At 68.7% G+C, this 100,964-nt stretch carries 101 protein-coding genes and 2 pseudogenes; 59 read left to right on the top strand and 44 right to left on the bottom strand.

All coding sequences use genetic code 11. The annotated features are described in order from the left end of the window. Positions 1–747: group II intron maturase-specific domain-containing protein (locus tag ABH933_RS42485; protein ID WP_429428648.1), on the top strand; the 747-nt coding region annotated here is incomplete at its 5' end. Between the two features lie 93 nt (positions 748–840). Here the strand turns inward: ABH933_RS42485 and ABH933_RS42490 are convergent. After that, on the bottom strand, positions 841–1,716 hold the full coding sequence (locus ABH933_RS42490) for an SDR family oxidoreductase (RefSeq protein ID WP_429428650.1): 876 nt from the start codon (positions 1,714–1,716) through the stop codon (positions 841–843). A gap of 111 nt (positions 1,717–1,827) precedes the next feature. Between ABH933_RS42490 and ABH933_RS42495 the strand changes: the two genes are divergently transcribed. After that, positions 1,828–2,391, top strand: coding sequence for a TetR family transcriptional regulator (locus ABH933_RS42495; RefSeq protein WP_429428652.1), 564 nt, complete (start codon positions 1,828–1,830; stop codon positions 2,389–2,391). A gap of 16 nt (positions 2,392–2,407) precedes the next feature. On the opposite strand, the gene ABH933_RS42500 is transcribed toward ABH933_RS42495, so the two are convergent. Continuing rightward, complete coding sequence (locus ABH933_RS42500; RefSeq protein ID WP_429428654.1) at positions 2,408–5,047, bottom strand: ATP-dependent RNA helicase; 2,640 nt, start codon at positions 5,045–5,047, stop codon at positions 2,408–2,410. 87 nt (positions 5,048–5,134) lie between these two features. Beyond that, positions 5,135–5,443, bottom strand: coding sequence for a DUF7677 family protein (locus ABH933_RS42505; RefSeq protein WP_429428656.1), 309 nt, complete (start codon positions 5,441–5,443; stop codon positions 5,135–5,137). Between the two features lie 162 nt (positions 5,444–5,605). Between ABH933_RS42505 and pheS the strand changes: the two genes are divergently transcribed. The 7 genes from pheS (at position 5,606) to ABH933_RS42540 (ending at position 13,303) form a co-directional block, all read left to right on the top strand. After that, positions 5,606–6,676, top strand: coding sequence for a phenylalanine--tRNA ligase subunit alpha (gene pheS / locus ABH933_RS42510; protein ID WP_429428658.1), 1,071 nt, complete (start codon positions 5,606–5,608; stop codon positions 6,674–6,676). Between the two features lie 42 nt (positions 6,677–6,718). Further along, positions 6,719–9,271, top strand: a complete 2,553-nt coding sequence (gene pheT / locus ABH933_RS42515) for a phenylalanine--tRNA ligase subunit beta (RefSeq protein WP_429428660.1) — start codon at positions 6,719–6,721, stop codon at positions 9,269–9,271. A gap of 111 nt (positions 9,272–9,382) precedes the next feature. Continuing rightward, positions 9,383–9,724, top strand: a complete 342-nt coding sequence (locus ABH933_RS42520; RefSeq protein WP_429428662.1) for an EthD family reductase — start codon at positions 9,383–9,385, stop codon at positions 9,722–9,724. A gap of 339 nt (positions 9,725–10,063) precedes the next feature. Next, a complete protein-coding gene (locus tag ABH933_RS42525) occupies positions 10,064–10,840 on the top strand; it encodes a L,D-transpeptidase family protein (protein ID WP_429428664.1) in 777 nt (258 codons plus the stop codon). A 22-nt stretch (positions 10,841–10,862) separates the two neighbouring features. After that, entirely contained in the window at positions 10,863–11,660 is a 798-nt protein-coding gene (locus tag ABH933_RS42530) for an alpha/beta hydrolase (RefSeq protein WP_429428666.1), read from the top strand. A 78-nt stretch (positions 11,661–11,738) separates the two neighbouring features. Beyond that, positions 11,739–12,254 (top strand): hypothetical protein, encoded by a 516-nt coding sequence (locus ABH933_RS42535; RefSeq protein WP_429428668.1) that lies wholly within the window; start codon positions 11,739–11,741, stop codon positions 12,252–12,254. An 8-nt stretch (positions 12,255–12,262) separates the two neighbouring features. Continuing rightward, the gene (locus tag ABH933_RS42540; protein WP_429428670.1) at positions 12,263–13,303 is read left to right on the top strand and encodes a hypothetical protein; all 1,041 of its coding nucleotides are present in this window, start codon (positions 12,263–12,265) and stop codon (positions 13,301–13,303) included. A gap of 52 nt (positions 13,304–13,355) precedes the next feature. Here ABH933_RS42540 and ABH933_RS42545 read toward each other — a convergent pair whose 3' ends face one another. The 3 genes from ABH933_RS42545 to ABH933_RS42555 are packed head-to-tail and all read right to left on the bottom strand — an operon-like array spanning position 13,356 to position 15,615. Then, complete coding sequence (locus ABH933_RS42545) at positions 13,356–13,763, bottom strand: RidA family protein (protein WP_429428672.1); 408 nt, start codon at positions 13,761–13,763, stop codon at positions 13,356–13,358. Then, positions 13,760–14,548, bottom strand: a complete 789-nt coding sequence (locus ABH933_RS42550; RefSeq protein ID WP_429428674.1) for an IclR family transcriptional regulator — start codon at positions 14,546–14,548, stop codon at positions 13,760–13,762. The genes ABH933_RS42545 and ABH933_RS42550 overlap by 4 nt, the downstream gene beginning before the upstream one ends. Next, positions 14,545–15,615, bottom strand: coding sequence for a sugar kinase (locus tag ABH933_RS42555; protein ID WP_429428676.1), 1,071 nt, complete (start codon positions 15,613–15,615; stop codon positions 14,545–14,547). Before ABH933_RS42555 ends, ABH933_RS42550 begins: the two co-directional genes overlap by 4 nt. A gap of 100 nt (positions 15,616–15,715) precedes the next feature. Here ABH933_RS42555 and ABH933_RS42560 point away from each other — a divergent pair, with 100 nt between their 5' ends. The 4 genes from ABH933_RS42560 to ABH933_RS42575 are packed head-to-tail and all read left to right on the top strand — an operon-like array spanning position 15,716 to position 20,709. Beyond that, complete coding sequence (locus tag ABH933_RS42560; RefSeq protein ID WP_429428678.1) at positions 15,716–17,038, top strand: amino acid deaminase; 1,323 nt, start codon at positions 15,716–15,718, stop codon at positions 17,036–17,038. Positions 17,039–17,052: 14 nt separating this feature from the next. Continuing rightward, the gene (locus ABH933_RS42565; RefSeq protein ID WP_429428742.1) at positions 17,053–18,663 is read left to right on the top strand and encodes an N-acyl-D-amino-acid deacylase family protein; all 1,611 of its coding nucleotides are present in this window, start codon (positions 17,053–17,055) and stop codon (positions 18,661–18,663) included. Positions 18,664–18,671: 8 nt separating this feature from the next. Next, positions 18,672–19,280, top strand: coding sequence for a bifunctional 4-hydroxy-2-oxoglutarate aldolase/2-dehydro-3-deoxy-phosphogluconate aldolase (locus ABH933_RS42570; RefSeq protein WP_429428744.1), 609 nt, complete (start codon positions 18,672–18,674; stop codon positions 19,278–19,280). A gap of 7 nt (positions 19,281–19,287) precedes the next feature. After that, positions 19,288–20,709: a GntP family permease gene (locus ABH933_RS42575; protein ID WP_429428680.1), complete on the top strand. Its 1,422-nt coding sequence runs from the start codon at positions 19,288–19,290 to the stop codon at positions 20,707–20,709. 6 nt (positions 20,710–20,715) lie between these two features. On the opposite strand, the gene ABH933_RS42580 is transcribed toward ABH933_RS42575, so the two are convergent. Together ABH933_RS42580 and ABH933_RS42585 are read right to left on the bottom strand one after the other, a co-directional pair. After that, positions 20,716–22,068 (bottom strand): FAD-dependent oxidoreductase, encoded by a 1,353-nt coding sequence (locus tag ABH933_RS42580; protein WP_429428682.1) that lies wholly within the window; start codon positions 22,066–22,068, stop codon positions 20,716–20,718. A gap of 14 nt (positions 22,069–22,082) precedes the next feature. After that, a complete protein-coding gene (locus tag ABH933_RS42585; protein ID WP_429428684.1) occupies positions 22,083–22,565 on the bottom strand; it encodes a MarR family winged helix-turn-helix transcriptional regulator in 483 nt (160 codons plus the stop codon). Between the two features lie 91 nt (positions 22,566–22,656). On the opposite strand from ABH933_RS42585, the gene argC reads away from it, so the two are divergent. The 6 genes from argC to ABH933_RS42615 all read left to right on the top strand — a co-directional run bounded on the left by argC (position 22,657) and on the right by ABH933_RS42615 (position 28,691). Next, positions 22,657–23,751 (top strand): N-acetyl-gamma-glutamyl-phosphate reductase, encoded by a 1,095-nt coding sequence (gene argC, locus ABH933_RS42590; protein WP_429428686.1) that lies wholly within the window; start codon positions 22,657–22,659, stop codon positions 23,749–23,751. Next, positions 23,748–24,953 (top strand): bifunctional glutamate N-acetyltransferase/amino-acid acetyltransferase ArgJ, encoded by a 1,206-nt coding sequence (argJ, locus tag ABH933_RS42595; RefSeq protein WP_429428688.1) that lies wholly within the window; start codon positions 23,748–23,750, stop codon positions 24,951–24,953. Before argC ends, argJ begins: the two co-directional genes overlap by 4 nt. Before the next feature lie 76 nt (positions 24,954–25,029). Next, the gene (gene argB / locus ABH933_RS42600) at positions 25,030–25,998 is read left to right on the top strand and encodes an acetylglutamate kinase (protein WP_429428690.1); all 969 of its coding nucleotides are present in this window, start codon (positions 25,030–25,032) and stop codon (positions 25,996–25,998) included. Next, entirely contained in the window at positions 25,995–27,191 is a 1,197-nt protein-coding gene (locus tag ABH933_RS42605; protein ID WP_429428692.1) for an acetylornithine transaminase, read from the top strand. Before argB ends, ABH933_RS42605 begins: the two co-directional genes overlap by 4 nt. Further along, a complete protein-coding gene (argF, locus tag ABH933_RS42610) occupies positions 27,188–28,117 on the top strand; it encodes an ornithine carbamoyltransferase (protein ID WP_429428693.1) in 930 nt (309 codons plus the stop codon). Before ABH933_RS42605 ends, argF begins: the two co-directional genes overlap by 4 nt. Positions 28,118–28,187: 70 nt before the next feature. Beyond that, positions 28,188–28,691 (top strand): arginine repressor, encoded by a 504-nt coding sequence (locus ABH933_RS42615; protein ID WP_215923000.1) that lies wholly within the window; start codon positions 28,188–28,190, stop codon positions 28,689–28,691. Between the two features lie 94 nt (positions 28,692–28,785). On the opposite strand, the gene ABH933_RS42620 is transcribed toward ABH933_RS42615, so the two are convergent. Then, positions 28,786–30,099: an MFS transporter gene (locus ABH933_RS42620; protein ID WP_429428695.1), complete on the bottom strand. Its 1,314-nt coding sequence runs from the start codon at positions 30,097–30,099 to the stop codon at positions 28,786–28,788. Positions 30,100–30,321: 222 nt separating this feature from the next. Here ABH933_RS42620 and ABH933_RS42625 point away from each other — a divergent pair, with 222 nt between their 5' ends. Further along, a complete protein-coding gene (locus ABH933_RS42625; protein WP_429428697.1) occupies positions 30,322–31,251 on the top strand; it encodes a ketopantoate reductase family protein in 930 nt (309 codons plus the stop codon). A gap of 94 nt (positions 31,252–31,345) precedes the next feature. Then, positions 31,346–31,540, top strand: a complete 195-nt coding sequence (locus tag ABH933_RS42630) for a hypothetical protein (RefSeq protein WP_215923002.1) — start codon at positions 31,346–31,348, stop codon at positions 31,538–31,540. A 4-nt stretch (positions 31,541–31,544) separates the two neighbouring features. On the opposite strand, the gene ABH933_RS42635 is transcribed toward ABH933_RS42630, so the two are convergent. Further along, entirely contained in the window at positions 31,545–32,390 is an 846-nt protein-coding gene (locus ABH933_RS42635; protein ID WP_429428699.1) for a fumarylacetoacetate hydrolase family protein, read from the bottom strand. After that, a complete protein-coding gene (locus ABH933_RS42640; RefSeq protein WP_429428701.1) occupies positions 32,387–33,283 on the bottom strand; it encodes an amidohydrolase family protein in 897 nt (298 codons plus the stop codon). The genes ABH933_RS42635 and ABH933_RS42640 overlap by 4 nt, the downstream gene beginning before the upstream one ends. A gap of 32 nt (positions 33,284–33,315) precedes the next feature. On the opposite strand from ABH933_RS42640, the gene ABH933_RS42645 reads away from it, so the two are divergent. Next, positions 33,316–33,984, top strand: coding sequence for a FadR/GntR family transcriptional regulator (locus ABH933_RS42645; RefSeq protein ID WP_215923004.1), 669 nt, complete (start codon positions 33,316–33,318; stop codon positions 33,982–33,984). Between the two features lie 110 nt (positions 33,985–34,094). On the opposite strand, the gene ABH933_RS42650 is transcribed toward ABH933_RS42645, so the two are convergent. The 6 genes from ABH933_RS42650 to ABH933_RS42675 are packed head-to-tail and all read right to left on the bottom strand — an operon-like array spanning position 34,095 to position 40,625. After that, positions 34,095–35,216: an aldo/keto reductase gene (locus ABH933_RS42650; protein ID WP_429428704.1), complete on the bottom strand. Its 1,122-nt coding sequence runs from the start codon at positions 35,214–35,216 to the stop codon at positions 34,095–34,097. A 7-nt stretch (positions 35,217–35,223) separates the two neighbouring features. Next, on the bottom strand, positions 35,224–35,550 hold the full coding sequence (locus ABH933_RS42655) for an L-rhamnose mutarotase (protein WP_429428706.1): 327 nt from the start codon (positions 35,548–35,550) through the stop codon (positions 35,224–35,226). A 5-nt stretch (positions 35,551–35,555) separates the two neighbouring features. Next, positions 35,556–36,578, bottom strand: coding sequence for an ABC transporter permease (locus tag ABH933_RS42660; RefSeq protein ID WP_429428708.1), 1,023 nt, complete (start codon positions 36,576–36,578; stop codon positions 35,556–35,558). A 1-nt stretch (position 36,579) separates the two neighbouring features. After that, entirely contained in the window at positions 36,580–38,151 is a 1,572-nt protein-coding gene (locus ABH933_RS42665) for a sugar ABC transporter ATP-binding protein (RefSeq protein WP_429428710.1), read from the bottom strand. A gap of 33 nt (positions 38,152–38,184) precedes the next feature. Beyond that, positions 38,185–39,276 (bottom strand): sugar ABC transporter substrate-binding protein, encoded by a 1,092-nt coding sequence (locus ABH933_RS42670; protein ID WP_429428712.1) that lies wholly within the window; start codon positions 39,274–39,276, stop codon positions 38,185–38,187. Continuing rightward, a complete protein-coding gene (locus ABH933_RS42675) occupies positions 39,273–40,625 on the bottom strand; it encodes an L-fuconate dehydratase (RefSeq protein WP_429428714.1) in 1,353 nt (450 codons plus the stop codon). Before ABH933_RS42675 ends, ABH933_RS42670 begins: the two co-directional genes overlap by 4 nt. A 183-nt stretch (positions 40,626–40,808) precedes the next feature. On the opposite strand from ABH933_RS42675, the gene ABH933_RS42680 reads away from it, so the two are divergent. Both ABH933_RS42680 and ABH933_RS42685 read left to right on the top strand, forming a co-directional pair. Beyond that, positions 40,809–41,597, top strand: coding sequence for an SDR family NAD(P)-dependent oxidoreductase (locus ABH933_RS42680; protein ID WP_429428715.1), 789 nt, complete (start codon positions 40,809–40,811; stop codon positions 41,595–41,597). Positions 41,598–41,772: 175 nt separating this feature from the next. Further along, positions 41,773–42,993, top strand: coding sequence for an alpha-hydroxy acid oxidase (locus ABH933_RS42685; RefSeq protein ID WP_429428717.1), 1,221 nt, complete (start codon positions 41,773–41,775; stop codon positions 42,991–42,993). 306 nt (positions 42,994–43,299) lie between these two features. Here the strand turns inward: ABH933_RS42685 and ABH933_RS42690 are convergent, their stop codons facing one another. Together ABH933_RS42690 and ABH933_RS42695 are read right to left on the bottom strand one after the other, a co-directional pair. Then, positions 43,300–43,461, bottom strand: a complete 162-nt coding sequence (locus ABH933_RS42690; RefSeq protein ID WP_429428719.1) for a hypothetical protein — start codon at positions 43,459–43,461, stop codon at positions 43,300–43,302. A gap of 729 nt (positions 43,462–44,190) precedes the next feature. Beyond that, complete coding sequence (locus tag ABH933_RS42695) at positions 44,191–44,364, bottom strand: hypothetical protein (protein WP_429428721.1); 174 nt, start codon at positions 44,362–44,364, stop codon at positions 44,191–44,193. 349 nt (positions 44,365–44,713) lie between these two features. Here ABH933_RS42695 and ABH933_RS42700 point away from each other — a divergent pair, with 349 nt between their 5' ends. The 3 genes from ABH933_RS42700 to argH all read left to right on the top strand — a co-directional run bounded on the left by ABH933_RS42700 (position 44,714) and on the right by argH (position 48,525). Continuing rightward, a complete protein-coding gene (locus ABH933_RS42700) occupies positions 44,714–45,913 on the top strand; it encodes an argininosuccinate synthase (protein ID WP_215923014.1) in 1,200 nt (399 codons plus the stop codon). A 219-nt stretch (positions 45,914–46,132) separates the two neighbouring features. Then, complete coding sequence (locus ABH933_RS42705; RefSeq protein ID WP_429428723.1) at positions 46,133–47,023, top strand: SAM-dependent methyltransferase; 891 nt, start codon at positions 46,133–46,135, stop codon at positions 47,021–47,023. A gap of 80 nt (positions 47,024–47,103) precedes the next feature. Continuing rightward, the gene (gene argH / locus ABH933_RS42710) at positions 47,104–48,525 is read left to right on the top strand and encodes an argininosuccinate lyase (RefSeq protein WP_215923015.1); all 1,422 of its coding nucleotides are present in this window, start codon (positions 47,104–47,106) and stop codon (positions 48,523–48,525) included. Between the two features lie 128 nt (positions 48,526–48,653). Here argH and ABH933_RS42715 read toward each other — a convergent pair whose 3' ends face one another. Then, positions 48,654–49,181, bottom strand: coding sequence for a TetR/AcrR family transcriptional regulator (locus ABH933_RS42715; RefSeq protein ID WP_429428725.1), 528 nt, complete (start codon positions 49,179–49,181; stop codon positions 48,654–48,656). Between the two features lie 84 nt (positions 49,182–49,265). Here ABH933_RS42715 and ABH933_RS42720 point away from each other — a divergent pair, with 84 nt between their 5' ends. Continuing rightward, complete coding sequence (locus ABH933_RS42720; protein WP_429428727.1) at positions 49,266–50,120, top strand: TIGR03564 family F420-dependent LLM class oxidoreductase; 855 nt, start codon at positions 49,266–49,268, stop codon at positions 50,118–50,120. Between the two features lie 51 nt (positions 50,121–50,171). On the opposite strand, the gene ABH933_RS42725 is transcribed toward ABH933_RS42720, so the two are convergent. After that, a complete protein-coding gene (locus ABH933_RS42725) occupies positions 50,172–51,125 on the bottom strand; it encodes a GlxA family transcriptional regulator (protein ID WP_429428728.1) in 954 nt (317 codons plus the stop codon). Between the two features lie 94 nt (positions 51,126–51,219). On the opposite strand from ABH933_RS42725, the gene ABH933_RS42730 reads away from it, so the two are divergent. Further along, positions 51,220–51,699, top strand: a complete 480-nt coding sequence (locus tag ABH933_RS42730; RefSeq protein ID WP_429428730.1) for a nuclear transport factor 2 family protein — start codon at positions 51,220–51,222, stop codon at positions 51,697–51,699. 251 nt (positions 51,700–51,950) lie between these two features. Here ABH933_RS42730 and ABH933_RS42735 read toward each other — a convergent pair whose 3' ends face one another. Next, complete coding sequence (locus ABH933_RS42735) at positions 51,951–53,522, bottom strand: MFS transporter (protein ID WP_429428732.1); 1,572 nt, start codon at positions 53,520–53,522, stop codon at positions 51,951–51,953. Here ABH933_RS42735 and ABH933_RS42740 point away from each other — a divergent pair. The 5 genes from ABH933_RS42740 to ABH933_RS42760 all read left to right on the top strand — a co-directional run bounded on the left by ABH933_RS42740 (position 53,476) and on the right by ABH933_RS42760 (position 57,489). After that, positions 53,476–53,868 carry a TetR family transcriptional regulator C-terminal domain-containing protein gene (locus tag ABH933_RS42740; protein WP_429428734.1) on the top strand — a complete coding sequence of 131 codons (393 nt, stop codon included), beginning with the start codon at positions 53,476–53,478 and terminating at the stop codon, positions 53,866–53,868. The two genes, ABH933_RS42735 and ABH933_RS42740, sit on opposite strands and share 47 nt — an antisense overlap. Continuing rightward, a complete protein-coding gene (locus ABH933_RS42745) occupies positions 53,865–54,467 on the top strand; it encodes an NUDIX hydrolase (RefSeq protein WP_215923026.1) in 603 nt (200 codons plus the stop codon). Before ABH933_RS42740 ends, ABH933_RS42745 begins: the two co-directional genes overlap by 4 nt. Positions 54,468–54,596: 129 nt before the next feature. Further along, the gene (locus tag ABH933_RS42750; protein WP_429428736.1) at positions 54,597–55,358 is read left to right on the top strand and encodes an ATP-binding cassette domain-containing protein; all 762 of its coding nucleotides are present in this window, start codon (positions 54,597–54,599) and stop codon (positions 55,356–55,358) included. A 66-nt stretch (positions 55,359–55,424) separates the two neighbouring features. After that, positions 55,425–56,486: an ABC transporter permease gene (locus tag ABH933_RS42755; RefSeq protein WP_429428738.1), complete on the top strand. Its 1,062-nt coding sequence runs from the start codon at positions 55,425–55,427 to the stop codon at positions 56,484–56,486. A 28-nt stretch (positions 56,487–56,514) separates the two neighbouring features. After that, entirely contained in the window at positions 56,515–57,489 is a 975-nt protein-coding gene (locus ABH933_RS42760; RefSeq protein WP_429428740.1) for an ABC transporter substrate-binding protein, read from the top strand. A 149-nt stretch (positions 57,490–57,638) separates the two neighbouring features. Here the strand turns inward: ABH933_RS42760 and ilvA are convergent, their stop codons facing one another. Further along, positions 57,639–58,868, bottom strand: coding sequence for a threonine ammonia-lyase (ilvA, locus tag ABH933_RS42765; protein WP_429428747.1), 1,230 nt, complete (start codon positions 58,866–58,868; stop codon positions 57,639–57,641). Between the two features lie 213 nt (positions 58,869–59,081). On the opposite strand from ilvA, the gene ABH933_RS42770 reads away from it, so the two are divergent. Next, entirely contained in the window at positions 59,082–60,575 is a 1,494-nt protein-coding gene (locus ABH933_RS42770) for an NCS1 family nucleobase:cation symporter-1 (RefSeq protein WP_429428748.1), read from the top strand. A gap of 216 nt (positions 60,576–60,791) precedes the next feature. On the opposite strand, the gene idi is transcribed toward ABH933_RS42770, so the two are convergent. The 4 genes from idi to ABH933_RS42790 form a co-directional block, all read right to left on the bottom strand. Beyond that, positions 60,792–61,412 carry an isopentenyl-diphosphate Delta-isomerase gene (idi, locus tag ABH933_RS42775; protein ID WP_429428750.1) on the bottom strand — a complete coding sequence of 207 codons (621 nt, stop codon included), beginning with the start codon at positions 61,410–61,412 and terminating at the stop codon, positions 60,792–60,794. Continuing rightward, positions 61,409–62,281, bottom strand: a complete 873-nt coding sequence (locus ABH933_RS42780) for a geranyl diphosphate 2-C-methyltransferase (protein ID WP_429428752.1) — start codon at positions 62,279–62,281, stop codon at positions 61,409–61,411. Before ABH933_RS42780 ends, idi begins: the two co-directional genes overlap by 4 nt. An 84-nt stretch (positions 62,282–62,365) precedes the next feature. Then, the gene (locus tag ABH933_RS42785) at positions 62,366–63,964 is read right to left on the bottom strand and encodes a family 2 encapsulin nanocompartment cargo protein terpene cyclase (RefSeq protein WP_429428754.1); all 1,599 of its coding nucleotides are present in this window, start codon (positions 63,962–63,964) and stop codon (positions 62,366–62,368) included. 15 nt (positions 63,965–63,979) lie between these two features. Beyond that, positions 63,980–65,386 (bottom strand): family 2B encapsulin nanocompartment shell protein, encoded by a 1,407-nt coding sequence (locus ABH933_RS42790; RefSeq protein ID WP_429428756.1) that lies wholly within the window; start codon positions 65,384–65,386, stop codon positions 63,980–63,982. A 360-nt stretch (positions 65,387–65,746) separates the two neighbouring features. On the opposite strand from ABH933_RS42790, the gene ABH933_RS42795 reads away from it, so the two are divergent. Continuing rightward, the gene (locus ABH933_RS42795) at positions 65,747–66,535 is read left to right on the top strand and encodes a DUF4239 domain-containing protein (RefSeq protein ID WP_429428758.1); all 789 of its coding nucleotides are present in this window, start codon (positions 65,747–65,749) and stop codon (positions 66,533–66,535) included. 188 nt (positions 66,536–66,723) lie between these two features. Continuing rightward, the gene (locus ABH933_RS42800; protein WP_429428760.1) at positions 66,724–69,681 is read left to right on the top strand and encodes an AMP-binding protein; all 2,958 of its coding nucleotides are present in this window, start codon (positions 66,724–66,726) and stop codon (positions 69,679–69,681) included. A 180-nt stretch (positions 69,682–69,861) separates the two neighbouring features. Here ABH933_RS42800 and ABH933_RS42805 read toward each other — a convergent pair whose 3' ends face one another. Further along, a complete protein-coding gene (locus tag ABH933_RS42805) occupies positions 69,862–70,137 on the bottom strand; it encodes a hypothetical protein (protein WP_429428762.1) in 276 nt (91 codons plus the stop codon). A 13-nt stretch (positions 70,138–70,150) separates the two neighbouring features. Between ABH933_RS42805 and ABH933_RS42810 the strand changes: the two genes are divergently transcribed. Continuing rightward, the gene (locus ABH933_RS42810; protein ID WP_429428764.1) at positions 70,151–70,414 is read left to right on the top strand and encodes a hypothetical protein; all 264 of its coding nucleotides are present in this window, start codon (positions 70,151–70,153) and stop codon (positions 70,412–70,414) included. Positions 70,415–70,460: 46 nt separating this feature from the next. Here the strand turns inward: ABH933_RS42810 and rffA are convergent, their stop codons facing one another. After that, positions 70,461–71,597, bottom strand: coding sequence for a dTDP-4-amino-4,6-dideoxygalactose transaminase (gene rffA, locus ABH933_RS42815; protein WP_429428765.1), 1,137 nt, complete (start codon positions 71,595–71,597; stop codon positions 70,461–70,463). Positions 71,598–71,838: 241 nt separating this feature from the next. Further along, a pseudogene (locus tag ABH933_RS42820) lies at positions 71,839–72,864 on the bottom strand (glycosyltransferase); the annotation flags it as partial. A gap of 329 nt (positions 72,865–73,193) precedes the next feature. Between ABH933_RS42820 and ABH933_RS42825 the strand changes: the two are divergent. From ABH933_RS42825 to ABH933_RS42835, 3 genes are all read left to right on the top strand, one after another. Then, positions 73,194–75,425, top strand: a complete 2,232-nt coding sequence (locus ABH933_RS42825) for a hypothetical protein (RefSeq protein WP_429428822.1) — start codon at positions 73,194–73,196, stop codon at positions 75,423–75,425. Positions 75,426–75,607: 182 nt separating this feature from the next. Next, positions 75,608–76,168 carry a GtrA family protein gene (locus ABH933_RS42830; RefSeq protein WP_429428767.1) on the top strand — a complete coding sequence of 187 codons (561 nt, stop codon included), beginning with the start codon at positions 75,608–75,610 and terminating at the stop codon, positions 76,166–76,168. Between the two features lie 10 nt (positions 76,169–76,178). Further along, positions 76,179–76,400, top strand: coding sequence for a Trm112 family protein (locus tag ABH933_RS42835; protein WP_429428769.1), 222 nt, complete (start codon positions 76,179–76,181; stop codon positions 76,398–76,400). Between the two features lie 152 nt (positions 76,401–76,552). Here ABH933_RS42835 and ABH933_RS42840 read toward each other — a convergent pair whose 3' ends face one another. The 5 genes from ABH933_RS42840 to ABH933_RS42860 all read right to left on the bottom strand — a co-directional run bounded on the left by ABH933_RS42840 (position 76,553) and on the right by ABH933_RS42860 (position 80,605). After that, entirely contained in the window at positions 76,553–77,221 is a 669-nt protein-coding gene (locus ABH933_RS42840; protein WP_429428771.1) for a TetR family transcriptional regulator, read from the bottom strand. After that, a complete protein-coding gene (locus ABH933_RS42845) occupies positions 77,218–77,991 on the bottom strand; it encodes an ABC transporter permease (protein WP_429428773.1) in 774 nt (257 codons plus the stop codon). The genes ABH933_RS42840 and ABH933_RS42845 overlap by 4 nt, the downstream gene beginning before the upstream one ends. Then, positions 77,988–78,719 carry an ABC transporter ATP-binding protein gene (locus ABH933_RS42850; protein ID WP_215923043.1) on the bottom strand — a complete coding sequence of 244 codons (732 nt, stop codon included), beginning with the start codon at positions 78,717–78,719 and terminating at the stop codon, positions 77,988–77,990. The genes ABH933_RS42845 and ABH933_RS42850 overlap by 4 nt, the downstream gene beginning before the upstream one ends. 139 nt (positions 78,720–78,858) lie before the next feature. Beyond that, positions 78,859–79,554 (bottom strand): type 1 glutamine amidotransferase domain-containing protein, encoded by a 696-nt coding sequence (locus ABH933_RS42855; RefSeq protein ID WP_429428775.1) that lies wholly within the window; start codon positions 79,552–79,554, stop codon positions 78,859–78,861. A gap of 28 nt (positions 79,555–79,582) precedes the next feature. Beyond that, positions 79,583–80,605 carry a nitronate monooxygenase gene (locus ABH933_RS42860; protein WP_429428777.1) on the bottom strand — a complete coding sequence of 341 codons (1,023 nt, stop codon included), beginning with the start codon at positions 80,603–80,605 and terminating at the stop codon, positions 79,583–79,585. A 98-nt stretch (positions 80,606–80,703) separates the two neighbouring features. Between ABH933_RS42860 and ABH933_RS42865 the strand changes: the two genes are divergently transcribed. From ABH933_RS42865 to ABH933_RS42885, 5 genes are all read left to right on the top strand, one after another. Beyond that, positions 80,704–81,561: a LysR family transcriptional regulator gene (locus tag ABH933_RS42865; RefSeq protein WP_429428779.1), complete on the top strand. Its 858-nt coding sequence runs from the start codon at positions 80,704–80,706 to the stop codon at positions 81,559–81,561. A gap of 85 nt (positions 81,562–81,646) precedes the next feature. Further along, complete coding sequence (locus ABH933_RS42870; RefSeq protein WP_429428781.1) at positions 81,647–81,865, top strand: low temperature requirement protein A; 219 nt, start codon at positions 81,647–81,649, stop codon at positions 81,863–81,865. 697 nt (positions 81,866–82,562) lie between these two features. Continuing rightward, entirely contained in the window at positions 82,563–82,787 is a 225-nt protein-coding gene (locus ABH933_RS42875) for a hypothetical protein (protein WP_429428783.1), read from the top strand. 355 nt (positions 82,788–83,142) lie between these two features. Beyond that, positions 83,143–83,655, top strand: a complete 513-nt coding sequence (locus ABH933_RS42880; protein ID WP_429428785.1) for a hypothetical protein — start codon at positions 83,143–83,145, stop codon at positions 83,653–83,655. Positions 83,656–84,109: 454 nt separating this feature from the next. Further along, the gene (locus ABH933_RS42885) at positions 84,110–84,469 is read left to right on the top strand and encodes a hypothetical protein (protein ID WP_429428787.1); all 360 of its coding nucleotides are present in this window, start codon (positions 84,110–84,112) and stop codon (positions 84,467–84,469) included. A 226-nt stretch (positions 84,470–84,695) separates the two neighbouring features. Here the strand turns inward: ABH933_RS42885 and ABH933_RS42890 are convergent, their stop codons facing one another. Next, positions 84,696–84,959 carry a hypothetical protein gene (locus tag ABH933_RS42890; protein WP_429428789.1) on the bottom strand — a complete coding sequence of 88 codons (264 nt, stop codon included), beginning with the start codon at positions 84,957–84,959 and terminating at the stop codon, positions 84,696–84,698. A gap of 169 nt (positions 84,960–85,128) precedes the next feature. Between ABH933_RS42890 and ABH933_RS42895 the strand changes: the two genes are divergently transcribed. Then, positions 85,129–85,494 carry a hypothetical protein gene (locus ABH933_RS42895; RefSeq protein ID WP_429428791.1) on the top strand — a complete coding sequence of 122 codons (366 nt, stop codon included), beginning with the start codon at positions 85,129–85,131 and terminating at the stop codon, positions 85,492–85,494. A gap of 641 nt (positions 85,495–86,135) precedes the next feature. Then, on the top strand, positions 86,136–86,573 hold the full coding sequence (locus tag ABH933_RS42900) for a hypothetical protein (RefSeq protein WP_429428793.1): 438 nt from the start codon (positions 86,136–86,138) through the stop codon (positions 86,571–86,573). Here ABH933_RS42900 and ABH933_RS42905 read toward each other — a convergent pair. From ABH933_RS42905 to ABH933_RS42915, 3 genes are all read right to left on the bottom strand, one after another. Then, a complete protein-coding gene (locus ABH933_RS42905; protein ID WP_429428794.1) occupies positions 86,570–86,806 on the bottom strand; it encodes a hypothetical protein in 237 nt (78 codons plus the stop codon). The genes ABH933_RS42900 and ABH933_RS42905 overlap by 4 nt on opposite strands. A 405-nt stretch (positions 86,807–87,211) precedes the next feature. After that, the gene (locus ABH933_RS42910; RefSeq protein WP_429428796.1) at positions 87,212–87,451 is read right to left on the bottom strand and encodes a hypothetical protein; all 240 of its coding nucleotides are present in this window, start codon (positions 87,449–87,451) and stop codon (positions 87,212–87,214) included. Further along, positions 87,429–87,884, bottom strand: a complete 456-nt coding sequence (locus ABH933_RS42915) for a hypothetical protein (protein WP_429428798.1) — start codon at positions 87,882–87,884, stop codon at positions 87,429–87,431. The genes ABH933_RS42910 and ABH933_RS42915 overlap by 23 nt, the downstream gene beginning before the upstream one ends. A gap of 101 nt (positions 87,885–87,985) precedes the next feature. On the opposite strand from ABH933_RS42915, the gene ABH933_RS42920 reads away from it, so the two are divergent. The 5 genes and pseudogenes from ABH933_RS42920 to ABH933_RS42940 all read left to right on the top strand — a co-directional run. After that, positions 87,986–88,582, top strand: coding sequence for a hypothetical protein (locus ABH933_RS42920; protein WP_429428800.1), 597 nt, complete (start codon positions 87,986–87,988; stop codon positions 88,580–88,582). 147 nt (positions 88,583–88,729) lie between these two features. Next, the gene (locus ABH933_RS42925; protein ID WP_429428802.1) at positions 88,730–89,041 is read left to right on the top strand and encodes a PadR family transcriptional regulator; all 312 of its coding nucleotides are present in this window, start codon (positions 88,730–88,732) and stop codon (positions 89,039–89,041) included. A gap of 398 nt (positions 89,042–89,439) precedes the next feature. Continuing rightward, complete coding sequence (locus ABH933_RS42930; RefSeq protein ID WP_429428804.1) at positions 89,440–89,751, top strand: hypothetical protein; 312 nt, start codon at positions 89,440–89,442, stop codon at positions 89,749–89,751. A 683-nt stretch (positions 89,752–90,434) separates the two neighbouring features. Further along, positions 90,435–90,728: a hypothetical protein gene (locus tag ABH933_RS42935; RefSeq protein WP_429428828.1), complete on the top strand. Its 294-nt coding sequence runs from the start codon at positions 90,435–90,437 to the stop codon at positions 90,726–90,728. Further along, positions 90,655–90,831 (top strand): annotated as a pseudogene (locus tag ABH933_RS42940) (hypothetical protein); the annotation flags it as partial. The gene ABH933_RS42935 and the pseudogene ABH933_RS42940, both read left to right, overlap by 74 nt. A gap of 97 nt (positions 90,832–90,928) precedes the next feature. Here the strand turns inward: ABH933_RS42940 and ABH933_RS42945 are convergent. Genes ABH933_RS42945 through ABH933_RS42960 form a run of 4 tightly spaced genes read right to left on the bottom strand, consistent with a single transcriptional unit; the run spans position 90,929 to position 94,276 of the window. Then, a complete protein-coding gene (locus ABH933_RS42945; RefSeq protein WP_429428806.1) occupies positions 90,929–91,981 on the bottom strand; it encodes an aldo/keto reductase in 1,053 nt (350 codons plus the stop codon). Next, positions 91,978–92,220, bottom strand: a complete 243-nt coding sequence (locus ABH933_RS42950; RefSeq protein ID WP_429428808.1) for a hypothetical protein — start codon at positions 92,218–92,220, stop codon at positions 91,978–91,980. Before ABH933_RS42950 ends, ABH933_RS42945 begins: the two co-directional genes overlap by 4 nt. Positions 92,221–92,223: 3 nt before the next feature. Next, a complete protein-coding gene (locus tag ABH933_RS42955) occupies positions 92,224–92,793 on the bottom strand; it encodes an RBBP9/YdeN family alpha/beta hydrolase (protein WP_429428810.1) in 570 nt (189 codons plus the stop codon). Between the two features lie 16 nt (positions 92,794–92,809). Then, on the bottom strand, positions 92,810–94,276 hold the full coding sequence (locus tag ABH933_RS42960; RefSeq protein ID WP_429428812.1) for an aldehyde dehydrogenase family protein: 1,467 nt from the start codon (positions 94,274–94,276) through the stop codon (positions 92,810–92,812). Between the two features lie 186 nt (positions 94,277–94,462). On the opposite strand from ABH933_RS42960, the gene ABH933_RS42965 reads away from it, so the two are divergent. The 4 genes from ABH933_RS42965 to ABH933_RS42980 all read left to right on the top strand — a co-directional run bounded on the left by ABH933_RS42965 (position 94,463) and on the right by ABH933_RS42980 (position 98,308). Then, positions 94,463–95,380 carry a LysR family transcriptional regulator gene (locus tag ABH933_RS42965; protein WP_429428814.1) on the top strand — a complete coding sequence of 306 codons (918 nt, stop codon included), beginning with the start codon at positions 94,463–94,465 and terminating at the stop codon, positions 95,378–95,380. A 120-nt stretch (positions 95,381–95,500) separates the two neighbouring features. Continuing rightward, positions 95,501–96,262: an SDR family oxidoreductase gene (locus ABH933_RS42970; RefSeq protein WP_429428816.1), complete on the top strand. Its 762-nt coding sequence runs from the start codon at positions 95,501–95,503 to the stop codon at positions 96,260–96,262. Positions 96,263–96,491: 229 nt separating this feature from the next. Beyond that, the gene (locus tag ABH933_RS42975) at positions 96,492–97,430 is read left to right on the top strand and encodes an NADP-dependent oxidoreductase (protein ID WP_429455292.1); all 939 of its coding nucleotides are present in this window, start codon (positions 96,492–96,494) and stop codon (positions 97,428–97,430) included. 14 nt (positions 97,431–97,444) lie between these two features. After that, a complete protein-coding gene (locus ABH933_RS42980; RefSeq protein ID WP_429428825.1) occupies positions 97,445–98,308 on the top strand; it encodes an LLM class F420-dependent oxidoreductase in 864 nt (287 codons plus the stop codon). Positions 98,309–98,783: 475 nt separating this feature from the next. On the opposite strand, the gene ABH933_RS42985 is transcribed toward ABH933_RS42980, so the two are convergent. Continuing rightward, positions 98,784–99,107 carry a rhodanese-like domain-containing protein gene (locus ABH933_RS42985; RefSeq protein WP_429428818.1) on the bottom strand — a complete coding sequence of 108 codons (324 nt, stop codon included), beginning with the start codon at positions 99,105–99,107 and terminating at the stop codon, positions 98,784–98,786. An 88-nt stretch (positions 99,108–99,195) separates the two neighbouring features. On the opposite strand from ABH933_RS42985, the gene ABH933_RS42990 reads away from it, so the two are divergent. After that, entirely contained in the window at positions 99,196–99,645 is a 450-nt protein-coding gene (locus tag ABH933_RS42990) for a MarR family winged helix-turn-helix transcriptional regulator (protein ID WP_429428820.1), read from the top strand. 418 nt (positions 99,646–100,063) lie between these two features. Continuing rightward, positions 100,064–100,894 carry an alpha/beta fold hydrolase gene (locus ABH933_RS42995; protein ID WP_429428827.1) on the top strand — a complete coding sequence of 277 codons (831 nt, stop codon included), beginning with the start codon at positions 100,064–100,066 and terminating at the stop codon, positions 100,892–100,894. Positions 100,895–100,964 lie beyond the last annotated feature (70 nt).

The following is a 100,964-nucleotide window of genomic DNA, read 5'->3' on the forward strand; positions in this document are numbered from 1 at the left end:
TCACACCGCCGTCGTACGGCGTCGAGGACGCTCCAGCCGACGGTAGGTCAGCGTGACATCGAAGCAGAAGTTGCCAACAGCGTTGGGGGCGTAATTTCACCGTTGCTGGCGAATCTGTTCATGCACTACGCATTCGATGCGTGGCTGGTTCGGGAGTTCCCGAACGTTGCGTTCGAGCGGTACTGCGACGACGCGGTGGTGCACTGCGCGAGTGAGGACCAAGCGCACCTGGTGCGGGAGGCGATCGCGGCGCGATTGGCCGAATGTGGTGGGCTGCAACTACATCCCGACAAAACCCGCATCGTGTACTGCAAGGACCGTGCTCGGCGTGGAGAGTTCCAGCACACGTCGTTCACGTTCTTGGGGTACGGGTTCCGATCGCGGATGGTTCGGACGAGGACGGGGAGGTTCTTCTCCGGCTTCAACCCGGCCATCAGCGACGAAGCCGCCAAGGGCATCCGGGAGCGGGTCCGTTCCTGGAGACTGCACCAACGCAGCGGCTCGACCATGAATGAACTCGCCCGGGAAGTGAACACGGTGGTGCGAGGGTGGATGAACTACTACGGGCGGTTTCGCCGCTCGGCGTTGCATTTCAGCCTCAATCGAATCAACGACTACCTGGTGCGATGGCTCGTGCAGAAATATAAGCGGTTCCGGGGCCGGTGGAAGCGGGCACGCGAAGCGTTGCGCAAAATCGCGCACGCTTACCCGCGGCTATTCACCCACTGGGCGATCGTGACTCCGTAACCGTGAACGACTCGATGATGGGAGCCGTATGACGGGAGACTGTCACGCACGGTTCTGAGAGAGCCGGGAGGTGAGATCCCTCCCGGCCACTCGCTAGTCCTTGAAGTAGTAGGGCGCGGCCAGATCCTCGTGCAGGGTCGGGCCGGTCGGCTGCCAGCCCAGCTGGTCCCGCAGGGAGCCGCTGTCGCCGGTGACGCTCATGCCGAAGAACGTCCCGATCCAGCCGAAGTGAGCCAGCGCGTCCTCGCGGGAGATCGACCGCACCGGCAGGTCGAGTCCCTTGCCGATGGCCTCGGCGATCTCGCGGGTCGGCACGCCGGATTCGGCCATCGCGTGCAGAACCGTTCCGGCGGAGGACTTTTCGATCGCGAGGCGGAACGCCCGCGCGGCATCCGAGCGGTGCACCGCGGGCCAGGTCTGCGTGCCGGTGCTGATGTAGCCGGAGATGCCGGTCGCCCTGGCGGCCTCGACGAGGGCATGGACGAAGCCGTGATCGCCCTCGCCGTGCACCGTCGTCGGCAGGCCCATCACGACCGAGCGGACGCCGCGGTCGGCGAGGCGGATGGTGGCCGCCGCGGTGGCCGGGCGGATCATGTCGCCCGTGTCGATTCCGGGCTCGCCGATGTTGTGCGGGACCAGCCCGGAGGCGATGACCAGCGGCCGGTCCGAGCCGGCGAGCACATCTCCGAACGCGTCGACGACCGCGCGATCGATGCGCTGGTTCTCCTCGAAGTTCGAGAAATCGTGGATGAAGGCCAGGTGGATGACGCCGTCGGAATCCTCGGCGCCCGCGCGCAGGCCGTCGAGATCGTGCAGGTCTCCCCGGCGTACCCGCGCGCCGGTGGCGGCCAAACGTGCGGCGGCGGCATCCGATCGCACCAGTCCGACAACATCGTGACCTGCGCTGATCAGTTCGGGAACGACGGCGGAGCCGACCCAGCCGGAGGCGCCGGTGACGAAAATGCGCATGAGAACAGCCTCTCTGCTTGCTTATGTCAGTGGATGACATCACTGTAGCTGCGATGACAGCCGCTGTCATCAAGTGAGTTCAGTGGGTGACATCACCGCTAGAATGGGGCCATGGCTCGATGGGAACCGAATGGACGAGGCCGCCTCCGGGATGCGGCGATGGAGCTGTATCTCGAGCGCGGTTTCGATCAGACCACCGTCGCGGACATCGCCGAGCGGGCCGGGCTGACCGAGCGCACGTTCTTCCGCCACTTCGCGGACAAGCGCGAGGTGCTGTTCGGCGGGCAGGATCTCCTGCACGAGCTGACGGCGAAAGCCATTGCCGAGGCGCCCGATTCGGCCGCGCCCATCGACGTGATGGAGTCGGCCCTGATCGCCGTGTGCGAGATGATCGGGCAGGATCGGGATTTTTCGCGGCAGCGGCAATCGGTGATCGACGCGAACGCCGCACTGCGCGAGCGCGAGCTGATCAAGCTTGCCGCGCTCGCGGAGACCAGCGCCGAGGCGCTGCGCGCCCGTGGGGTTCCCGAACCGGCCGCGAGCCTGGCCGCCGAGGTGGGCATCGCGGCATTCAAAATCGGATTCACGCGGTGGGTATCGGCCGATCGGGGCGGCACGCTCGTGGAATCCGCCCGTGCGGCGATGGCCGAGGTCAAGACCGTCACGGCCGGGTAGGCGCGCCTTCGCCGGCTCAGTGCCGGTTCGCGTTGCGGGCGGCGCCGCGGTGGGCCGGGACCGTCGTGGGATCCTCGGGCCAGGAGTGCTTGGGATAGCGGCCTCGCAGGTCCGCGCGGACCTGCGACCAGCCCGTGCGCCAGAAGGAGGCCAGATCGGCGGTGACCGCGACGGGGCGCTGGGCGGGGGAGAGCAGGTGCAGCAGGATCGGGACGCGGCCGTCGGCCAGGCGGGGTGCGTCGGCCCAGCCGAAGATCTCCTGAACCTTCACCGCGAGCACCGGTTGTTCGGCGGAGTAGTCGAGCCGGGGAGCGCTGCCGGAGGGTACCGAAAGGCGTTCGGGCGCAAGCTCGTCCAGCCGCGCGGCCGCGGGCCAGGGCAGCAGGCGGCGCAGTGCGTGTCCGGCGTCGATGCGTTCGAGGTCCGCGCGGCGGCGTGCGGTGGCGAGGTCCGGGCCCAGCCAGGCGTCGGTGTCGTCGAGCAGGGCCTCGTCGTCGACCGGGGGCCAGGGCGCGCCGAGGGTGCGGTGCAGGAAGTTGAGGCGGTCGCGCAGGGAGCGTGCGTCCGGATTCCAGTGCAGTACACCGAGACCCGCTGAACGCAGGCCGGAATACACAGCCGTGCGGACCAATCGAGGATCCGGTTCGCGAATCGGTCTTTCCGACAGCACGATCGAGCCGAGTCGTTCCGTTCGGCGGGCCACCACGTCGCCGTCGACCCAGTCCACCTCGTCGGCAGTGGTCAGGAGGTTGGGCGCGGCATCGCGGGCCAGTCGCTCGTCGGCCACCGCGGCCAGTCGGACGAGCCCGTCGGAGCGGCCGGGATCCCGGGTCGCCACGGCGACGGCGAGCCACTCGGCGTCGCCTAGGCCCGAGCCTGGTGGCAGCGTGACCGCGGTACCCCCCGCCATCAGATAGCTCGACGAGCCCGCGGCGCGGCGTCGTGCCAGTCGTTCCGGATGTGCCAGTGCGACAACGAAAGCGGGGTCGTCGGTGCTGGAATAGCGGTCGTCTCGGGTACCCTCCGTCGCGCCGCCTTTATCGCTGGTCGCGCCGCGCGATGCTCGACCCGACCCCGCGTCTTCGCGCCCCGGACTCCGGGTGCGAGGACTGTTCTGCGTGGAGTGAGCCTCGGTGCGCCGATCGCGCCCGGTCGACGGCCCGACGTCCGTTGCCGGCGCGCCCCGGGGGCCGTCGGCCGCTTGCTCGGCGAGTCGGGTGAGCCGCTCGACCTCGCGGACCCAGCGGGCGGGTCGTTCCCGGCGCAGCGTGCGCAGGCCGGATGCGAGATCGACTGTCGAGGTGAGGGTGTCGTCGTCGAGCATCGTGACGACCTCGGCCGCAGTACGGGCGCCCACCGCGGCCGCACCGTCCAGTAACGCTCGTGCGAGGCGGGGGTGCAGGCCCACCCGCGCGAGCCGTTGCCCGTGTTGGGTGACTGTGCCGTCGTCGTCCACAGCCTCCAAGGCGCGCAAGACATCTCGGCCCGCGGCCAGGCCGCCGGACGGCGGCGCATCCCACCAGGCCAGGGCGGTGCCGTCCGGGGTGCCCCAGCAGGCGAGCTCGAGGGCGAGACGGGTCAGGTCGGCCGTGCGGATCTCCGGCTCCGGGTAGGCGGGCAGAGTGGATTGTTCGTGCTCGGGCCAGCATCGCCAGGCGTGCCCGGGGGCCTCGCGCCCGGCGCGTCCGGCGCGCTGTTCGGCGACCGCCGCCGAAACGCGAACCGTGGCAAGGCCGGACAGTCCGCGGCCGCGGTCGATGCGCGGCACGCGAGACAGTCCGGAGTCCACTACGGCACGCACTCCCGGCACGGTCAGGCTGGATTCGGCCACCGCGGTCGACAGCACCACCCGTCGCCGGGAGCCCCGGCGCAGTGCGTCGTCCTGCCCTCCGGCGGACAATCGGCCGTGCAGCGGCACCACGTCCACGTCCTGCAGATCGGCGAGTTGCTGTGTGGTGCGCCGGATTTCGGCGGCGCCGGGCAGGAATGTCAGAACGTCGCCGGATGTTTCGGCGAGCGCGGCCCGCACCGCGCGGGCCACCTGAGCCTCGATGCGTTCGCGGGGGAGCGGGGGAAGGTACGAGATCGGCACCGGGTAGGTCCGCGCGTGCACCTCGAGGACGGGCGCGCGGTCGTCCTCGCCCAGCAGCGTCGCGAGCCGGTCGGCGGCGACGGTCGCGGAGGTGGCCAGCACCCGGAGTTCCGGCAGCAGCCCGGCGCGGGCGTCGAGGAGCAGCGCCAGCAGCAGGTCGGCGTCGAGATGCCGTTCGTGGCACTCGTCGAGGATCACCGCGTCGACCCCGGCCAGTTCGGGATCGCCCTGCAACCGGCGTACCAGCAGCCCGGAGGTGACGACCTCGATCCGGGTGCCCGCGCTCACCCGTCGATCCCCGCGCACCGAATAGCCAACGGTTCGTCCCACCGGCTCACCCAGCAGTGCGGCCATGCGCGCGGCCGCCGCCCGCGCGGCCAGCCGCCGCGGCTCGGCCACGACCACCCGCCCGGTCATCGAGGCCGCGAGCGCCAGCGGCACCAGGGTCGTCTTGCCCGTGCCCGGCGGCGCGACCAGCACCGCGGTGTGCCGCTCGCGCAGTGTCGCGACGATCCGGTCGAGCGCACCCCGCACCGGCAGATCGGGAAGTTCGGGCAGTTCCATCGCCGATCAGTCTGCCGGGGGGCTCTCTGCGCACGGAAATCGGTCGGCACGGTCCGGATCTCCGGCGGCGACCCGCCCGTCGATCGGTCAGTAGAGCTCGACCTCCCAGGGTTCTAGTTCCGGCTCGCCCGGCGGGAGTTCGCCGGTGCAGTACCGGTACAACCAGGCCGCCGCGCGGCGCTCGGCATACTTCTCGTTGACCGGCTCGCCCGCGTCGTCGAGCTCCAGGACGTTGGCGAAGATTGCGAAGCACGTCTCCATCTGCGACGGCGAATCGCGCAGCTCGTCCCAGTAGTCGACACCGGTGAGCATGGGGTGGCCGACGGAGCCCCGGGCCACCCATCCGGCGAATCGCCTGATCGCCCCGGACGCGCCGGCACCTATCCGAGCAGTCACCGGCGGACTGTATCGCGCGGATCGATGTCGGTTGTGCATATGTGATCTCGGCGAGATAAACGGGCGTGAGCCGGGGCGGGCGCATCGCCTACGATTCCACCAGCGACAATGTCAGCAAGAGGTACGAGGACAGACCCGGACGCAGGGGAGAGACGAACCATCGTGGCGCAGGACAACGCAGCCGACAAGGACCCGGCACAGCAGGCGGCGCTCAGCGAAGAGTCGCTGAGCGCGGCGGCCGAGGCGGCGGAGAAGGCTTTTGCCGCGGCCGCGGACCTCGATGCGCTCGCGGCCGCGAAGACCGAGTACATGGGCGGTAAGTCGCCGATCTCGCTGGCGCAGCGCTCGCTGGGCAGCCTGCCCAAGGAGGAGAAGTCCGAGGCCGGCAAGCGGGTCAACGTGGCGCGTTCCCGGGTCAGCGCGGCCTTCGAGGCCCGCCGGGCCGAGCTGCTCGCCGAGCGCGACGCCGCCGTGCTGGTCGCCGAGGCCATCGATGTGACGCTGCCCGCCCGGCGCGCCGCGGTCGGCGCCCGGCACCCGATCACCGCGATCTCCGAGCGCGTGGCCGACGTGTTCGTCGGGATGGGCTGGGAGGTCGCCGAGGGGCCCGAGGTCGAGACCGAGCACTTCAACTTCGACGCGCTGAACTTCCTGCCCGACCATCCGGCGCGCACCATGCAGGACACCTTCCACCTCGCGCCGGAGGGCTCGCGGCAGGTGCTGCGCACCCACACCTCGCCGGTGCAGGTGCGCTCGATGCTCTCGCGCGAGCTGCCGATCTATGTGGTGTGCCCGGGGCGTACCTTCCGCACCGACGAGCTCGACGCCACGCACACCCCGGTGTTCTCTCAGGTGGAGGGCCTGGCGGTGGACAAGGGCCTGACGATGGCGCACCTGCGCGGCACCCTGGATGCCTTCGCCCGGGCGCTGTTCGGCGCCGAGACGCGAACCCGCATGCGGCCCAACTACTTCCCCTTCACCGAGCCCTCGGCCGAGGTGGACGTGTGGTTCCCGGACAAGAAGGGCGGGGCCGGCTGGGTGGAATGGGGCGGCTGCGGCATGGTCAACCCGAAGGTGCTGATCGCCAGCGGGATCGACCCCGAGGTGTACAGCGGTTTCGCCTTCGGTATGGGTCTCGAGCGCACCCTGCAGTTCCGCAACGGCATTTCCGATATGCGCGACATCGTCGAAGGCGACGTGCGGTTCACCCTGCCCTTCGGCATCCAGTCCTGACACCGGCCCCACACCGAGGCACACGAGAAAGCGAAACGTCCAGTGCGAGTAGCGCAGTCCTGGCTGACCGAAATCCTGCAGCGCACCACCCCCGGCTGGTCGGTGACGCCGGAGGAGCTCGACGCGGGCTTCGTCCGGGTCGGCCTGGAGGTCGAGGAGCTCGACAAGCTCGAGCGCATCACCGGCGCGATCGAGCATCCGCTCGTCGTCGGCCGCGTCGCGGAGATCACCGAACTGACCGAGTTCAAGAAGCCGATCCGGTTCTGCAAGGTCGACGTCGGGAACCCGGATCTGCAGGAGATCGTCTGCGGCGCCCGCAATTTCGCCGTCGGTGACCTGGTCGTGGTGGTGCTCCCGGGCGGTGTGTTGCCGGGCGGCTTCGAGATCAGCTCGCGCAAGACCTATGGGCACACCTCGAACGGCATGATCTGCTCGGTCGCCGAACTCGGTATCGGCAAGGACCATTCGGGCATCCTGGTGCTCGAGCCGGGCACCGCCGAACCCGGCGCGGACGCGAACGAGCTACTGGGCCTGGACGATACGGTGGTCGAGCTGAACATCACCCCCGACCGCGGCTACTGCTTCTCGGTGCGCGGGCTGGCGCGCGAGCTCGCCTGCGGTTTCGACCTCGAGTACGCCGACCCGGCGGTGCGCACGGTGCTTACCCACCCCGTCGGCTCCGCAAGCTCCGCCGACCGACCGTCCCCGTTGCCCGACGACGAGGCCGAGGCGTGGCCGATCAAGGTTGAATCCGACTCCGGCTGCACGCGTTTCGCGGCGCGCAGGGTGACCGGCATCGACCCCACGGCGATGAGCCCGTGGTGGCTGCAGCGCCGGCTGCTGCTGGCCGGGGTCCGCCCGATCTCGCCCGCGGTCGATGTCACCAACTACGTGATGCTCGAGCTCGGGCAGCCGCTGCACGCGTTCGACGCCTCGAAGGTCAACGGGCCGTTGGTGGTTCGCAAGGCCAACACCGGCGAGACGCTGCGCACCCTGGACGAGTCCGAGCGGGTGCTGGACGGCGAGGACACCGTCATCGCCGACGATTCGGGCGTGATCTCGCTGGCAGGTGTCATGGGCGGCGCCACCACCGAGGTGAGTTCGGACTCGACCGACATCCTGCTCGAGGCCGCGACCTGGAATCCCCTCGCGGTCTACCGCACCGGCCGCCGCCACAAGCTGAGCTCGGAGGCCGGCAAGCGCTACGAGCGCGTGGTCGACCCCGAGGTGAACGTCGCCGCACTCGATCGCGCCGCCTCGCTGCTGGCCGAGATCACCGGCGGCACAATCGAACCCGCGCTGACCGACGTGCGCCTGCCGGTCGATCCGGCCGCGCCGATCCACATGGATCTGGATCTGCCCGACCGCACCGCCGGGGTGAGCTACCCGACCGGGACCGCGGCGCGGCGTCTGGCCCAGATCGGCTGCGCGGTCGACGTCGATGTCAGCGAGTCCGGGCACGGCCAGCTGGTGGTGACCCCGCCGAGCTGGCGGCCCGATCTGGCCCAGCCCGCCGATCTGGTGGAGGAGGTGCTGCGCCTCGAGGGTCTCGAGCAGATTCCGTCGGTGCTGCCGACCGCCCCCGCCGGCCGCGGGCTCACCGCCACCCAGCGCCGCCGTCGCGCGGTCAGCCGGGCGCTGGCGTTCTCCGGCTGCGTCGAGGTGCCCGCGCCGATCTTCCTGCAGGCCGGGGCGTTCGACACCTGGGGCCTGCCCGCCGGCGATCCGCGCCGGGCCACCATGCGCGTGCTGAACCCGTTGGACGTCGAGCGGGCCGAGCTGGCCACGACGCTGCTGCCAGGTCTGCTGGAGGTGGCCGCCCGCAACATCTCCCGCGGCGAGCGGGACCTGTCGATCTACGGCATCGGCCAGGTCGTGCTGCCGGGGCCCAACATCCGTCCGGTCGACGCGCTGCCGGTGGACCGGCGGCCCAGCGACGCGCAGATCGCGGAGCTGATCGACTCGCTGCCCACGCAGCCGGTGCACGTCGCCGCCGTGCTGACCGGGCGCCGCGAGCCGCGCGGCCCGTGGGGGCCCGGCCGGGCCGCGGAGGCCGCCGACGCCTTCGCCCTGGCCGACGCGGTCGCCGAGGCCGCCGGGGTGACCATCGAGCGCCGGGCCGCGGCCTATCTGCCGTTCCATCCGGGGCGCTGCGCCGAACTCCTCGTCGAGGGCGTCGTGGTCGGGCATGCGGGCGAGCTGCATCCCGCGGTGCTGGAGCGGGCTGGCCTGCCGCCGCGCACCTGTGCGGTGGAGCTGGACATGGACGCCCTACCGCTGCGCGAATCCCGGCCCGTGCCAACGGTTTCCCCGTTCCCGGCGGTGCTGCAGGACGTCTCGGTGAGCGTCGCGCGTGCGGTGCCCGCCGCCGCGGTCGAATCCGCGCTGCGCTCCGGCGCCGGTGAGCTGCTGGAGGACATCGCGCTGTTCGATGTGTACGAGGGCGCGCAGGCGGGCGAGGGGCGCACCTCGCTCACCTATGCGCTGCGCTTCCGCGCCACGGATCGGACGCTGACCGAGGACGAGGCGAGTGCGGCGCGCGACGCCGCGGTGGCGGCGGCATCCGCGTCGGTGGGAGCGGTGTTGCGCGGATAGTCGGTCGGCGGAATCGATTCGGCCGCCGGTCGTGTCGATTCGCCCGGGTTCGGTGCGTCGAAGTCGATGAGCCCGGTGAGCGTCACCGGGCCGATAGCGAGGAGCCGAGCATTGACCACATCAGCCCAGCCCACCGCCGCCGCTCCGAAGGCGCGCCTGCTCATCCTGTGGGATACGCCCTCGGACGCCGAGGCATTCGAACGGCACTACCGCGAGGTGCACATACCGCTGGCGAACCAGCTCCCGGGCCTGCGTCGATACACCCGGAGCCATTCCCCGGCCGCGGTGCACGGCGACTCGTGCTACATGGTCGCCGCACTCGATTGGGATGATCGCGCGGCCCTGGATGCGGCCCTCGCGTCGGAGGCCGGGCAGGCGACCGGCGCCGACGTTGCGAATCTGACCCGCTACGCCGGGATCCACAGCATGATCCTGGATCTCGCCGACGTGTAAACCGCGTCGGACGGCCCGCCGAGATGCCGTGCGCTGCATGGGCGGTGGGGGAGCGACTGCCCGATCACGATGGAGGGTGCCCAGAGGGGATGTGCCTGGGCGGATGTGCCGCGCGATCCGCCCCGGCCGGCCCGCCGATATTTCGCGCGCTGCACGGGCAGTGGGAGCGACTGCCCGATCACGGATGGAGCGCGCCCGGAGGGGATGTGCCTGGGCGGATGTGCCCGCGCGATCCGCCCCGGCCGGCGGGCTCGCCGGTCCGCGCGGAGACGGACATGCCGACACGGACATATCTGTTGGGTACGAGGCGCGCAACGCCGTGCGGTTAAGCTCGGCCGGGTGAGTGTGTCCTGGAACCTCGTGCACCGCGTGGCCGTCTGCGCGGCGGTGCTGCTGGTGGCGGCCGGATGCGGGCAGCAGCAGACCCGATCCGCAAGTGCCGTGCCTACGACCACGGTCGTACCGGCACATTCCGTGACCGCGCGACCGGTCGACTTCGGCCCGGGAAGTGTGGGGGCCGGGCTGCCCGCAGGGGTGCCCGTGCCGCCGCCGGGCACCGATCAACTGCTGACCGTGCTGGTGTCGGGGCCGGGCAGCACCACCGGGACCCTGCAGGGCTGGCAGCGCTCGAGCGGCGGCTGGACCAGCGCCGTCGGGCCGGTGTCCATCCGGGTCGGGACCGCCGGCGTGGGGCCGACGCACGAGGGGATGAACCGCACACCGGTGGGCACGTTCGGGCTGCCCTCGGCGTTCGGGCGGGAGCCGAATCCGGGTACGAGGCTGCTCTACCGGCAGATCGGCACCAGCGACTGGTGGGTGAGCGATCCGAAGAGTTCGCAGTACAACACCTATCAGCACTGCGCCCCGGGTACCTGCCCGTTCGACGAGCGCGACGGCGAGAACCTGGGCCAGGCCGGCACCAGTTACGACTATGCGATCGTGATCGGCTACAACACCGCGCCCGTCCGACCCGGGGCGGGCTCGGCCTTCTTCGTGCACGTGGACGCGGGTATTCCGTCGGAGGGATGCGTCGAGACGCCGCGCGCCTCGGTGGTCGCCCTACTGAAATGGCTGGATCCGGCGCAGCATCCGAACATCACCATCGCGTACCACTAGCGCGGCCTGGACAATGACTCGTATGCGACATCCGTCGACGCCGATCCTGAATGCGCTCACGTTCATGCCGGAGCGGCAGATCACCGTGACGCCGGCGGGGTTCGGGGTCGACTACGAGGACCTGTATTTCACGGCCGCCGACGGCACGCGGATCAACGGGTGGTTCGTGCGTGCGGCGAATGCCCGTCCCGCCGGATCCCCGCTGGGCCACGTCCTGTTCGCGCACGGCAATGCCGGCAATATCGGGGATCGCTCGCCGGTGCTCGCGCTGCTGGCCGCCGTCGGATTCGACGTGCTGGTCTTCGACTACCGCGGCTTCGGGCGCAGCGGCGGGCGCCCCAGTGAGCGCGGGATCTACCTTGATGCGCGCGCCGCGCGCGAGACGCTGCTCGCACAACCCCGGGTCGATCCGAATCGGGTTGTGTACCTGGGCAAATCGCTGGGCGGTGGGGTGATGACGGAGTTGGCCACACGCTACCCGCCCGCCGCGCTGATCCTCATGTCCACCTTCACCGGCCTGCGCGACGCGGCCGGGGTGGTCTACCCCTATCTGCCGAGACCCTTTGTGCCCGATGCATTTCCGAATCTGCGCCGGATCCGGTCGCTGCGCAGCCCGGTGCTGATCATGCACGGCGACAACGACGAACTGCTGCCGGTCCGCATGGCGCGCGAATTGTACGACGCCGCACCGGAACCCAAGCGGCTGCACATCTATCCGGGTGGGTGTCACAACGATCTGATCCTGATCCCGAGCTGGGCGCCGACGGTGGCGGAGTGGGTGTCCTCGGTGCTCGATGATGCCTCGGCGGTCCCGGAGTAGATCCGCGAGGCCCAATGGCAGGTTCGCGCACCCGGCGCGTCCGGCCCGGGGCCGGTGATTCTGCGTAGCCTGGGATACATGTCCGAACTGACGGATCTGGCGGCCATTCTCGCCGTGCTGCCGGACGAGGATCTGCTGAGCGTCGTGACGGCGGCGACCACGGGGCGGCCCGGCCTGGAACCGCTGCATCTGGTGGCGGTGGAGTTGTCCGCCCGGACCGGCCATGCGGACCCGGAGCCCGATGTGACGTCGGACACGAGCCCGGCCGCCGAGGTCGCGGGCGGTCGCGCGGTGACCCCGTTCGACCAGCCGAGTCCGGTCACCGGAGCCATCCTGACGCCGACCGAGTTCCCGGGCACCGGCTACTCGGATTCCGGTGTCCCTACTTTCGAGTCAGTTCGCGATAAGGTCGAGCGGCGCTTCGGTACCGCGCAGGGAATGGGCGAGCTCTCGGCGCAGACACCGGTGGGCCGCGGTGCGCAGGAACAGTGGCAGGCGCGGCAGAAGGCCGCGCGGGAACGCCTGGACGAGATTCGGAAGTCGATGCACCGCAACGACTCCGACCAGACGGGCGGTCCAGGAGAGACGAACTAGGGGAACGAATGGCCCAGCCGCGCGAAATCGCCGAGCGCCTGCTCGATGCGCAAGTGGACTTCCTGCTGGCGGAGGTGAGCGGCGACCGGTTCGCCGAGGTGATCGCGCGCGATGTGGAGGCCGTGATCGGCGTCGCGGACACCATGATCTTCCGCGACATCGTCGGCGTCGAGGATGCCCGGCAGACCGTGCGCACCGTGGTCGACCGGATCGGCGGCAGTCCGGTGATCGCGGATTCGGTGGGTGTGTTCGCCGATGCGATCTACGACAACATCGCCCGCAACGAGGACTACACGCTCGGTGACGTCGTGGAGCGCGAACCGGTGGAGGCGCTGCTGGAGAAGATCTTCGGCATGCACCAGGCCCAGGAGCGGATCTTCGAGCGCCTGACCGAGAGCCCGCTGGTCGCGACCGTCGCGTCGAAATTCGTGGACAAGCTGATCGACGACTTCATGGAGTCGAACCGGCAGATGGCCGCCAAGATTCCCGGCGTGGGATCGCTGGTCTCCTTCGGCACCTCGGCGGCCAAGACGGCGCGCAAGGCGGCCGAGAAGGCCGCCGACGGCACCTTCATCGGCGAAATGGCCGGCAAGGGTGCGCAATACGCGCTCAAGCGCACCAACAATGCCATCCGCGAAATGCTCCGGGACGCGCCCGTGCACAGCGCGGCGATGGAATTCTGGGATCTGCACGCGGGTGAGCCCGTGAGCGGCCTGCGCGACTACCTGTCCCGGCAGGACCTGCGCGAGCTGGCCCAGATCGTGCACCGGATCGCGATCACCACCCGGGACAAGGAATACTTCGGCCTGCTGCTGGACGAATGCGTCGAGGTGTTCTTCACCAAGTACGGTGACCACACCCTGGCCGCGCTGCTGCCCGAACTCGGCCTGGACGCCGAGGACATCCAGGCGGAGATCCTGCGCTACGGCCCGGCGGTCGTCGAGGCCACCAAGCGTAACGGCGTGCTGGCCAAGCTGATTCGGGAACGACTGGAGCCGTTCTACACCTCGGACGCGGTGCTGGAGATTCTGGGCGCTGCCACGGCCTGAGACGAAAAGGACCGCGGCCCACCGTTTTCCGGCCCGGCCGCGGCCCGGCGTTCTATTGCGTGACGATCGCGACGGCGTCGATCTCCACGAGCATCTCCTCGCGGGGCAGGCCGGTGAAAACCGTTGTGCGCGAGGGAAGCACGCCGCAGGTGGTGTGCTCCTCGACGAACTTTCCGTACGCGTCGTTCATGGTCGCGAAGTCCTCGCGCTTGGTGAGGTAGACGCGCAGCATCACCACATCGTCGAAGCTCGCGCCCGAGGCGTCCACGATCGCCTTGACGTTCTGCAGGGTGCGGGTCGTCTGCGCGGCCACATCGCCCGGATACAGGTACTCGTTGGTGGCCGGGTCGACCGGGCCCTGGCCGGAGACCTGCACGAACGGACCCTTGCGCACGCCCTGGGAGAACGTGTGGGCGGGGGCGGGGGCGTCGGTGGTGCGGACGGCGGTCTTGCCGGTCATGAAATGCCTTTCGTGAGTGGGGATTTCGAGTGGGATGCGGAGCGCGGGCTCCAGCCCAGCTCGGTCGAGATGGCCTCGGCCGTGGCATGCACGCGCGGCAGCAGGCCCAGCACCTGCTCGTGGTCCAGCAGCAGATCCGGAACCGACACCGACAGCGCGGCCACGACCGCGCCGGTGCCGTCGCGCACCGGGACGCCGATGCAGTTGACGAAGCTCTCGTGCTCCTCGTGATCCTCGGCGAACCCCTGGGCCGCAACGAGTTCCAGCTCGGCCAGGTACCGCTCCGGCGTGCGGATCGTGCGCTCGGTGAACTTGTGGTAATCCAGCCGCTCGGCGATCGCCCGCCAGTGCGCGCGCGGATGCGCCGCGACCAGTACCTTGCCCACGGCCGTGCAGTGCAGCGGCGCCGGGCGCCCGACCCGCGAGTACATGCGCACGCTCTGGGTGGCGTCGAGCTTGTCGATGTAGATCGCCTCGCCCGATTCGTAGGTCGCCAGGTGCACCGTCTGCCCGGTGTCGGCGTTGAGCGCCTCCAGGTGGGGACGGCCCAGCGTGCGCACGTCGCGGCGCTCGAGCGCGTGGTTGGCCAGCTCGAACAGCCGCGAGCCGAGCGTGTACCGGTGTGCCGCGTCGTGGGTGACGAAGCGGTCGGCCTGCATGGTCTGCAGCAGCCGCAGCACCGTGGACTTGTGCACGCCCAGGCGCGCGGCCAACTGGTCCAGGGTCTTCGGGTCCTCGCCGAGTTCGATGAGGATCGTCAACGCGCGTTGCAAGCTCTGACTCATGACGCCTCCTCGGATGCCGCCGGAATCCACCGCGTCGCGGCCCACCCCGCAGCGGTTGCCGCGGCGGCGGATTCGAGCACGGCGGGCGGGGGCAGCTCGGCCACGTCGCCGGTGCCGGTGAGCGCGGCCGCGGCGCACAGATGGCCGTAGCGCAGCAGCTGTTCGTGCGGACGTCCCTGCAGCAGCGCGGCCAGGTAGCCACCGGCGAACGCGTCGCCCGCGCCGATCGCCTCGGTGACCTCGAGGCGCAGCGCGGGCACCTCGAGGCGCAGCGCACCGAGGAAACCGGTGACCGAATGCCCGCTGTTCTTCACCACGAGATGCCGTGGCTGCGGGAACATCTCGCGCAGCCGTTCCGGATCGCCGGTGCCGAACACCTCCTGCGCCTCGTCGGCACCCAGGAACGCCACGTCGCTACCGCGCAGCTGTCGTGCCAGCGTATCCGCGGCGTTCTCCTCGCGCCGGATCCACAGTGCCGGACGGTAATTCAGGTCGAAGCTGATCAACCGCTCGCGCCGCGGCAGGGCGGTGAGCGCATCGGTGAGCGCGGTCGCCGACGGGGACAGTGCGGTGGTGATGCCGGTGAAGTGGATGAGCTCACACTGTTCCAGCAGCCCGTTACCGGCATCGAGGTCCGTGGGTGAGAGGGCGCTGGCGGCGGATCCGGTGCGGTAGTAGAGCATTCGGCTCGCCCCGGCGGCCAGATCGGCCGGATGCGACGATCCGCCGCCGCGCTCCTTGACGTAGAGACCGGTCGGCCGGGCCGGGTCTGTGTACACCGCGGAGGTGTCCACCCCGCGCTCGCGCAGGTGGCGAACCAGGTAGCGGCCGAATCCGTCGTCACCGACCCGCGACACCCAGGCGGTGCCGATGCCGAGCTGGGTCAGCACGGTAGCGACGTTCAGTTCCGCCCCGCCGGCGGTGCGATCGAAGGTGAGGGAGTCCTCGAGCGGGCCCGGCCGCGCGATCAGCACGGCGAGCCCCTCGCCCACGGTGATCGCCCGTATGCGGGGCGGCGTAGGCCAGATCACAGCCGTCTCCTTCGGATGCTTGCGACTATCGGTCATCACGTGCAGAATAACCACGGAAAACACGATGCGCAATGCGCGTTGCAGATTGTGCAATAGCTGGACCGTATGACGTTCAGCCTACGAGGGAAGGAGTGTCGTGGCGATCGACGGCGACCTGCAGACCATCGACTCGGTGAAGGTGGCGGCCCTGCACGACCGGGTGCTCGGGCCCGAGCACAAATCGCTGCCGCCCGCGGCCTGGGGTTTGTCCGCGCGCGAATTCCTCGCCACCGCACCTCATCTGGACGATCTCGAGACCCCGGTGCTGACCATCGATCGCGCCGCGGTGGATGCGAATATCGCGGTGATGGCGGAGTGGGCGGCCGGCGCGGGGGTCCGGCTGGCGCCACACGGCAAGACCACGATGTCCCCCCAGCTGTGGGGCGAACAGCTCGCGGCCGGCGCCTGGGGGATCACCCTGGCCACGGGCTGGCAGGTGCAGGTGGCGCGGTCGTTCGGTGTCGCCCGCATCGTGCTCGCCAACGCCCTGGTCGACCCCGTCGGATTGGCCTGGCTCGCAGCCGAACTCGATCGCGATCCCGGTTTCGAGTTCTACAGCTGGGTGGACAGCGTCGCGACGGTGGAGGCCATGGACCGGCACCTGGCGGGAGCTGCGACGGATACAGCCGCGCGCGTGCCGGTGCTGGTCGAGCTGGGTGGCGCCGGCGGGCGCACCGGCGCCCGCGGTGTCGAGGAGGCCCTGGCCGTCGCGGCGGCCGTGCGGAACTCGGCGCGGCTCGAGCTGGCGGGGGCCGGTGGCTACGAGGGCGCCCTCGCGCACGACCGCCGCCCGGACGCGGTCACCACCGTGCACGACTACCTCGACGATCTGGCCCGCCTGCACCGCGAACTCACCCCCACGTACGAACGCCCCGCGATCGTGACCGCCGGCGGCAGCGCCTACCAGGATCTGGTCGTGGAGCGCCTGGCCGGCCTGGCCGACGAGCGTGGCGAGCGCGGCCCCGCCACGACCGTGGTGCTGCGGTCGGGCGCGTACATCATCCATGACGACGGCTTCTACTCCGGCATTTCGCCGCTGGCCGGCGCGCGCGCCGAGCACCCGCTGCGCTCGGCCATGCACGGCTGGGCCCGCACGGTGTCCCGGCCCGAGCCGGGGCTGGCGCTGCTGGACGCCGGAAAGCGGGACCTGCCGTTCGATGAGGGGCTGCCGGTACCGCAACGGCTTTCGAAGGGGCAGGGGCAGGAAGGGATGCCGAGCGCGGCGCTGGTGTCGGCGCTCAACGATCAGCACACCTTCCTGCGCCTGCCGGAGGGCGGCGAGGTGCCCGTCGGCAGCGTGGTGCGGCTGGGCCTGTCACATCCGTGCACGGCATTCGACAAGTGGCGGCTGATCCCGGTCGTCGACGACGCCGGCGCCGACCGTCCGCGCGTGATCGACCTGCTGCACACCTTCTTCTAGCGGATCGAACGATGATGGGCAGCTTGCTGATTCGTGGTGTCGACATCGTCGACGGGACGGGGTCACCCCGCTTCCGGGGCGACGTCTCGGTGGCCGGCGGCCGGATCACCGAGATCGCCGGGCCCGGCACGATCGCCGGGGGCGAGCGCGTCATCGAGGGCGAATCCCTGGTGCTGGCACCGGGTTTCATCGATATGCATGCCCACTCCGATCTGCATCTGCTCACCGATCCGGGGCACTTCCCGAAGGTCAGTCAGGGCGTCACCACCGAGGTGATCGGCCAGGACGGGCTGTCGTACGCGCCCGTCGACGAGGCCGCCCTGGCCGTGCTGCGGCGCCAGATCGCCGGGTGGAACGGCAATCCCGCGGACCTGGACTTCTCCTGGCGCACCGTCGGGGAGTACCTGGACCGGCTGGACGCGGGCATCACGCCGAACGCCGCCTACCTGGTGCCGCAGGGCACGTTGCGGCTGCTCGTCGTCGGCCCGGACAAGCGCCCGGCGACCGCCGCGGAGATCGACCGCATGGCAGAGCTGCTGGCCCAGGGGCTGGCGCAGGGCGCGGTCGGCATGTCCAGTGGCCTGACTTATACGCCCGGAATGTACGCCAGCACTTCGGAATTGGCGGCACTGTGCCGGGTGGTCGCGGACGCGGGCGGCTTCTACGCCCCGCACCACCGCTCGTACGGCGCGGGCGCCCTGGACGCGTATGCCGAGATGATCGGCCTGGCCCGCGACACCGGCTGCGCGGTGCATCTCACGCACGCGACGATGAACTTCGCCGAGAACCGCGGGCGCGCACCGGAACTGCTCGCGATGATCGACGCCGCGCTCGCCGAGGGCTGCGACATCACCCTGGACACCTACCCGTATCTGCCCGGCTCGACGACGCTCTCGGCACTGCTGCCCAGCTGGGCGTCCTCGGGCGGACCGGATGCGGTGCTGGCGCGCCTGGACGATCCCGGCGAGCGGGAGCGCATCGTCGCCGACGTGACGGTCAACGGCTCGGACGGGTGCCACGGGGTGACCGTCGACTGGGGGACCATTCAGATCAGCGGCGTCGCGTATGCCGACCTGGACCGGTATGCCGGGCGCACGATCGCCGAGATCGCCGCCGCGGAAGGCATTGCGCCCGTGGAGGTCTTCTTCGATCTGCTGCGCCGCGACGAGCTGGCCACCACGATCCTGCAGCACGTGGGCCACGAGGAGAACGTGCGCGCCATCATGCGGCACCCGCGGCACATGGGTGGCAGCGACGCGCTACTGGTCGGGGAGCGGCCGCATCCGCGGGCCTGGGGCACGTTCCCGCGCTACCTCGGGCACTACGTGCGCGAACTCGGCGTGCTCGGGCTCGAGGAGTGCGTGCACCACCTGACCGGCAACCCGGCCGGGCGGCTGCGGCTGCGCGAGCGCGGCCTGATCCGGCCCGGCTACGCCGCGGATCTGGTGCTCTTCGATCCCGGAACCATCCGCGACACAGCCACTTTCGACAATCCCAAGCAGCAGGCCAAGGGCATCGAGCACGTGATCGTCAACGGCGAGTTCGCGATCGACGCCGGCAGGCCTACCGGCGCGCTGGCCGGTCGTGCGCTGCGTATGGACCCGACCCTGAAGGAGACACGTTGACGACCGCCATGGATGTCATCCGCGCCGACCGGGTGCTCACCGTCGTGCGCGCGCCGCGGATACCCGACGCGAAGGCCCTGGCCGAGGCGCTGGCCGGCGCCGGAATCCGCGCGGTGGAACTGACCTTCACCACGCCCGGCATTCTCGACGCCCTGGCCGCGGCCGCGGCCGCCGAGCGGGCGGTGGTCGGCGCGGGCACGGTGCTGACCGCCGAGCAGGCCGAGCAGGCCATCGGCAGCGGCGCGAGGTTCCTGGTCACCCCGGGACTGCGGCCCGACGTGGCCCATGCCGCCGCGCGGCACGGCATTCCGGTCGTGATGGGCGCTTTCACCCCCAGCGAGGTGATGGCCGCCCTGGACATGGGCGCGGCGGCGGTGAAGATCTTCCCGGCCCGCGCGCTGGGACCCGGCTATCTGAAGGATCTGCGTGGACCCTTCCCGGACGCGGAGCTGATCCCGTCCGGCGGGGTCAACGCCGGTAATGCCGCGGAGTTTCTCGCCCACGGCGCGGTGGCGGTCACGGCCGGCACCGACGTCGTCGCACCCACCGATGTCGCCGCGGGCCGATGGTCCGACATCGCCTCGCGCGCGGCATCTTTCGTTCGATCCATGAAGTGAGGCAGGTATGTCCGTCACCGTCGACTGGCTACGCACGAGCACACCCGGACTACTGATACTGTGCGGTCTCGCGATCGCGGTACTGCTGGTCGCGATCATCCGGTTCAAGCTCGAGCCGTTCATCGCGCTGCTCCTGACGGGCCTGCTGCTGGCGCTGGCCGCCGGGCTGCCGGTGTCCAAGATCGTGGGCACCCCGTTGAAATCCTCGGATTCCATCCTGGAGACCGGATTCGGCAGCATCCTGGGCCACATCTCGGTGATCATCGGTCTCGGCACGGTGCTCGGCGCGATCATGGAACGCTCCGGCGGCGCGGATGTGCTGGCCGAGCGGCTGCAGAAGATATTCGGGCGCAAGGGCGCTCCGATCGCCATGGGCCTGATGGGCCTCATCTTCGGCATTCCCGTGTTCTTCGATATCGGCATCTTCGTGCTCGCCCCGCTTGTCTACGTGGCCGCCAAGCGCGGCGGCGGATCGCTGGTGCTGTACGCGATGCCGATGGTCGCGGGCCTGTCCATGACACACGCGTTCCTGCCGCCGCACCCGGGCCCGGTGGCCCTGGGCGGGCTGATGGGGGTCAGCCTGGGCTGGCTGATCATCATGGGACTGATCTGCGGCATACCGGGATTCATCGCGGCGGGCCTGGTCTGGGGCACCTTCATCGGCAAGCGGATCGTGGTGGACGTGCCCGCCGAGTTCACCGTGCAGGCCGCGGCGACGGAGCCGGAATCGGAATCCGATGCGGCGCAGCGCAAGCCGCCATCGATCGCGCTGATCGGCGGCATCATCGCCATTCCGCTGGTGTTGATCCTGGGCGCGACCTTCGGCAGCCAGCTGCTGCACAAGGGCTCCCGGCTGCTGGAAGTGCTGACGTTCCTGGGCAATCCGGCCGTGGCGCTGCTGATCGCGGTGCTGTTCGCGTTCTATGCGCTCGGCCTGCGGCGTGGATCGACGGTGCAGCAGCTCGGCGCGCTCACCGCGGAATCGCTGCGGCCGGTGGGCATGCTGCTGCTGGTGATCGGAGCGGGCTCGTTCTTCGGGGCGGTCATCTCGGCAACCGGCATCGGAAAGGTGCTGGCGCACACCATGTCCGAGGCCGGGCTGCCGGTGATCGTGATGGCCTACATCATCAGCTGCGGCCTGCGGATCGCGCAGGGCTCGGCGACGGTGGCCATCGTGACGACCGCGGGCATCGTCGGACCGCTCGTGGCCGGGCACGGATACTCCGAGATGTCCGTCGCGCTGATCGCCATGGCGATCAGCGCCGGATCGATCATTCTGAGCCACGTCAACGACGGCGGCTTCTGGATGGTCTCGAAGTTCTTCAACCTGTCGGTGAAGCAGACGCTGCAGACCTGGAGCGTGCTGGAAACCGTGCTGTCGGTGGTGAGTTTCGCGGTCGCGGCCGTGCTGTTCGCGATCGTCAGCTGACGGTCGCTAGGCGTCGGCGGTCTTGGGCTCGGAGCCCAGGCCGCCGAACATCTTCCGCTTGAGCGGGGGGATGGCCTCGACCACGCGGAACATGGTGCGGCCCAGGGCGCGTCCGACGCGACTGGTCGACACCGACTGCTCGGCGGTCTTGAGCGAGGCGCGCACCGCGGCGAAGCCGTAGTCGATCATCTCGGCCTCGTATTCGTGCAGCGCGTCCAGCAGGTCGCGCTCGCCGCGGGCGACCGCGACCAGGCGATCGCGCAGCTCGTGCGCGTCGCGCAGGGCCACGTTCGCGCCGATGCCGCGGAACGGGGTCATGCTGTGGATGGCATCGCCGAGCAGCGTGACGTTGGTGGTCTCCCACGCGGGCACCGGGACCGAGGTGCGAATCGGCAGCAGCGTGACCGTCTCGGTAGGGCATCCGGTGATCAGCTCGCGCAGCTCGGGGGACCAGTCGGCGGTGAGCCGGTCGGCCAGGTCCTGAAGTTCCTTGGGCTCCAGCGACTCCAGCTCGCGGTCGACCGGGTAGTCGGCGCGGCGCGCGGCATAGCTCCACAGCACGTAGGGCTCGGTGTTGTCGAACAGCGCGCCCGGATTCAGTTCGGCCGCACCGTCGTTGCCGCCGATGCCGCCGAGTGCCGGGTCCGGCTCCTCGAAAACGTGCGGGGCGACGAACATTCCGCCCGTCCGGGCGGGCATGACAGAGACCGGGGCCAGCTGCAGGCGCCGGGCGAGACGCTCGCGTCCCTCGGTGTTCAACATGTATTTGCCCGCGATGCAGGCGATTCCGGTATCCACCCGCTCGGCGTGCGGCAGCAGCTGGGCGCGCACCCGGGAGGTGGCGCCGTCGGCCCCGACGAGCACGTCGCCGACCGCCGTTGTCCCGTCGGCGAATTGGGCCTCCACCCGGCCGTCATCCAGCTTCCGGTAGCCGGTGATCGCCTTGTCGTAGTGCACGATGCCGTCCAGATCCGACAGCAGGACCTGGCGCAGGGTGATGCGGCTGACGCCGAAGTTGCGGTCGACGTCGTCGCCGGTGGTCGCGCCCTCGATCGCGTCCATGTCGAGCTCGAGCAGCATGTCGAGCTGTTCGGTGGCGAAACCGAAGCCGAACTCGCGGTCCATGTTTCCGGCGCCGGCCACGAACGCGCGATACAGATGCGCGGGCAGCAGTTCGTGCAGCGCGCGGCTGCCGCGCGGGCTGATGTGAATGCGGAATCCCTGCAGCCGGTCGGTGCGGTGCCGGTCGCGTTCGTAGACCGCGACACTGACGCCCGCGCCGCGCAGGCCGTGGGCCAGCGCGAGGCCGCCGATGCCGCCGCCGGCGATGATGACGTGCAGAGATGTGTTGTCGGACATCGTATTACCCCAATTCAATCCTGGCTCCAGCGGAAGTACCGGTGCCTGCGTCGCGCGGTCTGCTGCTGCTCCGCGCCGTGATGTGCCCAGTCCCGGATGAGCCGGGTGAGTAGCCCGGTCAGGGCCACCACGTCATCCGCGGACCAGTCGGCGATGACCGCCCCGAAGACCTCTTCGCCGGCCGCGAGGAACTGCCGTAGCTCCGCGCGGCCGACGTCGGTGGCCACGAGCAGCACCGCTCGCCGATCCGCCGGGTCCGGCTCGGTGGTCACCAGCTCGGCCTCGGCCAGCGCCTTGATGTGCCGGGTGACCGAGGAGGGGAGCGCCCCCAGCCGTTCGGCCACCTCGCCCGCGCGGAGCGGGCCGTGGTCGACGGCCAACTGCAAGACACCCAGCCGGACCGGATCGAACGCCCGTGCCTGCCCCTGGCGGTTGGCCTCGGCGAACAGGCTGACGGTGCGAACGAGCTCCGAAATCTGGTCTTTGTTTGCTTGCATGAAACAACAGTAGATTACTTGCTCCGGTGAAACAAGTATTTTTTCCGGCCCTGCCGATGAATGGGATTGCACGATCGTGCATAATCATCACATGGCGGATACCTCGAGTGGGCCCCTGCTGCGGGTCGCGGTGGCTGGTGCGAGCGGATATGCGGGCGGTGAGGTCCTGCGACTGCTGCTGGGACACCCCGAGTACCGAGCCGGGCGCCTCGAGATCGGGGCGCTGACCGCGGGATCCAATGCCGGCACCGCGCTGGGGGAGCTGCAGCCACATCTGCTGCCGCTCGCCGACCGGGTGCTGACCGAGACCACCCCGGAGATCCTGGCCGGGCACGACGTGGTGTTCCTGGGCCTGCCGCACGGGCAGTCGGCCGCGATCGCGACCGCCCTGCCCGCATCGACCGTGATCATCGACTGCGGCGCGGACTTCCGGCTCACCGACGCCGCGGCCTGGGAGAAGTACTACAAGTCCCCGCACGCGGGGAGCTGGCCCTACGGGCTGCCCGAGCTGCCGGGCGCCCGCGAGCGGCTGCGCGGCGCGACCCGGATCGCGGTGCCGGGCTGCTATCCGACGGTGTCCAGCCTGGCGCTGGCGCCCGCGATCGCTGCCGGGATCGTCGAGCCGAGCGTGAACATCGTTGCGGTGAGCGGTACCTCGGGCGCGGGCCGCAAACTCGATGTGGGGCTGCTGGGTTCGGAGGTGATGGGCTCCGCCCGCGCCTACGGCATCGCGGGCGCGCATCGGCACACGCCGGAGATCGCGCAGAACCTGAAGGCGGCCGCCACGAGCTCGACCGCCGGGCGCGAGTTCGACTGCGCCGGTGCGGATGTCGCGGTGTCGTTCACCCCTGTGCTCGCGCCGATGGCGCGCGGCATCCTGGCCACCTGCACCGCGCCGACGCTGGTCGATGCCGAGCAGGCCCGGGCGGTGTACGAGAAGGCCTATGCCGACGAGCCGTTCGTGCACCTGCTGCCGGAGGGGCAACTGCCGCAGACCGGTTCGGTGCTGGGCTCCAACGCCGTCACCCTGCAGGTCACCGTCGACGCCGACGCCGGACTGCTGGTGGTGATCGGCGCGATCGACAACCTGACCAAGGGCACCGCGGGCGCCGCGGTGCAATCGATGAACCTGGCGCTCGGCTACGACGAGACCGCCGGACTTTCCACCGTAGGAGTGGCACCGTGACATCGACCGACAAACTTCTCCGGTCCCAGGGTGTGACCGCACCGCTGGGCTTCCGCGCCGCAGGTATTGCGGCGGGAATCAAGAAGAGCGGAAAGCCGGACCTGGCACTGGTATTCAACGAGGGACCCGAATGCGCCGCGGCCGGTGTGTTCACCCGCAACAAGGTCAAGGCCGCGCCCGTGCTGTGGTCGCAGCAGGTGCTCACCGGCGGGCGGCTGCGCGCGGTGATCCTCAATTCCGGTGGCGCCAACGCCTGCACGGGCCCGGGCGGCTTCCAGGACACCCATGCCACCGCCGAGGAACTGGCAAAGGCATTGAGCAACTGGGGAACCGACACCGGGGCGGGCGAGATCGCGGTCTGCTCAACCGGTTTGATCGGCGACCGGCTACCGATGGACAAGCTGCTGCCCGCGGTCACCGAGATCGTGCACGAGATGGGCGGCGGGCTCAACGGTGGCACCGACGCCGCGCACGCCATCATGACCACCGACACGGTCCCCAAGGAGGCCGCCTACCACCATCACGACAAGTGGAACGTGGGCGGCATGGCCAAGGGCGCGGGCATGCTGGCGCCCTCGCTGGCGACCATGCTGGTGGTGCTCACCACCGACGCGGTGGCCACCCCCGAACAGCTCGACGCCGCGCTGCGCAAGGCGACCGCGCGCACCTTCGACCGCCTGGATGTCGACGGCTCCTGCTCCACCAACGACACCGTGCTGCTGCTGGCCAACGGCGCCAGCGCCGTCGCGCCGTCCCAGGACGAGCTCGACGCCGCGGTGCTGGCCGTCTGCGACGATCTGGCCGCCCAGCTGATGGCCGACGCCGAGGGTGTCACCAAGCGGGTGCAGGTCACCGTGCGGGGCGCGATCGACGAGGACCAGGCCCTGATCGGCGCCCGCGCCGTGGCCCGCGACTCGCTGGTCAAGACCGCGTTCTTCGGCTCGGATCCGAACTGGGGCCGGGTGCTGGCGGCGATCGGCATCGCGCCGATCGAGCTGGATCCGGACCGGATCTCGGTGTCGTTCAACGGAAGTCCGGTGTGCGTCGACGGCATGGGCGCGGCGGGCGCGCGTGAGGTCGATCTGTCCGGCCCGGATATCCACGTCGTGATCGACCTCGGCCTGCACGAGGGCGAGGCCACCATCCGCACCACGGACCTCTCACACGGGTACGTGGAAGAGAATTCGGCGTACAGCTCGTGAGCGGAGTGAAGCGGAGTGAACCAATGAGCCGGCGTGCGGTACGCATGACGGGGCCGAGCGTTAGCGAGGTGGAGTCATGAGCGTGGAAGCGGCACGGGGTGTTCCGGCGGCCGTCGCCGGATTGTCGGCGCTGGACAAGGCGCATGTGCTGGCCGATGCGCTGCCCTGGTTGCAGAAGTTCCGCGACACCGTCGTGGTGGTGAAGTACGGCGGCAACGCCATGATCGACGAGGAGCTCAAACGCGCCTTCGCCGCCGACATGGTCTTCCTGCGGACGGTCGGCGTGCATCCGGTCGTCGTGCACGGCGGCGGACCGCAGATCAGCGCCATGCTGAAAAAGCTCGGCCTGCAGGGCGAATTCAAGGGCGGGCTGCGGGTGACCACCCCCGAGGTGCTGGACGTCGCGCGGATGGTGCTGTTCGGGCAGGTCGGCCGGGAACTGGTCGGGCTCATCAACGCGCACGGCCCCTACGGCGTGGGCATCTCCGGCGAGGACGCGCGCCTGTTCACCGCCACCCGCCGCACCCTCGAGATCGATGGCCGGGAAACCGATCTGGGCCTGGTCGGCGACGTGACCGCCGTCGACCCGGACGCCGTGCTGGATCTCATTCGCGCGGGCCGCATTCCGGTCGTCTCGACCCTGGCGCCGGACGCGGACGGCGTGGTGCACAACGTCAATGCCGACACCGCGGCGGGCGCACTGGCCGCGGCGGTGGGCGCGGAGAAGCTGGTCGTGCTGACCGATGTCGAAGGGCTGTACACGAACTGGCCCGACCGGTCGTCGCTGACCACCCGCATCGACACCGATGCCCTGACGAAGCTGCTGCCCAGCCTGGACTCGGGCATGGTGCCCAAGATGGAGGCGTGCCTGCGCGCCGTGCAGGGCGGCGTGCCGACCGCGCACGTGATCGACGGGCGCGTGCCGCATGCGGTACTGCTGGAACTGTTCACCGGGGAGGGGATCGGCACCATGGTTACTCCCGCAAGCCCACCCCGAACCCCCGCGAATTCCGCTCCGCCGGAAGAGAATACGGAGATGGTATGAGTACCGAGGACCTGCAGCGGCGGTGGTCCGCCGCGCTGATGAACAACTACGGCACCCCGGCGGTGGCGCTGGTGCGCGGCAAGGGCGCGGAGCTCTACGACGCCGACGGCAAGCGCTACCTCGACTTCCTGGGCGGCATCGCCGTCAACAGCCTCGGGCACGCCCATCCGGCGATCATCGAGGCGGTCACCACGCAACTGAGCACGCTCGGGCACGTGTCGAATCTGTATGCCTCCGAGCCGGCTATCGAGCTGGCCGAGCGGCTACTCGCACACTTCGCCAACGGTGCGGGCCGGGCGTTCTTCTGCAATTCGGGCACCGAGGCCAACGAGGCGGCGTTCAAGATCGCCCGGCTCACCGGCCGCACCAAGATCGTGGCCTGCGAGGAGGCGTTCCACGGCCGCACCATGGGCGCGCTCGCGCTGACCGGCCAGCCCGCCAAGCGCGCGCCGTTCGAGCCGATGCCCCCGGGCGTCGTGCACGTCCCGTACGGCGATGTGGATGCCCTTGCCGCCGTGGTCGATTCCGATACCGCCGCGGTATTCCTGGAGCCCATGATGGGCGAGAGCGGCGTCGTGGTCCCGCCGCCGGACTACCTCGCCACCGCGCGTGCGCTCACCGCCGAGGCCGGCGCGCTGCTGATCCTGGACGAGGTGCAGACCGGCATCGGCCGCACCGGCCATTTCTACGCCCACCAGGCCGCCGGGCTGGTACCCGATGTCATCACCCTGGCCAAGGGGCTGGGCGGCGGTCTGCCGATCGGCGCGGTGCTGGCCCAGGGTCGTGCGGCCGAGCTGCTGACTCCGGGTCTGCACGGCACCACCTTCGGCGGCAACCCGGTCTGTGCCGCGGCGGCGCTGGCCGTGCTGCGCACGATCGACAGCGAGGATCTGCTGCACCACGTCGAAACGGTGGGCAAGACCATCCGGGACGGCATCGAGGAGCTCGGGCATCCCCTGGTGGACCATGTGCGCGGTGCGGGCCTGCTGATCGGCATCCAGCTGACCGGGAATCGCTCCAAGCAGTTCGAGGAAAATGCCCGGGCCGCAGGCTATCTGGTGAATCCGGCCAAGCCCGACGTGATCCGGCTCGCGCCGCCGCTGATCCTGAGCCGGGAGCAGGCCGAGGAGTTCCTCGATGATCTGCCGGGCATACTCGACGCCGCCGTCCAGACGACAAAGGAGCCCGTGTGAGCGTTCGGCACTTTCTGCGCGACGACGATCTATCCCCGGCCGAGCAGGCCGAGGTGCTGGCCCTCGCGGCGGAGCTGAAGCGAAATCCCTTCGCGCGGCGGCCGCTCGAGGGGCCGCGCGGGGTCGGGGTCATCTTCGAGAAGAACTCCACTCGCACGCGGTTCTCCTTCGAGATGGGCATCGCCCAGCTGGGCGGGCACGCGGTGGTGGTCGACGGGCGCACCACGCAGCTGGGTCGTGAGGAGACCCTCGCCGACACCGGGCGGGTGCTCTCGCGCTACGTCGACGCGATCGTGTGGCGCACCTTCGAACAGGTCCGCCTCGACGAGATGGCCTCGGCGGCAACGGTTCCCGTGGTGAACGCGCTGTCCAACGAACTCCATCCCTGCCAGGTGCTGGCCGACCTGCTGACCCTGACAGAGCGCAAGGGCGAGCTGCGCGGGCGCAGCCTGGCCTACTTCGGCGACGGCGCCAACAACATGGCGCATTCGCTGCTGCTGGGCGGGGTGACGGCCGGGCTGAACGTGACCATCGCCGCCCCGCCGGGTTTCGAGCCGCTGGACTGGGTGCTCGAGGCCGCCCGCAAGCGCGCGGCCGAGACCGGCGCGAGCGTCGCGGTGACGAACGATCCGGTCGCCGCGGCCACCGGCGCGGATGCGCTGGTCACCGACGCCTGGACCTCGATGGGACAGGAGGACGACGGCCTGGACCGGGTCGGCCCCTTCCGGCCGTTCCAGGTCAACGGCGAACTGTTGGCGCACGCGGCGCCGGATGCCGTTGTGCTGCACTGCCTTCCGGCGCATCGCGGCGAGGAGATCACCGACGAGGTGATCGACGGTCCGCACAGCGTGGTCTGGGACGAGGCGGAGAACCGGCTGCACGCGCAGAAGGCGCTGCTGGCCTGGTTGCTGGAGCGACGGCCGTGAGCGGAGCGAACCGATGGGCAGGGCTGAGCAGTTCGCTCGCGCCGGAGCCGAGCGTCAGCGAGGCGCAGGCATGAGTGAACCGGCCAGATCCGGTCCGGCGACCGCGCGAACTCGTGCCGGGCGGCAGCAGCGCATCATCGAGATCCTGTCCGGGCATGCGGTGCGCAGCCAGACCGAGCTCGCCGCGCTGCTGGCCGCCGAGGGCATCGACACCACGCAGGCGACACTGTCCCGGGACCTGGACGAACTCGGCGCGGTGAAGCTGCGCGCCGCGGACGGCGGCGCGGGGGTATACGTCGTGCCCGAGGACGGCAGCCCGGTGCGCGGGGTCACCGGCGGCACCGATCGCCTGTCCAAACTCCTTGGCGACCTGCTGGTTTCGACCGATCACAGCGGCAACATCGCGGTCCTGCGCACCCCGCCCGGGGCCGCCCACTTCCTGGCCAGCGCCCTGGACCGGGCCTCACTGCCGGAGATCGTCGGCACCATCGCCGGCGACGACACCATCGCCGTCATCGCCCGCGAACCACTGACCGGCGCCGAATTGGCCGCCAAGATCGAAAATTGGGCATAGCGCTCCGCACCTGTCCGCTGACCCCGACCCGATTGCGCCTGCGCTGCATCAATTCGGCGCACTGATGCTCGTAGTATCGCGCGGACGGGTGAACTCAGTCGGGTAGTGCCTGCCCGCGGGTTTCGGGAGCCAGGCCCACCAGGCCGACGCCGATCAGGAAGATGATCGCGGTCGCGCTGAGCGGAACGGCCAGCGATCCGGTGGTGTGGATGCCGTAGCCGATCAGGAAGGTTCCGGCCGCGGCGAACCAGCGCGAGAACGTGGTGGTGAACGCGAATGCGGTGGCGCGCATGCGGGTTGGATACTGCTCGGGCAGCCAGATGGTGAACACCGCGAAGTTCGCCCCGCCCAGCCCGAGCGCCGGCAGGAATACGAAGGTGAGTGCGATGGAGTGGGCCGGGTAGGCGATTCCGTAGACACCGACCGCGCCGATGGCCATCAGCACGAACAGCCCGGCCAGCGTCGCGCGGCGGCCGAACCGGTTCGCGATCCGCGGGATCAGGAAACAGCCCGCGATCGTGAAGGCGGCCACGGTCATCGAGGAGATGCCCGCCAGCCGGATGGTGGCCGACGAGCCGTAGTGGGCGCGGTGGGCCAGATCGGTCATCGCGGTGGGCACATACGTGGATCCGGCCCACAGCCCGATCACGCATACGACCAGCAGGGCCAGATTACCGAGCGTGCGGGCCAGGTACGGCGGGGTGAGCACGGCTATTACGGGCTGCCAGAGCGATTTTCGCCCCTGCTCGGCCGAATCCTGCCGCCAGCGTTCGGGTTCGGGGGTGGTGCGGCGAATGACGAAGACCGCCAGCGCCGGTATTCCACCGATCAGGAACATGCCCCGCCAGCCCAGTTCCGGTCCCGCCGCGAGATACAACGCCGAGACGACCAGCACCCCGACATACGCCGCGGAATGCATCGCGCCGCCCAGGCGCGCCCGCAGGCGCTCGGGCAGCACCTCGGCCAGCAGCGTTCCGGCCATGGCCCATTCGCCGCCGACGCCGATCGCGGCCAGGAAGCGAAAGGCGTTCCACTCCCAGAGATTGGTGGACAGGCCCGCCAGGGCGGTGAAGACGCCGTACATCGCGATCGACGCGGTCATCGCGGGCATGCGGCCGAAGCGGTCGGCGAGCGGTCCCCAGATCGCCGAGCAACCCCAGCCGAGCAGGAACAGCGCCGCGCTGATCTGTCCGTACCAGCCGATATTCGCGGCGGTCGCCGGAATACCCTCGCGGGGTAGCAGATCCGCCATTGTCGGGGCCAGGACCAGGCCGAAGACGGTCCAGTTGAATCCGTCCATCGCCCAGCCGCCGAAGGAACCCCAGAACGCGCGGCGTTGCGGGGCCGTCAGGCGCACGGCGGGGACGGCCACGGCGGTGGCCTGGGCGGGATCGTCGTCGATCGTCACGGTGAAACTCGTTTTCGTGCGGACGGCGCCGCGCGTCCGCGGCGGTGTGATCGCACACACACTAGTGACTCGCGCCTCGATCAGCAGGCCCGTGGCGAATATTCCGCTCGCGGCGGTGAATTCCGTAACCGTCGGTAACCATTGAATGCCCCACGCGGCGGCGATAGTGTTTGCGGACGCATCAATTGCATGTGGTTGTCGACGATCTGGAGGCCCTGACTCGTGCGGATAACGGTATTCGGGGCGGGTGGAATCGGACTGTACTTCGCGGGAATGCTGGCGCGCGCCGGGCATTCGGTGACCGTGGTGGGGCGGGCGGAGACCGTGCGCGCGGCGCAGGAGGGCCCGCTGCTGCTTTCCCGTGCGGGAGAGGAAAGTTCGGTCCCGGACGTGCGGGTGGTCACCGAATTCGGCTCGGGGGAGCCGGAAGCCGATCTGGTGATCGTCGCGGTCAAGGCCTGGCAGGTCCGGGAGGCCGCGGAGGCGTTGAGACCCGTTGTGGGCGAACGGACGACGGTGCTGCCGCTGCAGAACGGGGTGGAGGCCGCGGCGGATTTGGCGGCGGTGCTGGGTGCCGAGCGGGTGCTCGGCTGTACCTGCGTCGTGATCGCGCAGCGCGTGGCGCCCTGGTCGGTGCGCTGTCTCGGCGCGCACGCCGCGGTGGAAATCGGTGCGCTGGTACCGGATTCGGACGACCGGGTCGAGGCCGTCGTCGATGCGCTGGTCCCGGCGGGCATCGCTGTGACCCGCTCGGAGGACATCGAGGCCACGCTGTGGCGCAAGCTGATGTTCATCTCCTCCTACGGCGGTGTCGGCGCCCTGGCCCGGCAGCCGGTCGGGGTCACCTCGTCCGAGCCGGAGACGGTGGCGCTGGTCCGCGCGGCCATGGCCGAGGTGCGGGATGTGGCCCGCGCCCGCGGCATCGCGCTCGGCGACGACGACGTCGATCGGATGATGAAGGTCTACGAGGGCCTCACCCCCGACACCACCGCCTCGATGCAGCGCGATCTCGCCGGGGGACACCCCTCGGAGCTGCACTATCAGAGCGGCGCGGTGGTGCGGTTCGGCCGGGCATCCGATGTGCCCACGCCGATCCACCAGGTCATCTTCGCCTCGCAGTTGCCCTCGGAGAACCGCGCGCGCCTGGGCTGACCGCCGGTCCGGTGAACATTCGCCTCCACGACTGGCCCACCCGCGTGTCCGGGGTCACACTGTACGTGTCGAATGCTCGATACGAGGAGGACAGATGCGGCGATTGATCCTAGGCGTGGTCGGGGTGGTGCTGATCCTGCTCGGAGGGCTGTGGGTCGGTCAGGGCACCGGCGCCGTGCACGGTTCGCCCATGACCGGCCACTCCCAGTGGACCTACATCGGCATCGTCCTCATCGTTGTCGGCGTCGCGGCCCTGGTGGTGACGGTGATGCGATCCTGGGCCCGATGAGGAATCAGGCCGCCTGGAACGTCTGGCGCATGCGCCCGATGCCCTCGATCTCGAGCTCGACGACGTCGCCGGGCCGCAGGTAGGGGAAGCGGCCCGAAAGCGCCACGCCCTCCGGGGTTCCGGTGTTGATGACATCGCCCGGCTCCAGCACCGCGTACTGGGACAGGTGCCAGACCAGATAGGCCACATCGAAGATCAGGTCGGCGGTCGTGGAGTCCTGGCGGGGTTCGCCGTTGACGAAGGAGCGCAGCCGCAGATCTTTCGGGTTCAGCTCGGACGCGGGTACCAGCGCCGGGCCCAACGGGTTGAAGGTCTCGCAGCACTTGCCCTTGGACCACTGCCCGCCGGACTGCTCCAGCTGGAAGGCGCGTTCGGACACATCGTTGGAGATAGTGTACCCCGCAACGTATTTCATCGCTTCCTCGGGCGAATCCAGGTAGCGGGCGCGGGCGCCGATCACCACCGCGAGCTCCACCTCCCAGTCGGTCTTCGCCGAGCCGCGCGGGATCAGTACGTCGTCGTACGGGCCGACCACCGTGTTGGGTGTTTTGAAGAACAGCACCGGGACCTTCGGCGGCTCGGAGCCGGACTCGGCGGCGTGCGCGGCGTAGTTCATGCCGAGGCACCACACCGCCTGCGGGCGCGCGATCGGCGCGCCGATGCGCTCGCCGGAGATATCCGCGGGGGACAGGGTTCCCGCGGCCAGCGCCGCGGCCACCGCCGAGATCCCGTCGGCCGCAAGGAATTCACCGTCGATGTCCCGAGTGAGAGGGGACAGGTCGTAGGCCTGCTCCCCGTCGACGACGACCGGGCGTTCCGCGCCGGCCGCGCCGACCCGCTGCAACTTCATGCACTGACTCCTTCACTCGGGAACTGGGTGGTACCCGCCGGGGCGGGAAGCTGATAGACGCGCGCCGCGGTGGTCCACAGCACGCGGGCGCGGTCGTCGGCGGACAGGCCCGCCAGGCTACCGTGGGTGGCCCGCCAGACCTCGCGGTAGGACGCGGCGGTGAGGGCGAACGGCCAATCGCCGCCGACCATCAGCCGGTCGGGCCCGAAGACCGCGAGGGCGTGATCGACATATCGCTGCCAGTCTGCGGCGGTGAACCCGGGCTCGGAAACCGTTGCCAGGCCGGAGATCTTGGCCACCACATTCGGCGCCGCGGCCGCGGCGGCCAGCAGATCCGCCCACGGTTGCCACTCGCCGGCGGCGATCGGCGGCTTGCCCAGATGGTCGAGAACCACCGTCAGCGTGGGATGTTCGGCGGCGATCACCGGGACCTGGGCCAGCAGTCCGAGGGTCTCGGCCACCGCGTCGAAACACAGTCCGGCCTCGGCCAGCATCGCCAGGCTCCGCGACACCTCGGGGCGCAGCAGGTATGCCGGATCGGGGTCGCGATGGATCATGTGGCGTACCCCGGCGAATCGGGGCCCGCGCAGCCGCGCCAGCTCGGCGGCGGTGCCGTCGGGATCGTGCAGGGGCAGCCATCCGACCACCGTGGCCGGGCGGGGCGCCGCGGCGGCGGCGTCCAGCAGGGCGTGGGTCTCGGCGAGCGAATCCGAGGCCTGCACCAGCACCAGCGCCCCGATGCCGTGCTCGGCCAGCTGCGGCTCGAGGTCGTTGAGGGTGTAAGTTCGATATAAAACATCCGATGTTTTTGTGAGCCAGTCGTACTCGACGTCGAATTTTCCGCCGTCGATGTCCCAGATATGGACATGGGCGTCTACAGTCATCGGAGGCATGTGTTCACATCCTCGGAAGCGAAGGTACGGGTTTGTCGGTCACGGACGATGCGATAGCGAAAATCAAGGCGATGATCGTCTCGGGCGATCTGCGCCCGGGTTCCCGGCTGCCGCGCGAGGCCGATCTTGCCGCCGAACTCGGCGTGTCGCGAAATTCGCTGCGGGAGGCCGTGCGGGCGCTGTCGCTCGTGCGGATCCTGGACGTGCGTCAGGGCGACGGCACGTATGTGTCCAGCCTGGAACCGAATTCGCTGCTGGACGCGATGAGCTTCCTGCTGGAATTCCATCAGGACGACTCGGTGCTCGACATCCTGGGAGTGCGCCGGATTCTCGAGCCGGCGGCCACGGCCATTGCGGCGCAGCGGATGTCCGACGCGGAGATCGCCGAGCTGCGCACGCTGGTCCAGCCCGAGGGTGCCTCGGTCACCGATCTGGTCGCGTTGGACCTGAACTTCCATGCCGCCATCGCGGCCGGATCGGGCAACAAGGTGCTTGCCTCGCTGCTGGATTCGCTGTCGATGCCGACCACGCGCGCGCGGATCTGGCGCGGTATCACCGAGGAGGGGGCGTTCGAGCGGACCGTGTCCGAGCACCGGGGCATCTGCGATGCCATTGCCGCGCGCGATCCGCAGCTGGCACAGGCGCGGGCGCTGGCGCACGTCGCGGGGGTCATGGAGTGGCTGCAGCGGGCCGCGGGCTGAGATGGTAACGCAGGGCTGGGCGTGGTGACCGGTCCGGGGGGCGTGAGGGACGTGGTGCGCGGGCCGGGAGCAGGAGGATCCGCGGTGTGTCGTGGCCTCGGGGGTGCATCTCACCAGAGCGCCCCGCCGTCGAGTTCGGCCCACAGTTCCTCGGGTACTGGAATGTTCAGCATCGCGACGCTGTCCTCGATCTCCGCACGCGTGCCCGACCCCAGCACGATCGCGTGCACTGCCGGATGACGTCGCGGGAACTGCATGGCCGCGGCCCGCAGCGGCACACCGTATGCGGCGCAGGCGGTTTCCATGGCCCGGGCCCGGGCGATGACCTCGGGATCGGCCGCGACGTAGTCGAAGGTGCCCTGCCGCAGCGGATCCGCCAGAATGCCGCTGTTGAGCACCCCGGCCACCAGCACCCGGACGCCACGGCGCGCACATTCGGGCAGCAGTTCGGTCTCAGCGCGCCGGTCCAGCAGTGAATACCGCCCGGCGATCAGCACCTGGTCGATTGGGGCCTCCCGGACGAACCGCAGCGCGGTCGCCACGTGATTCACGCCGACCCCGATGTTTGTCGTCAGACCCTCCGCACGGATTCGCTCGAGCTCGGGAACGGCCTGCGCGAGCGCCTGTTCCATGTTCTCCTCGGGATCGTGGATCAATAGCTGATCCACCCGGTCCAGGCCCAGTCGCATCAGTGATTCCTCCAGCGAGCGCCGCACCCCGGTGGCCGAATAGTCCCGCCGACGTGAGCGTTTGGGCGCGCCGTAGAACTCCTCCGCGCCGTCGGGGGCGTCCGGGTCGTCGTAGAGCAGGCGGCCCACCTTGGTGGAGACGGTGTAGGCTGACCGGGCGCGGACGCGCAGGAACCGGCCCAGGCGCTCCTCGCTGAGCCCGCCGCCGTAGTGCGGCGCGGTGTCGAAGGCGCGGATTCCATTGTCCCAGGCGGTGTTCAGCGCATCTGTTGCGCCGACCTCGTCCACCGCGCGGTACAGCCCGGCATAGCCCGCCCCGCCGAGCACAACACGCGTGACCGACGGTCCCGGCATCCGCGGATCTGCCGCGGTCATCGGCTCATGCACGGCGTTGTCCTGTGCGTATCCGGTCGTAGGCCCGATCCCGGTGCCGCCCTCGTTCCTCGTCGGCTGGCAGCGCGCAACGCACCCGGTGATCTTGGCTCGCCCCTGGCTGGGAGCCGTTGTCGACCAGTGGATTCCGGTCGGGGGCCGGGAAGACACGCGCCCCTCATTTGCCGGACTCCGCGGGGTTCAGCTCCCACACCACTGGCAGTCCAGCGTTGCCGTCCGAATAGTCGTGCGGCACATCCAGATAACCGCCCATCCGCGCCTGCCAGGCGATGTTCACCGGCAGGTCGGCCAGCCGCTCGAGCAGCAGCTCGTAGGACTCGCAGTCGATCACATGGAACAGGTCCAGCCCGCTGCGCCAGATCGTCCAGTCGGTGGCTCCCGCGGCGCGGATGGCGGCCACCAACTCGGGCGGGACCTCCCGGTGGGCGGCCTCGTATTCGGCTTCCGCGCCGGACTTTATCCTGGTGTGCAGAGCGATTCGCATCGTGCTCACTCCTGCCGCCGGCCGCTGGCGATGCGGGTGATGACGAGGGCGACCAGAATCAGTGCGCCGTTGATGAATTTCAGCGAATCGGCGCTGACCCCGCCGTAGGACAGCAGCTTCTGGATCAGCGTCAGGATCAGGATCCCGAAGAACGCGCCCAGGACCGAGCCCCGCCCGCCGTTGAGCGAGACGCCGCCGATCACGCAGGCGGCGAAGACGTTGAAGATCATCCCGTCGCCCTGGGCGACCTGCACGCTGGCGAACTGCCCGGAGTAGATGAGCCCGCCGATCGCGGCGAGGGCCCCGGCGATGATCAGCACCGTGATCACCACGCGGTCCGTGCGGATGCCCGCCGCGCGGGCCGCGCCCTGATTGCCGCCCACCGCGTACAGTGCCCGCCCGGCGGTGGTGTAGTTGAGCGCCAGATAGCCGATCGCGAACAGCGCCAGGCAGATCAGCACGTTGATCGGCACCGCGCCGATATGTGAATTACCCATCCACAGCACCGAATCGGGAATCTTGGTGAGCGTGAAGCCGCCGGTGAGGAAGGTCAGCAGGCCGCGCAGCGCGATCAGCATGGCCAGCGTGACGATGAATCCGTTGAGCCCGAATCGCACGATCAGCAGCCCGTTCACCAGGCCGACGGCCAGGCCGACCAGCAGGGCGATCGGGATCGTCATCCACGGGGAGGCCCAGGTGAAGGCGCCGACCTTGGCGGTGCCCATGGTGACCCAGATCGCGACTCCCGGCGCCAGGCCGAAGGTCGATTCCAGCGACAGGTCCATGTAGCCGACCACCAGCACCAGCACCTCGGCCAGCACCAGCAGCGCGATGCCGCTCATGGTCGTGAGCACATTGGTCAGGTTGGCCGTGGAGACGAAGCTCGAGTTGATGAAGTACCCGACGATCAGCACCAGCACGATCGGCGGAACCAGCAGGAAATCACGGAGCGCGCCCCAGCGCAGGGCTGGCCGCGGGCGCGGGGCGGTCGCCTCCGCGGCGTCGGATCCGGTCGCGATCTGCGTCATGTCAGTTGAGTCCTTCCATGGCGGCGACCAGTGCCCGGTCGTCCCAGCCTTTCTCGTATTCGGCGTGCATGCTGCCCTGGAACATGACGTGCACGCGGTCGCAATCGCGAAGGTCGTCGAGCTCGTCGGAGACGACGAGCACCGCGGTGCCGCGGTCGGCCACGGCCCGCACGACCTCGAGCAGGGTCTGCTTGGATCGCACGTCGACACCGGCGGTGGGGGTGATCAGCACCAGCACCGCGGGGTCGGTGGCCAGCGCGCGGGAGAATACGACCTTCTGCTGATTGCCGCCGGACAGTTCGGAGACGCCCTGCGCAGGGCCCTCGGTCTTGATGTCCAGATCCCCGATCGCGGTGCGCACCAGGGCATCGCGGGTGTGGCGGGACAGCAGGCCCAGCGTGCCGAGCTTGCGGGGCACGGTGAGGGTGGCATTGTCGGCCACGCTCATCCCCAGGACCAGGCCCTCGTCGTGCCGGTCGCGGGGCACGAATCCGATCCCGGCGTCCAGCGCCGCACGAACCCCGCTGCGGCGCAGCGGAACTCCTTGCACGCTCACCGATCCGCCGCTCGCGCGCCGCAATCCGACGATCGTCTCGGCCACCTCGACGCGGCCGCTGCTGCCGCCCCCGGCCAGCCCGACCATCTCGCCGGGCCGGACCTCGAGCCGCACATCGGCGAATTCGCCGGTGCGGGTGAGCTTTTCCAGTCTCAGCGCCGGGGCGGCGGAGAGATCGGGCCGCTCCCTCGGCACGGCCTGGACGAGCTCGGTCGAGTCGCCGGTCATGGCGGCGATCAGCTCCGGTTTGCCCAGCTCAGCCACCGGGGCGGTGATCACATGCCGCGCATCGCGGAAAACCGTGACGTCGGAACAGATCTCGTAGGTCTCGTCCAGGTGATGGGAGATGAACAGGAAGGTCACCCCCTGCGCCTGCAGGTCCCGGATGCGCGTGAACAGCCGCTTGATCGCCGCGCCGTCCAGCTGCGCGGTCGGCTCGTCCAGGATGATGAACCGGGTTCCGTGCGAGAGCGAGCGGGCGATCTCCACCAGCTGCCGGTTCTCCACGGACAGCTCGCGGGCCGGGGTGTTCACGTCCACGGGCACCGACCAGGTGTCCAGCAGCTCCCGGGCCCGCGTCTTCATGGTGCGCCAGTTGATGAGCCCGCCCGTCGCCCGGCCACCACCCCTGATGGAGTCGCTACGCGACGCCGTGTGTCTCAGGCCCTGCCGGTTGATGAACAGATTCTCCGCCACCGACAGGTCCGGGATGATCGTCGAATGCTGGTACACACATGCCACCCGGGAGCGCCAGGCGTCGCGGTCGCCCGGCGCGGGCGCGGGGCTGCCATGGAAGCGCACCTCCCCCTCATCAGGAGCTGCGAGTCCGGTCAGGATCGATACCAGCGTCGACTTCCCGGCGCCGTTGCGGCCGACCAGGGCGTGGGTCCGCCCGGCGGTCACCGCCAGCTGGACTCCGTTCAGAGCGATGTTGCGGCCGAACCGCTTGGTGACGCCGATCGCTTCCGCGATCGGCGCCCCGGCGACCGGCGTGTGTTCCGAATCGGGTTCGGGCACTGCGGTTTCCGTCACTACATACCGGCCTGTTGATCAGTGCCCGCCACGACCCCAGAGGCTGGGGTCCGTGGTGGGCAGGGTGTCCATGTCGCCGACCTTGCCGCCGGCGCGGGTGACGACCGGCGCGGGTAGCTGATCCTCGAGCTGGCCGTTCACGCCGGTGTCCACGATCGTGGAGTTGTGGTCGGTGGGGCCGGGGGCGAACTTCTTGCCCTCGGTGGCGGCCTTGGCGTAGTAGACCGCGTACTGGGCGTACTGGTCCGCGGGCTGGGAGATCGTCGCGTCCATCTGGCCGCTGTCGATGGCGTCGAGCTCGGCCTTGACCCCGTCGTTCGACACGATCGTAATATGTCCGGGCTGGCCGGCCTTGACCAGCTTGTTCTCCCGCTGCAACAGCGCGACGGTGGGCTGCAGGTAGATGCTGGCCTGCATGTAGATGCCGTTGATGTCGGGATCGGTGAGCAGCTTGTCCTGCAGGCCGGACACGGCCTTGTCGGGCTTCCACTCGGTGGGGATCTCGATCACCTTGATGCCGGGATACTTCGACTTCATGCAGTCGGCGAAGGCCTCCGAGCGGTCGCGGCCATTGATCGAGGTCAGATCGCCCTGGAACTCCACGACCTTGCCGGTGCCGTGCAGCGTTTCGCCCAGGTAGGTGCAGGACTTGGTGCCGTAGGCACGGTTGTCCGCGCGCACCACCATGTAGGCGCCGCCGCTGTCGGGGCGCGTGTCGACGCTGACCACCGGGACGTTCTTCGCGGCCGCGTCGGCCAGCGCCGGCTTGACCGCGGCGGTGTCCTGCGGCGCGATGATCAGGGCCTTGACGTTCTTCGACAGCAGCGTGTCCACATTGGACTTGAGACGGTTGGAATCGTTGTCCGAGGAGGTGTTCGACAGCTTCACCCCGGCCGCGGCGGCCTTGGGGCCCATGTATCCGGCGTAGGCGCTCCAGAAGTCGGTGTCCGAGCGGGGCTGGTCGGCCCCGACGAGGACGCCGTTGTCCGCGCCGTTGCCGACGTTGACCGCGGGAGCCGCACTGCCCCCGGTGGATTGGCGTGAGCAGCCCGCGGCCGCGGCGACGAGCAGCGCGGCGGCCAATGCCGCGCCGATGATCCTGGTGTTCATGAGTTTCCGTGCTCCTTTGGCGGATTCTGGGCTGCTGGTGGAGAAGTGGTCGGAGTCTGCCATGCGGCGCCGTCCGGATAGCTGTATTCGGCGAGCGAGGCCGGCAGCATTTCCGCGCTGAAACCCGGTGCACGCGGGGCGCGATAGCGCCCGCGGTCGATCCGCACCGGTTCGCGGAAGTGTTCGTGCAGGTGATCGACGAATTCGATGGCGCGACCGTCCATGGTGCCCGAGATCGCGACATAGTCGATCATCGCCAGGTGCTGCACCAGCTCACACAGCCCCACCCCGCCGGCGTGCGGGATCACCGGGACGCCGAACTTGGCGGCCAGCAACAGGATTGCCAGGTTCTCGTTGACGCCACCGACCCGGGCGGCGTCGATCTGCAACACGTCGACCGCATCGGCCTGCAGCAGCTGCTTGAACAGGATCCGGTTCTGGCCGTGCTCACCGGTCGAGATGCGCACTCCCGCAACGCCCCTGCGGATCGCGGCGTGGCCGAGGATGTCGTCGGGGCTGGTGGGCTCCTCGACCCAGGACAGCTGAGCGGGTGCCAGCCGCGAAATCCACTCCACCGCCTCCGCGACGCCCCAGCGCTGGTTGGCATCCACGGCCAGGCCGATGTCGGGGCCGATGGCCTCGCGGGCGATCTTGACCCGCCGCGCGTCCTCCTCGACGTCGCGGCCGACCTTGATCTTGATGGTGCCGAATCCCTCCGCGACCGCCTGCTGCGCCAGGCGCGTCAGCTTGGCGTCGGAGTAGCCCAGCCAGCCCGCGGACGTGGTGTAGGCCGGATACCCCTCGGCGAGTAGGTGTTTCGTGCGTTCCGCACGGCCCGGTTCGGCGCGGCGGAGGATTTCCAGGGCCTCGTCCGGGGTGAGGGCATCGGTGAGGTAGCGGAAATCGATGAGCCCGACGATCTGCTCCGGCGACATCTCCGAAACCAGCTGCCACACCGGCTTATCTGCGCGCTTGGCGGCCAGATCCCATGCCGCGTTGATCACCGCGCCGATGGCCATGTGCATGACGCCCTTTTCCGGCCCCAGCCAGCGCAATTGGGAATCGGCGGTGAGCTCGCGGGCGAATCCGCCCAGATCGCCGAGGATTTCGTCGAGCTCCCGACCGACGACCAGATGATGCAGGGCCTCGATCGCCACCCGCTGTACGTCGTTGCCGCGGCCGATGGTGAAGGCGAATCCGTGCCCCTCGAGCCCGTCCGGATCGTCGGTGCGCAGGATCGCGTACGCCGCCGAATAGTCGGGATCGGGGTTCATGGCGTCGGAGCCGTCCAGCTGCGCCGACGTCGGGAACCGGACATCGAGCGTGTCCAGCGCCGTGAGGTGTGACATGGAGGGTGTCCTCGTTCCTGCAGTGATCTGAGTCACGACTATACATCGGATGTCTACCGGCGCAAGTCGGGATCGGGATACTGCGAATATCGGCCGGTAGGCGGCCATTCTTGGGCAAAAACCCATGGGCAGTGCTATGTTCGCCACCGTTAAAACATCGGATCAGTTGGCGATAGGGTCGATATGGTGCAGGGACAGTTCGGCGGGCTGGCGGCGGTGGTCACCGGCGGCGGTTCGGGAATCGGAAAGGCCGTTGCCGCAGCGCTGTTGGCGGCGGGCGCGCGCGTCGCCGTGCTGGATCTGGCCCCCGGTGACCCGCTCGGCCCCGACTGCCTGGCCCTGGCCTGCGACGTGTGCGACGACGAATCGGTGCGGGCGGCGATCGAGGCCGCCGCGGGGGCCTTCGGCCGCCTGGACATCGTGATCAACAACGCCGGGATCGGCGCGCAGGGCACCGTCGAGGACAACTCCGACGACGAGTGGCGGCGCGTGCTGGATGTGAACGTGCTGGGGGCCGTGCGGGTCTCGCGCGCGGCGCTGCCGCATCTGCGGCGCTCGCCGGCCGCCGCGATCGTGAACACCTGCTCGATCGCGGCCACCACCGGCCTGCCTGACCGCGCCGCCTACAGCGCCAGCAAGGGCGCGATCCTGGCCCTGACCCGCGCGATGGCCGCGGATCACCTGCGCGAGGGCATCCGGGTGAACTGCGTGAATCCGGGCACCGCGGACACCCCGTGGGTGCAGCGGCTGCTCGCCTCGGCGCCGGATCCGGCCGCGGAGCTCGCCGCGTTGAACGCGCGGCAGCCGCACGGACGGCTGGTCTCGGCCGACGAGGTGGCCGCCGCGGTGCTGTATCTCGCGAGCCCGGCCGCGGGGTCCACCGCCGGCACGATGCTCGAGGTCGACGGCGGGATGCACTCGCTGCGCCTGCGGCCCGCTCCCGCGCCGGATGCCGCCGAGGCTGCCCGCTGAGCCGCATGGAGACCCCGAGCATCGGCCGAGTCGCGGCCGTCAGGGGAGCGCTGCTGTCGGCCCTCATTGCGGTCTGGGTGTGCACCCGACCGCGCATGGTACGAATGCCGGAGAGCCCGCACGGCCGGAGATGACACAGCCACAGACGATTCATACCGGACAGGACACAACTCGTATGACCACTCGCCGCATTCCGAAGGTGCGCGATCTGGCGCCGCTGATGAAGTTCGAGCAGCCGTTCCACGGCCGCGCGGGCAGGCTCGCCCGGGCCCAGACGATCTGGGATCTGCGCGAACTCGCCCGCAAGCGCACGCCGAAGGTCGCCTTCGACTACACCGACGGTGCCGCGGATGCCGAGATCAGCCTGCGCCGCGCCCGCGAGGCGTTCGGCGAGATCGAGTTCCGTCCGGCGATTCTGCGCGACGTCTCCGAAACGGACACCACGGCAACGGTTCTCGGCAAGCAGGTGAGCCTGCCGTTCGGCATCGCGCCGACCGGCTTCACCCGGATGATGCATTCGGCGGGAGAGGTCGCCGGCGCGCGGGCCGCCGAGCGGGCGGGTATTCCGTTCACGCTGTCCACGATGGGTACCACCGCCATCGAAGATGTCGCGGCCGCGACGGGTTCCGGCGCCCGCAACTGGTTCCAGCTGTATATGTGGAAGGACCGCGAGCGTTCGCTGGCGCTCGTCGAGCGCGCCGCCGCGGCCGGATTCGACACCCTGGTGGTGACGGTCGACGTCCCGGTGGCGGGGGCGCGGTTGCGCGACGCGCGCAACGGGATGACGGTCCCGCCCTCGATCACCCTGACCGGCGCCCTGGACGCGCTGCGCCGTCCCTGGTGGTGGTGGGATTTCCTGACCACCGAACCGCTGGCGTTCGCCTCGCTGGACCGCTGGTCCGGTACTGTCGCCGACCTGCTCGACTCGATGTTCGATCCCACCGTAGGCTTCGAGGATCTGAGCTGGATCCGGGCGAGCTGGCCGGGACGGGTGCTGGTGAAGGGCGTGCAGACGGTCGAGGACGCCAGGCGCCTGGCGGATCTGGGCGTGGACGGGATCGTGCTGTCCAACCACGGTGGCCGCCAATTGGATCGGGCCCCTATCCCGCTGTACCTGCTGCCGTCGGTGGTGCGGGAGATGGGGCGCGACCTCGAGGTCCACCTGGACACCGGCATCATGCACGGCGCCGACATCGTCGCCGCGCTGGCGCTGGGCGCCCGCTTCACCCTGATCGGCCGTGCTTACCTGTACGGCCTGATGGCCGGGGGCGAGGCGGGCGTGGACCGCGCCATCGAGATCCTGCGTACCCAGGTGGTCCGGACCATGAAGCTGCTGGGGGTGAGTTCGGTGGCCGAACTGACCCCGGACCACGTGCGGCTGCTGCACGAGTGCTGACACGGGTCGCGCCGGTGGGTGCCCGCGCGTGCTGCTCGGGCGGGGGTTCGCCATCGCGCGTCGGCCAGCTCCGGCAACTCGATCACCCACCGCAAACCGACCCGGTATGAGCATCAGGACGAGATCGACCGCGCCTACGATCTGACGGCCTTCGCCGCGGTCGAGGCGGAGCTGATGGCGCGGCCGGGCTTCAGTGCCCTTCGCTCCCCTAGGATTACTACCCGAACCCCTTGGTGGGGCATCCACACCGCCAGGGGTGCTGGTAAGGATCGCGTCACCCGGTACGTGGCCGCCACGGCCGACCAGTCAAAGTGAAATGTATTCGCGGAGTTTTCCTTTGACGTGGGGCAAGGAATCGACGGCGGCAATTCCGGGGGCGGGGAAGTGCCGGGCAATCTGCACATCGGACAGTGGCTTGGACAAGGCCTCCCCGATGTCGGCATAACCGCGGCTGTCGCGGTGTTCCACGCTACTCCCGGCTCGACGGCCCGCGCGCCTTTATGCTATAACGGGTACATCACGAAAATATATCGACAGCACAACGGTGCCGTCGGATCGACACGAATTAGGAGCAAGGGATGGGTTCCTCCGACCTCGGAAACCTTCTGACCGCATTCGGCAACATCTTCAGCGGACTCGGCGGTCTGTCGACACTGTCCGCCAGCGGTAGCGGTAGCAAGTAAGGGCGCGCACGCCGCACAACCTGCGACAACAGTCCGCTGGATTCGATCCGGCGGACTGTTGTGCGTTCCGGACCCGTCCGGTCACCCACGTGCCTCCGGACGCCATCCGGCCACACAAGATCAACGAACCGAATAACTCCGGTCCGGCCGTCCATGATCAATTACTTCGGACGGTTCCGAGACAATTCGGCGAACTCGCTGCCGCGGAAGATGATTGGTCGGCTTTCGATATTCACTGCCCGGCATACGGCGGCAATGAGATCAATTACCCCATCGGGCATCTCGCGGTACTGTAATTGGCGTCGGCATACCAATCGATGTCGGGGTTTCGCAAACCGCCGCATCACCTTTCGCGAACCACCTGACCGCCGCCTCGGGTCATAACGGGCGCTGGGAACGGGTGGGCCCCATACGGCCCGTGGGCGCGATGTGAGCGCCGCCCTGGATCACAAGCTCCGGCCGCGACCGTGCGGCTGAGCCCCTCGCCCTGCGGAGACCGCCGGCGCCGTCACCTCTACCCGAGGGGGTACTGGCCGGGCGGGACCGCCCCGCCCCCGCCGCCCCCGCCGCCCCCGCCGCCGAGCCCGTTTCCGAGCCTGATCAGATCGTCGACCAGAGTGGCGATGGACTGTCCCATGCCCAGAATGTCGTATCCGATCGTGCTGAGGAACTCCCAGGCGCTGGACATTCGCCCCTCCTTGCTCGCAGATCCTGTTGTCCCTTCCACGATGACACAACAATCGCCTCGGAATGCGTGAATTCCGCTCGGCGACACCGGCTCTGCGCGTTTGATCCGGTTTGCGCCGAAGTTGCAATTGTGGACGGCCCGGGATCGGAGACCGGGGCGGCGCAATCGTGCGACGCGGCCGATTGTGGTGTTCGATGCGCTTCGGGACCCCAGTTATGAATGGGCTTGCATCGTCATGCATAATCATTTGTACGTGGTGCGGGCCGCCGTGGAGCGGGGCGCCGGCCGCACGCCCGGCGCTGGCGGGCACCCAGACTTGGATACGCACGAAGACTCAAGGAGCTTTGACATGGCCGATCGCGTCGTACTCGCCTACTCCGGCGGGCTGGACACCTCCGTCGCCATCAGCTGGATCGGCAAGGAGACCGGGGCCGAGGTCGTCGCGGTCGCGATCGATCTGGGCCAGGGCGGCGAGGACATGAACGTCGTGCGCCAGCGCGCACTGGATTGCGGCGCCGTCGAGGCGGTCGTGGTCGACGCGCGCGACGAGTTCGCCGACGAGTACTGCCTGCCCACCATCCAGGCCAACGCCCTCTACCAGGGCGAATACCCGCTGGTCTCGGCGATCAGCCGCCCGCTGATCGTCAAGCACCTCGTCGAGGCCGCCAAGTTCCACGGCGCCGGCACCGTCGCGCACGGCTGCACCGGCAAGGGTAACGACCAGGTCCGCTTCGAGGTCGGCATCGGTGCCCTGGCACCCGATCTGAACGTGATCGCCCCGGTCCGCGACTACGCCTGGACCCGGGAGAAGGCCATCGCCTTCGCCGAGGAGAACAGCCTCCCGATCAACGTCACCAAGAAGTCCCCCTTCTCCATCGACCAGAACGTGTGGGGCCGCGCGGTCGAGACCGGCTTCCTCGAGGACCTGTGGAACGCCCCCACCAAGGACGTCTACGACTACACCACCGACCCGACGGTCAACTTCGAGGCGCCCGACGAGCTGATCATCAGCTTCCAGCAGGGCGTTCCGGTGGCCATCGACGGCCGCCCGGTCAGCGTGCTCGAGGCCATCACCGAGCTCAACCGCCGCGCCGGCCGCCAGGGCGTGGGCCGCCTCGACATGGTCGAGGACCGGCTCGTGGGCATCAAGAGCCGCGAGATCTACGAGGCGCCCGGCGCCATCACCCTGATCACCGCGCATCAGGCCCTCGAGAACGTCACCCTCGAGCGCGAGCTGGGCCGCTACAAGCGCCAGGTCGAGCAGCGCTGGGGCGAGCTGGCCTACGACGGCCTGTGGTACTCCCCGCTCAAGCGGGCGCTGGACGCGTTCATCGGCGACACCCAGGAGCATGTCACCGGCGACATCCGGCTGGTGCTGCATGGCGGCAACGTCGTGGTCAACGGCCGCCGCAGCGAGGAGTCGCTGTACGACTTCAACCTGGCCACCTACGACGAGGGCGACTCGTTCGACCAGTCGCTGGCCAAGGGTTTCGTGCAGATCCACGGCCTGTCGTCGAAGGTTGCCGCGCGGCGCGATCTCAGCAAGTAGGGATCGCCGCGGCCGGACGGGAACTGCATCGGGCCGCCTGTCACCTTCGCTCGATACGTTCGCACGAAGGTGACATTCGTGCCGGGCGGCGCATCGGGGTACCGGGCGATCGGGCGTCGGCGAGCGGTCGGGAATCAGGCGTAGCGTCTACCCAAGCCCGTGGTTCGCGCAGGCGGCAGGTCGGCCGCCGCGCTACCGGCAGGACGACAGGAGGGTTCCGTGCGGACCGACAACGACAGCTGGGACATCACCGAGAGCGTCGGCGCGACCGCGATCGGGGTCGCGGTGATGCGGGCGCGGGAAACTCAGCGGCCCGACGCGCTGTTCCGGGATCCCTACGCGGAGAAACTGGTCGATGCGGCCGGATCCGGGTGGAGTCGCGTCCTGCGCGGCGAGGTCGACGTGAATTCCGTGCGCGCGGGGGCGTACGGCCCGCTGGGCGGGTTCATGACCGCGCGCACGGTGTATTTCGACGAGTACTTCACCGCGGCCGCGCAAGCGGGCATCGGGCAGTTCGCGATCCTGGCCTCCGGGCTCGACGCGCGCGCCTATCGGCTCGAATGGCCCACGGGCGCGGTGGTTTTCGAAGTCGATCAGCCCAAGGTGCTGGAGTTCAAGGATCGAGTGCTCGCCGCGGACACGCCCCGGGCCGACCGCCGAGCGGTCGCGGAGGATCTGCGAAACGACTGGCCGCAGGCGTTGCGGGACAACGGATTCGACCCGACGCGCCCCACCGCCTGGCTGACCGAGGGGCTGCTGCGCTACCTCCCGCCCGAGGCGCAGGACCGGCTGTTCGAGAACATCGCCGAGCTGAGCGCGTCGGGCAGCCGGATCGCGCTGAACATGGGGATGGGCACACGCACCCGCAGCGCCGCGGAACGCGAGATGCGGCAGCGGGTACTGGCCGAGGCCGGAATCACGATGGACATCGACGGCCTGTGGTATCCGTCGGAGGGCCGCACCGACCCCCGCGACTGGTTCACCGACCACGGCTGGACGGTCTCCCAGGCCGACCCGATCGCCCTGCTGACCGACCGCGGCCGCGAGGTGCCCGACTCGGTGCACGAGGACTTGCGCCGCCACATCCTGATGACGGCTGTACGACCCTGACAGCGGCCGGCCCGCGCGGAGTTGCTGGGCCCGAACGCGGTTGACACCGATACGAATACGACCCGAGGAGAAGACATCCGATGAGCGCTGGCGGCGGCACCAACGAGGGCGCGCTGTGGGGCGGGCGGTTCGCCGACGGCCCGGCCGCGGCGATGGCCGCGCTGAGCAAGTCGACGCACTTCGACTGGGCGCTGGCGCCCTACGACATTCGTGCCTCCAAGGCGCACGCGCGGGTGCTCAACAAGGCCGGGCTGCTGTCGGAGGGCGACCTCGAGGCCATGCTGGCCGGGCTGGATCGCCTTGCCGCGGACGTTAATTCGGGCGCGTTCGGGCCCGCGGAATCCGACGAGGATGTGCACGGCGCGCTCGAGCGCGGGCTGATCGAGCGCGTCGGCGCCGAACTCGGCGGTCGGCTGCGCGCCGGGCGTTCCCGCAACGATCAGGTGGCCACGCTGTTCCGGATGTGGCTGCGCGATGCCGTGCGCCGGGTCGCGGCGGGCGCGCTGGACGTCGTGGACGCGTTGACCGCGCAGGCCGCGGCGCATCCGGACGCGGTGATGCCGGGCAAGACCCACCTGCAGGCCGCGCAGCCGGTGCTGCTGGCCCACCACCTGCTCGCCCACGCCCATCCGCTGCTGCGCGATGTGGATCGGCTGCGCGACTTCGACAAGCGCGCGGCGGTCTCACCGTACGGATCGGGCGCGCTGGCGGGCTCGTCGCTGGGCCTGGATCCCGAGGCGATCGCCGCGGACCTGGATTTCGATGCGGCCGCGGCCAATTCGATCGATGCCACCTCCTCTCGCGATTTCGCCGCCGAGGCCGCCTTCGTGCTGGCCATGACCGCGGTGGACCTGTCTCGCATGGCCGAGGAGGTGATCCTGTGGAGCACACCGGAGTTCGGCTACATCACCCTTGCCGACGCCTGGTCCACCGGCTCCTCGATCATGCCGCAGAAGAAGAATCCGGACGTCTCGGAGCTCACCCGAGGCAAGGCCGGCCGCCTGATCGGCAACCTCACCGGACTGCTCGCGACCTTGAAGGCCCAGCCCCTGGCCTACAACCGCGACCTGCAGGAGGACAAGGAACCCCTGTTCGACTCGGTCGCCCAGCTCGAACTCCTGCTGCCGGCCATCGCCGGGCTGGTCTCGACGCTGACCTTCCACACCGACCGGATGGCCGAACTGGCCCCCGCCGGTTTCACTCTGGCCACCGATATCGCCGAATGGCTTGTCCGCCAGGGTGTCCCGTTCCGTGTCGCGCACGAGGCGGCGGGCGGCTGCGTCCGTGCGGCAGAGGCCCGGGGTGTCGGCCTGGACGAGCTCACCGATGCCGAATTCGCCGCGGTGGACCCGGCTTTGACCCCGAAGGTGCGCGAGGTGCTAACCGTCGAGGGTTCCATCGCCTCCCGCAACGCGCGCGGCGGCACAGCCGGGGTGCAGGTTGCCAAGCAGCTCGAGGAGGTCCGGCAGTCTGCCGCCGAGGCCCGCGCCTGGATGAGCTGAGCGGTCTCGGCTCTTCCGGGGTCGTTTCGCTGACGTGCCCCTTGTCGGCCGCTCGGCGAGTATTTGGCCGCACAGTCCTCGGAATGACGGCCGCTGTCGCCGCGGTTCGGAGTACACCAGGTCGTCGGCTAGCTCCTGCGCGCGCGTAGGCCGTCGAGTATCACGCGGGTCAGGTGGTCGTCGGAGCGGGCGCCGCAGCGGCAGACCGCTGCGTTGAGCACCCGCACCACCTCCGTCGGCGGCACGTCGGCGCGCAGGTCGCCCTGGCGCTGTGCGTCCGCTGCGACCTCGGTGATCAGCGCGGTGACCTCGGCCTCCAACTCGGGTAATTCGGGGCGTTCCGGTTCGTCGGTGAGCAGGGACTTGGTCAGCGACAGCGGCAGGGTTACGCAGTGATCCACGATCCGCAGCAGTGCGTCCCACGCCGGAGTCCGGCCGACCTCCGCGCGCGTGGCCTCCACCAGTTCACGCAGCGAGTCGACCGCGATGTCCTCCAGGAGGGCGCGCCGATCCGGGAAGTGCCGGTACAGCGTGCCGACGCCGACCCCTGCCTCGCGTGCGATCTCCTCCATCGAGACGACCTCGCCCCGCTCACCGGCCAGCCGCAGGGCGGCGCTCGTGATCGCCGAACGATTACGCTGCGCGTCCGCCCGCACCTGCACCTCCCATGAAGCGGAACTTCTAATTCACCTTATGCTACCTTCGCGGAAGCGGAATATTGAATTCACCTTGGAGGAACAATGCGGATCGGTCTGTACGTCGCGGATCAGAGTGGTGTCCCGGCCCAGCTCGCGCAGGCGCGCGCGGCGGCCGAACACGGTCTGGCCAGCGCGTTCTTCAATCAGGTCCTGGCCTCGGATCCGCTCACCGTCGCGGCGCTCGCGGGGGAGGCGGCGCCGGGGATCGAGCTGGGAACCGCCATCGCGCACACGTATCCGCGTCACCCGATCTCGCTCGCCGGGCAGGCCCTCACGGTCGCGGCGGCCACCGGCAACCGGTTCACCCTCGGCGTCGGGCCGAGCCACAAGCAGTTCATCGAGGGCGTGTACGGCCTGTCCTACGACCGGCCCGCGCACCACACCCGCGAGTACCTGACCACGTTGCGCGCCGAACTCTCGGGCGCCGGCCACGTCCGGGTGCCGGGCGCGCAGCCGCCGCCGGTGCTGCTGTCCGCGCTCGGCCCGGTGATGCTCCGTATCGCGGGCGAACTGGCCGACGGCACGGTCACGGTGTGGGCAACCCCGGCGACAATCGCCGGCCACATCCGGCCGCATATCGATGCCGTGGCGAAGGATCCGCGCGTCGTGGCGTCGGTGATGCTGAGCGTGACCGTCAGGCCGGACGCCGTGCGCGACGAGGTCGCCGGCGTGCTCGGCTTCGCGTCGGACCTCGCCAGCTATCGGACGCTTCTGGACCGTCAGGGGCAGAGCAATGTCGTGGAGACCGTGGTCGCCGGGGACGAGGACACCGTCGCCGCCGCGATCCGTGCCTACGCGGACGCGGGCGCGACCGACGTGCTGGTCAGCCCCGTCGGCGACGATGACGAGAAGGCCAGGACACTGAAACTGGCCGGGGAACTGGCCCGCTCCCTATAGGGTCTGCTTGCACGGCCCTGCTACGTTCGGCGGTGCCGCCGAACACACGCCTCAGCGCGTAGCGGTCCGGAAACGGGCGCGGTAGGCGGACGGGGTGACGCCGAGGTGGCGTAGGAACGCGCGGCGCAGGGATTCGTCGCTGCCCAGGCCCGAACGCTGGGCGGCCGCGCTCACCGATGCGCCGGATTCGAGCATCGCCTGGGCCGCCTCCACCCGTGCGGATTCCACGAATGTTGCCGGGGTGGTGCCGAATTCGTCGCGGAACAGTCGGGTCAGGTGGCGCACGCTCAGGTGGGCGCGGTCGGCCAGCAGCGGGAGCGAGTGGTCGGCGGCCGGGTCCGCCAGGATCGAATCGAGCACCGCGCGCAGGTCGTCGCGGCGCGGGCGCCGGGTGCGGGTAGCAACGGAGAACTGGGACTGGCCGCCGGGACGCTGCAGGAACACCACCAGGTCGCGGGCCACCTCCCGGGCCAGTTCGGGGCCCTCGTCCTCCTCGACCAGGGCCAGCGCCAGGTCCAGGCCCGCGCTCACACCCGCCGAGGTGACGATGTGGCCGTCGCGAACGTAGATCGCATCCGGTTCCACGGTGGCCGAGGGGTAGGCCCGTGCCAGCCGCGCGGTGTGCCGCCAGTGCGTGGTGACCCGGCGGCCGTCCAGCAGCCCGGTCTGGGCGAGTGCGAAGGCGCCCGTACAGACCGAGGCCATCCGCCGCGCCGAGCTGCCCGCGGTGATGGCCGTCAAGAGTTCCGGTGCGGCGGGTGTAAACGGGAGGTGCGGCGCGCCGGGCACGATCACCGTGTGTGGCTGCGCCAGCTCCCTGTATGACGCCTCGGCCAGGAGTCGTGTGCCCGACGCCGTGGTCACCGGGCTACCGTCCGGCGAGAACAGGACCGGCTCGTACCGCCCGCCGAGCGTGTTCGCGGTGGCGAACACCTCCAGCACCGCCGTCGTATCCAGGAGCCGCACCCCGTCGAACGCCAGCACCGCGACCCTTCTGCCACCCATCCCGCCAGGCTAACAGCCCAGCATGGCCAGATCTGTGGCATTCCTGTCCGAATGGCCATGGCGTCGAGCCGCCGGTCGCGACAATGCTCGAGGCATGACTCAACTCGACGCACCAACCCTCCGCCCACCCCTGCCGCCCTTCATCGACGAGGCCGCCGCACGCGCCAAGGTGCAGGCGGCCGAGGACGCCTGGAACACCCGCGACCCGCAGCGGGTGGCGCTGGCCTACACCCCGGATTCGGTGTGGCGCAACCGCGACGAGTTCGTCACCGGCCGCGAGGAAATCGTCGCCTTCCTCACCCGCAAGTGGGACCGGGAACTCGATTACGCCCTGCGCAAGGAACTCTGGGGCTTCCGCGGCCACCGCATGGCCGTCCGCTTCCAGTACGAATGGCACGACGCCACCGGCCAGCACTGGCGCAGCTACGGCAACGAACTCTGGGAATTCGACGACACCGGCCTGATGCGCCGCCGCGAGGCGAGCATCAACGACCTGCGCATCGATGCGTCCGACCGCCGCATCCACGGACCGCGCTCCGAGGCGGATCGCGATGCGCCCCTGCCGATTCGGTAGGTCAGCCACTAAATCCGGCCGGGCCGCCGCCCGCGCTCGCCGAGATCAGAGCAGTAGCGCGATGAGGCCCAACAGCGCACACACATGAGGCAGCAGAATGTCCAGAACCGCCAGTGCCAGGAGAACGTTCGTCATTCCGCCCCACCCTCTCGGCTCGGCAATGAATTGCCGTGTCACTCATATGGATCGGAAGCGATGTTACCGGCTCGGAGGCGGGACGGCTGGTCTGGGATGTTCGGATGAATTGCGCGTCAGGCGTTTCGGGCCGGCTCGGCCCGGTCGGTGCGATGCAGGACCGCGTCGACGGCCGTGAATGCCGCCGCCACCAGGATGAGGATGGCCGAGACCAGTAGCGCCACATCGAGTCCGTGGTGGAAGGCGGTCTTTCCGGTGTTGAGGACGTCGGAGACCTTCGACAGGTATTTGAGGTAGGGGGTGAGGTCGACGCCCTGGGGGATGCGGCCGCGTTCGACGGCGTCGATGGCGTTGGGCTGCAGGGGAGATGGGAGGCCGAGCTGGTTCATGCGGGTGGTGAGGTCGGCGGTGAGGACCGAATTCACCAGGGCGCCCAGGACCGCCACGCCGACGGCCGAGCCGACCTGGCGCATCGTGTTGGTGACGGCGGCGGCCATGCCCGAGTGCTCGGCGGGGACGCCGGACATCACGGCGGAGGTCAGCGGTACCACCGCGATGCCGAATCCGAAGCCCGCCACCGCCATTGCGGCCGACAGCGTGCCGTCGTGCAGGGTTCCGGCAAGTTCGTAGCGGGTCAGCAGGATGCCGGCGGCGCCGACCACACAGCCGGCGATCATGAGCATGCGCGCGCCGTAGCGGGCCACCCACAGTCCCGCGATCAGCGAGCCGATGATGATGGCCGCGGCCATGGGGGCGAAGACCCCGGCCGTGTGCGCGGCCGTGTACGACCGCATCACCTGCAGATACAGCGCGGTGAAGAAGAAGATCGAGAAGACACCGAAGTAGACGGCGAACGCGACCACCAGCGCTCCTCGCACGGCCGGCGGGCGCAGATAGCGGAAGTCGAGCAGCGGTGCGGCCGAACGGGTTTCGACCACGAAGAACGCGATGAAGGCCAGGCCGCCGAGCACGAACAGCCCGATCACCGACGGTGCGCCGTACCCCCGATCCTCGCCGGAGGTGGCCGCGTAGATCACCGCCCCGAGCGCGAGCGCCCCGAGCACGATTCCGGCCCAGTCGATCGGCCCCGGCCGCGGATCCGAGCTCTCCGGAACGGACCACAGCGCGGCGACCAGCGCCACGGCCCCGATGATCAGGTTGAACCAGAAGATCGAACGCCACCCGTAGACGTGGACCAGTTCGCCGCCCAGCACCGGCCCGGCCGCCAGCGCCAGCCCGGACACCGCCGCCCAGACGCCCAGCGCCCGGGCCCGCGCCCGCTCATCGGGGAAGATGTGCCGCAGCACGGACAGCGTGCCCGGCTCCGAGGCCGCCGCGCCCAGGCCCATGATCGCGCGCCCCGCGATGAGGACCGGCACGCTGTCGGCCAGCGCCGCGACGACCGAGCCGGCGCAGAAGACCACCAGCCCGCCGATCATGACCTTCTTGCGACCCCACCGGTCGCCGAGCGAGCCGCCCGCCAGCATGAGCCCGGCGAAGACCAGCGTGTAGGCGTTCACCACCCACTGCAGCAGCATCACGTCGGTGCTGAGCTCGTGCCGGATATCGCCCAGTGCGACACTGACGACCGTGGTATCGAGGAAGGTTACGAAGAGGACAGCGGTCACCGCCGCCAGTGCGATGCCCGGGCGCTTAGCTGTGCTCGGTGCGGACTCGGTAGACGCCACGCGCACAGGCTACTGGTCCGGGGCGTTGTGCCCAAAGCGAATACCGGTCTTTCGTACGTCCAGTGGGCGAATATCTGGCCACGCCCGGCGGGGCGAAGTTCGGGCCGGATCGTGGACTCGGCCCAGTAGCGAGCGAATCATCGCGCGCGGCCAGCGCCAGGGCGTCTTCCGCGAGGTGGATGCGGAACACATGGCCCTGCGCTTCACGGCAATGACCGACGGTCTGGGCATCCAGGTCCTCACCGGCGTACCCGGCGTCACCACGACGGTCATGCGCGAGGTCCTCATCGGTTTCGTCCGCGATGAGCTCCTGGTGGCACGAGACCGGCGGGACGTGCTGGCATGACGAAATCGACTGTTGCCGAGAGCATCCGGCGCAACATCGCCGATTTCTCCCGCGTCGCGGCCGAAGGCGGCCGGGCCGCGGCCGTGGTGATCTGCGTGATCGACGACCCGGCCGAGCCGCATTTGCTGATGATCCGCCGCGCGTTCCGCGGCATGAACGGCGGCCAATGGGCGCTTCCCGGCGGGAAGATCGATCCCGGCGAGACCGCGGAGGCGGCGGGGCGGCGCGAGGTGAGTGAGGAGATCGGCCTGGAGCTCGGAGAGTCCGAAATCGTCGGCGCCCTGGACGATTTCGTCACCGATTCCGGATTCGTCATGACCCCGTTCATCGCCGTGACCCCCGCCCCCGTGCAGCCGCGCCGCAATCCGGCCGAGGTCGACTCGATCCACCGGATCCCGCTGGCCCGCCTGGTCCAGGACGATCTGCCGCGCTGGACGCCGGCCCCCTCGGGCCCACCCCTGCTGCAAATGCCCCTGCGCCGCAACATGATCGTGCATGCCCCCACCGGCGCCATTCTCTACCAATTCCGCGAGGTGGCCCTGCTGGGCCGCGACACCCGCGTGGCCGACCTGCGCCAGCCCGAATTCACCCGCGAATGAGCCTCGGCCGCGCAGGTCTCGGTCACCGTTGATGATCTTCGCGATTCGGACCCGGGCGTGACCGGTGAACGTTAACATCGGGCGGGCGGACCGGACGTCCGCTCAGTCGATGTTGACGGGGTGATCGCCATGCCTGCCGTGGTCCTGGAAGCCGAGGGGCTGGTCAAGCGCTACGGGGGCGTGGAGGCGCTGCGGGGGGCGAACTTTCGGGTGTTCGAGGGTGAGGTCGTCGCGCTCATCGGAGACAACGGCGCCGGTAAATCGACGCTCGTGAAGTGCCTGTCCGGGGCCGAACAACCCGACGGCGGGCGCATTCTGCTCGATGGCGAGCCCGTGCGCCTGACCTCGCCGACCGAGGCGCGCAGGCTCGGGGTCGAGACGGTGTATCAGGATCTGGCCGTCGCCCCCGACCTGGATCCGGCCGCGAATCTCTTCCTGGGCCGGGAACTGTTCCGCCGCGGCATCGCCGGGCGCCTGGGCATGCTCGATCGCAAGTCGATGAAAACGCAGGCGACCGAGCACTTCCAGCGCCTCGGCGTGGTCCTGCCCCGGGCGGACGTGCCGATCGGGGCGCTCTCGGGTGGGCAGCGCCAGACCGTCGCGGTGGCACGGGCGGTGATGTGGGCCAGCAAGGTCGTGTTCATGGACGAGCCGACCGCCGCGCTGGGCGTCGTGCAGCGCGAACGCGTGCTGGAGGTCACCCGCCGGGTGTGCGATCAGGGCATCGCGGTCGTGCTGATCAGTCACAACATGCCCGAGGTGCTGTCGGTGGCCGACCGGATCGAGGTGCTGCGGCTGGGAAGGCGCGTGGCGCGCTTCGAATCCGGCGCCACCCTCGAGCAGTTGGTCGGCGCGATGACCGGAGCCCTGAACACCGAGGATGCGCCATGAGCGGAGCGAATCAACAACACAGCGCGCATCGCGCATGCCGGAGCCGAGCGTCAGCGAGGTGCAGGCATGAGTGAGCCGACCGACGACACCGGGCCGGTGGCAGCCAACGACGCTGAGCGGGTCGATGTTCCCGGAAGCACTCTCTGGCAGCGCATTGCGGGCGCGAGCACGCTGTGGATCGGCATCGTGCTGGTGCTGCTGTACGCCGCCTTCAGCATCGTCAAGCCCGATGCCTTCCCGACCCGGTTCACGCTGCAGACCCTGCTGATCGAGACATCGGTGCTGCTGGTGCTCTCGATCGGCATGACCTTCGTCATCATCACCTCCGGCATCGATCTGTCGGTCGGCATGGTGCTGATCTTCGCCGGGGTGCTCGGCTCCAAGACCATGGAATGGCTCAGCCCGGGCGGTGACGCCGGTCATGCGGGCTGGGGTGTCATCGCGGCCGGGTTCGTGGTTGCCGTTGCCGGGGGCGGACTCTGGGGGCTGATCAACGGAGTCCTGGTGGCCCGGGCCAAGATTCCGCCGCTCATCGTCACCCTCGGCTCCTTCGGCGCGGCGCTGGGAGCCGCGCAGCTCATCACCGGGGGCGTCGACACCCGCACGGTGCCCGAGAAGCTGCGCAACTCGCTGGGTTTCGGCACCCTGCTGGGCGGCATTCCGGATCTGGTGCTCGTCGCGCTGGTGGTCACCCTGTTCGGCGCCTGGCTGCTGCACACCACCCGCTTCGGCCGCTACACCTACGCCATCGGGTCCAACGCCGAGGCCGCCCGGCGTTCCGGCATCGGGGTCACCCGGCATCTGATCCTGGTGTACCTGATGACCGGATTGCTCTCGGGGCTGGCCGGATTCATGAATCTGGCCTACTTCGGCACCACCACCATCGCCGGGCACGGCACCGACAACCTCGACGCCATCGCGGGTGTCGTCATCGGCGGCACCAGCCTGTTCGGCGGCACGGGCACGGTGGTGGGCACCGTGATAGGGGTGTTCATCCCGTCGGTGCTACGCAAGGGATTTGTCATCGCGGGAGTGCCGGTGTTCTGGCAGCCGATCGCGGTGAGCATCGTTCTCGTGGCGGCGGTCTGGTTCGACCAGGCCAGGCGGAAGGCGCGAGACCGGAAATAACACAACAGAACTGAAGGGTAAGGCGGAGATGAGAAGCGTGAAGCGGGCCGCCGCAATATTTGGTGTGGCCGTGACAGCCGCGGCCGTACTCGCGGGATGCGGCGGCTCGGTCGGCAATTCCGGCGGCACCAACGCCAAGAAACTCGTGCTCGTTCCGGGCGTTGCCAACGAGCCGTTCTACATTTCGATGCAGTGCGGCGCACAGGACGAGGCGAAGAAGCTCGGGTACTCGCTGGACACCCAGGCACCCACGCAATTCGACGCCTCGCTGCAGACCCCGATCGTGACCGGCGTGATCGCCACCAAGCCGGGCGCGATCCTGATCGCCCCGACCCACGCCACGGCGATGGCGGCCCCGATCAAACAGGCCAAGGACGCCGGCATCAAGATCATCGAGGTGGACACCGCGCTGGAGGATCAGTCGATCGCGCTGTCCTCGATCTCCTCGGACAACGTCAAGGGCGGCCAGCTGGCCGCGCAGACCCTGGCAAAGCTGGTGGGGGACAAGGGATCCACGCTGGTGATCAACACCAAGGCGGGCACCTCCACCACCGATCAGCGCGCCCAGGGCTTCGCCGACGAGCTGAAGAACCACGCGGGGATGAGCTCACTCGGCGTGCAGTACAACAACAACGACGCCGCGACGGCCGCCTCGATCGTCACCGCGACCCTCGCCGCCCATCCCGATCTGGCCGGCATCTTCGCCACCAATCTCAGCTCGGCCGAGGGCGCGGCGACGGGCCTGCGCAACGCGGGCAAGCTGGGCCAGGTCAAGATCGTGGGCTTCGATGCCAGCCCGCAGCAGGTGCAGGATCTGAAGTCCGGGGTCATCCAGGCGCTGATCGCGCAGGATCCGGCCACCGTCGGTGTGGACGGGGTGGATCAGGCGGCCGCGGCGCTCACGGGTAAGCCGGTGACCCGGCACATCCAGACCGACATGGTCTCGATCACCCAGGCCGACATGGATTCTCAGTCGAAGTACTTCTACCGGAGCAAGTGCTGACGCTTACGACTCCACCTCGCTGGCGCTCGGCTCCGTCGTGCGCGAGGCGCTGCGCTGATGGTTCGCTCCGCTGCGCTCCGCTCACGACTCCACCTCGCTGGCGCTCGGCTCCGTCGTGCGCGAGGCGCTGCGCTGATGGTTCGCTCCGCTCACTCCTGTACGCGCACGGTGTATCCGGCGGTCGCGAGTGCCTCGATCACCTCGTCCCGGTGCGTGGGCCCGCGCGTCTCCAGGGTGAGCGAGACCTCGGCCTCGTCGACCGCCAGCCACGCGCCGGTGCGGGAGTGCGCGATCTCGAATACGCTCGCGCCGGTGCGCCCGATCTCGGCCAGCAGCCGGCCCAGGCTGCCGGGGAGATCCGAAATCGTCACGCGCAGTACGAGATACCGTCCCGCGGCGCCGAGTCCGTGGCCGATGAGCCGGGTCAGCAGCAACGGGTCCACGTTGCCCCCGGACAGGATCGCGCAGACCGGGCCTTCGATGCCGAGTTCGTCGGCGCCGTAGGTCATCAGGGCCGCGACCGCCGCGGCCCCCGCGGGCTCGACGATGAGTTTGGCGCGCTCCATGCACAGCAGCATGGCGCGTGAGAGCGCATCCTCGTCGACGGTGACGATCTTGGACACCCGCCCGGCCACGTGGGCGAACGGCACCTCACCCGGACGACCCACCGCGATGCCGTCGGCCATCGTCGACATGCGTTCCAGCGCAACGGGTTCACCGGCCTCGAGCGAACCGGGCCAGGCGGCGGCCCGGGCGGCCTGCACGCCGACCACCCGCACCTGCGGCGCCAGGTACTCCAGGGCCACCGCCACTCCGGCGAGCAACCCGCCGCCTCCGGTCGGCACGATCACGGTGTCCACCTCGGGCAGCTGCTCGAGCAGTTCCACCCCGACGGTCGCCTGCCCGGCGACGATGTCGGGATGGTCGAAGGGGTGGATCAGTGTCGCCCCAGTCTGCTCGGCGAACTGTATTGCGGCGGTGAGGGATTGATCGATGGTCTCGCCGACCTGATGCACGGTGGCGCCGTAGGCCCGGGTGGCCACGAGCTTGGGCAGTGAGGCCCCGATGGGCATGAACACCGTCGAGGAGATCCCCAGGCTGGCCGCCGCCCAGGCCACCCCCTGCGCGTGATTTCCGGCGCTGGCCGCGACCACTCCGTGCCGCCGCTCGTCCTCGGTCAGATTCGCGATCCGGTTGTAGGCGCCCCGGGGCTTGAACGATCCGGTGCGCTGCAGGTTCTCGCATTTCAGGCGAACCTCGTGCCCGGTGTGCTCCGACAGCACCCGCGCGGCCACCAGTGGCGTCCGGCGCACCGCCGGGCCCACGAGCTTCGCCGCCGCCTCGATCCGATCCAGTCCGATGAGCTCCATGCCGGTCATAGTGCCAGGTGTCTGGTGGAAAAGCATGGCAATCGGTGTAGCAGTTGGGCTGATTGCTGGTATGCGGGGGCGCGCGACGTCTCGCCGGAATGGCGCCGCCGAAATGATATATATATCGTTTGCGCAATGCCGGGGAAATAAATGAGCAATGGTGAGGCAACGGGCCGGAATTACCGTTCGGCCCGTTAGTGTCACCTTCGGATCGGATGCACCATGACCGAGACCATCGACCCCGCCGCCGGCACCCCCGCCGAGTATCCGGGGCTGACGAATCCCGACCCGCGCCTGACCAACGCCGACCTCGCGCCGTTGCCGGCGCAGCGCTGGGGCGCCTACAACATCTTTGCCTTCTGGATGTCGGACGTGCACAGCGTCGGCGGGTACGTGACCGCGGGCAGCCTGTTCGCGCTCGGCCTGGCCAGCTGGCAGGTGCTGGTGGCGCTGCTGATCGGCATCACGATCGTGTTCGGGCTGTGCAATCTGGTCGCCGCACCGAGCCAGCGCGCCGGAGTGCCGTTCCCGGTGGTGTGCCGTAGCGCCTTCGGCGTGCTGGGCGCGAATATTCCCGCGATCATCCGCGGCCTGATCGCGGTGGCGTGGTACGGGATTCAGACCTACCTGGCATCGGCGGCGCTGATAGTCGTTGCGGTGAAACTGTTTCCGGGGCTGGCGCCGTACGCGGTCGTGCGCGATTACGGTTTCGCCGGATTGTCGCTGCTGGGCTGGGGCGCGTATCTGCTGTTGTGGGTGCTGCAGGCCGCGGTGTTCTGGCGCGGCATGGAATCCATCCGGCGGTTCATCGACTTCTGCGGTCCCGCCGTGTATGTCGTGATGTTCGCGCTATGCGGGTACCTGATCGCCAAGGCCGGGTGGGGCGCGATCGATCTGAACCTGGGACACGTGCAGTACACCGGCCTGCGCTCGGTGCCGGTCATGCTCGGCGCGATCGCGCTGGTGGTGTCGTACTTCTCGGGCCCGATGCTGAACTTCGGCGACTTCTCCCGCTACGCCCGCTCGATGGCGGCGGTGCGGCGCGGCAATCTGCTGGGGCTGCCGGTGAACTTCCTGATGTTCTCGCTGCTCGTGGTGGTCACCTCCTCGCTGACCGTGCCGGTGTACGGCAAGCTCATCACCGATCCGGTGGAGACCGTGTCGCATATCGACAGCACGTTCGCAATCGTGCTGGGCGCGTTGACCTTTGCCGTTGCGACGATCGGCATCAATATCGTGGCCAACTTCATCTCACCGGCCTTCGACTTCTCCAACGTGAGCCCGCGCCGAATCAGCTGGCGCGCCGGCGGCATGATCGCCGCAGTCGGATCCCTGCTCATCACCCCCTGGAACCTGTACAACAATCCGGAGGTCATCCACTACACCCTGGAGGTGCTGGGCGCGTTCATCGGCCCGCTGTTCGGCGTGCTGATCGCCGACCACTACCTGATCCAGCGCCGCCGAATCGTGGTCCAGGACCTGTTCACCACCTCGGAATCCGGAACCTATTGGTACCGAAACGGATTCAACCCCGCCGCAATCGCCGCCACCATCGTCGGCGCCGTAGTAGCGGTGATCCCGGTCCTGGCCGGCAGCCTCCCCGGCATGTACACCGCGGCCCAGTACAGCTGGTTCATCGGCTGCGGCCTGGCATTCCTCACCTACCGGCTACTCGCCCCGCGATTCGTGCGTCCGGCACCGGCCGGCACCGAGTAGACGCTCGAGAAGCACTGCCTGTCACCAGTTTCCGACGACGGCCTGGAGCGAAGGTTCCGGGTCCTGGTCGTACAGCGCCGCGGCAATGCCGATCCGCAGTGAGACCGTCGAGGACCGCGCCACCGAAATCGCTGTCATCCTCGTCCATGGCGGCGAGCCCATGTCGCTCGACGTCGATCATTATCATTCGGTCAATCGACTACCGGATGTAGCACGTCAGCTCGTGGCCGACCCGCTCGATGCCGAGGGGGAATCGAATCGTGGGCTGTCACCATCGGTCGGGTGGGTGATTGCGAGTACGCCGGGGAGCCAGGGGGTGTAGCGGGTGGGGTCGGCCGCGACGATGGTGAGGAGTTCGTCCGGGGGGATCCAGGCGTAGTCCTCGATCTCCGCCTGGTCGGGGCGGGGTGGGGCGCCCTCGAAGTGGCCGATCAGGACGTGGTCCCATTCGTGCTCGACTCGGCCCGTGGCCGGGTCGGACGCCCGGTAGTGGAACACTCCGGCCTCGCGCAGGGAGGTTTCGATGCCGAGTTCCTCGGCCAGGCGCGCCGCCGCGGCGGCGGTGACGGGCTGGCCGGGGGCGGGGTGGCCGCAGCAGGTGTTGGTCCACAGGAGCGGGAACCTGGTCTTGACCGCGGCGCGGCGCTGCAGCAGCATCCTGCCCGCCGCGTCGAACAGCATCACCGAGAATGCCCGGTGCAGCCGCCCGGGCGCGGTGTGCGCCTGGGCGACCGGGCACGAGCCGATCGGCCGGCCCTGCTCGTCCACGAGCTCGACGGGCAGGGCCTCGCGGTCGATCGGCGCGGATTCGGCGTTGTCTTCGCGGGTAGCGGTCACCGCCCCACCTTATCGGCAGCGATCAGCAGGTATTGGAAACTACTGTCCCGGTACGAGCTCAGGAACGACTTTTCCACGCCGGTGGCCAGTTCCGAATGGGTGCGCAGCTCCCAGTACGGGATGGTGGCGGGCGTGAGATCCACTACGGCGATCGGGACCATGTTGTTCGCGGCCAGCGCGGTGAAGTAGTGGCTGCGCGGGTGGATCATGCAGCCGTAGTGCGCGTCGATCCAGCTCACCGCCGCGGAGCGCCCGCCGATGACGTCGTTGGAGCAGCCGGTGACGCACACATAGCGCCCGCCCGGTTCGAGCAGCCGGGAGAACTCGCTGAACAGATCGGGCAGCTCCACGTACATATCGGTCTCGTTGGTCCAGATGCCGCGCATCGACCGCGACTCGAAGCCGGTGTCGAGCATGTTGCGGTAGTGGAACTGCACGCTGTCCGCCACACCGCGGCGGGCGGCCTGATCATTGGCGAACCCCACCTGATACTCGGAGATGCTCACCCCGTCCACCCGGCAGCCGAACCGCTCGTGCGCCATGATGCTGGTGCCACCGCGCCCGGAGCCACCGTCCAGCAGGCGGTCGCCGGGGCGGATCGCGCCGAGATGGTCCAGCAGCAGATCGGCCTGGGCGGTCTCGAGCCGGTGCAGTTCGCGCACGAGCCGATCCTGGCGGGTGTCCTCGGGGCCCTCCAGCACCGACAGGTCGGGCTCACCGATCCCGTAGTGATGGTGGTAGAGATCGTCGACCTCGCCCAGTTTGGTGTTGATGCGGTCGTCGTTGGGATTGTCGTTCCAGTACGCGGCGACCGAGCGCTGGTAACTGGTGTGCAGGACGCCATCGGTCTTGGGCTCGAGCATGGTCATGACGGATCAATCCTCTCGATCGGTGGTGCTGACAACGGCAATCGCCAGGAAATCGCGGGACGGCGGAGCCGGCCGGGAGATGGGTCAGGAGTACTCGCTGTAGCGGCGGCTGTCGGCGTGCCAGGCGCGGCTGCCGCCCATCCAGGCCCACAGCCCGCCCAGGAAGCGTTGCAGCGCAGGGGATCCGGTCGCTGCGAGCAATGCCGCCTCGCCCTCGAAGCGGTGTACCAGCTCGTCGTGCACCCGTGCCGTCTGCACGATCGCCTCGTGACGGCTGCAATTCTGTTCCGCGGCAAGCACCGTCGGCAGGTTGAATTCCCTGCCGCCGGACTGATCCTCGCGGGCCATCGAATAGAGGTCGTTGACCATCTGGGAGGCCAGGGCCGCGGTGGTGACCACCCGCCGCATGCGCGGATCGGTGTATTCGGCCGCGCTGAGCTCGTATCCGCCGACCACATCGATCGGCGCCATGCAGGGCAGGAAGCTGTGCGGCTGGCGGTTGGTCAGGTACTCCCAGACCTTCGGCATGCGCCCGGCCGCGCGCCACCCGCCCTCGGCGGCCAAAGCGATGAACCACCCGGCGATCTCGGTGCGCAGCCGGGCCAGCTGCGCGGGCGTCGCATAGTGCGCCAGGTGCTCGAACGAGGTCCGGAAGGCCCGCAGGATGGGGTCCGCGGCCATCACCCGCTCGAGCTCGGCCTGATACTTTGCCGGGAGATGTACCGGATCCATTGCGGCCGCGGCCAATTCCAGGCGTGGACCCAGTTCGGCCTCCGCGCTGGAGGGGGTGCCGTCGGCCGCGTGGTCGTCGGCGTCCTCCTCGCAGTAGTAGTCGTCGACCGACCACTCGGACACCGCGCATTTCGCCGCCGCGAGCAGGCGGTCCGGATCGTCGCAATCCGGATGCGCGAGCATGATCAGCCGCCCGAAGTCGGCCTTTCGGAGCTCGTCCAGCTTGCCCTCGTAGAGCCCGATCGCCTCGGCCCAGGCCAGAATTCCCTCGTTGACCGCCTCGGCGAGCACGGGATCGTCGCGGACCGGCGGCGGGCAGTAGAGAGCGGGAATTCGAGAACCGGCCGCGGGCGTGTCGTCCTGCTTGCCGTAATTCGGCTCAGCCGCAACAGATTCCGCGCTGCGTCCGGTTCGCCGCGGCCGCGTCGGATCCGTTCCGGCGCCAGGTAGTGCGGTCATCCGTTCGCCGGTCACACTGCGGCCGGACGTTCCGTCGGCGGCGGCGGGCCGCTGTGGCGCGGAGGTGCCCAGCGCGGCGATCCGCGTGAACCCCGTGCCGATTCCGGTGGGCCCGAACGGCATCCGGGAGGCCATGCCGTCCGGTGCGGAGGCAGCCTCCGCAAGTCCATCGGGACCCGCCGCCGAGCCCGGCCCGGAGACTGCATCGGCAACCCCGTCCGATGCAACACCTCCGGACGCAGCGCCGGGCGGGGAAGGGACCAACAGACTCGCCGCACCGAGCCCGGCCGGCCCGAGCAACCGCAGCGGCGCCTCGCCCGCGGTCATGCCCCCCAGCGTGGCCGAATCATGGGACAGCACTTCGGCTTCGGGAACCCCCGGCCGCGCCAGGGCGGCCGGGGGAGCGTTGCCGAGATCCTTCAGTAGCGCGGCGATCACCGAGGCCACCCCGGAGGTGGCCGGCGGCGCCGCGGCGCGCGACAGCACCGACATGGCTGTGCCCCTTCGTCAGTCGCTCTGCCGGGCGACCAGGACGTTGTCCAGGATACCCAGCGCGTCGGGCACCAGTACCGCCGCGGAGTAGTAGCAGCTGATCAGGTACGAGATGATCGACTGGTCGTCGATACCCTTGAAGCGGACGTTGAGGCTCGGCTCGAACTCGTCGGGAATTCCGGTCTGGTGCAGGCCGATCACGCCCTGCTCCTTCTCCCCGGTGCGCATCGCCAGGATCGAGGTGGTCTGCTTGTCGCTGACCGGGATCTTGCCGCACGGGAAGATCGGCACCCCGCGCCAGGCCGGAACCCGGTGCCCGTCGATCTCCACCGGATCCGGATACAGCCCGCGCTTGTTGCACTCGCGCCCGAACGCGGCGATCGCCTTCGGGTGTGCCAGAAAGAGTTTCGTGCTGCGGCGCATGCTCAGCAGCTCGTCCATGTCGTCCGGGGTCGGGGCGCCGGACTCGGTGTAGATGCGCTGCTTGAGGTCGCAGTTGTGCAGCAGCCCGTAGTCGGGATTGTTGACCAGATCGCTCTCGCGCCGCTCGTAGAGGGCCTCGATGGTCAGGCGCAGCTGCTGCTCGATCTGATTGTGCGGCTCGTTGAACAGGTCCGCGACGCGGGTGTGCACGCGAAGTACGCTCTGCGCCAGGCTCAATTCGTATTCGCGGGGTGTGGCGTCGTAGTCGACGAAGGTGCCCAGCAGCAGCGGCTCGCCCTCGTGGCCCGAGTGGATCTCGATCTCGGCCTCGCCGTGTTTGTTCTGCGCCCGCACCGGCGCGGCGGCGTATCGGTCCAGCTGCTCGTGCAGCGCCGGAATCTCCTCGATGATCTGGTCCAGTGCCGTGCGCGGCAGCGCCAGCAGTGTGGTGCGGGTGACGGTCCGGATTGTCACCGGCCAGATGGCATTCGGATCGACGAGCATCTCGTCGCCGAAGAAGTCGCCGCCGCCCAGCATGCCGAGTTTGGTGCTCTCGCCGTACTCGCCGGTGCCGATCTTGCTCAGCTTGCCGTGCACGATCAGCAGCACGCGGTCCATCGGATTGCCGAATTCGGCTATGGTCGTGCCGGGTTCGAGGTCCTGCTGCTCGAAACGCTGCGCGAGCGCGCGCAGGATCTCCTCGTCCTCGAAGCCGCGCAGTTGCGGTAATTCCTGGAGTTCCAACGGGATTACGCGAGCCTGGCCGCCGTCGATGACGTACTCCACCTCACCGTTGCCGATGGTGTGGGTCAGGCGGCGGTTGACACGGTAGATGCCGCCGTGCACATCCACCCACGGCAGCGAGCGGGTCAGCCACCGGGAGCTGATGCCCTGCATCTGCGGCTCGGATTTGGTGGTGTGCGCGAGTTGATGAGCGGCGGTGGTGGACAGGCTTTTCCGGACATGGTTGTCGGTCTGTACCGGCACATCGATAGTCATGCTGCAGTCCTCACCTCAGAGTTGCCACGCGACGACAGGGCGGTTGAGTACAGAGATATGCGACAGGCGGCAGATGCCTGAAAACTCGAGACGTTTGTGCGAATTTGGTAGCGCAACAGTGCGTTCCAGCACTTCCGATGATAGGCACATGTCGATACGAGGGGAAGTGGATTCGCCGAATGCGGATCGGTAACCAGCCCGCATAACGATGCCGCATCGAAGCCGTGCCCGGACCCATCCGAATCGGGTTTCCCCGAACTGTTCTCGGCGCGCCCGGCACCCTCGCTAAGGTGGATTCCGGCACTCGCCGTTCGTTCTCCCCACCGGTCTGTCCCCTCCGTGTCGCCCCTGGGAGTTCCCATGTTCACCTGGCTCTACGCCCTACCCGATTGGCTGGGTTTCCTGATCATCACCGGAACCCTGGTCGTCATCACCTGCGCCGGCATCGCGCTGCTGAGACCCTTCGTGCAGAAGGTGTTCGGGCCCGAACCCGGCCGCAACGAACAGGTCACCATGGTGCTCACCGTCGGCGGCGTCTTCTACGGCCTGCTGCTCGGCCTGGTCGCCGCCGCCACCTATCAAGCCTTCGACGCCGCTCAGGGTCTGGTGTCGAACGAGGCCGCCGCCGTCGGCACCCTCTATCGCGAGGTGTCGGCCTACCCGGACCCCGAACGGGGCGTGTTGCAGAAGGATCTGGTCGACTACACCGATAATCTGCTGAACGTCGCCTTCCCCGGGCTGCAGGACGGGGAGGATCCGCCCGGCGGCACCGCCGTCGTCACCCGCTTCCAGGACCACCTGCTGGCCTTCCAGCCCCAGACCAAGGCCCAGGAGATCGTGCACGCCGCGGCCATCGAGCAGTTCGCCAGGTTCGACGACGAGCGCCGCCAGCGCATCAACGCCTCCTCCGGCGGCCTGCCGAACGTGCTGTGGGGAGTGATCGTGCTCGGCGCCGCGGTGAACCTGGTGCTGTTGTGCCTGTTCAGCCTGTCCACCCGCGGGGCGCATCTGCTGCTGGGCGGGCTGTTCGCCTTCTTCCTCGGCACGATGATCTTCCTGATAGCGGCCCTGGACTACCCCTTCCGGGGCGATCTCAGCGTCAGTCCGGAACCGGTCGAGACGATGTATCACAACGTCATGGGCCACTGAGCGAGGTCACGGGCACCGAGCGGCCGCCGGCCCGCCATCCCCGACGCCGGCCCGACCCCGCGGTCGGTTTATCCCCCTGACTTCCCGGACGCTGCCGCGCGTACCCCGGTTGATATGGCAAGCTCGACGGCATAGATGCAGGGGTCCGCGTGGGCGTGCCACGCGGAGGGCCAAGGCTGGGAGCTGCCGTGAATTTGTCGACGAAGTCGATCGTAGGGTCGGTGCAGCGGCTGGTGGCCACCGCGCAGAACGGGCTCGAGGTGATCCGGTTCGGCGGGCTGTCCCATCAGGTGGAGTCCTCGCCCTACGAGGTCACCGAGCGCAAGCGGATGTACCGGCTGCGCCACTACTTCCCGGACGCGACCGGCGCGGACCGCCCGGTCGCCCTGCTGGTGCCCCCGCTGATGGTGAGCGCCGACATCTACGACGTGAACGCCGAGGGCGGCGCCGTGGGCATCCTCAATCGCGCCGGAATCGATTGCTGGGTGCTGGATTTCGGTTCACCGGCGACCGAGGAGGGCGGCTGGAAGCGCGACCTGGCCGACCACGTGCTGGCCCTGGACAGCGCCATCGATACGGTCACGGAGCTGACCGGTCGCGGTGTGCACCTGATGGGCTATTCGCAGGGCGGCATGTTCGCCTATCAGGCCGCCGCCTATCGCTACGGCAAGGGCGTGGAAAGCATCGTGACCTTCGGCAGCCCGGTGGACATCGTGGCCGGGCTGCCCTTCGGGCTGCCGCACGGGCTGGTGTCCGACGTCGCCGACTTCCTGGCCGACCACGTGCTGAACCGGCTGCCGATTACCGATTCCATGGTGCGCCTGGGCTTCCAGATGCTCGATCCGGTCAAGACCGCCAAGGCCCGGATCGATTTCCTGCGCCAGCTACACGACCGGGAAGCGTTGCTGCCCAAGGAACGTCAGCGCCGGTTCCTCGAACACGACGGCTGGGTGGGGTATTCCGGCCCGGCCGCGGCGGATCTGCTCAAACAGTTCGTCGCACATAACCGCTTGATGCTGGGCGGGTTCGTGATTCGCGATCGGCCCGTCTCGCTGGCCGAGCTGGAATGCCCGATCCTGGCCTTCGTCGGCGAGGTCGACGACATCGGGCAGCCCGCGGCCGTCCGCGGCGTCCTACGGGCCGCGACGAACGCGCAGGTGTACGAGGCGACGCTGATGGCGGGTCATTTCGGGCTCGTTGCCGGCAGCACGGCCACGAATCGGACGTGGCCGCTGGTGCGCGAGTGGGTGCGCTGGCTCGGCGGGCAGGCGCCGCTGCCGGAGGAGATCGCGCCGATGACCGAGCACGTCCCGGCCAACCGGCAGCGCTCGATCGCGAACCGCGTCGTGCACGCCGCGGGCACGCTCGCCGAGGCCGGCACGGATCTGGGCAGTGCGCTGGGCAGCATGGCGAGCAGCACGCTGCGCGGTTCGGTGGAGCTGACCGGCGAGGCCGCACGCGCGCTGCCGCGGCTGACCCGCCTGGGCACGATTCAGCCGCACACCCGGATCTCGTTGGGGCGCTTGCTATCCGAACAGGTGCGTGAGGCGCCGCTGCGGGAATTGTTCCTGTTCGACGACCGGGTGCACACCAATGCCGCGGTGGACACCCGCATCAACAACGTGGTACGCGGTCTGATCGCCGCCGGGGTGCGCCCGGCGAGCCGGGTGGGCGTGCTGATGGAGACCCGCCCGAGCGCGCTGGCCGCGGTGGCGGCGCTCTCGCGCATCGGCGCGGTGGCGGTGCTGCTGGCGCCCGGCAGCGAGCTGGCGCGCGCGGTGGAGCTCACGGGCGCGAGCACAATCCTCGCCGATCCGGAGAACCTGCGCGATGCCGCGGCCGTCGGCGGCCGGGTGCTGGTGCTGGGCGGCGGCGACGCGCGCGGGCTGTCCGTGCCGCCGGGCGCGGACGTCACCGACCTCGAGCAGATCGATCCGGCCGCGGTGCCCCTGCCCGGCTGGTACCGGCCGGATCCGGGGCTGGCGCGTGAGCTGGCGTTCGTGCTGGTGACCGGCACCGGACCCCGTCTGGATCTGAAGTACATCACCAACCACCGCTGGGCGCTGTCCGCGTTCGGCACCGCCACCGCCGCCGATCTGGACCGCCGCGATACCGTGTACTGTCTTGCGCCGCTGCATCATTCGTCCGGGCTGCTGGTGAGCCTGGGCGGCGCGGTGGCGGGCGGCAGCCGGATCGCGCTGGCCCGTTCGCTGGATCCGCCCCGATTCGCCGAGGAGGTGCACCGCTACGGCGTCACCGTGGTCACCTACACCTGGACGATGCTGCGCGACATCCTCGACGCCGACACCTTCCCCAACGGGCATCCGCATCCGATCCGGCTGTTCATCGGGTCGGGCATGCCCGCCGGGCTGTGGCGGCGCACGGTCGAACGATTCGCGCCCGCACGGGTGCTGGAGTTCTACGCCTCCATCGAGGGCGATGTGGTGCTGGCCAACGTGGCCGGAACCAAACTCGGCTGCAAGGGCCGGCCGGTGCCGGGCACGGCACGCGTCGAGCTGATCGCCTACGACTCCGCGACCGGTGAAATCCTTACCGACGCACAGGGTTACGCGCGCCGCACCGCGGACAACGAGGTGGGCCTGCTGATCGGCAAGGCGTCGGAGGCAGTGGACATCTCCTCGGGCGGCCTGCGCGGGGTGTTCGCGCCGGGGGATGCGTGGATGCCGACGGAGAACCTCTTCCGCCGCGACAGCGACGGCGACTACTGGCTGATGGACCGCCGCGACACCGTCATCCGGACCGCGCGCGGCCCGGTGTACAGCCAGCCGATCGTGGATGCGCTCAACGACATCACCGCGGTCGACATGGAGGTGGCGTTCGGGCACACCGTCGGTGCGGCGGGCGCCCGCCACACCCTCGCGGTGGCCGGGGTGAGCGTGCGCGAGGGGTGCCGGCTGGAGCCGAAAGATGTCACCGAGGGGCTGCGCCTGCTGGATCCGGCGCTCCGCCCCGACGTGGTGTACGTCGTCGAAGATATTCCCCGCAGCTCCACCTACCGCCCCTCGACCCGCGCGGTGCAGGCCGGATTCCGCCTCGAGCCGGGCGAGAACACCTGGTACTACAACGGGAAAACGGAAGCCTACGAACCGTTGACCCCCGCCGCATTGGAGGCGCTCCTCGCCTGATCCGGGTGCGCCTTGCGTGTCGGGCGGGCGACTTTCCATCACACGGCGTACACGGAGCGGTCCCGGGCGGTGTTCACCGCGCCATTCGAGGGCCATGCTGCGGTCTCGGCGTGCGCGGCCGACGGCGTACCCGGGGTGTGTAACGGTCGACGCCGGGCCGGGCGATTCCCACGATGTGACTTATCGTCGCAGGATCGGGAGGAATCCTTCAGTGAGAGTACTTGTTTCGGCGGTCGCGGTGATCGGGGCCGTCATGTGCCTCAGTGCCTGCGAGAGCGGTCCCACCGGGTCCGCCGCACCGAGCGCCTCGCCCTCCACGTCGTCCACATCGACGGTGGCGACGACTGCCAGTGCATCCGGCACGCCCGAATCGACGTCCAGCGCGCCGATCTCGACGCAGGCCACGACTACGCACACTGCGCCGCCACCCAGCCCGGCACCGGTCCCGGCCGCCACGCCCTGCACGCGGGTGACCGGCCAGGAGCTGCAGCAGGTCGCGAATGCCAGCCATGCCTCGTCCGGGCCGATCGTGCTCGGAGAACCGCAGTGCAAGCAGTTCTGGGCAATGGCGTGGTCCGTGCGTACCGCTGCCGCGCCGCAGCCCGCCGGGTACCTGTTCCAGGCGACGGCGGAGGGCTACTGGCGCTATCTGGCCGTCGGCACCGCGATCGATTGCACCTCGAGGTACGGCGTTCCGGCCGACGTCGCCTCGGCACTGCGCGGGTGCCGGTAGCGGCGACGGCGACACGCCGCTATCGTTCCGGCGGCCGGGCGAGTGCTCAGACGCGAAAGGCCGTGACGGCGTCGACAACCCGGGCGACCTGGGTGTCTGTCAGGCCGGGCCACAGGGGCAGTCGCAGCATCGTGCCGGCGAACTCGGCGCTGCGTGTGCAGGGATGGGGTGTGCGGCCGAGTTTCAGTCCCGCCGGGCTGGAGTCGAGGGGAACATAATGAAACGGCGCCGTAATGCCCTGTGCGCGTAGGTGATCGATGAGGCCGTCGCGACGCTGCTCGGTCGGTAGGCGGAGGTAGTAGAGGTGGGCGGTGTGCTCGCGGTCGGCGGGGACCCGCATCGGGCGCACGTCGTTGCGCGCGGCCCAGCCGGACAGGGTGCTGGCGTAGGCGTTCCACACCCGCAGGCGACCGGTCTGGATCACGTCGAACTCGGCGAGCTGGGCATCCAGTACCGCGGCGTTGAGTTCACTGGGTAGATAGCTCGAGCCGATGTCCTGCCAGGAGTACTTGTCGATCGCGCCGCGGAGGAATCGGGCCCGGTCGGTGCCCTTCTCCCGGATGATCTCCGCGCGCGCGGCCAGGATATCGTCGCGCAGCAGCAGTGCACCGCCCTCGCCGCAGTGCACGTTCTTGGTGTCGTGGAAGCTCAGCGTCCCGAGGGTGCCGAGGGTACCCAGCGGCCTGCCACGCCAGCGCCCGCCCAGGCCGTGCGCGTTGTCCTCGATGATCGCCAGGCCGTGCGCCTCGGCCAGCGCGAGCAGCCGATCCATATCGGCGGCGACTCCGCCGTAGTGGATCACCACCAGCGCCCGCGTCCGGCGGGTGAGGGCCCCCTGCACGGCGTCGGGATCCAGGTTGCCACGCTCGTCGATATCGGCGAAGACGCAGGTCGCCCCGCGCAACGCCACCGCCGTGGCAGTCGAGGTGAAGGCGAAACTCGGGACGATGACCTCGTCGTCGGGCCCGAGTTCCAGTAGCAGCCCGGCCATTTCGAGCGCGTGGGTGCACGAGGTGGTCAGCATGGCGTGCGGCGCCCCGGTGAGCTGCCGCAGCTTCGCGGTCGCCGCCGCGGTGAACGGACCGTCGCCGTGGCTGTGGTCGGAGTTCAGCACCGCCGCGAGGTTGGCCAGTTCCCGCTGGGCGCGATGGGGCTTGCTGAAGATGATCCGGTCAGTGGGCACCCGGGAGCCTCCCGCCGCTCGGCGCGGACCGGAACAGCGCTCGCAGTGCCGGATCGGCATTGGCGGCCGGTGGCTCGGCCGAGGCGACCGACACGGCACCGACAGGCTTCGCGCCGACGTCGGGCTCGGATCGAAGGAAAGGTGTTGCGGCACAGGCGGACCAGGCGCTCGTCGCATGCGCGCCGCCGACCGGCCGCGCGAGCTCGGCGGGGCGGAGGGTGCCGGCGAGCTGCGTGGCGTCGGCGTCCGGCCGCGGCGTCGGCGAATCGACGGTCAGGTACAGCGGTTTGCCCACCAGTACATGCAGTGCCACACCGAGGTATTCGGCGATCAGCCCCAGGGACAGCAGCGTCGCGCCCGAAACCAGCAGCAGCACCACGATGGTGGATGCCCAGCCCGCCGGATTCTCCCCGTGCCCGAACACCGCCTGGCCCACGATGATCCCCGCGTACACCACGCCCGCGCCGGCCAGGCCCGCGCCCAGCAGGCTCACCAGCCGCAGGCCGCGAGTTCCGCTGCACAGCACCATCTTCCAGAACAGCGAGAACAGCCGGCGATAGTTGTATCCGGATTCCACGCGTCCCTCCGCGCGCAGCGCCACCGGCGCCTGCGCGACGTTGCCGACCACCCACGTCAGCGCCACGTCCAGGTACACCCCGGCCGACGCGACCCGTGCCAGTTGGCGGCCGATATCGCCGCGGATCAGCCGGTAGCTTTCGAAACGGGTCGAATCCGGGAACGCGAACACCGTGGCCAGCGCGATCTTCGCCCCCCGCGAGGTGAGGTTGCGCAGCGGCCCGTGCGGGCGGGTGTTGGTGGGTTTGGAGTACACCAGATCGGCCCGTTCGGACAGGGCGGTATCGAGGAAGACCCCGATGCAGCCGGGGTCGTGCTGCCCGTCCTCGTCCATGGTGACGATCCATTCGCCGCCCGCGGTGGCCATTCCGGCGATGGTCGCGGCATCCTGGCCGAAATTGCGGCTCAGCCACACCGTCCGCACCTGCTCGTAGTCCCGATCGAGTTGCCCGAGCACGACATCGGACCGATCGGGCCCGCTGTCGTGCACCAGCACGATCTCGGTGACGGCGAACGCCGCCCCGCCGGGTGTGCGGGTGGGCCGGGCCAGTTCGTGTAGCTCGGCGACGAGCCGGGCGATGGTCTGCTCACCTCGGTAGACGGGCACGACGACCGACACCGCATGGACCCTGCCGGGGCGTGCGGTGTGCGACGGCACGCGCCGCGGCGCGCGTACTGAAGGAATCGACATCGGCTGCTACGACTTTCGATAACGGAACGCGCCGGAAGATCTCATGTCTGTGCTGAGCCTGAATCGCAGTGAACTCTAACAGAGCTCACAGCTATTACCGGGCTTCCGTGGAACCTCGCAAGTCCGGCATCCGCCGACGGTTGGCGGGCGCGCGCGGAACCGGCCTGTAGGGTTTCTCAATCGTGGTGCACAGTGCAGTGTCGACACCTACACCGAGCGGGTCTGCCGTGGCTGCACGGGTGCGGACCCCCGGCCCCGGACCGGACGTTACCGCCGAACGCGCGCGGCGCCGGTCGGTACGCCGCTGGGCGGGGATCACCGTGCTCGGCGTGCTCGCCGGATACGCTGCCGTCCTGCTGGCGAATGCGCGGCACTTCTACAGCGACGACACAGAATCCCAATACACGCCGCTGTGGGTGATGCTGGGCCGGCATCTGCGCGAGGGGCACCTGCCGCTGCTGATGCCGGACCAGTGGATGTCCGGGAACTACACCATGGAGGAGGCGGGGCTGTTCAACCCGGCGCAGCTGCTGATCGATCTGATCGCGCCCTCGGTGGACAATCTCGCGGTGCTGGCCACGGTCGTGAAGCTGGTGTTCTCGATCATCGCCGCGACCGGGGTGTACCGAGTCTGCCTGGCCTATCGCGGCCGGGTGGAGTGGGCGGCGGTCGCGGGCATCGCCTTCCCGCTGACGGGCTGGTTCCTGTTCTTCGACGAGGCCAGCTGGGTGACCTCGCTGACCGGCACCGCCTGGATGGTGCACGCGTGGGCCTCGGCGGTCCGGTACGCGCGCGGGCGCGGCGGACCGATTCCGGTGTTCGTCTTCCTGTATCTGGCGATTTCGGTCGAATACGTCTTTCCCGCAGTGGAATCGGCGCTCATGCTGGTCGCCGTCGGCGTGGGCGAGCTGGTGTACCAGCGCCGCTGGCAGCCGGTCGCGCGGCTGGTTGCGGTGTCACTGTGCGCGGGCCTGGCCGGCCTGATCACCTACCTGCCGAGCATGCTGTCCGCGACGGTGAGCTGGCGCGGCAATTCGCAGATCAACAACGACCGGTTCTTCACGGTGCCGTGGTCCGAGTCGCTGAACGCCAGCCTGCCCTCGGCCTTTCCGGCACTGGATTCGTGGTGGGGCTATGTGCAGCCGCTGCCGATGACCTATATCGCCTGGTTCCTGATTCCGGCGCTGGCGTTCGTCGACTGGGGCCGGGCGCGCGCGGCGTGGCGGGAGCTGAGCGGGGTGGCGCTGTTCGCGATCATCTTCCTGATGTGGACCGCCGGGCCCGGCACCGTCGGCCCGCTGCGCTGGCCCGCCCGGGTGCTGCCGATGCTGGCGTTGGGTCTGCTGGTGCTGGTGTGCGTGCTGCTCGGCCGCTTCGGGACGGTCGCAAAGCGCCCCGGCGCGCCCGGAGAAGGCAGCGTGCGTAACCACGTCGGGCCCTCGCAGGCGCCACCATGTGACAGGGGGCGTGTCGTCGCGGCGTTGGTGCTGATCGGATTGCTCTGGGTCCGTACGTTTTCCGCCGATCCGCACGACGTGCTCTGGCATGTGCTGTCCGCGGCGGTGGTGGCCGGGGTGGGCGCGCTGGCGGTGTGGCTCGGTGCCACCCGGGGCACCGCCGCCGCGGCCGCGCTGACGATCGCGGCGATGTTCCCGATCGCGTACGCGCAGGTGCGCGGCGTGCAGCCGACCCCGGTGAATTGGCAGCTGCCGGTCAGCCGGTCCGCGGCGCGCGCGGCCTTCCCCGACTTCCGCGGTGTCACCCTCCAGCTCGGCGATCGCGGACTGCTGCGGCCCGGAGATCGCAGCCTGAGCGGCGCCTACGGTTCGCTGGTGTTCGGCAACTACGCCAAGGATCTGGATCTGGACTACGTGAACGGCTATACGCCCAACGGCCACCGCTGGTTCGCCGAGATGCTCTGCATGGGATGGGATTCCAGCGTGTGCCCGGACGCGTACCGGCGCGTGTTCGCCCCCGAACCCACGACCGGGCGCACCCTCGCCGATCTGATGAAGGTGGATCGGGTCGTCCTGCAGCGGGCCATGTTTCCCGCCGCGGGCACGCTTCCCGCACCTCGGGGCTGGCGGTGGGTCGACTATCCCGGCCACGAACGGTACATCTGGGTGCTGGAACGCGTCGGCGGCCCGGTCTCGGGGGTGAAGGGACGCATTGCCGACGTCCGGGGCGCCAGTGCCACAACGATTTCCGAGAGTGACACCGGCAGCGTCGTGCGGGTATCCGCGCCGGGCGGGGGACGGGTGGTCTTCGCCCGGCTCGCCTGGCCGGGCTATCGCGTAACGCTCGACGGCCGCGATATCCCATTCGATAGGATGGCAAAATCCTTTGTCGCCGTGGATATTCCATCGGGCACCCGGAATGCCGTGCTGGCGGTGACGTGGCGGCCGCCGGGCTGGACGACCGGCGCGGGGGCGGCCGCCCTGGGTCTGCTGGGGCTCACGGTGATGGAGTGGGCATATGTTCGCTCGCGGCGGCCGCGCGGACCGGTCGAGCCGGTGGAATCGCGGGAGCCCGAACGCGAGCTGGCGACCGCGACCTCGTGAGCGCCGGAATCGGTGGCGGTGGAGCGTGGCGGCGACGGGTCGCGTCGTGACCGAACCGCGGTCGCGGCGTACGGTTTCGATGATGGAGTCGGGCGTCGGGGCGATACGGTCGTGAGCGGGGGGGAGTCGGTGTTGCAACGCATGTCGCGTACGGCGGAGACAGGAATCGACGGGTTGAAGTCGTGAGTCCGGCGGAGGAGTCTGCGGCTGTCGCGGTGGACCGGGCGGCGCTTCGCGGGCCCGAGGTGCCGGTCCCGGACATGTCCCTCGCCGACCGGACAGCGGCATCGCCGTGGCCGGGCGCGCTGCTGCGACTGGTCCGGCGGCAGGAGGTGGCGTTCGCGGCGGTCGGCGTGGCGAACACGCTGCTGGGCATGGTGATGACGGTCGTGTTCGAGACGCTGCTGAGGCGTTCCTGGCCCCCGGCGGTGGCCGTGGCGCTGGCGTACGCGGTGTGCATCGTCTTCGCGTTCGTCGCGCATCGCCGCCTGGTGTTCCGCGTGCGGGGGCACGTGGTGCGCGATTTCGTCCGGTTCGTCCTGGTGAATTCCGGCGGGCTGGCGCTGAACATGGCGGGAGTGCAGCTGGCCGTCGGCGTGCTGCGCCTGCCGGAGACGCCCGCGACGCTGGTCGTGATGGGCCTGGTCGCGGTGGGCTCGTATTTCGGGCACCGGCATTTCTCGTTCCGCCGCACTCCCGTGGCCGCGGACACCGTGTCCGGCCTACCCGCGGCGGACCGGTAGGTTATCGGCCATGCCGGAGGAAATCTTGGACCCCACCCTGCTGAGCCTGCTGGCCTGCCCCCAGGACAAGGGCCCGCTGTCGCTGGTCCGCACCGAGGACGGCGCCAGCGTGCTCTACAACCCGCGCCTGCGCCGCGCCTACCCCGTCGACAACGGTATCCCGGTGCTGCTGATCGACGAGGCGCGCGAGGTGAGCGATGCCGAGCACGAGGCGTTCACCGCACAGGGCTGAGCGAGACGGGACCGAACACGCTCGAGCTGTGCTGTCGCTGACGACAGCAAGTGGACGCGCCGGGCACCGACAGGGCTGGGGGCCGGTGACCGAAGTCGGGGCAGTGTGCCCGGATTCGACTGGACCGAGCACGGGCGGGCGGCGCCGGGCGGTCAGGCGTCCGCAGGCGGCAGCTCCAGATCGCCTGTGAGATAGCGCTGTAGCGACGGACCGACCAGCACCGCGACCTGTTCGGCGGGCATCGACGCGATCGGCTCGATGCCGACGATCTTGCGGGCCATCATTACCCCGGCCATCTGCGCCACCGCCAGGACCACCCGCGTGTGCCCCGAACCGGGGGGCGAATCCACCCGGGCGCGAACGTCTTTCAGGATCACCTCGAGCACGAAGCTCCCGATCAGTGTGGGGTCGCCGCCGCCGAGGATGGTGCGGAATGCGGCGATCGCCGAGGCGCCGGCGGGCGAGTCCCACACCCCGACCACGGTGCGCACGATCGCCTCCCCGAGTCCGTCGATGGGCGCGGCCGCGATGAGTGCCCGGATGACATCCGTATCGACCGGCAGATTCACCACGGCGGCGAGCAATTCCTGTTTGGTGCCGAAATAGTGGTGTACGAGCGCCGGATCGACCCCCGCGGCAGCAGCGATGGAACGGATGGACGCCTTGTCGAATCCCACCTCCGCGAACCGTTCCCGCGCGGCGGCGAGGATGGCCTCGCGCGTGTCCGGATTCCCGGGCCGCCGGCCGCTGCGCCCGGATGCGCCCGCGCCATCGAGCTCGTCCGGTGGATCGCCAGGTCCGTCCTCGCCGGATGCCCTCACGCCGTGCGCCTGCGAAGCGTTGCCGCGCCCAAAGCCAGTGCGACGGCAGTGAATCCGGCCACGACGCACAGATCGCGCCACATCAGCCCGGTCGCCCCGGTATACCGCGACACCTGCTGCAGCGCGTCGACCGCGTAGCTCAGCGGCAATACATCGCTGATGACCTCGAGCCAGCGCGGCAGCTGTGCGCGCGGCACCAGCAGCCCGCACAGGAAGAACTGCGGACCGACGATCACCGGCATGAACTGCACGGCCTGGAATTCGGTGCGCGCGAACGCGCTTGCCAGCAGCCCGAGCGCTACGCCCAGCACCGCATCGAGCACCGCGATCAGCAGCACCAGCCAGACGCTGCCCGCCGATTTCATGCCCAGCAGCCAGAACGCGACCAGGCAGGCCAGCCCGGCCTGTGCCGTCGCAGCCACCGAAAATGCCGAGCCGTATCCGGCCAGCAGGTCCAGCTTCGACAGCGGCGTGGTCATGAGGCGTTCCAGTGTGCCGGAGGTTCTTTCGCGCTGCATCGCGATCGCGGTGATCAGGAACATCACGATGAACGGCAGAATGCCCAGCAGGCTGACGCCGATCCGGTCGAACAGCGAGGGCATACCCGGGAACGACGGTTCGTCGTGATATACGAAGTAGACCAGCGTCAGCAGCAGGGTGGGGACCAGCACCAGCATGGCGACGGTGCGCCGATCGGCGCGCAGCTGGCGTAGGATGCGCACAGTCGTGGCGGTGTAGCAGCGCATCGGGGGCGCGAAAGTCGTTGTCATGACGGCTCTCCCATCTTGATCAGGGCGAGAAATGCATTCTCCAGGCTGGTTTCGCCGGTCTCGGCGCGCAGTTCGGCGGGGCTGAGCTGCGCCAGCAGACGCCCGTCGCGCATCAGCAGCAGCCGGTCGCAGTGCTCGGCCTCGTCCATGACGTGGCTGGAGACCAGCAGGGTGCGGCCCTGCGCGGCCAGGTCGCGGAACTGCCGCCACAGGTCCACCCGCAGCACCGGATCCAGCCCGACGGTCGGCTCGTCCAGCACCAGCAGTTCGGGATCGGCGACCAGCGCGCAGGCCAGCGAGGCCCGGGTGCGCTGGCCGCCGGAGAGCTGATTGCCGCGCTGGCGGGCGTGTTCGGCGAGCCCGACCGCCTCGATGGCCTCGGCGGCATCGCGCCCCGAGCGCCCGTACAGCGCGGCGAAATAGCCGACGTTGTCGGTGACGGTGAGATCGTCGTAGATGCTCGGCGCCTGCGTCACGTATCCGACCCTGGCCCGCAGGCCCGGCGTCCCGGCGTCCTCGCCGAGCACTCGCACGCTGCCCGCCTCGATCAGTTGCGTGCCGACGACGCTGCGCATCAGCGTCGTCTTGCCGCAGCCCGACGGGCCGAGCACGCCGGTAATGCACCCTCGCGGCACGCTCAGCGAAATATCGTGCAGCACTTCACGTCCGCCGCGACGCACCCGCAGGTGCTCGACCTCGATCGCGGGAGTTGGATCCGATGCCGTCATGGGCCACCCTCTTATTCACCGGGCGTTGAATTCATTGCATGTTGAATTCTGCGCCCAGTGCGGGCCGAATGCAACCCCCGGCACACGAACGCGTCGGCCGCCCCGGGGAGGGGCGGCCGACGCGATCGGAGGCGGGGTGTCAGTGCAGGGTCTCGAGCACCTGCTGTGCCAGCGGAGCGGCCGAGGCGGGGTTCTGACCGGTGTACAGGTTCCGGTCGGCCACGGTGTACGGCTCCCATGCCGGGCCGCGCTCGAACCGCACACCCAGCTTGTTCAGCTCGTCCTCGACCAGCCATTTCGCCTTCGGACCGAGGCCGACGGCGTTCTCCTCGTCGTTGGTGAACGCGGTGACGCGGTAGCCGGCGAAGGGCGACCGGCCGGATTCGTCGCGGGTGGCCAGCAGCGCGGCGGGCGCGTGGCAGACCACCGCAAGCGGGCGGCCCGAGGCGAGTGCGGCGTTCAGCAACGCGCCGGATTCGGCGTCCCGCCAGAGGTCCTCCATCGGGCCGTGGCCGCCGGGATAATAAACCGCGTCGTAGTCGTCGAGCTGGACGTCGGACAGCGAGATCGGGTGGCGCAGCTCGTCGGCATCGTGGAGCACCGCGGTGAACTTCGCCGCCTCGTCCGCGCCGCCCGCCATATCCGGCGTGAGGCTCACCGCGTCCACCGTGGGCACGACGCCGCCGGGCGTGGCCACCACGATCTCGTCCCCGGCGTCTTTGAACGCGCGGTAGGGCGCCGCGAACTCCTCCGCCCAGAACCCGGTCGGGTGCTTGGTCCCGTCCTTCAGGATCCAGTGGTCGGCGCCCGTCATTACGAACAACACCTTGGCCATGACAATTCTCCTTCGTTGGTGGTCGGTTTTATTGCTGTGCGGCGAGCCGGGTGAGGATGTCGGCGGTGGGTTCGGCGGTCGCGTGCCGGTAGCCGGTACCCGCCCAGAGGTGCACGCGCTCAGGATCTTTCGCCTGCACCGCCGCTCTGCGGAGCGGGCCCGTCAGGTGGTGCAGCGCCGGATAACCCGCGGGGGCATCGGCGGTGTGGGCATCGGTGAACTCGTTGCGCAGGCCGCGCGCCGGGCGGCCGGTGAAGGCCCGCGTGACGACGGTCTCGCGTCGCGCCGGGTCGGCCAGCGCGTCCCGATGCGGCTGGGACGCACCGCTTTCGTCCGAACGCAGCAGTACCGTGCCGACGGCGACCGCGGTGGCTCCGGCGGCCAGCGCCGCGGCGACGGCCTCCGGCGTCGCGACGCCACCGGCACCGATCAGCGGAACCCGCACGGCCGCACCGACTTCGGCCAGCAGCTCCGGCAACGCCACCGCGGGCGGGATCCGGTCGGGGGTCAGCGTGCCGGAATGCCCGCCCGCCGCGGACGCCTGCACGACGAACAGGTCGGCGTCGGCGGCCAGCGCCTCGTCGGCGGAGGTGACGGTCTGCGCCACCACCGTCCCGGCCGCCCGCAGCTCGGCGACGACCGCGGCGTCCGGCACGCCGAAGGTGAAGCTGACGACCGGAACCGGTTCGGCCAGTAGCAGATCGAGCTTGTCCCGCCAGTGGTCGTCGTCCTCGGTGATCTCGATCTCGTCGACGCGGATGCCGTACCGGTCCGCCTCCTGCTGCATCTGCGCGCGGTACCGGCGATAGTCGTCCGGATCCGCCGGCACCGGGTTCGGGGCGAACAGGTTCACTCCGAACGGCACACCCAGCGCGCGCACCTGCGCGAGCTGTTCGGCGAAAGCGTCCGGTGTCCGGTACCCGCCGGGCAGGAACCCGAGCCCCCCGGCCTTCGCCGCGGCCCCGACCATCGCCGGGGTCGTCCCGCCGCCGGCCATCGGCGCGGCGAGGACCGGCAATCGCACCCCGAGATCCGCAAGCGAGCTGTGCATTGTCGACCGCCCTTCTGTTGTCTTCCTCCGAGTTCCACGCTAGGCATGCGCGGTTCCGCTGTGAAATGCCTGCCGGGCCGCGGCTATGCTCCGCAGGCATGGATGAGGACACGCCGCAGGGCCTCGAGATCCGGCACCTGCGCGCGTTCGAATCGGTGGCCCGGCTGGCCTCGTTCACAAATGCGGCCCAGGAACTCATGATCACCCAGCCCGCCCTGAGCCGGACGGTCCGCCAGCTCGAGGACCTGCTGCGGGTAACGCTGCTGGACCGCTCGACGCGCCACGTCGCCGTGACCGAGGCGGGGCGAGCATTCCTGGGGCACTCGGTGCGGGTGCTCGCCGAACTGGATCGGGCCGTCGGCGCGGCGCGGCGGCAGGGCACTGTCAAACTCGGTTTCGGCTGGCTGCTGCCGACGCCGTGGGCGCAGGACACCGTCGCGCGCTTCGAACACGCCACGGGCAGCTCGGTGGACCTCGTCCGCACCGACGATCCGCTGGCCGCGGTGCAGCAGGAGCAGGTCGACGTCGCGCTGGTGCGCGGCGACGTGCCGAACTCGCGATTGCGCGTCGTGCGCCTGTTCGAGGAAACCCGCGTCGCGGTCTGCTCCGAGCGCTGTGCGCTGGCCGGCGAGTCCGCGGTGGACTGGTCCGAGATTCCGGAGTGGCCGCTGGTGGTCAACACCGTCAGCGGCACCACCGGCCCCTGGTCGTGGCCCGACGGCGACGGTCCGGCAACCATCGTCGAGACCGCGAACTTCGACGAATGGATCGAGAGCATCGCCGCCGGGCGCGGCATCGGGGTCGTCCCCGACGTCGCGGTCCAGCGTCACATCCATCCCTCCGTCCGATTCGTGCCGATCACCAGCGCCCCGAAGATCCCGGTGTCCCTGGCCTTTCTGCCCGCCGCCAACGGCCCGGTGCTGCGCCGCTTCGTGGAGGCAGCGCTCGCGCACTGACCGGATGCTCATGCCGCGACCCAGCTCACGTCGTGGCTCGGCAGCGCCTGGTCGCCGGTGGCTCGCGTCGTTTACTGTCGGCGAGGTGAGCAACGATGAGGCCGAGCCGGTAGACGCCGCCGAGGGCGGGCAGGTGCGCGCCTCGACCCTCGAGCTGTTCTTCGATCTGGTGTTCGTCTTCACCATCACCCAGCTCGCCCACGTCTTCGGGCTGCATTCCGGCTGGCCCGCATTCGGGCGGGTCGTGCTGATGTTCGAACAGAATGGACCGCCAAACCCCTTGATTAGGAGTCGGATTACCTAACGGCGGTGCTTACCTACGCTGGGCACGATACGCGATGCCCATGTGCACGCGGAATTGCACGCGCAAATTCGTCGATCTTCCCGCTGGTTTCTGTCGAGTTCCCGCAGCTAGCCAGCTGTTTCCCGGTGCCAAGGCCCCGCGCCGGCCCTAACTAGTAGTGGCAGGACCACTGACTGAGCCCCGTTCTGCAGATCCTACGCGCCTGGCTTCCATGTGTTCGAGCAAAGGCCGTGCTACCAGGATCATCGCCCCCGCCGCCCATTACTCTGATTGGAAAACTTTCCTGGCGCATACCATCGATATCGAGTCGATCATTGGCGAGCTCGACACGTACGAGGTCACTTGGCGGATCGACGAATACGTGAACAACCCGTTCGATGAATATGACCACTCCACCTCTGTCGTGCTCGGCCCCCGTGATCGGCGTTCGCTCGCCTACAGCTACGGTCCGATGGCCGAGAGGGTTCCCGGATCCTTGCGGATGGAATCCATTCGGAGGCATCGGTAGTGCGGTGGCTGGCTCTGCGTGGTTGTCGCGGTATACACGCGCTGTATCACTCCGGGAGCGATGGACGGATCGCCGCCGATCCACCGTTCAAACCTGACACTGTCATGTACAGTGGTGCGCTCCGTGGCGTCGCGTTTATCGCCCCGGAGTTCTTGTCCGAGGTAACCGATCAGGACGACGCCGTCCGTGATGACGTTTCGGGAGCTGTCGTATTGGGCTGAGGGTGATGTGTTCGGGTACTCGGTCGCCCGTGGATCCGGCGAGGTAATAGGTTCCGGCGGCGGCTATTTCGGTTGGCTTGATGCCAAGGACTCGATTCTTGGTGACGCTGTTCTCGATGACATTCGAGAGTACGAGAGTCATCTCGTTCGACAAGCGCAGCTGTTCGGTGCCGGCTTCATCGGCATCGTGTGACTGACGGGCGGATGACTCGTCTTGTATCACCGATGCCTGTCGCTGTATTTGTAATGTTTGTTCCAGCTGAACAAAGGGGGCTGAGAATTGCCTGTTCTATCTGTTCCGAAATCCATCGATGCCCATTGCGCGTATTCGGTAGCTCATGGCTGGATGGCCGTGCCGGCCGTCGTGATCATCGATCGCGGACCGCTGGGGCCGGTCGCCGCGTGCCAGGCGTGTGCGGAGTTCTATCAACGCATGGCGAGTGCCTCGTGAGCATGCGCCCGCATCGCCGTCGACTGTGCGCCCGCCGACCATCGTGGGCGCTGCTCGACGGACAAATATGACTCGGTGCCGGGAGGAGGAGACCAGCATGACCGCCGAGCACATTGTCTGCGTGCATTGTGGCGGTATCTCTACCTCTCGCAGACATGATTTTCCGTGGTGCCAGCGGTGTGGGGTCTATCTCACGCTCGATACCGCGGCGGGCGAGTGGGTCAGCGTCGCCGAGAAGCTGTGGCGTGAGAACGAAGTGCGTAATGCCCGGTGGTGCGACCAGGCCCGCACTACCCTGCGCCACCAGCTCGAGGACGTCCGATGTGTTGTTCCCGACGGGTGGATCATGCACGTCTACGACCCTGTCCGTGGCCTTGCGTGCATCGATATCGCGCCGCCCGCCGGCCGGATCGACGTCTCCGCTCGCCTGTATCCGCCACACGACGGATTGCCCGACGGCTGGTATGTGCGCATCGACAACCGGACCCGGCACGTGGATTTCCCGTTGTACATCGCTGGCGGCGCACACGCCGCATTCTTCGCCACCGCTGCGATCGCTGCACGCAGGGCCGTCCAGACGGTTCGCGGCGAACTCCTTGCCTCTTATTGAGCAAGCGACCACCGAGATGGGGGAGTCCATACACTTCGGGGTCCATGCCAGTCAGGCCACGATCGTCATCCCGAACGACCGGCCCAGCGGCTGGCCGGGATTCCTGCCACCGACGAGGAAGCCGAACGGTTGGCCCAGGCGCTGCCCGAGTCCACCCTGGCATAGGCGATCGGCTCTTTCCGCTCTTTCCGCACGGCGGATGAGTCGGAGGGAACTCTCTGATCCTCGACATCTCCGGAACATCAAGTGCAGGTTCATCTTCGATCTTCGCGCAGGCCGTCCCGTCGCTTCTGGCGGTACTCGCCGCGCCCAGCGCCGACACGATATGAAGCGGCGCCGCAGTCGCCGCTGCGACAACGCGCGCGGTCGATCCGCTCCCGCTGCCCACCTCGTGCGGATGATCCAGGGGAGGCCCGGATACGTTGCCAGACAACATGATAGGAGAGCGCTCACCATGTTTTCAGTCGACGATGAAGACGGCCGGCCGGTCCCAGACGAGCAATATCGGGCGTTACGCACACTCTATGTGCGGTTGCGTGCGCTCGGTTTCGCGGCCACGTTCGACCCCAATGAGCTCGAGCACTACTTCGAGCCGGTCATCGACATCACCGTCGCGGGCCTTGCATTGAGCATCGAGCAACACAGCGGCGCGGATTGCGTCCACATCGAGCGTCGTGTGCAGTCCACCGATCAGGAGTGGCCGTACCTGGTCACGGTTGCCGAACGCCTCGACAACGACATGGTTCCCGCATTGCTGCTGGGTCTGCAGCACCCCTCACTGGCCCACGCCCACGACATCGACCCTCGTCAGTGAAAGCCGTCAACGCCATGACTCCATCACACGCCGACGAAGACCCTGCTGGAAGCTATTTCGATGCCTGGGGCCGACCGACCCCGCCCGGTGATTGGGCCTACGGCCTCGACGATTTCGCGATCCATTACGGTCCCGGGTGGTGGCCGTTCTACACCCACTACAAGCCCTTCGCGGCACCGCAGATCACCCAGCCCACAGGTGTTCGCCTCGCCCCGGACACCGAATACTATTCCTGGCGCAACGAATACGTGCTGCTGACGCCACCCGATACACGTGACTCGGCAACGGTTACCAGCGTGCTGCGGTTGTTCGTGCGCCGCCAGGGCGGCGGGGCGATCTGCGTGGATACCGGGATCGCCGTCGATATGCGCGCGAAAGCGTGCACATTCCCGACGATTGCCCGGAAGCGCTGCGCGATCAGGCGCAGACCAAGGGCGAGCGCATCCTGCGGTTCCTGCTTCATCACCGTGCCCGACGCCGTGCTGGACACACCCGCCCAATCACCGCCTACGACAAATGGATCGCCGCGTCGGGCGGCGCCACCGAACACTGACCGGCGCTCCGCGATGGCGACACCGGCCGTGTGTTTTCAGGGGCATGTCGGTCATTCGAGTTGGGTTTCCGGGGGCTCGGGTGACCGGTGCTGTGTCGGGTCTTCGATGAGTCCGGCCGTCGCCGACGCGTACCCGATCGATCCTCGCACCGGTGAGCGTCGCAGCGACGACGGTCTGTGCGACAGCTGCCGCGACGCCGCGATGCCCGGCATCCCGGCACTGGATCCCGGCTACGGGTGGGATGACGAGGTTCTGGCCTTCTGCTGCTACCTCACGCTCACCTACCCGGCCGCGGCGAAGGCGATGCTGCGTGAGCAGTACCGGCGCTCACCGCAGCATGTGCGGGATGTGATCGCGGCCTGGGTCCTTGCCCACCCGGCCCCGATGAACGACTGGGACCCGTCCGGCACGACCGAGGCCGACGACGATCACCCGGCCGTGGACGAGTCGTTGCTGACCCCCGCAGCCTGACCTGCTCACCCCGTCCGGCCGTCCCGCACCCTCGGGACGGCCGGACGGCCTGCGGCTCTCCGCGCCCACCGAGCGCTCGGCGACGCGGCCTACCTGATCACGACCGCCAACGGGCACGACGTTGCCCGGGTATACGGGTGGCTGTTCGACAACGCATTCCAAGCGGTGGAAACCCTGCTAGTCGTCCGGGCGGGCGATCGCGCACGTACCGCCGCCCGGTTCGGGCGCACGTCCCCGTAACCCGGCGTGCCGGTAGGTGTGTCGGCGCGGCAAGCACGAAGGCTTGCCACTCGTAGCCCGCGGGTTCGGGTGGCCGGTCAAGACCGCGCCGACACCGCGTCCGACCGGCACAGGGACAGTAACGGCCCACGACCGGACGCGCACCCCTCACTGTAGACGCCGCACCCGGGGACGGTTCCGGCCCAACCGGGAACACCGGAACCCGGCCGCGTTCTTCTCGGACGCGCATCACCGCGTCCGCAGACGCGTCGTCCGATGCTCTCGGGCGCATCAGGCCGCATCGACCCGGGCGTCGTCATGCGACGCGTACGACCCCACCACCGATGCGAGGCCGTGGACGGTACGCGTCAATACGTATCGGTTTTATTTGTCGGATCAGCATTTGGAGTGAGGAGTTTGCCATGGTGGCGTATCGAGGGAAAACCGATTGCACGTCGAGTCGATGCAAACGAATCCGGTACACCGACCAGAACGGTTCGATGATTTCCCGGTGTTTCGACTGGCACTGCTGCTACTGTCACGGCCTTGCCGACTCGCTCGGCGTGTGTTTCGACCGCTGTTCCCGCTACCAAACCGCCGAACAGCAGTTCGTGTCGACGGTCGAGCTGATCCACGCTCTGGCTGCCCTCAGCCCGATACCGATTCCCCGCCGTGTCCGTATTCTGTTGAATCACCGCCATGCCAAGATCTGGGGGTACCGGCCTTCCGATGTGCTGCCCGATCCGGACAAACGAAACCCACCCCTCCAGCTGGGCGATGAGCAGAGCCAGGCCGACACCCCCGCTGCAGGTCCTGTGGGTGGACGTAATCGACCCGCTGTTGCTGTGTCGATCCGTTAGTCGCCAGGCCCTCGGGCGGTCAGGACGGTCCTGAGCACGTGCTCGACCGCGGACTCGAACAACGCTCCCCGTAGCTCATTTCGTGCAGCGAGGTTGCGGGTGGCGAGGTCGAGCATCTGATCGGGAGTCAAGCGGCGCACTACCAGGGCGGCAACGTCTTCCAGATCGAGGTCGCTGTTCGCGTTATCCAATCTGGTCAGGGCGAACGAGACGACGATTTCCTCGTCGGTCATACTTCGCCTCCGCCGTTCGCTCGTTCGACCACGCCGTGGTAGCCAGGCCCAATACTACGGCGTTGGTCGATCGGTTCACCCTTCCGATGGATGGTGGGACCGGTCGGGTTTGCACTCAACGGCTGGTCCGAGACGCACGACGTCGAGCAGCGCGCACCAACTCGACGGCCCGGAATCCAGCGCGGCGACGAACGAGTACGGCCAGCCCGGGATCAACTGGGCCGAGCCCTTCCCGCGCCCGTTGGTGTGGCAGAAACACCGGTCGGCGCTGGTCGCGGCGGGCGCAGCCACGGCGACACATCGACCGCGAGCCGGATCCGGCCGTCACGGTCGCGGGGTACTGGCGTCGCTGTCACCGCGCGCCGCAGCCGGGCCACGTCCACACCACCGGCGGCGAGCGCGTCGTTAGTGGCCGCCGTGACCACGTCGGTGCTCCGGGGTCAGTGACACCCCGACCAGCGTCGTGACCGGGCCGTCGCTGCACAACACCGCGTCACACAGTTCGAACAGGCCGTCCGCTCGGCGGGTGAGGCTGTCGTAGAGGTCCTGCCGGAACGCCGCGAGGTCCCCGCCTGCGTGGTCGTGGCCAGCTCCCGCAATGGAGCATGAACGCGCGGTCGGCTCAGGATGCGGTGTGCTGAACATGGACCTGGGGATAGGGTGTGGGACCGATCAGCAGCGGTTCGGGATGCCCCTGGGTCACGTGGTCGGCGAACGCGGTGAGGTAGGCGTTGATTATGGCGAGCGCTTCGGTGCCGTCGATGGGACCGAGCGGGATCTGGGAGCGGATCGGTGCGGCGAGGTAGTAGCTGCCGTAGTCGCTGAAATTGAAGTGCTCGGCTCCGGTGATCTGGTAGCACCAGGCGCCCCCGCTGCTGGCGGCCAGCAGAGTCCGGGCAGTGTCCTGGCTGGCCTGGTCGCCGGTGCTGGCGGGTTGGCAGGTACTGGTGATACAGGAGTTCTGACTGCCGATGAGCATCATCGGTTTGGCAAGCCCGGTATGGACGACCGTGCCGTACTGGGTGCCGTCGAGGTCGGCCGCGCCGACGCAGTGCGGGTCGGTGTGGCACGCCTCCAACGCGGCGGCCCCGCCGAAGGAGTGGCCGACGTAGACGACGGTGTTGGACCGACAGCACCCGTATCGATCCGCTCGCTCCGCAACCGGGTAAGCCGCGGGAGTTGTCGGTCTGGCTGTGGTATCCGGGTGTCCCCGGCCCCGGTGCGCAGCGCGCGCCCTACACCCCGGGCACCTGGGCGGGACTGCATGTGAGCGGCCCGGCCAGGCTCGGTGAAACCAGCTTCGCCGACGTTCGTGGCCACTCATTCGCCGACGTTCCGATCTCTACCGGCAGGTTCCCCGTCGTCGTGCTGGAACCGGGCATGGGCCTCGCCGCGCCGCAATACACCACGCTCGCGGAAAACCTGGCCAGTCACGGCTACCTGGTCGTCGGCGTCACCCCCACCTACAGCGCGAACCTCACCGTCCTCAACGGACAGACGGTGTCCGCCACCGCGGTCGGCAAGCCCTCGTCGACCGACGCCACGGACGAGCACGCCGGCCCCGCCCAGGCCGACGGCGACCGATTGGTCGCCGTCTGGGCGGCCGACGACCGATTCGCCGCAGCGCAGGCCACGACGCTGAACACCAGCGGCCGCTTCGCCGGGCGCATCAACGCCATTCGACGATGGTCCGGCCGACCTGGTAGGGACCGGTCGGAGCGGGCAGCGTGGCAGGCTGCGCGGCCCGGATCGCGACGTAGCCGACGTAACCGCTGAGTACGACAACGAGTGTGAGCGCGATCCAGACAACCCACCGCAGCCACCGGCGTTTCTGCTTTCCTTTTGTGCCTTCACCCATGCCTGGATAGTACGCGACGCGTAGCATCGAGTCGCGTACTATTGTCAGGGCATCAAGGAGGACGCATGCACAGCAACGACGCGCAGATGCTGGTGCTCACCGCGCTCGCGGGCGGCCCGCTGCATGGGTATGCCATCAACACGGCGATCGAGAAGCTGACCGGGACCCGGCTCGGCCCGGGAAGTCTGTACGGCGCGCTCACCCGCCTGGAGGCGCGGCAACTGATCGAACCCGTCCCGGACCGCTCGGACGCGCGGGACAGGCAGCGCCCCGTTCGCATCACCGCGGCCGGGCGGGAGACCTTGCATGCGGAACTTGAACAGATGGCTCGGGTCGCTCGAGCCGGGCTGCGCGCGCTGGGGGTTGCACCGGCATGAACGTGCCCGCGCTTCTGCTCCGGCCCTACCCGCCCGGGATCCGCGAGCGATGGGGCAGCGAGATCGTGCGCGAGGCGCGGCTGGCAGGGCCTCGGCGAGTTCTGCGAGTTAGTCCTGGCGGGCAGCAGACATCCCGCAATCTCGTACGAGGCTTCCAGTTCGCGCACCTTGTCCGCGCGGCAGGTGATCCCCCACAGGATCTGCCTGAGGTGGCGGTCACTACCGGAACACTGACAAGCCCGGACCCGAGTGAGTCGAGATGATTCAGCCGGTGGCATCGGCTCTGCGTCGGGCACGACCACCAAAGCTGGCACCCGATGAGCATCGTTCGGTTGTGCTCGTGCGGGCGCGTCGCGCCGGGGACCGGCCCGGCGTCTTGACCGTCACGAAGGCCCTTATTGCCTCTGGCCTACGGCTACGTGCGCGATGATCTACTCGATGATCGCTCCCCTGGTTCGAGTGAGGACAAGCTGCGTGAGACCGCCCGCTCGCTCGGCTACGAACTGGGAACGGTATTCCACGAGCCCGAACCGCAGAATGCGACACTGCCTCCCGCGTTCGCCGATCTGGTCCAAGAATGCCGACGCGCAGCAGCCCACGCGGTGATCACTGTGCGTGGGCACATGTCGCACATGCCCGTATGCCGGATGGTGCTGTTATCGATCCTCGACGTGCGAGCCGACGCCACAGTCCACGAAGTCTCGGTATAGACCAGGATTTCACCAGGGCCGGGCCTGGGCGGAAGGCCCCGGCACAAGGCACTCCAGAGCCTCCCTCGGCCGCGAGCCCGCAGCGGCAACAGAGCCACGGCCTCAATTCCACCCCAACCGGGCCGACAACCTCCTGCGCCAGCGCGGGCAGGTCATTCCACTGTCGTTATCCGAGCAGACTCGCGCCTCTACTCGGCGGGGGCGGTGTCCTGCTCGCTGGGCAGGGATCGCTTGTTGTACCAGTCCTGAGCGTCCTGCTTGCTCATGTCGAGCGCTTCGCCGATGGCGCTCCAGCTTGCGCCGCCCGCGCGGGCGGCGCAGATCGCCCGATACCGGGTGACCGCCAGCTGCTCGCCTGCTTGAAGCTCGACACATCAGCCAGAGCATTACCGACGCTTTGGCGTTCGCACTTTCCCCATCGGCTCACAGACCGATGGGACTTCACCGTATCGAAGGTCCCCGACAACCGGGCCGACCAGTTCGCCGTCCTGGTCCGCGAGTTCCTCTGCGCCGACCAACAGGCACGACGCGCGGCCTGACCATCGGCGACCGGTCGAAGTCCGATCCGGCACCGGGGTCTACGACCGCAATAGTCCGCAAGTCCAGAAAATGATCTTGTTCGCCCGAAAGGTGGAGATAGTGACCGCAATCAACGTTCCCGACGGGCAGGACGGGGCTTCGACATGGACATGATTCGCGTCCGGGTTGTCGGCACGGAGCAGTTGGTCGAGGCGATCCCCACGCTGGTCGGCTACCGCCCGGCCGAGGCGCTGGCCGCGGTGATGACACGGGCCGGAGCGGTCGCGGTGACCGTGACGTGCCAGCTCCGGGACCTTGACAGCGACGAGATCGTGCGCGCTGCGACGCGCGGCCCGATCGGCAGAAGCCGGCGCGGCCTGTCTGGTGGCAGTCGCGTCCGATCGGTGCGAACAGGTCATCGAGCTGGCCGACCGCGCGGCAGGCGCGCTCGCCGCTGACAGTGTCACCGTTGCCCGTTCGGTACATGTGTTCGCCCTGGAATTCGGGGCGGTCTGGACCGATCTCACCCACTCCGGGACGGGCGGGACGATCGGCGACCCGTCCGCCAGCGTTGTCGCCGCCCGCAATGCTGTCGAGGGGAAGCCGACCTTCGGCAGCCACATCTCTCCTCCATGCTTTTACGCTGCGGCACACAGCGTTACGACCGAACCGGCCCCGTGCCGGCGCCGGATGCTGTTATCGCGGTGGCGATCTCGTCCAGATCGTTCGCGTCGAGTTCGACTGCTCCCGCGCCGATCCACCCGTCGACCTGCTCCGCTTTGCGGGCGCCGACAATCGCGCCGGTAATGCCGGGCCAGCTCAGCACCCAGGCGATGGCGATATCGGCGACACCGACCTCGTGCCGTTCGGCTATGGGGCGCAACGCGTCTGCCAGCTGCAGGTTGGCGATCAGTCCGCTGGTGAAGTCGGTGTGCGCCGAACGCCAATCGTCGGCCGGCAGCTTCGCCGCACGCTCGGCGCTGAAAGCGCCTGAGAGCAGCCCTGATTGCAGCGGCGAGTAGGTGATCACGCCGGTGCTATTGGCGCGTGCCCAGGCGATCTCCTCAGCCGCGGACCGGTTGATCGCCGAGAACGGCGGCTGGATGACATCGACATGCGAGACCTGCTCCGCAGCCTCGAGCAAATCGGCGGTGTGATTGGACAACCCGATCGCCCGCACCTTGCCCTCGGCCTTCAAATCGGCCATGACCTGCCAGTACTCCTGCAGCGGGGTGGCGTTGGGCGACACCGCGCCGAAGCCGTCACCGGCGTACTCAAGCGATTCGCCGGTGTCGGGGTAGTGCACCTGGTACAGGTCGATGTGGTCGACTCCCAACCGCCGCAGGGAGTCTTCGACCTCGCGCCGCACGCTGGCGGGCTTCATGATCCGCCGCGGCGCGGCCGACGGATTCTCCGGGTCCCAGACCAGGCCGACCTTGGTGAAAATGTACGGGCGGTCAGCCAGCGGCAAACCGGCGACAGCCTTGCCGACCAATTCCTCGGAGTGGCCGAGTCCGTAGACGGCGGCGGTGTCGATCCAGTTGACGCCCGCGTCGAGCGCGTGCCGGATGGCGGCGACGGACTCGACGTCGTCGGTGGCGCCCCAGCTGAAGGTCCAGCCCGAGCCCGAAACGGCCCAGGAGCCGAAGCCCAATCGGGTGATGTCCATGCCGGTAGTGCCGAGCGGGCGGGTGGGCAGCTTGTCGGTCATTCTTCTTGTCTCTCTGTGGTGTGGGTGAAGAGCCAGCCATGGAAGTGGCTGGTCAAGGCGGGCATGACAATCCAGACCATCGCCGCAACGGCGATGGGGATCAGTACGGCCAACCGAACCGGGACAGGCAGCTCACTCAGCAGCGGCCCGGTGAGGGTGGCGAGGGCGGTGATGATCGGGTAGATACCGCAGACGGTCAGCAGCCACAGTTTCCAGCGCGCGGGTTCGATCCTGGTCATAGCTCAGGCGAGAATGTCCAGGACCAGCCGCGATGCCTCGGGAACCGCGATGTGATCCTCCGGATAGGCGCCCAGGTGCCCACCGTCGGGGAGCACGACCGCGGTGGCGCCGAGCTCGCGGACCAGCACATCGAGGTGCGCCAATGGATTCGGGGCATTGACCGGATCATCGATGGCAATCAGCGCCCGGAACTGACTGGCAGCGGCGCGGATTCGAGTCCAGTCGAACTCGCGCTCGAAGAACTCGGCGAGCAGGTCGTAGCCGACCTCGTGTACCGAGGTCGAGACCAGCACGACTCCGGCGAAGACCCCGCTCGCCACGTCGTATTGTTCGAGGAACCGCAGCACATTGACCGCGCCGATACTGTGCCCGACCAGTACGGTGTCCTGGGCCGGCGCGGTGGCGACGCTCGCCAGTGTCTCGATCCACGGCTTCACCTGCGGTGCTTCCGAATTCGGAAGATCGGGGATGACGACCTGATGCCCGGCCGTCTCCAGTTCGGCCCGAAAGGTGGGGAACCAGACGCTGTCGCTGCGCGCCCCGAGTCCGTGCGATACAACGATGGTGCTCATATGTTTCTCCGATATCTCAAAAGGGCAGTGCGGCAGGCGCATCGGTCTGCTGCAACAGCCGGGACTGGGTGAAGAATTCCGGATCCCAATGGCTGCCGAATCCGCTGTCACGGAAGCTGCTCACCGGCGAGAACGGGTCTTCGTCCACGGTGTGGTGGTTGATATGGGTGGTGCCGTGCCGCAGCCGCCGCGCAACGGCGAGGGCCCGCGCCCGGTCACTGCTGAATACGGCGCTGGCCAGCCCGTAAGCGGTGTCGTTGGCCAATGCCACTGCGGCGTCGTCGCTTTCGACGGTGTAGAGGCAGCCCACCGGTCCGAAGATCTCTTCGTGATAGATCCGCATGTCCGGGGTGATCCCGGCCAGCACAGTCGCAGGAAAGACTCCGTCAGCTGCCGCGCCGCCGCCGACCAGCAGGGCGGCACCCTTTCCCGTCGCGTCGGCCACCAGGGCGGCCACCCGTTCCACGGCACGCCCATTGATCAGCGGACCGACAACGGTGTCCGCATGCGACGGATCACCCTGGCCGAGCAACCGGGCCCGCTTTACGAATCGACTGGTGAACTCTTCAGCAATGTTCTCGTGCAGGATGATTCGGTCCACACTCAGGCAGATCTGCCCCGAGTTCATGAAGCGGGTGAACAGGATCTGTGCAACCGCCTGATCCAGATCCGCGTCATCGAGCACGATGATCGGATTCTTGCCACCCAACTCCAACACCACGGGCGTGAGGTGTTTGCCTGCCAACTCCCCAACGATCTGACCGACCCCGGTCGATCCGGTGAACCCCACCCGCCGCACGCGCGGATCCCCGATCAAAGCCGCCACCACCTCGGCAGCATCCTCCCGATCATTGGTCACCACATTCATCACCCCGGCCGGCAGACCCGCCTCGGCCAGGACATCAGCGAGGAACAGCCCAGACGTGATCGGCGCATCCTCACTGGGCCGCAACACCACCGTGTTCCCCACCGCCAGCGCCACAGTCACCGCCCGAATCGCCAATACCAGCGGCGCATTCCAGGGCACGATCGCCGCCACGACTCCCGCTGCCTCGTAAGCGATCTCGGACCAATCGCCGGCGGCCGGTGGCCGCGGCGCTTCGACGCTCCGACAGGCCGCGGACTTGGTGGCCTCCTGCATGAGCCGGGCAGCGCCGAGAATATTGAACCGGGCCCACTTCGCCGTCCCACCGGTCTCATGACGCAGGATGTCGGTGAACTCCGCGAGCCGGTCGGTCAACAACCCGGCCGCTCGATCGAGTACGGCCTGGCGATCGGTGGCGGGCGCGGCGGCCCAGGCTGGAAATGCCTGTGCCGCAGCATCCACAGCGCGAGTCACATCCACGGCTCGGCCCGCGGCAACCGTGGCGTAAACCTCCGCCGTATAGGGATCGATATCGGCCGTCTCGCCGCCGTCGGCCGCGGGTACCTCGGTCCCGCCGATCAGCAGTCCGCGCCGGACAACTCGTGATTGCTCACTCACTGTGAAATCTCCGTCGTCGATTAATGCCATGAACTTCTCTCCCATCCTGAAACACCTGGTAGGGAAAGGGGAAACAACAGGTTCCCGCCTCCTCACAAGGTCTACTTGTGGCAGCAACTCGCGGACTTCCACCGGCTGCGGCTCCGTAGCCATGGACCACTGCGGCCGCCCGTTCTAGAGTTGGTTGTGACCTATCTCGACACCCAGCACGTTCGCTCCTTCGTTGCGGTGGCCCAGCAGGGCAATATCACCCGAGCGGCCGGAGACCTGCATCTGACCCAGCAGGCCGTCTCACTGCATATTCAGCAATTGGAGCGCACCCTCGGCGTCGCATTGCTGGTGCGCACATCACGCGGCGTAATCCTCACTGCCGCAGGCGAAGAGCTCGCCCGTGGCGGCGCGGAATTCCTGACCGACCTCGCTACGCTCGCCCTCCGGGTGCAGGCGGTGGCCCGGCGACAGGAGGGCCTGCTCCGCTTGACGTGCTGCCCCTATGCGACAACGCTCTTCGCCGCACACATCGCCGACGCGATGGAAGAGGCGGTCCCGGGCATCGATGTGGAACTCCTGACCGTTCCCTCCCAGCCCGCCGAGATGGACCTGCTGCTGCGCGGCGACGCGGACGCCGGGTTCATGTGGCTGCCGGTCGGCGATGACCGGCTCAATCACGCCTACATCCGCCGTGACCACCGCACCGTTGCGGTGGCGGAGGGACACCCGCTCGCCGGTCGCGACTCGGTCACGCTGGCCGAACTCGCGGACGATCCTGTCGTGCTGCCGAATGTTCTCTTGTCCGAGACCGCCGTTCGGCATTGGCTGGCCGAACCGCGGCCGGGCGGGAAGCACGCGGTGCGGGGACCCGTCACCCCGGAGATCACTGACGCGCTGCTCATGGTCGCCCGAGGCCGAGGGGTGTGGCTGGCCCCCTCGACGGTGGGCGACTGGGTCACGATGCCCGGTATCTGCTGGGTTCCCGTGGTCGACGCCGAACCCAGCTACCTGGCCGTCGTCTGGGTGCCCAGCGCCCCCACCGAACTGATCTCGCGGCTGGTCAGCGAGGTTCGGGCCATTACCGGCTGGATCGACGAGCCGGCCTACGCCTGATCGGGGGCCACAAGCACTCCTTGTGCCGATGCCGTAATCGCTTGTTTCCGTAAATACTTTCTGGCACAGCATGATTGATGAGTTCTCTCCCAAATCCGACTGTCGCAGAAGGGCCGGTTCGTGACGCCTTCCTCCGAACGACCGCGCGATCTCCAGGGCAAGGTCGCGCTGGTCGTCGGCGGCAGCCGTAATCAGGGCGCGGCCTTCGCCCAGATGATCGCGGCCCGCGGCGCGACCACGATCGTCAGCTACGCCCACGACGACGCGGCCGCCGACCGATTCCTGGCACAGCTGAGCGAAGACTGCGACGCGGTCGAGGCGGTGCGTTCGGATGCGCGTGTCGCGGCCGACGTGACAATCCTTTTCGAAGGCGTGATCGCGCGCCATCATCGGCTGGACATCGTGGTGCACACGCCCGGCGCCATCCTCCGGAAGAGCATCGCCGATCTCACCGACAACGACTTCGACCATCTGATCGACGCCAATACCCGCAGCGCCTTCCACACACTGCGCGCCGCCGCACACCACATTCACGACAATGGCCGCTACGTCGTGCTCTCGACCTCCTTGACCGCCGGGCCCGCAACCACTTACGGCCTCTACGCCGGGTCCAAGGCCGCCGTCGAGCGAATGGTCGCTGCCGCGGCGAGAGAACTCGGCCATCGCGGCGTCACCGTCAACGCCGTCGCGTCGAGCCCGGTCGACAACAGCTTCTTCCGTGCCGCGCAGCCGCCCGAGGTGATTATCGAAGCAGCACTGCGCAATCCGAGTACCCGCCTAGCCACTGCCGCCGATGTCGCGTCGGCTATCGGATGGCTGATCAGCGAGGAAGCCCGATGGATCTCGGGGCAGACTGTGTACGCCGACGGGGCAGAGTTCTGACCGTCCCGACATCTCGGGGTACGACACGTCCGTCGAGCACACCGGTGAGGTTCGATGGATGTGTTCCTTCGACACCACCACCGAGGATGGTCGACAGCTTTGCCGATGCGCTCGTCGAGGAGATGCGGCACGCCTGAGCTTCGGTGAAATGCTTACTTGCTATTAGGGTTTCGAACGAGCGACAGGGTATAAGGAGGAGCAGTTGATCGGGACTATGATGCGCGCGGCTGTGATTGATCGTTTCGGGCCGCCGGAGGTCCTGCACATCGTGGAACTGCCGGTTCCCCAACTGTCGGCGGGTGAGGTGCTCGTGCGGGTGCACGCCGCCGGAGTCAACGCGATCGACTGGTTGAGCCGGGGCGGCGACGGTCCGGGCGGCGCCGATTTTCCGGTTGTTCTCGGGTGGGATGTGTCGGGCACGATCGCGGCCCTCGGCGAGGGAGTGACTGGTTTGGCCGAAGGCGACGAGGTGTTCGGGATGCTTCGCTTCCCGTCGTTGGCGGGCGGTTATGCCGAGTACGTCGCAGCCCCTGCCGACCAGGTGATCATCAAGCCGGGCAACGTCGATCACCATGTCGCGGCAGGCGCGCCGATGGCAGGGATCACCGCGTGGCAAGCGCTGTTTCGCCAAGCGGGCATCACGCCCGGTCAACGGGTCCTGGTGCACGGTGCCGCAGGTGGGGTCGGTCATGTCGCCGTCCAACTCGCGAAACTCGCAGGGGCGGAAGTGATCGGCACCGCCTCCGCTCGCAACCACGACTTCCTTACCGAACTGGGAGCCGACCAGGTGATCGACTACAACGACCACAGGGTCCGTGACGAAGTGTCCGATGTCGATGTGGTCATCGAGCCCAGGGGTGGCGCGGACTTCCTCGACTTGATCGAGGTGGTCCGTCCCGGCGGCGTCATCGTCACTCTCAAAGGTGAGCGGCCGGAATACCGCGATCCGCTGACCGCGCGAGGTGTGCGCGGTGGATACGTCTATGTGGGCCCGGATCGTCAGGCGCTCAGCGAGATCGCACGCACTCTGGGCGACGGCGCGCTCCGGATCGAAATCGAGCGGACGTTGCCGCTGGCGCAGGTCGCGACCGCGCACACGATCGGTGAGGCGGGCCATGTGCGGGGACGAATCGTGCTCGACTTGACGAGGAAAGAGCCGACGGCATGATTGCGGCGACACCGATGCGGTTCGGTGCGGTATTCCCGCACAACGAGATCGGCGCCGATCCCGGCGCCGTGCGTGCCTGGGCGCAGGGCGTCGAGGATCTGGGCTATCACCACATCCTCGCTTTCGATCACGTACTCGGGGCCGGAACGACCAACCGGCCCGGCTGGCGTGGCTACTCCAGCGAGCATCGGTTCCACGAAGTCTTCGTGCTCTTCGGGTATTTGGCTGGTCTCACCACGACGATCGAGTTGATGACCGGTGTGCTGGTGTTGCCGCAACGGCAGACCGCGCTGGTCGCCAAACAGGCGGCGGAGGTCGACGTGCTCAGTGGCGGTCGGCTTCGCTTGGGCGTCGGGCTCGGCTGGAACCAGGTGGAGTACGAGGCACTCGGTCAGCCGTTCTCGCACCGAGGCGCGAAGCTCGGGGAGCAGGTGGAGCTGCTGCGTGCGCTCTGGGCGCAGCCGACGGTCAGCTACACCGGGCGGTGGGACGAGGTGGTCGACGCCGGGATCGAGCCGCGGCCGACGCGCGGCACGATTCCGGTGTGGTTCGGCGGGCATGTGGAGGCGACCCTGCGCCGAATCGGTCGGATAGGGGATGGGTGGCTGCCGCACATCGCTCCGGACTCCACGGCCGGGGCGATGGTCGAGCGAATGCGCGGCTACGCGCTCGATGCCGGCCGCGATCCCGGTGACATCGGACTGCAACCACGACTCACCCTCGCCGCCACGCCCGCGGACACACGAGTCGAATACGTGAACCGTTGGCGCGCTTTGGGTGCGACCCACTTCGATATCGACGCATTGGGGCTGGGGTCATCGTCGGTGGATCAACACTTGGCGGTACTCGAGGAAACGATCGCAGCGCTGGCACCGTAATCGGCTGCTGACATTCCATGCGGCTGTCTGCTGACTGCGTCTGGTCATCGCAGGTAGCGGCAGTCAGATTTCGTCGTGAACTATGTTAGCTGAAATCCGTTGTCGCCACGGCGGTTCGAAGTAACCCCGACGCCCCCTGATCGGCATGTTCAGTTGTAGCTGGAGGTGAAACCGGAGCTGAATTGGTGGGCTTTCGAGCTGCATGACACCTCGGCACGAAAGCTGGCGATGATGACAACACGGGCACAGCAACGGCTTTCGACGATCAGGCTTAGGAACCATGATCATCACGGAGTCGAGGCTGTGCCCGCGCCAGCGATACCTTGCGCAGCGGCTCGGCTGATGCCGAAAGCCTTCGAACAACGGGTCGATATCCGTTGTTCGAAGGCATGCGGCATATAGAGTTGGACCAGAATTACGCTGGCGAGCCGAGTCTCTCGCCGCAGCAATTCAGCCTGTCTGGGACAACTTCCGCTCAGCTTTCGATGGGCAGCCCCGCCTTCGTCCAATCTTCGATACCCTCACGGTATTTGCGGACATTCGTGTAGCCTAGCCGCTCCAACTTGGTCGCCACATTCTGGCTGTTGGGGCACGCGACATTCGAGCAGTACGTGACGATTGCCGCCGCCCGATCGGGAAGCAGTTGAGCCGCACCGCTTTCCACCTCGGCCTCGACCAGCGCGAGTGCGCCGGGCAGATGCGCCTTGGCGTAGTACTCACCGCCGAGCGCATCCAGAACGATCACCGATCCGGCCTCGATCTCTTTGGCCAGCTCATCGCGAGTGATCAACGTAGTCATCAGTTTTCCTTTCCCGAACACAAAAAGTATGTGCGTGTGCACGCTACTATATATGTGCGTGTGCACGCAACCGGTTATGCTGGGCGATGTGCCTCACTCCCCGAACCGAACCTACCCGGCCGTCTCCGCCTGGGCCGCGCTGCTGCAGGTGCACGCCAAGCTGGTACCCGAGCTCGACGCAGAGCTCCGCCGCGCCACCGGGCTGCCGCTGAGCTGGTACGACGTTCTACTGGAACTCGCTGGGCCGCAACGCCTGCGGATGAGCGATCTCGGAGAACGCGTGGTGCTCAGCCGCACTCGGGTCAGTCGGCTGATCACCGAACTGGAGTCACACGGCCTGGTGCGGCGCGAATCCAATCCCGACGACGGGCGCTCGGCCTTCGTCAGTATCACCGAGGACGGGCGAAGGCGCTTCCGCGCAGCAGCCCCGCACTATCTCGCAGGTATCGAACAGCGCTTCGGCGGCCGGCTGGACACCGCCGAACTCGACGCCGTCGCGACGGCGCTGCTCAAGGTGCTCGACCCCGTCGACCATTGAGCCTTTCCGGGTAGCGGAAGCCCGGAGCATCGAGCACCAACCGCGCGAGGTGCACCGACACCGAATCTCGAACCACGGAGGAAGTCCAACCAGCGGAAAGGCGAACTCGCGCAACTTCTGCTGCGGACGTCGGGCATTCCGCTGCCTGCTGAACGGTGCATGTTGGCGCTTCGTTCAGGCCTCCGACGGGCCCGTGACGAGGCTTGGGATCGAATCTGGATGAAGTTGGAACGTTTCGTCGTCGGCAGGCCTCTTCCTTGAGAACGGTTTCAACGACTAGGGAAGGTGGCGAACGGTGGAGGTGAGCGTTCAAGCGATGGAAGATCAGGTGCGAAGGCCTCGGATGCGGCGCGTGCTTCGGTGGAGCTTGGCGGTGGCCGGCTCGCTGCTAGCACTGATAACGGTGTCGGCAGTGGTGATGGCATACGCGTATTCGGCATCCGGGGTTGCGAATCCGACCTCGCGGTACCTCTCGACGGTCGACTCACGATTCGTCGACACCGCACTGGCGCGGTTCCATTACGTCCAGGCGGGCACGGGCTCACCGGTGGTACTCGTTCACGGCGGCGGTGAGTGGGCGTACTCGTACCGGAACTCCATCGGCGAGCTGGCGCGCACCCATACGGTCTACGCCGTAGACCTCCCCGGACATGGTTACACCACCCTGCACAAGGGCGGCTTCAGGTTCGACCTGCCCTCGATGACCGACAGCCTCGCGGTCTTTCTCGATGCGCTGGGTTTGCGAAAGGTCAGCCTGGTCGGGCACTCCTGGGGTGGCGGATGGGCGCTGCGCTTCGCCGAGACCCGTCCGGAACGAGTCGACAAACTCGCGCTGATCGACAGCAGCGGTTTGCAGGTCGAGGACACCTGGGATTGGCGAATGCTGGAGTACCCGGTGCTGGGCGAACTGATGATGAATCTGGCGACACGGGACAACATGAAACCGTTGCTGCTGAAGGCGTTTCACGAACCGTCGCGGGTGATCGGTGATCAAGAGATCGACGAGTACTGGGCGCCGGCCTCCCAGCCGACCGCACGCTCGGCGATGCTGAGTCTGCAACGTAACCAGGACTGGTCGATCTCCGAGCACGACCTGTCGCTGGTCAGGGCGCAGACACTGGTGCTCTGGGGAAGTGACGATGTCGGCTGCCAGGAGAAAGGGTTCTGGCGCGGGAAGCGTGACGGTGCTGGTGGGCGTGTTGGTGTTCGACCGTGGCCGATGGTAATAGTGACATGCGTGCGCTGGTGATCTTGTTCGAAAGTTGTTGCCACACTTGGATTCCGTGGTGATCAGCGACGTCCGGAGCGACGCCGATGGG

Origin of the sequence: Nocardia sp. GP40 (assembly GCF_050434125.1) — a bacterium.
Taxonomy (GTDB): Bacteria; Actinomycetota; Actinomycetes; order Mycobacteriales; family Mycobacteriaceae; genus Nocardia; species Nocardia albiluteola.

Coding starts and splice junctions, on each gene's coding strand:
- argH (WP_215923015.1), top strand. CDS start 47,104: ATGAGCGCTGGCGGCGGCACCAACGAGGGCGCGCTGTGGGGCGGGCGG.
- ABH933_RS42555 (WP_429428676.1), bottom strand. CDS start 15,615: ATGACCGATAGTCGCAAGCATCCGAAGGAGACGGCTGTGATCTGGCCT.
- argC (WP_429428686.1), top strand. CDS start 22,657: ATGGCGGATACCTCGAGTGGGCCCCTGCTGCGGGTCGCGGTGGCTGGT.
- ABH933_RS42745 (WP_215923026.1), top strand. CDS start 53,865: ATGACGAAATCGACTGTTGCCGAGAGCATCCGGCGCAACATCGCCGAT.
- ABH933_RS42955 (WP_429428810.1), bottom strand. CDS start 92,793: ATGAGCACCATCGTTGTATCGCACGGACTCGGGGCGCGCAGCGACAGC.
- ABH933_RS42495 (WP_429428652.1), top strand. CDS start 1,828: ATGGCTCGATGGGAACCGAATGGACGAGGCCGCCTCCGGGATGCGGCG.
- ABH933_RS42790 (WP_429428756.1), bottom strand. CDS start 65,386: ATGACTATCGATGTGCCGGTACAGACCGACAACCATGTCCGGAAAAGC.
- ABH933_RS42540 (WP_429428670.1), top strand. CDS start 12,263: ATGGCCCAGCCGCGCGAAATCGCCGAGCGCCTGCTCGATGCGCAAGTG.
- ABH933_RS42885 (WP_429428787.1), top strand. CDS start 84,110: ATGTTTTCAGTCGACGATGAAGACGGCCGGCCGGTCCCAGACGAGCAA.
- ABH933_RS42760 (WP_429428740.1), top strand. CDS start 56,515: ATGAGAAGCGTGAAGCGGGCCGCCGCAATATTTGGTGTGGCCGTGACA.
- ABH933_RS42875 (WP_429428783.1), top strand. CDS start 82,563: ATGACGTTTCGGGAGCTGTCGTATTGGGCTGAGGGTGATGTGTTCGGG.
- ABH933_RS42945 (WP_429428806.1), bottom strand. CDS start 91,981: ATGACCGACAAGCTGCCCACCCGCCCGCTCGGCACTACCGGCATGGAC.
- ABH933_RS42575 (WP_429428680.1), top strand. CDS start 19,288: ATGTCCGTCACCGTCGACTGGCTACGCACGAGCACACCCGGACTACTG.
- ABH933_RS42695 (WP_429428721.1), bottom strand. CDS start 44,364: ATGTCCAGCGCCTGGGAGTTCCTCAGCACGATCGGATACGACATTCTG.
- ABH933_RS42725 (WP_429428728.1), bottom strand. CDS start 51,125: ATGGGTGGCAGAAGGGTCGCGGTGCTGGCGTTCGACGGGGTGCGGCTC.
- ABH933_RS42585 (WP_429428684.1), bottom strand. CDS start 22,565: ATGCAAGCAAACAAAGACCAGATTTCGGAGCTCGTTCGCACCGTCAGC.
- ilvA (WP_429428747.1), bottom strand. CDS start 58,868: ATGACCGGCATGGAGCTCATCGGACTGGATCGGATCGAGGCGGCGGCG.
- ABH933_RS42670 (WP_429428712.1), bottom strand. CDS start 39,276: ATGAACACCAGGATCATCGGCGCGGCATTGGCCGCCGCGCTGCTCGTC.
- ABH933_RS42855 (WP_429428775.1), bottom strand. CDS start 79,554: ATGGCCAAGGTGTTGTTCGTAATGACGGGCGCCGACCACTGGATCCTG.
- ABH933_RS42780 (WP_429428752.1), bottom strand. CDS start 62,281: ATGACCATGCTCGAGCCCAAGACCGATGGCGTCCTGCACACCAGTTAC.
- ABH933_RS42490 (WP_429428650.1), bottom strand. CDS start 1,716: ATGCGCATTTTCGTCACCGGCGCCTCCGGCTGGGTCGGCTCCGCCGTC.
- ABH933_RS42935 (WP_429428828.1), top strand. CDS start 90,435: ATGGACATGATTCGCGTCCGGGTTGTCGGCACGGAGCAGTTGGTCGAG.
- ABH933_RS42865 (WP_429428779.1), top strand. CDS start 80,704: ATGGATGAGGACACGCCGCAGGGCCTCGAGATCCGGCACCTGCGCGCG.
- ABH933_RS42985 (WP_429428818.1), bottom strand. CDS start 99,107: ATGACTACGTTGATCACTCGCGATGAGCTGGCCAAAGAGATCGAGGCC.
- ABH933_RS42675 (WP_429428714.1), bottom strand. CDS start 40,625: ATGTCACACCTCACGGCGCTGGACACGCTCGATGTCCGGTTCCCGACG.
- ABH933_RS42570 (WP_429428744.1), top strand. CDS start 18,672: ATGGATGTCATCCGCGCCGACCGGGTGCTCACCGTCGTGCGCGCGCCG.
- ABH933_RS42995 (WP_429428827.1), top strand. CDS start 100,064: ATGGCATACGCGTATTCGGCATCCGGGGTTGCGAATCCGACCTCGCGG.
- ABH933_RS42845 (WP_429428773.1), bottom strand. CDS start 77,991: ATGACAACGACTTTCGCGCCCCCGATGCGCTGCTACACCGCCACGACT.
- ABH933_RS42580 (WP_429428682.1), bottom strand. CDS start 22,068: ATGTCCGACAACACATCTCTGCACGTCATCATCGCCGGCGGCGGCATC.
- ABH933_RS42680 (WP_429428715.1), top strand. CDS start 40,809: ATGGTGCAGGGACAGTTCGGCGGGCTGGCGGCGGTGGTCACCGGCGGC.
- ABH933_RS42635 (WP_429428699.1), bottom strand. CDS start 32,390: ATGAAGTTGCAGCGGGTCGGCGCGGCCGGCGCGGAACGCCCGGTCGTC.
- ABH933_RS42895 (WP_429428791.1), top strand. CDS start 85,129: ATGAGTCCGGCCGTCGCCGACGCGTACCCGATCGATCCTCGCACCGGT.
- ABH933_RS42980 (WP_429428825.1), top strand. CDS start 97,445: ATGCGGTTCGGTGCGGTATTCCCGCACAACGAGATCGGCGCCGATCCC.
- ABH933_RS42565 (WP_429428742.1), top strand. CDS start 17,053: ATGGGCAGCTTGCTGATTCGTGGTGTCGACATCGTCGACGGGACGGGG.
- ABH933_RS42660 (WP_429428708.1), bottom strand. CDS start 36,578: ATGACGCAGATCGCGACCGGATCCGACGCCGCGGAGGCGACCGCCCCG.
- ABH933_RS42630 (WP_215923002.1), top strand. CDS start 31,346: ATGCGGCGATTGATCCTAGGCGTGGTCGGGGTGGTGCTGATCCTGCTC.
- ABH933_RS42730 (WP_429428730.1), top strand. CDS start 51,220: ATGACTCAACTCGACGCACCAACCCTCCGCCCACCCCTGCCGCCCTTC.
- ABH933_RS42655 (WP_429428706.1), bottom strand. CDS start 35,550: ATGCGAATCGCTCTGCACACCAGGATAAAGTCCGGCGCGGAAGCCGAA.
- ABH933_RS42950 (WP_429428808.1), bottom strand. CDS start 92,220: ATGACCAGGATCGAACCCGCGCGCTGGAAACTGTGGCTGCTGACCGTC.
- ABH933_RS42860 (WP_429428777.1), bottom strand. CDS start 80,605: ATGCACAGCTCGCTTGCGGATCTCGGGGTGCGATTGCCGGTCCTCGCC.
- ABH933_RS42850 (WP_215923043.1), bottom strand. CDS start 78,719: ATGACGGCATCGGATCCAACTCCCGCGATCGAGGTCGAGCACCTGCGG.
- ABH933_RS42750 (WP_429428736.1), top strand. CDS start 54,597: ATGCCTGCCGTGGTCCTGGAAGCCGAGGGGCTGGTCAAGCGCTACGGG.
- ABH933_RS42835 (WP_429428769.1), top strand. CDS start 76,179: ATGCCGGAGGAAATCTTGGACCCCACCCTGCTGAGCCTGCTGGCCTGC.
- ABH933_RS42770 (WP_429428748.1), top strand. CDS start 59,082: ATGACCGAGACCATCGACCCCGCCGCCGGCACCCCCGCCGAGTATCCG.
- ABH933_RS42550 (WP_429428674.1), bottom strand. CDS start 14,548: ATGAGTCAGAGCTTGCAACGCGCGTTGACGATCCTCATCGAACTCGGC.
- ABH933_RS42785 (WP_429428754.1), bottom strand. CDS start 63,964: ATGTCGGTGCTGTCGCGCGCCGCGGCGCCGCCGGCCACCTCCGGGGTG.
- ABH933_RS42615 (WP_215923000.1), top strand. CDS start 28,188: ATGAGTGAACCGGCCAGATCCGGTCCGGCGACCGCGCGAACTCGTGCC.
- ABH933_RS42755 (WP_429428738.1), top strand. CDS start 55,425: ATGAGTGAGCCGACCGACGACACCGGGCCGGTGGCAGCCAACGACGCT.
- ABH933_RS42605 (WP_429428692.1), top strand. CDS start 25,995: ATGAGTACCGAGGACCTGCAGCGGCGGTGGTCCGCCGCGCTGATGAAC.
- ABH933_RS42640 (WP_429428701.1), bottom strand. CDS start 33,283: ATGCCTCCGATGACTGTAGACGCCCATGTCCATATCTGGGACATCGAC.
- ABH933_RS42545 (WP_429428672.1), bottom strand. CDS start 13,763: ATGACCGGCAAGACCGCCGTCCGCACCACCGACGCCCCCGCCCCCGCC.
- ABH933_RS42720 (WP_429428727.1), top strand. CDS start 49,266: ATGCGGATCGGTCTGTACGTCGCGGATCAGAGTGGTGTCCCGGCCCAG.
- ABH933_RS42740 (WP_429428734.1), top strand. CDS start 53,476: ATGCCCGGGCGCTTAGCTGTGCTCGGTGCGGACTCGGTAGACGCCACG.
- ABH933_RS42535 (WP_429428668.1), top strand. CDS start 11,739: ATGTCCGAACTGACGGATCTGGCGGCCATTCTCGCCGTGCTGCCGGAC.
- ABH933_RS42925 (WP_429428802.1), top strand. CDS start 88,730: ATGCACAGCAACGACGCGCAGATGCTGGTGCTCACCGCGCTCGCGGGC.
- ABH933_RS42700 (WP_215923014.1), top strand. CDS start 44,714: ATGGCCGATCGCGTCGTACTCGCCTACTCCGGCGGGCTGGACACCTCC.
- ABH933_RS42685 (WP_429428717.1), top strand. CDS start 41,773: ATGACCACTCGCCGCATTCCGAAGGTGCGCGATCTGGCGCCGCTGATG.
- ABH933_RS42880 (WP_429428785.1), top strand. CDS start 83,143: ATGACCGCCGAGCACATTGTCTGCGTGCATTGTGGCGGTATCTCTACC.
- ABH933_RS42500 (WP_429428654.1), bottom strand. CDS start 5,047: ATGGAACTGCCCGAACTTCCCGATCTGCCGGTGCGGGGTGCGCTCGAC.
- ABH933_RS42905 (WP_429428794.1), bottom strand. CDS start 86,806: ATGACCGACGAGGAAATCGTCGTCTCGTTCGCCCTGACCAGATTGGAT.
- ABH933_RS42795 (WP_429428758.1), top strand. CDS start 65,747: ATGTTCACCTGGCTCTACGCCCTACCCGATTGGCTGGGTTTCCTGATC.
- argB (WP_429428690.1), top strand. CDS start 25,030: ATGAGCGTGGAAGCGGCACGGGGTGTTCCGGCGGCCGTCGCCGGATTG.
- ABH933_RS42530 (WP_429428666.1), top strand. CDS start 10,863: ATGCGACATCCGTCGACGCCGATCCTGAATGCGCTCACGTTCATGCCG.
- ABH933_RS42910 (WP_429428796.1), bottom strand. CDS start 87,451: ATGTTCAGCACACCGCATCCTGAGCCGACCGCGCGTTCATGCTCCATT.
- ABH933_RS42900 (WP_429428793.1), top strand. CDS start 86,136: ATGGTGGCGTATCGAGGGAAAACCGATTGCACGTCGAGTCGATGCAAA.